This window comes from Micromonospora sp. WMMD1102 (assembly GCF_029626265.1).
Taxonomy (GTDB): Bacteria; Actinomycetota; Actinomycetes; order Mycobacteriales; family Micromonosporaceae; genus Plantactinospora.
Genome location: NZ_JARUBN010000001.1, coordinates 1146371 through 1259708, shown reverse-complemented (window position 1 = coordinate 1259708; position 113338 = coordinate 1146371). Strand labels below are relative to the sequence as shown.

Here is a 113338-nt window from a genome sequence, read left to right as displayed (position 1 = left end):
GGAATGGTCGCGCGGACCGCGTAGCCACCGCCGTCGGCCGCACCGGCGCCGAAGGTGCCGCCGAGCGCGGCGACCCGTTCCCGCATCCCGGTGAGACCGTGCCCGGGCACCGCCGCCGGGGCGGGACCGGTGCCGTCGTCGCGTACCTCGACCCGGACAGCGTCCGGATCGACCGCCAACCGTACCGTCGCCCGCCGCGCCTCCGCGTGCTTCACCGTGTTGGTCAGGGCTTCCTGGATCAGCCGGTAGCAGGCCATCGCCACCGGCGCGGCGACCCGGCCGGGCTCGCCGGTGATGTCGAGGTCGACCGCCAGACCGCTGGCCCGGGTCCGGTCGGCGAGTTCGGCCAGGCCGTCCAGGTCGGCCTGCGGAGCAGGGACGGTCTCCGGGGTCGGGACGGTCCGCGGGGTCGGGAGCGCGTCGCCCGGGTCCGGCCGGTCCGCCGGCGCGCGCAGCACGTCGACGAGCGACCGCAGGTCGGCCACCGCCTTTCCCCGGACCTCCTGGGCGGTACGCAGCGCGGCCCGCGCGTCGTCGGTCGAGTCGTCCAGTGCCTCGTCCACCACCCGCAACTGCACGCCCACCACGGTAAGCGTGTGCGCCACCACGTCGTGCAGTTCGCGGGCGATCTGCAACCGCTCCTCCGCGCTCCGGCGCTCCGCCTCCAGCCGCCGCTCCTGCTCGACCCGGGCCAGCCCGGCGGCGAGTTCCGTCCGCCAGCGCAGCCAGTTGCGGAACGCGACCGCGACCGCGATGGTCAGGGCCAGCCCGAGCGCCTCGCCGCCGACCTCCCCGATTGCCCGCTGCACGTCCTGGCCCTCGACCGTCCAGTGCCAGTTCACCGCGAAGGTCAACTGGAACAGTCCGGCGCCGACCGCCCAGCGCAGGCCGTGCCGCCGGGGCGTGTCGTCGGCGGCCAGCAGGAAGAAGATCACCGACGCCGGCCAGGTCCAGCCGGCCTCGGTGAGCCCGGCGCCCCGGAACGCGGTGATCACCGCCAGGCTGGCCAGCAGTACCGCCACCGGCCAGCGGCGGCGTAGCAGCAGGAGGAGGCCGAGCCAGGTGGCCAGCGGCAGGGTTCCCGGATAGGTGATCGGGGCGCCCGCGACGGCGGTGCCGATCGGCACGCCGAACACGGTCAGGGCGACCGGGGCGAGGGTGTACCAGATCCCCGGCCGGGCCAGGTCCGGTGCGTGCGGGATCGCCGCTGTCATCTCGGCCTCCTCCTCGGTCACGTCCGCGTCGCGGGACTGTCGGGTCCGCGTCGCGGGACTGTCGGGTCCGCGTCGCGGGACTGTCGGGTCCGCGTCGCGGGACTGTCGGGTCCGCGTCGCGGGACTGTCGGGTCGACGGGACCGACGCTAGGCGGCCGGGGCGGCGGCCGGCGTCCGCCCAGGACCGACACCTGCGGCTGCCCGTCCGGAGTACCGCCTACGTCGGACGAAGTACCGGGCCGGCCTCCGGGAGATCCCGGCGGAAAGGCATATGCCACGTGAGCGTGACACCACAGAGCCATCATGATGACCTGGTGGTAGCACCGCTGCACCGGAAGTCCCCGCTCGAACCGGTGGCAGCCGGCCGGCGGCAGCACCGGAGATCCCGGGCACGACCGGGGCGGCTCAGGCCGGAGCGGCTCAGGCCGGGCCGGCAGCAGCGAGCAGGACGGCTACGAGCAGCACGCAGAGCAGCCCGACCGGCAGGCCCCAGCGAACGAGCAGGACACGGCGGTCCGGACGGCCAGCCGCGGCGCCTGAGGTCGGCGTGGCAGGCCGGAACGGAAGCAGCCGACCGGACACGAGCGGCCACCAGGCGGCCAGCAGCAGCATCACGCCGATCCCGAGCAGCAGCCAGCCAGGCAGCCGAAGCAGCGTCTGTGGCCAGAGCAGCATCGGAACCGCCGTGACGGCGACCGCGACCACCCCGACCACCCCGAACCGCCAGTCCGGAGCCGGCCGGTACGCCCGCCCGGGCCGGAACAGCAGCGCGACGGCGAGGACGATCCCGGCCATCCCGGCGAGTACCGAGACGAGCTGGCCGGCGGTGACGTCCGCGGTGCCGTACCCGCTGACCGCCTCGACCCCGGCGAGCAGCGCCATCACCCCCACCAGGGTGCTGGCGGCGACGAAACCGCCCAGCCAGGGTGACCGTGGTCCGGCCCGGTCCGGTTCCGCCGGCCGCGGCCCCTCGGCGAGTGCCGTGGCGTACCCAATCGGCTCGCCGAACGCCTCGACCGGGTCCGTCGCCGGATCCGCGCAGTACACCTCGACCTCGGTCAGCGCCGCGCGGATCTCGGCGCGGGGCAGCCCACGCCGCCGGGCCTCGGCGGTGAACGCCGTGCGCCAGTCGTCGAGCGGCGAACGTGACATGGTCGGTTCAGCCGCCGAGGGCGTCGCGCAGCTCGCCGGCCCGCTGCCGGCCCATGCAGAGCGGGCCGGTCAACTCCAGCCAGGAGCCGTCCCGGAAGCCGACCCGGAGCCGGGCACCGTGCAGCCGGTGCCAGCGCCGACGGGCGCCGGTCACCTCGGCCCGGGACACCGACCAGAGCGGCTTCAGCTTCGCCGCCACCACCGGCCTGGCCGGCTCGCCGAACGGCCGCACGTCGGTGCTGCGGCCGACCCGGAACACCACGATGCGCCGGTCGGTGACCACCACCAGCAGCTTGTCGTCGGTGGGTACCGCCCGGACGTAGTCGGCGGCGACCGAGTCGAGCCGGCCGCGCGCGGCCCGGCCGAAGAGCAGCCGGATCAGCCAGTCGGTCGGACCCCCGCCGCCGATGTTGTCGATCGCCTCGATGCCGCTGAGCGCCGCGTTCGCCAGCCCCATCCCGGCCGCCTTCGCCCCGTCGCCGGGTGCGGGCTCCGGCGGTCGGGGCGGCGGGTCGGGCACCAGGCCGTGCGGCCGTTTCGCCTCGGTCAGCGCCAGGATCGTCTCGTCGGGTTCGAGCTTGCTGCCGGCCGCGTCGGCGTATCGGTGGCGGTAGTCGGTCGGCACGGCTCAGCCCAGCGGATAGTCGTCGGCGGCGCTGCCCAGCACCTCCCGCATGGAGTCCTGCAACCGCCGGGTCGCCTCCCGTTGCGCCCGCCGGATGGTGCCGGTGATCTCCGCGCCGAGCTGATCCGGGCTGTACCGCATCCCCCGGGAGGTGATGTCGACCCGGTCGACCCGGCCGCCGTGGTCGACCGTCACCCGCACGGCACCGGTCTCGCTCTCCAGCTCCACCGGCTGCGCCTGGAGTTCCTCGATCCGCCGGTTCATCTGGAACTGGAGGTCGTCCAGGCCGCTCGCGAGCTGCTCCAGCCGATCCAGCGCGGGATATTCCGCCACGTCGTCCTCTCCTGCCCTCGTCACTCCGCCGTGGCGGGTGGCCGGTCCGTCCAGCGGCCGGTCAGCCCACCGAGTCGATCAGATCCTGCACGCTCTTGGTGTACGGCCCGATGTCCTGCCGGTACGTGCCGTCGGTCGCGTAGTTGCGGTCCTTCTGGCCGTCCGAGATGTCGTGCATGCCGACGGCGGTGTCCAGCACCGCACCGCCCTTGCCACTCAGGTTCACCGGCGAGATCTGGTTGAAGACGAACCGGGGCACGCCGACCTTGAGGCTGTGCTCCGCCAGGATCGCCCGGCCCTGCGCGGTGCGGCCCTGCTGCTTCCAGATGGCGTACTCCTTCTTCAGCTTGCGCAGCTCCATCACCCGCTGACGGTAGCGGGTGAGCAGCGCCTTGACGTCGTCCAGCTTGCGGGCCAGCTTGACCAGGATCCGGACCAGCTTGCTGACGATCCGGGCACCCCGGCCCAGGGTCAGCGCCAGCCGGGCCAGCCAGCGTACGATGAACGCGGCGATCGACGCGCCGAAGCTGAGGAACGCCGCGGCGGCGGCGATGATCGCCTCGATCAGGAAGGCGGTCAGGAACTCGAAGATCAGCTCACAGAGCAGGTTGAACGCGTCGACGGCCGCGTTGGCCGCCTCGACGAGCACCTCCTTGGCCGCGTCCAGGCCCTCGGCGAGCTGCCGGACGGTCTGCTCGACGTTCGTCAGCCCGGTCTGGAACGCCTCCTGGGCGCTGCCGCCCCAGGCCGGCGGTTGGAGCTGGGCCCGGTCGGCCTGCTGCTGGGCCGCGATGCCGAGCACGTCGTTCGACGCGGCGAGGCAGCGTTCGGCGCCCCGCATCAGGTCGTCGGGATCGCCGGCCACCTGTTCGAGCAGCTGCTCGAACGGCGTCAGCATCGTCCGGGTGAACCCCTGGAGCGGCTCCGGTACGGAGCCGACGAACTGCTCGAAATACGTCTTGCTGCGTTCGAGCGCGACGGTCGACATTGCGCCCCCTTCGTGGTCTGCGGTGTGCTGCCTCGCGTCGGCGGACGCGGTCGTACCCGGCTTCAGCCGCCGAACCGGGCCTGCGCGGCGGCGTCGCTGTTCAGGTACGCGTCCCGCTCGGCGATGATCGCGTCACCGATCACCTCCATCACCTCGACCCCGTCCGCGAGCGCCTGGAGGCACTCGTCCAGGCACGTCTCGTACTGCTCGTAGAGGGTGAACGAGGCGGGCATGATGCCGAAGGAGGAGCGGCCGACGGCACCGTCCCGGAGCCGGCCACGGATCTCGTCGAAGTCGTCCGCGCGGGCGTAGCTGGTCTTGGAGAAGCTCTCCAGCGCTGTCGGGTCTACCGTGAACCCGTCACCTGAACCGCCAGTCATGACAAGGCACCCTAGTAGATCACTCCAGTCCGCTCCGGCCCGTCTCCCGCCGGCCCGGCAACAATTCGGTCGAGCTTCACGCCGGCCGACACGGGCCGGCACCGAACCGACACCCGACGTGGCCGATCGACCGGTCCGGGCGGGTTTCCGGCTCCGTCCAGCATGGACGATCGCGGGTCGCGGAGCACGGGTCGCCCGGATAGGCTCGCCGGATGTAGACCGGGCGACCGAGGAGCGATGATGGGCCGGATAGCGGTTGTCGGTGACGTCGGCGGGCATCCCGACCAGCTACGCGGAGCACTGCGCACGCTCGGCGTGCCAGCCGACCGGCCCGACCTGCCCGACGACCTCACGGTGGTGCAGGTCGGTGACCTCGTCGACCGTGGCCCGGACAGCGGCGCGGTGCTGGAGCTTGTCGACTGGTATCTGGACCACCAGCCGGAGCGGTGGATCCAACTCGCCGGCAACCACGAGGCACAGTACCTGCCCGGGGGCACCCCGTTCTGGCCAGACCCGATCGCCGACGGCGACGTGGAGCTGCTCCGCTCCTGGTGGGCGGCGGGCCGGTTGCGGGTGGCCGTGGCGATCCGGGCGGCCGACGGGGAGGATCTGCTGGTCAGTCACGCCGGGTTGACCGTCGGCGCCTGGCGGCGGCTCGGCGAGCCGTCGACCGCCGCGTTCGCGGCCCGGCTGCTGGACGACCGCCCGCCACTGATCTTCCGGGGCGGGGAGTTCGGCGTGGACCGGGCGGCCGGGCCGTTCTGGGCCGAGGCGGGCTGGGAGCTGCACGAGCCGTGGTTGGAGCACTACGCCGGAGGCGGCTTCGTGCCGTTCGGCCAGGTACACGGACACTCCCAGGTCGTACGCTTCGCCGACCACACCTGGCGGTGCCCCGGCCGGGTACGCCAGCGGGCCACCGCCGACTGGACCGCCCGGCACGTCCGGGTGCGGGTCGGCGGTCGGGTCTTCACCGGGATCGACCCGAAACACGGGCGTACCGGCGCGGCCCACTGGCAGCCGCTGGTGCTGGAGGGTGCCCGGCTGCTCACCGGCCACGAACTCCCCGAGCCGTGCTGAACGCCGGGTGCCGCACCGGCCGACGCCGGAAGATCCGCTGAGCGATCGACAGCCTTGACCGGCCGGTCTACGGATCTCCGATCCGACGCAGCCGAACAGCAGCCCCGGGCCACCGCCGGCGCGCCGGCTCCCGCTGCCGCCACCCGGACCGGGTACGTCCGCCAGCGTCGATACCCGCCCGGAAACCGCCCGGCTGCGGGCAGGATGAAAGGAAAGGGGCAGATCGGGGGAGTACATGATCGGCGGAGTACACCACCGGACGGCGACGGTCGACGGGATGGAGGTCTTCTACCGCGAGGCCGGCCCGCCGGATGCGTCGCCGCTGGTTCTGCTGCACGGCTTCCCGACCAGCTCGCACATGTTCCGGGAGCTGATCCCGGCGCTGGCCGGCGATTACCACGTGGTGGCGCCGGACCACATCGGCTTCGGTTATTCCGCGGTACCGCCCCTGGATGAGTTCCCGTACACGTTCGACGCGCTCGCCGATATCACCGTCGGGCTGCTGGACCAGCTCGGCATCCGCCGGTACGCCATCTACATGCAGGACTACGGGGCGCCGATCGCGCTGCGCCTGCTGGTGCGCCGGCCGGAGAGCATCTCGGCGATCATCAGCCAGAGCGGGAACGCCTACCAGGAGGGGTTCGTCGAGGAGTTCTGGGCGCCGCTCTTCGCGTACGCGAGCGATCCCGGACCGGAGCAGGAGGCCGCCGCCCGGCGGGCCTTCACCGAAGCGGAGGTCCGGGCGCAGTACGAGACCGGGGTGCCGGACGTCAGCCTGGTCAGCCCGGACGCCTGGCACCACGCGATGGAGGTCCTCGGCCGACCCGGCAACCACGAGAACCAGCTCCAGCTCTTCCGGGACTACCAGACGAATCTCGACCTCTATCCCCGCGCGCAGGAGTGCTTCCGGCAGACCCGGGTGCCGTTGCTCGCGGTCTGGGGCGCCAACGACCCGATCTTCGGCCCGGACGGCGCCCGGGCCTTCCGGCGGGATCTGCCGGACGCCGAGATCCACCTGCTCGACACCGGCCACTTCGCCCTGGAGACCCACGTCGACGAGATCGCCGCGCACATCCGGGAGTTCCTCGGCCGCACCCAGCGCCAGCCGGCGATGGCGCGATAGCGGCGGCGCTGTCCGGGGCGGGCCTTCCACCGGCCCGCCCTGGACAGCGCCTTGTTGCTGTCGATCCGCTCGACGGTCAGAGGTTCCTGGTCTGGTTGTAGAGGTTCAGCGCGGTGTTGTCGAAGAACGGCGACATCATGACCGTCGGGCCGACGATCCGGTCGATCCGGCTGTTGACGCCGTACAGGAAGCCGAAGTTGCCGTCCCAGTTGAGCAGCCAGCCGCCGCCGCTGGAGCCCCGGGTCATGTCGCAGGGGATCCGGACGGTCTGGGTGGCTCCCGGCGACTCCGGCTGGGAGTTGCCGGAGCAGCGCAGCAGGTTGCCGCCGTCGAAGGGCGCCTCGGCCGGGTAGCCGAAGGCGTTGATCGCCACGTTCATGCCCCGGTTGACGTCCAGGCCCTGCCCGCCGAGCCGGGTGACGATGTGCTGGCCGTTGAGCGTGTTCATGATCGCCACGGCCATGTCCTCGCCGAAGTTGGAGCTGGCGGTCCAGCCCGGTGCGGGGATCAGCCGGGCCGCGGTCCAGGTGCCGAACGGCCGGGGGTTGGCCAGGTCGTCGTCGAAGGCGGGCACGAAGGACCAGTTGGTGGCCAGCGCGCCGCCCGGCCCGCCGGGGTGGGTGCAGTGCCCGGCGGTCCAGACCGTGTCCTGACCCTCGGAGTTGATCACCGTTCCGGAGCAGACGAAGTTCCCGCCGCCCATGGTGAAGAAGACCTTGCCGCTGGTCCGCGCGGTCGGGTGGTTGGCGGCGAAGTTCGGGTTCAGGGCCGCCGGCACCGGGCCGCTGCCCGGGGTGCCGAGTTCACCGGCGGCAGGCGGGATGGTCAGCCGGGCGCCCCGGTCGGGTGCCGTCCGGCGGGCCGTCTGTCCACTCTCGACGTACTGCCTGACCGCCTGCCGGTAGGCCGGCGACTCCTCGACGGGCCGGGCCGCCCGCATCCGCTCCGGCGTCCAGTACGCCACGATCGCCTGGTGCTCGGTGACGTCCGCCCCGTACGCCGCCCGGCCCGCCGCCCACGCCTCGGCAGTGGCGCCCGGGTCCAGGCCCGGTGCGGGTGCCGCACCGGCCGGCTGGCCCAGCACCAGCGCGGGCACTGCCGCCATCGCCAGGGCGAGCGCCACCGATGCCGCCCGGCTGGCCCGCTTCGCTAGGACTCTCATGCCTGCTTCCTCCTCGCTAGACGCCTGCGCCGGACCCCCGCCGGCGTGGCTGTTGGAGGAGAGAGTCGTCGATGTCCGGCGGCGGCGCCGGGTATCCTGGACCCGGTTGGACAGCGCTGGACACAGCTGCCGCTCCCGAGGCAGACGACCAGTTCAATTGGGTACGGTCGTTGCTCGGCTGGTCGGTGGACGTACCTGCCGCAGCCCGGCCGTCCGGACGAAGATCTCGCGGCGCTCGACCGCCTCCCCGTGCCGATCCAGCACGTAGCCGGTGAGCCAGATCCAGCCGTGATAGGTCGGCTTGTCACAAACGGACACCACTCGGAGCAGCAGCGCACGGTCACCCGAGAACTGCACGCTCGCCGCCGCACTGATCCGCAACAGATCGCCGCACTTGGGTCGGCTGTTCAAGGCAGCGGAATCAGAAACCCGGGCCCGTCGGGGTCGATGCGCACCCAGCACAGCTCCGAGTCGCCGCAGCGAGGGCAGCGGCCGGCCCGGTCGGGCGAGTGCGCGTCGGCCAGCGCGGCGGAGCGAAGCAGGATGTCGACCGAGGTGTACGGCACCGCTTCCTCGGGTCGGTGCCAGGCGACGAACCGGTTGTGCAGCCAGCCGGCGGGTACGTGTCGCAGGTCCTCGGCCGCGACCGCCAGTACGTTTCCGAGGTAAGCCCCGAGCGATCCACCCAGCGGGCCGAACTCGGCGCGCAGTTCGCGTCGACGGGTCGGGCAGGGCCAGTCCGTGGCGCACTCGGCGCAGATCCAGTCCGGTCCCACCGGATCGTGTACGGCCACAGCTGCTCCTCACCGGTCCGCCGGGTCCGCGCGACCGGTCGGTCGAGCCCGTCTCTCGGAGGAGAACCTGGCTATTGCGTTTTAGGATCCTAAATTCGTGGTACAGATAGTTTCCCGGGTTGGGACAATGGCGCGGCGACCCGTCCAACGGAAGTTGCGGGACTCATACTCAGGCGATGGTCAATCCGACGATCCAGCGACGACGGCTCGGCAACGCGTTGCGGCGGGCTCGTGAGGCCGCCGGCAAGACCCAGGACGAGGCAGCGCTGACGATCGACGCCGCCTCCAGCAAGATAAGTCGGCTCGAACTGGGACAGTCCGGCCTCCGCCTCACCGACCTGAACCTGCTGATCCAGATCACGTCTGGCAGCGCGCAGGGTCCCTTCCGATCCCGTAGCGGCTGCACGTCCGCCACCTCAACCGGATCGGCGAACTCCGCCCAGCAGAGTTCCGTCAACGCCCGCCCGAGCAGTCGCGGAAGGAACTGGTCGTCGGTCACGCCCTCGGAGACCAACGCGGAGGTGAGATAGCGCATCAGCCGTTCAGCTCCGCCTGCACCTCGAACTCGGCGATCTCCGACGGACTGACCACCTTACCGACGTCGAGCACGTCGTCGCTATCGAGATGCTGCACTCCACTGATCGCCCGGTGCCGGGTGACCCGGCTACGGGGTTCGCCACGCTGGAGCCGGGTGACGACGTCCATGAAGATCGCATCACCGCGCAGCCCGAACTCGACCGGTTCCAGGGCGCGCAGGATCGCCGGTGAATGGCTACTGAGCAGCAACTGCGTCAGAGCCGCTTCACTGGCCTCCAGCTTGGCGTCCAGTGCCCGGGCGACGAGGCTTCGCAGGTACTTGACAAATTGCGCCAGCCGCTGTGGAAAGATGCCGTTCTCCGGCTCCTCGAAGCAGATCAGACCCGCGCCGCGCGGATCGTAGAGCGCGGCGAGCAGCGCCATCGCGCGCAACGTACCGTCGGACGCCACCCGGGCCGAAAACGGCGCCTCCTCCCGCGTCAGAACCTCGACCTGCCGCTGCCGGCGGGCCTCGTCCTCGCGCAGATGCACTCCGATGACGCCCGGGATGACTGCCGCGAGATCGGCCGACAGGTCGTTCAGCGCACCCTCTGGCCGGTCGTCGGTGCCGGTCTCGTCCGCCAATCGGCGAAGGGTGTTGGCCAGATGTGCCCCGTTCGCCGACAGCACGTCCGGATCGTCGTACGAGTCGGGATTCCGAAGCGCGCTCGGGTCGAGATGCAGCAGGCGCCAGGACTGTAACTCCCGCTTGAGCGCGTACAGCAGCGGGAAGTCGGTGGCCGTCGTGAGACTCGAAAGCACGGTGGCGGTCGCCGCCGTTGCGGGCAGCTTGCGCTTCCGGCCCTGATTGCCCTGCTGTCGAATGCTGAACAACGGCCGGCCCTGCTCGTCGAGTTCGGTCTCCAGCAGATCTTCCGCGCCGCCGCTATAGACCGCCAGTCGTCTGCGCTGGGCCGGCTGAGCCTTGAGCCACCCGTCGCCGGACTGCCGGATGCGCCGGGCGGCCTCCCTGACGACGTAGGGCCGCCTCGTCCCGCTCTGGGTGGTCGACCTGAGGTCGATCGTCAACTCGTACCGCAGCCGGGAGTGGTTGACCTCCGCCGTGTCACCGAAGGCGTCAGTGACGGACCGGTCGAGCAACACCTCCACCGCGAAGGACATTCGGCCGACCTGGCTGCCGTCGATGTGCCGGTGAAAGAGGTCGACAAGGTCACCACGCATGGCCTGCGCGGCATCCAGCACCGGCTCCCCGGCCAGTCGGCTGAGGAATTGGATCGCGTCGAAAGGGTTCGACTTTCCGGCGGCGTTGCGGCCGATGATCACGAGAAACGGCGGCACGTCCAACGCGAAGCCGCGGAAGGACTTGAACCCGTCGATCTCGATTTTCGTCAGCATGCTCCCAACTTAGAGGGCCGGCGGGGTGAGGGTGCCGATCACCGACTCCAGCGCGGCGCTGACCCGGTACATCCGGTCGTCCGCCATCGTCGGCGCCATGATCTGCAAGCCCACCGGCAACCCGTCGGAGAGCCCGCACGGCACCGAGATGCCCGGCCCGCCGTAGAGGTTTGTCGGGATGGTGAAGAGGTCCGCCAGGTACATCTGGTAGGGGTCGGACGTCCGCGAGCCGAACGGGAACGCGACGAACGGCGTGGTCGGCGAGATCAGCACGTCGGCCTGCTCGAACGCGGCGGTGAAGTCGCGGGTGATCAGGGTACGCACCTTCTGCGCCTGCCCGTAGTAGGCGTCGTAGTAGCCGGAGGAGAGCGCGTACGTCCCGAGCATGATCCGGCGCTTGACCTCGGGGCCGAAGCCGGCGTCCCGGGTCAGCGACATGACCTCCTCCAGCCCCCGGTTGCCGTCGTCGCCGACCCGCAGCCCGAAGCGCACCCCGTCGAACCGGGCCAGGTTCGACGAGCACTCGCTCGGCGCGATCAGGTAGTAGGCCGGCAGCGCGTACTGGAAGTGCGGGCAGGAGACCTCGACGACCTCGGCACCGAGCTTGGTCAGCGCGTCGACGGCGTCCCGGAACGCGGCGACCACGCCCGGCTCGGCGCCCTCGCCGGAGAACTCGGTGACCAGGCCCAGCCTCACCCCGGTCAGGTCGCCGGAGGCACCGGCCCGGGCGGCGGCGACCACGTCCGGCACCGGCGCCGGGACCGAGGTGGAGTCCCGTGGGTCGTGCCCGCCGATCACCTCGTGCAGCAGCGCCGCGTCCAGGACGTTACGCGCGCACGGGCCGGGGGTGTCCAGTGAGGAGGAGAACGCGACCAGGCCGTACCGGGAGGTGCCGCCGTAGGTCGGCTTCGCCCCGACGGTGCCGGTCACCGCGCCCGGCTGCCGGATCGAGCCACCGGTGTCCGAACCGATCGCCAGCGGCGCCTCGTACGCGGCCAGTGCCGCCGCGCTGCCGCCGCCGGAGCCGCCCGGAATCCGCCCCAGGTCCCACGGGTTGCCCGTCGGCCCGTACGCCGAGTATTCCGTGGAGGAGCCCATCGCGAACTCGTCCATGTTGGTCTTGCCCAGCATCACCGTGCCGGCCGCCCGCAGCCGCCGCACGATCGTCGAGTCGTACGGCGGGCGCCAGCCTTCGAGGATCTTCGACCCGACGGTGGTCGGTACGCCCTTGGTGGTGAGCACGTCCTTGACCGCCACCGGTACCCCGGCCAGCGGGCCCAGCTGCTCGCCGGCGGCCCGCTTCGCGTCGACCGCGCGGGCGGCCTCCAGCGCACCGTCGGCGTCGACGTGCAGGAAGGCGTGCACCCGATCGTCGACCGCGGCGATCCGGTCCAGGTGGGCCCGGGTCACCTCGACCGCGGACGACTCGCCGGAGGCGATGAGGGCCGCGATCTCGGTCGCGGTCATCCTGGTCAGCTCGGCCATGGTGGTCACGCGTTCCCTTCCGCCGGGCCCTCACCACGGGGGCTGGGCGGCTCGTCGGGGTCCATGATGCGCGGCACCCGGAACCGGTCGTCCTCGCTGTCCGGCGCTCCGGCCAGCGTCTCCGCCCGGGTCAGGCCGGGCACCACCACGTCCTCGCGGAGCACGTTCGTCAGCGGCACCGAGTGCGAGGTGGGCGGGATGTCCGCGGCGGCCACCTCGCCGACCCGCGCGACGGCCTGGAGGATCACGTCGAGCTGGCCGGCGAAGGTGTCCAGCTCCTCCTCGGTGACGGCGAGCCGCGACAGCCGCGCCAGGTGCGCGACCTCCTCGCGGGAGATGGCGGACATCGGTGCCCCCTTCATGCTGTTACCTGTGCGCGGCTTCCGCCGTCGACTTCCCGGCGCAGCGTGGCACGCGCGCGGTGACCTGAGCGAGTCTATTTGTCATCCCGAGCCGCGCCGCCCCCGACTCCCCCGGTGCGCGACCCGGCCGCCTCGGCACCGGCCGGCCCGGCTCACTCCACGCTCGGATGCAGCCGGGCCGCCGCCGCGTCGACCCTGGCCGGCCCCGCGTCGGCGGTGGCCGCCTTTCCGGCGGCCGGCTCGGGCGGGCCGGTGGACGCGACCGCCGGCCCGGTGTCGCCGAGCCGGGTGCTGGGGCTGACCGGGCGGTACCGGGCGAGCCAGGTGACCAGGTCCTCCGCCGGCATCGGGCGGGCGAAGAACCACCCCTGCGCGACGTCGCAGCCGGCCTCGTGCAGCAGCCGCCAGGTCCGCTCGTCCTCCACCCCCTCGGCGACGACCCGCAGGCCCAGGGCACCGGCCAGCTCGATCACCGACCGGACGATCGCCGCGTCGTCGGCGTCGGCCGTCATCCCGAGTACGAAGGAGCGGTCGACCTTCACCTCGGCCAGCGGCAGCCGCCGCAGGTGCTGCATCGAGGAGTACCCGGTGCCGAAGTCGTCCATCGAGATGGCCACCCCGATCCGGTCCAGCCGGGTGATGGTGGCCAGTACCCGGCGCGGGTCGGCCATCAGCGCACCCTCGGTCATCTCCAGCTGGATCCGGGACGCCGGTACGCCGTACTGGGCGAGCCGTTCCGCGATCTGGTCGGTGATCTCCCCGGTGTGCAGGTCGCGGACGCTGACGTTCACCGCCGCCCGCAGGTCCAGCCCGGCGGCGGACCACTTGGCGAGCTGCTCCACCACGTCGTCGACGACCCGGCGGGTGAGCAGCCGCATCACCGCACTCTGCTCGGCGACCCGGATCAACTCCTCCGGGTCGACCATGCCGCGCCGGGGGTGCCGCCAGCGCAGCAGCGCCTCCACCCCGACCACCTCGCCGGTGGCGATCGCGATCTGCGGCTGGTAGTAGAGGGTGATCTCGCCGGCGTCGTCGGCCCCGGTCTCCAGCACCCGGCGCAGGTCGGCGAGGAGGCTGAGCCGCTCCGCCGAGTTGTGGTCGGACTCGGCGGCATAGACCGCCACCGGGTCGCCCCGGTGCTTCGCGTCGTACATCGCCACGTCGGCGTGCCGCATCAGGGTGGCGAAGTCGTCGCCGTGCTCCGGATAGAGCGCGATCCCGATCGAGCCGCCGACGTCCAGCGGCAGCCCGTCCAGCGGTACCGGGTCGGTCAGCTCCCCGACCACCGCGTCGGCGACCCGGCGGGCGTCGGCCACCCCGTCGAGCCGGGTGGCCAGGATGGCGAACTCGTCCCCGCCGAGCCGGGCGATCACGTCCGGTGGGCGTACCACGGTGCCCAGCCGGCCGGCGACCTCGACCAGCAGCCGGTCGCCGACGGCGTGCCCGAGGGCGTCGTTGACGTGCTTGAAGCGGTCCAGGTCGAGCAGCAGCAGGGCGAGGTGGCGGCCGGGCGCCTGCTTGCCGGCCAGCTCGGCGTGCGCCGCGACCTGCTCGGTGACCTCGGCGCGCAGCGCCTCCCGGTTGGGCAGCCCGGTCAGCGGGTCCAGCCGGGCGAGCTGTTCCCGCTCGGCGGAGAGCCGGGCCATCCGGGAGACCGCGTAGAGCGGCAGCACCATCATCGGCACCAGCGCCGGGCTGGTCCGGGCGGCGGCGACCAGCACCGGGGCGAGCAGCAGCAGTGACCCGGTGGCGAGCAGCTCGAATCCGAGGCCCTGCCGGATCCGGGTCCACCACCGGCCGCCGAAGCGCAACCGGACGGCGGTGGCGACCAGGCCGTGGTTGACGGTGAGCCAGGCGCCCGCCGCGCCGACCGCGACGAGTACGTCCAGCGGCCGGAGCCGACCGGTGGCCCCGAACCCGTCGCCGGGAACGAGCCGGACGACCGCGTCGGCGGCGACGAGCGCGCAGGCGTACTGGGCGATGTTGAAGATCGTGCGCCAGGACGCGTACCGCATCCGCCAGCCGGAGACGAGTACGGCGGCGGCCTGCACCGCGACGGCCGGGCCGGGCCCCCATTCCAGCGTGATGGCGAAGGTGAAGCAGATCGACGGGAAGACGGACATGCTGCGCCGCTCGGCGTGCGGGCTGAACGGGCGGGCGTCGAAGCTGACCGCGAGGGCCGCCATCAGCCAGAACGCCAGCGGCAGCCGGGGCAGCTCGGCGGGGAGGGCGAGCAGCGGCACCGCACACACCCCGACGGCCAGCCCGACGACGGCCCAGACGAAGCCGAAGAACGGCGTCGTCCGATCTGGAGGAACGGAGTTCCGCAGCGCGGCGGCCTCCATGTGACCTCCCGAGCCTCTCGGTCTGGGCGTGGCGGCTGCCACGCGACGTGCCTCCCATGAAACGCCCTGACCCGCGCCGGACGGGAGGCGACAGACGCGAATCGGGTCTAGTCGTGACTAACTTGAAATACGGCGCATCTTGCCCAACGACTTCTGTTACGCAGAGCTGATTGATCCATCACTAATCGTCACTTAGTACGAGCCTACCCGCCGCCTCCGGACCCTCGGCCAGCAGCGCGGCGAAGCCGGTCTCGTCGAGCATAGGCACCTTCAGGGCCGCCGCCTTCTCCGCCTTGGACCCCGGGTTGTCGCCGACCACCACGAAGTCGGTCTTCTTCGAGACCGAGCCGCTCACCTTGCCGCCCCGGACCCGGATCTCCTCGGCCGCCCGGTCCCGGGTGTACCCGGACAGCGTGCCGGTCACCACCACCGTCAACCCGTCCAGCGGGCGCGGACCCTCCTCGACCCGCTCCTCCGCCATCCGTACGCCCGCCGCGGCCCACTTGCGCAGCACCTCGCGGTGCCAGTCCACCTCGAACCACTCCCGCAGGCTGACCGCGATCGTCGGACCGACACCGTCCACCGCCGACAGTTCCGGCTCACCGGCCGCCTCGATCGCCGCGACCGCGCCGAACTCCCGGGCCAGCGCCTCGGCGGCGGTCGGGCCGACGTGCCGGATCGAGAGCGCCACAAGCACCCGGGACAGTGGCCGGTCCTTCACCGCCGCCAGGCTCTCCAGCAACTTCTCGGCGTTGCGGCCGAGCGTGCCGTCCTTGCGGACGAAGAACGGCACCCGGGACAGCCGTTCGGAGTCCAGATCGAACAGATCGCCCTCGTCGGTGAGCACGCCCGCGTCGAGCAGCGCACCGACCGCCTTGAAGCCGAGCACCTCGATGTCCAGCGCCTCCCGGCTGGCCAGATAGAAAATCCGCTCACGGAGCTGCGCCGGGCAGGTCCGGGCGTTCGGGCAGCGGATGTCGACGTCACCGGCCCGGGACGGCGCCAGTGCGGTGCCGCAGGCCGGGCAGCGGGTCGGCATCACGAACCTCCGGGCGTCCGCCGGCCGCAGCTCGACGATCGGCCCGAGCACCTCCGGAATGACGTCGCCGGCCTTGCGGACCACCACCGTGTCGCCGATCAGCACACCCTTGCGCTCCACCTCGTGCGCGTTGTGCAGGGTCGCCCGGGCCACCGTCGAGCCGGCCACCTTCACCGGCCGCAGCTCGGCGAACGGCGTCACCCGGCCGGTACGCCCGACGTTCACCTCGATCTCCAGCAGCTCGGTGGTGACCTCCTCCGGCGGGTACTTGAAGGCGATCGCCCAGCGGGGTGCCCGACTGGTCGAGCCGAGCCGGCCCTGGATGGCGACCGGGTCGACCTTCACCACCACCCCGTCGATCTCGTGCTCGACGTCGTGCCGGTGCTCGGCGTAGTGGTCGACGTACTCCCGGATCCCGGCCAGGTCCGGCACCACCCGCCAACGGTCACTCGTCGGCAGCCCCCAGCCGCGCAGCGCGGCGTACGCCTCGGACTGGGTGACCGGCGCGAACCCCTCCCGCGCGCCGAGCCCGTGCACGACCAGCCGCAGCGGCCGGCTCGCGGTGATCCGTGGATCCTTCTGCCGCAGGCTGCCGGCCGCCGCGTTGCGCGGGTTGGCGAACGGCGGCTTCCCCTGCTCGACCAGGCCGGCGTTCAGATCGGCGAAGGCGGCCACCGGAAAGTAGATCTCGCCCCGCACCTCCAGCAGCTCGGGTACCGGTTCGGTGCCGTCGGTCAGCCGCTCCGGCACCTCCGCCAGGGTCCGCACGTTCGCGGTGACGTCCTCGCCGATCCGGGTGTCGCCCCTCGTCGCGGCCCGGACCAGCCGGCCCTGCCGGTAGGTGAGGTTGATCGCCAGCCCGTCCACCTTCAGCTCGCAGAGGTACTCCACCGGACCGCCGGCGTCCCGCTCGATCCGCTCCACCCAGCCGGTCAGCTGTTCCTGGGTGAAGGCGTTGTCCAGCGACATCATCCGCTCGATGTGCGGGACCGGGGTGAAGAGCGTGGAGAACGTGCCGCCGACGCGCTGGGTCGGCGACTCCGGGGTACGCAGCGCCGGATAGCGCTCCTCCAGCGCCTCCAGCTCGCGCAGCAGCGTGTCGAACTCGGCGTCCGAGACGATCGGCGCGTCGAGCACGTAGTACCGGTACTGGTGGTCGGTGATCTCGGTGCTCAGCTCGGCGTGCCGGTCCCGGGCCTCGGCGGTGGGCTCCTCGCCGGCCGCCGCCTCCTGCTCGGCACCGACCTGCTGCGGGATCGCTTCCTCGGACACTCGCTGACCTCCTCGAACCTCTCCGCCAACCTAACCGGCCCCGCCCCGACGCACCGGCCGCCCGGAACACCGGGCTGTCCGGAACACCGGGCTGTCCGGCATGCCGGCTGTCCGGAACGCCGGCTGTCCGGAACGCCGGCCGCCCGGCGTACCGGCGGTCAGTCCCAGGCGGTGCCGAGGGCGGCGAGCTGGTCGGCGTACTCGATCCGGTCGGACCAGTCGGCGGGCCAGGCCGTCGTGCCGTACGCCGCGCCAACGAACGCGCCGGCCAGGCAGGCGATCGAGTCCGAGTCGCCGGAGCTGGTGGCGCCCCGGGCCAGCGCCGAGACCGGGTCGTCGGCGTGCCGGATCGCGCAGAACAGGGCGGTGGCCAGTGCCTCCTCGGCGATCCAGCCCGCACCGGTGGCCGCGCACGGATCGGTCCCGTGGTCGGGGACCGCCAGCGCCGCGTCCAGCGCGTCGAGTGCGCCGAGGCACTCGTCCCAGCCCCGGGCGACGAAGGTGACCGGGTCGGTGACGCCCGGCCGCTGCCACAGGTCGCCGAGCCAGTCCGCCCGGTAGACGGTGCGCTGCCGCAGCGCCCGGTCCCGGAGCAGGCCGGGCAGCTCGGCGAGCGCGGCGCCGTCCCGGAGCACCCGGACGGCGTACGCGGTCAGCTCGCTCGCGGCCAGCCCGGTCGGATGCCCGTGGGTCAGCCCGGCCTGCAACTGGGCGATCCCGGCGAGCGTGTCCAGGTCGTAGCCGGGAACCAGGCCGACCGGGGTGACCCGCATGTTGGCGCCGCATCCCTTCGAGCCGGCGATCGTCGCCGCCTGCCAGCGCAGCCCCTCGGCCAGCCCGCCGCAGGCGCGCAGGCAGGTCATCCCGGGCGCGCGATTGTTCTCCGGACTCCGCGCCCAGGCCACGAAACGCGCCCGGAGCAGCGGCTCCAGCACCTCGGGGGTGGCCACCGGCCCGGCCTCGCGCAGCGCATGGCCGACGGCCAGCGCCATCTGGGTGTCGTCGGTGACCCGGGCCGGCTCCCCGACCAGCTCGCGGGGGCCGGTCGGGCCGTACCGCCGGTGGATCTCGGCGACCGGCAGGAACTCGGTCGGTGCCCCGAGCGCGTCACCGTAGGCCAGCCCGAAGAGCGAGCCCGAGGCCCGGTCGGCGACCGCCGCGGCACCCTGATCATGCATGGCGGCCATCCTCCCCGAGCCGCCCCCGCATCGCCACCCGCTCCCCGAAGCCGCTAGGTCAGGCCAGCGCCGAACCAGCGCCGGGTCAGCCTCCGACCAGCGCCGGGCCAGCGCCGGGCCAGCCTCCGACCAGCGCCGGATCGGCGCCGGGCCAGCCTCGGGTGGCGCCGGGTCGGCGCCGGTCAGTCGTCCCAGCAGAGGCAGAACGGGTGGCCGACCGGATCGGCGTAGACCCGGAAGCCCTCGCCCGAGCCGGGCAGCCGGGTGGCGCCCAGGGCCAGCGCCTTGGCCTCGGCCTCCTCGACGTCGTCGACGGTGACGTCCAGATGGAACTGCTGCGGCCGGTTCGGGTCGGGCCAGCGAGGCTCCCGCAGGTTGACCGCCTTCTGGAAGGCGAGCCGGGGCTGTTGGCCGGGCTCGCCGCCGAGCACCACCCAGCTGTCCTCGTCGTCGAGCTTCCGGTCGTCGACGGGCAACCCGAGCAGCTCGGCATAGAAGGTGGCCAGGGCCCGAGGGTCCGGGCAGTCGATGACGACGGAACGCAGTTGACCGATCATGCGCCCATCCTGCCCTGGGACTGTGACAGGAAAACCTACTCCTCGGCGAGTCGGCGGCCGGCGTCCCGGCAGGCGGTGAGGACGGTCCGGGCGTACTCGTCGGTGGCGCCGGCCAGCCCGCAGGCCGGGGTCACCACCACCTGCTCGGCCAGCCGGGCGCGCGGGAAGCCGAGCCGGTCCCAGAGCTGGCGTACCCGGTCGGCGAGCTGGGCCGACGACGGCCGGCGCCCGCCGGGCGGCGGCAGCGTCGGTGCGACCCCGCCGAAGAGGCCGAGCCCGGCGTCGATCGCCTCGCCGAGCGGGTCGAGGCGGTCCACCAGGGCCAGGTCGAGCGCGACCGCCAGCGCGCCGGTGGAACGGACCAGTTCCAGGGGTACCTCCGGGGCACAGCAGTGCAGCACGACCGGCACGTCGACCGCCGACACCACACTGCCGAGCAGCCCCGTCGCCGTCGCCGACTCGACCGGCCGGTACGTCCCCAGCCCGCTCTCGGTCGGAATCCGCCCGGCCAGTACGGCGGGCAGCGCCGGCTCGTCCAGTTGCAGCAGTACCGTGGCCCGGGGCAGCCGGCGGCGGACCTGTGCCACGTACCCGCGCAGCCCCTCGGCGAGCGACCCGGTCAGATCCCGGACCGCACCGGGGTCGCGGAGCAGCCAACCGCCGACCGGCAGCTCGACGTTGGCGGCCAGGGTGAGCGGACCGGCCGCGGCGACCTTGAAGGTGCCGGTGAACTCGCCGGCCTGCTCGGTCATCTGATCCAGGTCACGTTCCAGCAGGTCACGGGCGCGGCGCAGGTCCCGCCCCGGACGGCCGGCGATCCGCCACCGGGCGGCGTAGACCTCGACCGGCAGGTCGACCAGCAGTCCGGCGCCGCGGCCCACCAGATCGGCGCCCGGACCCCGGGCGGGCAGTTCGGGCAGGTACGGCACGGGCAGCTCGCCCAGCGCGATCCGCTGCGCTTCGGCGATGTCGGTGCCGGGCATCGACCCGATGCCGGACGCCGCCCCGCGCGGCCAGGGCCATCGAGCCCCGCCGTCCCGCTCCGCCGGCACCGGCCGCTCTTCGTCGGCCCGCGCCGGCTGCTGTTGATCGGTCACCCCGGCAGGTTATCCCGGCCCGGGTCGCCGTCCCGCCGCCCACCGGGGATGAAGGCGTAGCCGAGGATGACGGCGAGCAGGATCGCGGCGCTCACCATTCCCACCGCCAGTGGCGGCAGCCGGACCAGGCCGGGCGTGGCGGCGAGCAGCAGCACCAGCGCGGTGCTGGCGCGCCATACCGGATGCCCGTAGACCAGCCGGCCCAGCAGGGCCCGCCCGGAAAGGAACAGCACGGTACCGCCGACGATCGCCAGCGACCAGGAAGGGCGTGCCGGGTCGAGCGGATGGGTGAGCATCACCTCGGCACCCACGCCGGTGAGTACCGCCCCGGCGACCAGCAGTGCGTGACCGTACGCCGCGAAGACCCCGCCCCGGGGCTGGTTGCGCTCGATCGCCCCGCCGAGCGAGCCGCTGAGCGGTACGAAGTAGATCCAGAGCATCAGGCCGGCCTCGACGAAGATCACGGCGACCGCCCCGGTCTGGGCCAGCCCCATCCCCACCCGCGCGTACGTCAGGCCGGTGACCAGGATGATCTCGCCGAGCGCGATGATGAAGATCTGCCGGTAGCGCTCGGAGAGGTGCTCGCCGACCACCCGCAACTGGGCCGGTGGCAGCCGCCCGAGCCAGGGCACCGGCCAGCCCAGCGAGGGGATGAAGTAGTCCAGTCCGATCGCCACCAGCCAGAGCACCTGGCGAGCCGTGCCGGTGACGAGGCCGCCGGCGATCCAGGGGACCGCCGAGACGATGAACCAGAGCGCCACCAGCAGGCTCCGCCGCTGGATCGGATGACCGCGCAACGCCGGCAGCAGCAGCGCGGCCCGACCGAGGTGCACCAGGACGTACGCCCCGGCGAACATCAGCCCGTGCTCGCCGTACGCCCCCGGGATGGCGGCGGTGGTCAGCAGACCCACGAACATCACGCCGAGCACCAGCCCCCGGATCAGCGGCTGGTTGGGGTCGTACCAGTCGGTCGACCAGGCGGTGGCGACCCAGATCCACCACATCGCGGCGAGCAGGACCGCCGTCTGGCCGGCGTTGCGCCAGTCGAGGTCGCCGGCCAGCCGGGTCGAGAGCAGCGCGAACGAGACGATGAAGGCGAGGTCGAAGAAGAGTTCGAGGAACGACGCCTGACGGGAGTGCGCACTCTGCCGGAGCAGCCGTTCCGGTCCCGACCGCTCCGCCCGCTGCTCCCCCGTCAATTCCTCCGCCTTGCCCGGTTCGCCCTGGTATTCGTACCACGGCGCAGCCCTTCGCCTCCGACGGAACACGGTTTCTCGGCGGCGCTGCTGACGGGCGGCTGAGCTGGCGACGCCGATCGGCCAGCCTCAGCCGGCGACAGTGTCGACGCACCAGCCTCGGCCGGCGGCGGTGACCCGCGCGGCTCAGCTGGCGGCGCTGATGGTGGCGGAGCCGAGCACGACGTCGCCGTCCGGGTCGGGGCGGTAGGCAACGATCGCCTGCCCCGCCGCGACACCCCGGACCGGCTCGCGCAGCTCGGCGCGCAGCCCCGGGTGCCCGTCCAGCCGGACCGTGGCCGGCACCACCTGGCCGTGCGCCCGCAGCTGCACCTCGCAGTCGAACGCGCCGACCGGCGGCGGGCCGGCCGTCCACACCGGACGTTCACCGGTGACCGTGCGGACCTCCAGCGCCTCGGCCGGGCCCACCGTCACGGTGTTGGTCTTCGGCGTGATCGAGAGCACGTACCGGGGCCGGCCGTCCGGGGCCGGCACCCCGAGCGCCAGCCCCTTGCGCTGCCCGACCGTGTAGGCGTACGCGCCGCTGTGCGCGCCGACCACGGCACCGGTGCGGGCGTCGACGATGTCACCGGGGGCCTCACCCAACCGGTCGGCGAGGAAGCCCCGGGTGTCACCGTCGGCGACGAAACAGATGTCGTGCGAGTCGGGCTTGTCGGCCACCGCCAGCCCCCGCCGGGCCGCCTCGGCGCGCACCTGCGCCTTGGTCGAGTCGCCGAGCGGGAAGATCGACCGGTCCAGCTGCTCCCGGGTCAGCACCCCGAGCACGTACGACTGGTCCTTGGCCAGGTCGACACTGCGCCGGAGCAGCCCGTCCGGGCCGAGCCGGGCGTGGTGGCCGGTGACCACCGCGTCGAAGCCGAGCGCCACCGCCCGGTCCAGTACGGCAGCGAACTTGATCTTCTCGTTGCACCGCAGGCAGGGATTCGGAGTGCGCCCCGCCGCGTACTCGGCGACAAAGGTCTCCACCACGTCTTCGTGGAACCGGTCCGCCAGGTCCCACACGTAGAACGGGATACCGAGTACGTCCGCCGCCCGCCGGGCGTCCCGGGAGTCCTCCAGGGTGCAGCAGCCCCGGGCACCGGTCCGGTACGTCTGCGGATTGCGCGCCAGCGCCAGATGCACCCCGGTGACGTCGTGGCCCGCCTCCACCGCCCGCGCGGCGGCGACCGCAGAGTCGACCCCGCCGGACATCGCTGCCAGTACCCTCACCCTGACGAGGGTAGCCGGTCAGGAGGGGCCCCTTCTTATCGCCTTTTGCATATGCGGGGGCCCTTCCTTACGACTAACCTCCGGTCAGCTCCGGGCGGACTTGACCGCGCCGGCCCGGCGGGCCCGCTCGACCACTGCGGGCAGCGCGGCGACCAGCGCGTCGACCTCCGCGGCGGTCGAGGTGTGCCCGAGCGAGAACCGCAGCGAGGACCGGGCCCGGTCGTCGTCGGCGCCCATCGCCAGCAGCACGTGCGAGGGCTGGGCCACCCCGGCCGAGCAGGCCGATCCGGTCGAGCAGGCGATGCCCTGCGCGTCCAGCAGCATCAGCAGGGCGTCGCCCTCGCAGCCGGGGAACGAGAAGTGCGCGTTGCCGGGCAGCCGGTCGGTCGGATCGCCGTTGTAGAGCGCCTCCGGCACCGCCTGCCGGATCCGGGCCACCAGGTCGTCCCGGAGCGCGGCGACCCGGGTCGCGTACTCCTGCTGGGTCTTCACCGCGGTCTCGACCGCGACGGCGAAGGCGACGATCCCGGCGGCGTCCAGGGTGCCGGAACGGACGTCCCGCTCCTGCCCGCCGCCGTGCAGCACCGGGGTGCAGCCGACGTCCCGGCCGAGCAGCAGCGCGCCCACCCCGACCGGCCCGCCGAGTTTGTGCCCGGTCAGGGTCAGCGCGGCCACCCCGCTGGCGGCGAAGTCGACAGGCACCTGACCGACCGCCTGCACGGCGTCGGAGTGGAACGGAATCCCGTACGACGCGGCCACCTCGGCGAGCGCGGCGACCGGTTGCACCGTACCGACCTCGTTGTTCGCCCACATCGCGGTCACCAGGGCGACCTCGTCGCCGTACTCGTCGAGAACGGCGGCCAGCCGGTCCGGGTCGAGCCGACCCGACCGGTCGACCGGCAGCCAGTCGGCGGTCGCCCCCTCGCGGGTGGCCAGCCACTCGATCGAGTCCAGCACCGCGTGGTGCTCGACGGCGCTGGCGACCACCCGGTTCCGCCCCGGCGCGGCGGCCCGCCGTGCCCAGAAGATGCCCTTGACCGCGAGGTTGTCGCTCTCGGTGCCGCCCCCGGTGAAGACCACCTCGGAGGGCCGGGCACCCAGGGCGGCGGCGATCCGCTCCCGGGACTCCTCCACCCGGCGCCGGGCGTGCCGTCCGGCGGCGTGCAGGGAGGACGGGTTGCCGACCTCGCGAGCGGTCGCGAGGTACGCCTCCAACGCCGCGTCGAGCATCGGAGTGGTCGCCGCGTGATCCAGGTAGTTCATCAACGTCCAGCCTAGTGCCAGGGTTCGCCGTCACCGGCCCGGCCGTCGGCCGGCGGAGCCGGCCCGGCCGTCGGCCGGCGGAGCCGGCCCGGCTCCGGCGCCGCTACCGCCGATTCCGGCGCTGGCCAGCGACGGAACCCGGCCGGGCGCCCGGAAGGCGACCCGGCCGGGTATCGCAGGTCACACCTGCCGTTGCCGGTCGGCTAACGGCGCTTGCGGATCTCCTCGGCAGCCTGCGGCACGATTTTGAACAGGTCACCGACCACGCCGAAGTCGGCCAGCTCGAAGATCGGCGCCTCGCCGTCCTTGTTCACCGCGACGATCGTCTTCGAGGTCTGCATCCCGGCCCGGTGCTGGATCGCGCCGGAGATGCCGAGCGCCACGTAGAGCTGCGGCGAGACGGTCTTGCCGGTCTGCCCCACCTGGAACTGGTGCGGGTAGTAGCCCGAGTCGACGGCCGCCCGGGAGGCGCCGACCGCACCGCCGAGCAGGTCGGCCAGCTCCTCGACCAGCTTGAAGTTGTCGGCGTTGCCGACGCCGCGACCGCCGGAGACCACCACCGAGGCTTCGGTCAGCTCCGGCCGGCTGCCCTTCTGCTCGGCCACCCGGTCGACCACCCGGGCCAGCCGGTCGGCGTCGCCGAGCGCCACGTCGAGCTGCTCGACGGCGGGCGTGGCAGGGGCGGGGCTCGGGGTGACCGAGTTCGGGCGCAGGGTCACCAGCGGCAGGCCCCGGGTCACCTTCGAGGTGACGATCGTCGAGCCGGCGAAGGCGACCTGGCTGGCGGTGCCGTCGGCGGCCAGTCCGACCACGTCGGTGAGCAGGCCGTTGTCCAGCTTGACCGCCAGCCGACCGGCGATCTCCTTGCCCTCCTGGCTGGATGCGAGCAGTACGGCGGCCGGTTGCACCCGGCGGACCAGCTCGGCGAGTACTGTCGCCTTCGGCGCCACCAGATGGCCGTCGATCTCCTCGTGCTCGGCCGCGTAGATCTTGGCCGCGCCGTACTCGCCCAGCCTGTCGCCGAGCGCGGCGGCGGCGCCGGGACCGCCGAGCACCACCGCGGCCGGGGTGCCCAGCTCGCGGGCGAGCGTGAGCAGCTCCAGGGTCACCTTCTTGACGCCGAACTCGCGGGTCGCCTCGACGACGACGAGAACCTCGGTCATGACTTTCTCCTCCTGATTCCCTGTCGCGTCGCTCAGACGAACTTCTCGGTGGCGAGGAACTCGACAAGCCGCGCGCCGCCGGTGCCGTCGTCGGTGATCCGCTCGCCGCCGGAGCGCTCCGGGCGGCGGCTGTGCTCGACCACCGTGCTGGTGGCTCCGGCGAGGCCGACCTCGTCGGCGGCGACGCCCAGGTCGGCCAGGGCGAGCGTCCGCACCGGCTTCTTCTTGGCCGCCATGATGCCCTTGAAGGAGGGGTAGCGGGGCTCGTTGATGGTGTCCCAGACCGAGACCACGGCCGGGGTGGCGGCGGTGACCACCTCGTAACCCTCCTCGGTCTGCCGCTCCACCGTGAGGCTGCCGCCGTCCACGGTCAGCTTGCGGGCGCCGGTCAGCGCGGCGATGCCGAGCCGCTCGGCGAGCATGTGCGGCATCACCTGCACCCGGCCGTCGGTCGACTCGGCGCCGCAGAGCACCAGGTCGGCGTCGAGCTGGCCGAGCGCGGCGGCGAGCACCTTGGAGGTGGCCACGGCGCAGGAGCCGTGCAGGGCGTCGTCGAGCACGTGCACGGCCTTGTCCGGGCCCATCGACAGCGCCTTGCGGATCGACTCGGCGGCCTTCTCCGGACCCATGGTCAGCACGGTCACCTCGCCGCCGTGCGCCTCCTTGATCCGCAACGCCTCCTCGATGGCGTACTCGTCCATCTCGTTTATGACGTTGTTTGCCGACCCCCGGTCGACGGTGTTGTCGTCACTGCGCAGGCTACGGTCCGCGCCCGAGTCGGGCACCTGCTTGACGAGTACGACGATGTTCATCGCGCTTCGACGACCCTCCTGTGAATGGCGATCCCCGCTGATCGTGGCGATCGGCACCGGTTGCTCGGGAGCAGCCTCCCGCGTTCCTTAACGATCGGTCAACCGAAGTCCGGAGCGCTGGTACGCGCCGGGGTGTGGCATTACTTACGGTCAAGGTTACCCGCAAGTAGCTTAGTGTTTCCGGCACCGGCGGAGTGACCCGGCTCACCGACCCGCGCGCCAGCCCACCCCGACGCCCGGCAGCCCACCCGACGCCCGCCAGCCAACCGGCGGTCGGCCTCAGTCGGCCGCGCCCAGCGCCTCCCGTACCGTCGCCATCATCGCCGCCTCGCTCGGGCTGATCCCCGCGTGCGCCCGGGCCACCTCCTCGGTGGCCCGCAGCACCGCCGACCGGTAGCTGGCCACCTCGCCGGGCGCCTTGCGACGGAGGATCTCCACCGACCGGCGCAGCGCGGGCAGCACCGTCGCCGGCACCTCGGTCGGCGACCCGCCCGGCAGGCGCGGCAGCGCACCGGTGGTGAGCAACTCCCGGACCAGGCCGGTGGTGCCGGCGAACGCGTTCGACGCGGCCAGACTCTCCTTGATCATCGAGAGGGCGCCCGGCTCGGCGTTCGACACCAGGAAGACCGCGCCGAAGGCGGCACCCTTCAGGGTCGCCCGCTCCTCCTCGGTCAGCGGTTGCGTCACGGAGTCGGAGTGTAGACGTACGGCGTGGTCGTGGTGACCGGGACGAAGCCGAGCCGCTGGAGGATCGGCCGGCTGTCGTCCGAGGCGTCCACCTGCAACAGGGTGAAGCCCCGGGCCTCGGCCAGCCGGGCCCGGTGGGCCACCAGCGCCCGGTAGATGCCCCGGCGGCGCCAGTGCGGCAGGGTCGCCCCGCCCCACAGGGTGCCGAACCGGGTGCCGGGCACGAACCGGATCCAGGCGGCGCTGACCAGCTCGTCGTCGGTCTCGGCCAGCACGATCGTCAGCGGCGGCTGGTCCAGCCCCGCGCCGGCCGCCAGCTCCCGCTCCAGCCCGTCGGCCAGCCAGCGCCCGTCGTCGGCACCGCCCCAGACCCGGGCCTTCAGCTCCGCGATCCGGTCCAGGTCCGGGCGGCCGGTCACCTCGCGCAGGCGTACCCCGTCGGGCGGCACCGGCAGGGTGGCCGCCAGCGACGCGACCGGGCCGATCACCACGGTCTCCCGCTCCTCCGGCACGAAACCGGCGGCCAGCAGCCGGTCCGGCAGGTCCGCCGGCTCGTCGTGGCCGTGCAGCTTCCACTCGACCTGCTGGCCCAGCCCGGCGAAGAAGTTCCGCTGCCGGACGATCAGCTGGTCCAGCGCCGCACCGGTCAGCCCGCCCAGATCCCGGTACGTGACGAAGCCGCCCCGGTCCAGGCCCTGGATCCGCAGCAGCGGGCCGTCCCGGTCCACCGTCACCCCGGTCGGCACCGGCTCCGGCGGGCGGGCCCGCAACTGGTTGTCGTACGCGGACCGCAGCACATCGGCGTCGAGATCACTCACCCGCCCAGGCTACGGGCCAGGTCCACCCGATAACCTGGCGAACGTGTACCAGGCCGTCCGGCGGTGGTTCGACCCGCGCGAGCTGCGGGAGGTCGGCGAGACGCCGGACTACCGCTTCTCGCTGGCCAACGAGCGGACCTTCCTGGCCTGGCTGCGTACCGGGCTGGCGCTGGTCGCCGGTGGGCTCGCCGTGGCGCAGTTCCTGCCGCCGATGCCGGTCCCGCACCTGCGCGAGGCGCTCGCCGTGGCCCTGCTGCTGCTCGGCGGGACGGTGGCGATCCGCGCGGTGGACCACTGGGCGCGCACCGAGCGGGCGATCCGGCTCGGCGAGGAACTGCCCGCCTCACGGTTCCCCGCCGTACTCGCCCTGCTTGTCGGGCTCGGCGTCGTACTCCTGGTGGTGGCGGTGCTGGTGCAGGCCGCCCGGAGCCCGTGAGCCCACGACGGGCCGGGCCGGGACACCCGGTGCCGGGACGGGACGCCGGGCTCGCCGTCGAGCGGACCCGGCTGGCCTGGCGGCGCACCGTACTGGCGGCCGGCGTGGTCGCGGTACTCACCGTTCGGCTGGCCCTCTCCGGCGGTACCGTCGGGGCACTGGTAGCCGCGCTGGCCGGGCTGGGCTGGCTCGGCGTACTGCTGGCGACCCTCCCCCGGCTCGCCGGCCGGCGGAACCGGTCCGGCCGGGCACTCGCGGTGACCGCCCTGGTCACCGCCGGTTTCGCCGGACTCGGCCTGCTCCTGCTGCTGGCACCGGTGCGCTGAGCGGGATCGGGTACGTCATCATGGCGGGATGGTCCGCCTCTACGCGCTCCTCGCCATCGGACAGCTCATCCTGGCCGCCGTCGCGCTGATCAGCTGCCTCTCGGCCGAGGAAGACGAGATCCGCGCCCTCCCCCGGTTCGCCTGGGTCCTGATCATCCTGTTCTTCCCGCTGGTCGGCTCGATCGCCTGGTTCGTGGCCGGACGGCCGGTCCGCCCCGACCGGCCGGGCGCCGCCGGTCGGCCGAGCGCCGCCGGTCGGCCGAGCGCCGCCGGTCGGCCGAGCGCCGGTCGGGACCGGCCACAGCCGCTGGCCCCCGACGACGACCCGGAGTTCCTCCGCTCCCTGAACGACGAGCAGTCGAAGCGGGACCGCGAGCTGCTGGACCGCTGGGAGCAGGACCTCCGCCGCCGGGAGGACGACCTGCGCCGCGGCAACGGCGAGCCGCCCCGCGAAGAGGACAAGCCGGAGGCCTGACGTCCCGAGAGGCGGTCGCCTCACCGTTCCGGCGGACCCGCCGGGGAGACGGCCGTGCCGGACCGCGCTGGGACCCTGCCGGACCGCCGGGAGCGTGCCGGGCACAATCGACGGCGTGCGGATCGCCATGCTCGGGCCGCTGGAGGTCACCAGCGGCACCGGGGCACCGGTACCGGTCAGTGGTGCCCGGTTGCGCCGGCTGCTGATCCTGCTCGCCCTCGACGCCGACCGGGTCGTCGACACCGGTCGACTGACCGACGGGCTGTGGGAGGGCGAGCCACCGGCAGGTACCGCGAACGCGTTGCAGGCCCTGGTCTCCCGGCTCCGGCGAGCCGTACCGGACCTGCCGGTCGAGTCGCACCCGACCGGCTACCGACTGGCACTCGCACCGACGTCGGTGGACGTACGCGAATTCGAACGACTGGTCTGCGCCGGACGCGCCCTGCTCCACTCCGACCCGTCCGGCGCGGCAGCGGTACTCGCCGACGCCCTCGGCCTGTGGCGCGGACCCGCACTGGCCGACGTGGCGCGGGCCGGCTTCGCCCGGGGACCGGCGGCCCGGCTCGACGAGTTGCGGCTGACCGCCGCCGAGGAACGGACCGACGCCCGGCTCGCCGCCGGGGAGGCCGCCGCACTGGTACCCGAACTGCGAGCCCTGGTCGAGGCCCACCCGCTCCGGGAACGCTTCACCGGGCAACTCATCCGGGCGCTCCGAGCCACCGGCCGGTCCGCCGAGGCGCTGGCCGCGTACGCCCGACTGCGGCGCACCCTGGCGGAGACCCTCGGCACCGAGCCCGCCCCGGAACTCGCCGCACTGCACCTCGATCTGCTCCGGGGAGCGGAGCTGGTCGCCGGGGCGGCGAACCCGTCGACCGGTGGCCGGACGCCGAAGGTCGGCCCGCCTTCGATCGACGGCCGGACGCCGACGGTCCGCCCGACCGGCAACCTGCCGACCCCGTTGACCAGTTTCGTCGGTCGGCGCCTGGACATCACCCGGGTCACCGAGCTGCTCTCCGGATGCCGGCTTGTCACCCTCACCGGCCCCGGCGGCGCCGGCAAGACCCGGCTGGCCGTCGAGTCGGCCCGTACCCTGTCCAGCCGGGACCGCTACCCCGGATGGCTTGTCGAACTCGCCCCGGTGACCGACGGCGCCGAGGTGGCCCAGACCATCCTCCAGGTGCTCGGGCTGCGCGAACAGGGCATGCTGGCCGCCCGCAACCGGAACCCCGACGCCGGGACGGCGGACCCGGTCAGCCGGCTGGCCGGGGCGATCGGCTCGCGGCGGATGCTGCTCCTGCTGGACAACTGCGAACACGTCGTCGAGGCGGCCGCCCGCGTCGCCGACCGGCTGCTCGGCGCCTGCCCGGAACTGCGGGTGCTGGCCACCAGCCGGGAGCCGCTCGGCATCACCGGCGAGACGCTCTGCCCGGTCGAACCGCTGCCGCTGCCGCCCCCGGGCGCCGAACCGGCGGAGGCGATCCGCTACCCGGCGGTCCGGCTGCTCGCCGACCGGGCCGGCGCGGTACGCCCGGACTTCTCCGTGGACGACGACACCGTCGCCGCGGTGACCCGGATCTGCCGGTCGCTGGACGGCATGCCGCTCGCCATCGAGCTGGCCGCCGCCCGGCTGCGCAACATGACCGCCGGCCAGGTCGCTGCCCGGCTGGACGACCGGTTCCGGCTGCTCACGAACGGCAGTCGTACCGCGCTGCCCCGGCACCAGACCCTGCGCGCCGTGTTCGACTGGAGTTGGGAGCTGCTCGACGACGCCGAGCGGACACTCTGGCGGCGGTTGGCGGTGTTCAGTGGCGGCGCGACCTTGGACGCGATCGAGCGGATCTGCGCTCCGGACGGCGCGGTGCGGCACCGCGAGCGGCGTGCTGGCGCGCTCGACCGCGCCGAGGTGTTCGACCGGCTCTCCGCGCTTGTCGACAAGTCGCTGGTAGTGGTCAGCGGCGACGGCGAGCCGCGCTACCGGATGCTGGAGACCATTCGGGAGTACGGGCTGCACCGGCTGGCCGAGGCCGGTGAGGTGGACCGGATGCGGCGGGTGCACGCCGAGGACTTCCTCGCGGTCGCCCGGCTCGCCGACGCCGAACTGCGCGGTGCCGACCAGCTCCGCTGGCTCGGCTGGCTGGTCGCCGAGCACGACAACCTGCACGCCGCGCTGCGCTGGGCGATCGGCACCCGATCCACCGGTACCGCCGTCGGACTCGTCGCCGCCCTCGGCTGGTACTGGTGGATGCGCGGCCTGCGGGTCGAAGGTGTCGAACTGGCCCTGCTGGCGATGTCCCTGCCCGGGATCGACCGGCTGCCGCCGCCGGAGGTGGCCACCGCCGAGATGCTGACCGGGATGAACCTGCGCGCCGTCGACGGCAGCGTCGCCGAGAGCGGCGAATGGCTGGCCAGGGCGGCCCGGACCGCCCAGGGGCACGAAGCTGCCCGACCGCTGCTGCGGCTGGTCGAACCGATGTCGGTGATGTTCGAGTCGCACCGCTCCAAGCCCGCGTTCGAGGTGCTGGCTACCCGGTTCGATGACCCCGACCCGTGGGTGCGGGCGACCGCCCGGATGTTCCACGCCTACTCGGAAATCAACAGCGGCGGATCGATCGGTGCCGCCGAGGCCGGCATGACGGCCGCGTTGGAGGGGTTCCGGTCGGTCGGCGACCGGTGGGGGGCCGCGTACGCGCTCTGGGCACTCGCCGAGCTGGCCGGTCAGGACGGCGAGCACGGCCGGGCCGCCGGCTTCCAGTCGGCGGCGCTGGAGCTGATCCGCCTGGTGGGCGCCGCCGAGGACCTGCCGGTGATGCAGGTCCGGCTGGCCCGCGAGCTGTGGCTGCTCGACCGGCAGGACCAGGCCCTCGAGCTGCTGGCCGACGCCGAGCAGCAGGCCGAGCGGATCGGCGCGGACGAGTGCCGGGCGGCGGTCGCCCACGAGTACGCCGAGATCCTGCGCAGCCGGGGCGACCTGGTCGGCGCCCGACAGCGGCTCGACCAGGTCGCCGGACTGGTCACCACGCGGACGATGTCGCCGCAGTGGCGGGCGATGCTCGCCTCCTCGTCCGGGGCGGTGACCGCCGCGCTCGGCGACCTCCCCGGCGCCCGGCACCACCACGAGCGGGCGCTCGGCTTCGCGCTGGAGTTCCAGGATGCCCCGGTGCTCGCCGGCGTGCTGGCGGGCTTCGCCGACCTGGCACTGCGGCTCGGCAGCCCGGTCGAGGCGGCCCGGCTGCTCGGCGCGGCGGACCGGGTACGGGGCGGACCGGACCATTCGCTGCTGAGCGCGGGACAGCTCGAGGCGGCCGTCCGGGACGCGCTCGGCGCGGCGGGCTTCGCGGCCGCGTTCGGGCAGGGCCGGCAGGCGGTCACCGTGCCTACCGCCCTGCCCGACCTGGTCCGGCAGGCCGTCACCGTGCCTACCGCCCTGCCCGACCTGCCCGACCTGGTCCGGCAGGCCGTTCCCGGCCACGGCTCAGGTCCGCCGGATGACCGCCCGGACGGCGAGCGGGGCGAAGACCGCCGCGATACCGACCGCCCAGATCAGCGAGGTGACGATCGGCCCCGACTCCGGACCGGAGACCAGCAGCCCACGTAGCGCGTCGGCCAGCGTGGAGACCGGGTTCACCTTCACCCAGGCCTGTAGCCAACCGGGCATGCTCTCGGTCGGCACGAAGACGTTGCTGGTGAAGGTCAGCGGGAAGAGCAACGTGAAACCGAAGATCTGCACCTTGTCCGGCTCACTGGCCAACACCCCGACCAGCACCGAGATCCAGGCGGCGGCCAGTGAGAAGGCCAGCAGCAGCGCGAACGCGCCGAGTACCCCGAGCGGGCCGGTGCCGATGCGGAAGCCGAGCACCATCCCGACGCCGAGCAGCAGCGCTATCGACCAGGCCTGCTTGACCGTGTCGGCGACGATCCGGCCGGCCAGCGGCGCCCAACGGGCGATCGGCAGCGAACGCAGCCGGTCGAAGACACCCTTGGTCAGGTCGGTGTTCAGCCCGAACCCGGTGGTCATGGTCGCGAAGAGCGCGTTCTGCACCATGATGCCGGGCAGCATGAAGCGCAGGTAGTCGACCGGGCTGTCGGCGATCGCGCCGCCGAAGACGTAGGTGAAGAGCAGTACGAACATCAGCGGCTGGATGCTCAGGTCGAGCAGTTCCATCGGGTTGTGCTTGATCTGCACCAGGCTGCGCCAGGCGAGGGTCATGGTGTGCCGGATTCCCGCCAGCGGGCCGACCCGCCCGGTCGGCACCGGCAGCGGGGCGTCGAACGTCGTCACGCCGGTACCTCCGCCCGCTCGGTCCCGTCCTCGGTGTCCTCGGCCCGGTGCCCGGTCAGCGACAGGAACACCTCGTCCAGGCTCGCACCGCGCAGCGCGAGTTCGGCGACGGTGACCCCGGCCTCGTCGAGCCGGCGCACCACCACGGGCAGCACGTCCCCGTCGCTGACCGGCACGGTCACGGTCTGCTGGTTGCGCTCCGGCTCGGCACCCGCCACCTCCCGCAGCACGCCGACCACCACCGCCAGGTCGGCGGGCTCGGCCGGGCGGACCACCAGCGCCTGCCCGCCGACCTTCGCCTTCAACTCCTCCGACGAGCCCTGGGCGATCACCCGGCCGTGGTCGATCACCGCGATCTCGTCGGCGAGTTGGTCCGCCTCCTCCAGGTACTGCGTGGTGAGCAGCACGGTCACCCCCGAACCGACCAGGTCCCGGACGATGCCCCAGAGTTCGGTACGGCTGCGCGGGTCCAGCCCGGTGGTGGGTTCGTCGAGGAAGAGCACCCGGGGTCGGCCGACCAGGCTCGCGGCCAGGTCCAACCGCCGCCGCATCCCGCCGGAGTACGTCTTCGCCGCCCGGTCCGCCGCGTCGGAGAGGTGGAACTCGGCCAGCAGCCGCCGGGCGCGGTGCCGGGCGTCGGCCCGGGAAAGCCCGAGCAGCCGGCCGATCAGCAGCAGGTTCTCGGCACCGGTGAGCGTCTCGTCGACCGACGCGTACTGACCGGTCAGTCCGATCATCTGGCGCACCTGGTGCGCCTGACCGAGTACGTCGTACCCGCCGACGGTGGCGGCACCGGCGTCGGGTCGGAGCAGGGTGGCGAGGATTCGTACCGCGGTGGTCTTGCCGGCCCCGTTCGGGCCGAGCAGCCCGAAGACGGTGCCGGACCGCACCGCCAGATCCACTCCGGCCAGCGCGGTGGTCTCGCCGAAGCGTCTGACCAGCCCGTCGGCCCGGATGGCGTAATCCATGGATGTTCTCCCGTCGGTTCTCGTCGTGCACCCACCCTGCCCAACGGCGCTGAGCCGGGGCTGACACCGGCCGCCGCGCGCTGACATCCCGCTGACATGGCCGATGACGCGACCGTTCCACTCGACCGACGGGCCGGCGCGGAGGGCAACCGGCCGGCGCGGGGCGGTGTGGAGTCCGCTGTTCCCGGGACCTGTGCGCGGCGGCGGTCGTAGCATGGCCGAAACCGGTGCCACCACCCTCGCACCGCTGGTCGGCGCGGTCGCGCGCCCGGGGCGAAGGACGACAGGAATGGCACACGGGGTGGTGGCCGGACCGGCATGCCCGGCGGACGCGTCGGCGGAACCCGCCGGCCGCCGGCCCCGGGGGCGGGGTTGGCCACGGGGGCGATCGGTGAGCCTCGGTGTGCTGACCTTCGGGCTGGCCCAGGCGGTCCTGCTGTTCTGGTGGGCCGCCCGCTATCCCGGGTTGTTCAGCCCGGACTCGCTCGACCACGTCTGGCAGGCCACCACCGGCAACTGGAACACCCACCATCCGATCAGCTACACCGCCCTGGTCTGGCTGTCGGTGGAGCTCACCGGCGGGATCGGTGCGCTGACCCTGGCCCAGACCACCGCCCTGGCGGCCGGATTGGCGTACGCGGTCACCGGCCTGCTCCGGCTCGGCGGCCCGGCCTGGGGCTGGACCACCGCGGCGGTGGTGGTCGTCGCGCTGCCCCCGGTCGGCACGTTCGCGGTCTGCGTCTGGAAGGACGTGCCGTTCGTCGTCTGCCACGTCCTGCTGCTCGGCACGGTGGCCCGGCTGCTGGCCCACCGCCGCCCGCACGCCGCCGGCGGCCGGTGGGAGGCCAGGAACGGTCCCGTCGAGGTACGGCCGGACCGGCGACGCCGGCTCCCCCGGGACCTGCTCGCCGCCCTGGTCGCCGAGCTGACCCTGGTCTGCCTGTTCCGGCAGAACGGCTTCGTGGTGGTCGCGATCGTCACCGTGCTGCTGGCCCTGCTGCTGCGGCGCGGGGCGGTGATCCGGCTGCTGCTCGCCGGGGTACTGGCCGGCACGGTCGCCCTGCTGACCAACTGGGCCCTGCTACCGGCCCTCGGGGTACGCGACAGCGAGTCCATCGTGGCCTACGAGGCGATGATCGCCGACCTGGCGGTCGGGTACGCCAAGCACCCGGCCGAGTTCTCCGCCGCCGACCTGGCCCTGCTGACGAGGCTGGCGCCACCGGCCCACTGGCGGCAGTCGGCGGACTGCTACACCGTCGACTCCACCGTCTACCACCCGGACTTCGACCGTGCGGCGGCCGCCGCGCACACCGACGAACTGCTGTCCGCCTGGTGGCGGCTGGTCCGCAGGTCTCCGCAGACCGTGCTGGACGCCCGGCTGTGCCGGGGCTCGATCGCCTGGCGGCCCACTCCGGCCGGCGGGTTGCGGGCCAACCCGACCGCCTGGGCGCTGCCGATCTACCTCGAACGTGATCCGAGATTCCAGCGGCCGGAGGTGCTCGCCGTCGCGTACAGCCGGCCACTCGGCGAACGGACCGCTGAGGTGGCGGACCTGCTCGCCAGCCGGGTCGGCCAGCCCGAGTGGTTGCTGTGGCGGGGCGCCACCTGGGCCTATCTGGCGTACCTGACGGTCGGGCTGCTGGCCTGGCGTCGGCGCAACCCGGCCCTGCTGGGGCTGGCCGCGCTCAGCCTCGGCAACCAGCTCTCGGTACTTGCCGTCAACAACGCGCAGGCCGCCCGTTACATGGCGGCCCCGTACGTCCTCGGCGTACTGCTGCTGCCGCTGCTCGGTGCCCGCGACCCGGACCGCCCCGGCGTGGCAACGGGCCGAAACGCGGGCCGGGCATCCGACGACCGGGCGGAGCGGGGCGGGCATCCGCCGTTGCAGGTCACCGAGCTGACCGTGGTGGCCGGACCCGCGGTCGCCGGGCCGTCCGCGCAACCGGACCCGGCCCGCCGGCCCGACCTGGCGGGCCGAGTAGACGGGGCCGAGCCGCCCGCGCCACCGTTCGGGCCGGCCGACTGGTGGGTCGACCCCAGCCAGCGACCTGTCGACCGTCGGCGGACCGCCGGTTAGCCGGTACCCACGGATCAGCCGGTATCCACGGACCGTTCCCGCAGGGTCAGGCGAGGTTGGACGAGCGCGGGTAGGCGTCGGCGGGGTCGGTCAGCACGTTGACCAGGTACGGCACGCCGGAGTCGAAGGCCCGTTCCAGGGCCGGCCCGAGGTCGGCGGCCTTCGCCACCGTCTCACCGGCACCGCCGAGCGCGGTCACCACCTGGTCGTAGCGCAGCTCGGGCTGGAGGTCGGCGGCGACGTCGTAGCCGTACATGCCGCGCATCGGGTGCTTCTCCAGGCCCCAGATGCCGTTGTTGCCGACCACGATCACCACGGGCAGCTTCTGCCGGACCAGCGACTCGACGTCCATCAGCGAGAAGCCGGCCGCACCGTCGCCCATCAGCACGCAGATCTGCCGGTCCGGGTAGCTGACCCGGGCCCCCATCGCGTAGCCCATGCCGGTGCCGAGGCAGCCGTACGGGCCGGGGTCGAGCCAGGTGCCGGGCTGGGCGGGTTCCAGGTAGCGCCCGGCGTACGAGACGAAGTCGCCGCCGTCGCCGATGGTGACCGCGTCCGGGGCGAGGACCCGGCGCAACTCGCCGTAGACCCGGGCCGGCTTGATCGGGTCGCTCTCCGCCGCCATCGCCGCCGCGTCCTTGGCCCGGGCGGCCTCCTCGGCGGTACGCAGCCCGTCGATCCACGACTCGTGGTCGGCCCGTTCGCCGGAGTGGTCGGCGAAGGCGGTAAGGATCAGCCGCAGGTCGCCGGCCGGGCTGACGGCCGGCTCGACGTGCCCGGCCCGCTGGCTCGGCGCGTCCACCACGTGCACCACGGTGGCGTCGCCGAAGTCGCCGAACCCGAGCCGGAAGTCCAGCGGGGTGCCGACCACCACGACCAGGTCGGCGCCGCCGAGCGCCGCCCGGCGGGCCTTGGCGAAGCCGAGCGGATGGCCGGGCGGCAGGGCGCCCCGGCCCATCCCGTTGGTGAAGACGGGTACCCGGAGCGCCTCGGCGGCGGCCCGCAGCGCCTCGACGGCGTTTCCGGCGTACACGTCGGAACCGGCGATGATCACCGGGCGTTCGGCTCCGGCGATCAGCCCGACCGCCTTCGCCACGTCGTCCGGGTCCGGTTCGAGCGGCGTGATCTCCGGCCCGGCCGGCGGCTCGACGTCACCCGTGGAGAAGATCACCTCCAGCGGCAGGTCCAGGAAGGCCGGGCCCCGGTGCGGGGTCAGCGCGGCGGTCAGCGCCCCGGCGACCGCACCCGGCACGTCGTCGGTCGACCAGACCGTGCCGGCGTGCTTGGTGACCGGTGCGACCAGCGGCACGTGGTCGATCTCCTGGAGGCTGCCCGCCCCCCACCGGAAGGCCGGGGCGCGACCGCCGAGCACCAGCACCGGAGAGGCGTTGAAATACGCACTGGTCAGCCCGGAGATCCCGTTGGTGACCCCGGGCCCGGCGGTGAGGACGGCCAGCCCCGGCCGGCGCTGCAACTTGGCGACCGCCTCGGCGGCGAAGACCGCCGACTGCTCGTGCCGGACGTCGTAGATCGGAAAGTCGGTACGGTGCGCCGCGTCGTACAGCGGGAAGACGTGCCCGCCGGAGAGGGTGAACATCTCCCGCACCCCGTACGCCCGCAGGGCCGCCAGGGCCAGGTCGCCGCCGTGTCCTTCGATCCGTTCCGTCATCGCCGCTCCTGAGGTGTGCCGGTCTGCCGGGTCTGCCAGCCTGCCGGATCTGCCCGGTCTGCCGAACCTGCCAGCCTGCCGGGTCTGCCGAATCTGCCGCTCGTCCGCCGTGGTCCCTGCGAGGTTACCGGCCAGTCGGATAGAGCGTGAGTGACACTCACCTGTCCCGGACGGTGTCGCGCCGAGCCTTCCCGGGACGACGTCACCGGCCGGTGAAGTCGGGACGGCGCTTCTCGACGAAGGCGGCCATCCCCTCCCGCCGGTCGTCGGTGGCGAAGAGCGCGGCGAAGAGCTGGCTCTCCCAGGCCAGTCCGGAGGCGAGGTCCATCTCCGACCCGCCGTCGACGGCCAGCTTCGCCGCCCGCAACGCCTGGGCCGGCCCGGTCAGGTACGGCCGGACCAGGGCCACCGCCTCGGCGTACACCTGGCCGGCCGGGACCACCCGGTCGGCGAGGCCGATCCGGAGCGCCTCGGCGGCGTCGACCATCCGCCCGGACATGATCAGATCCTTGGCCCGGGCCGGTCCGACCAGTCGGGCGAGCCGCTGGGTGCCACCGGCACCGGGGATGATGCCGAGCTTGATCTCCGGCTGGCCGAGTTTCGCGTCCTCGGCGACCACCCGCCAGTCACAGGCCAGCGCGAGTTCACAGCCGCCGCCGAGGGCGTATCCGGTGATCGCCGCGACCACCGGCTTCGGGATCCGGGCGAGCGCGCCGAGCGCGCTGGAGAGGTCGGCGGCCCGCTGCGCCATGTCGACGTACGACATGTCGGCCATCTCCTTGATGTCCGCGCCGGCCGCGAAGACCTTCTCCCCGCCGTACAGGATGACCGCGCGGACGCCGGGATCGGCGGAGACCGCGGCGGCGGCGGCGCGCAACTCCTCCTGTAGCTGGGTGTTCAGGGCGTTCATCGGCGGTCGCTCCAGCCAAATCGTGCCGATGCCCTCGTTGGTCTCCACCCGGACGAAGTCGCCCACAGCCCACCTCCACGTCGAAGTCGCGAGGCTCACCCTAACGGGCGTTCGTGCAGGCCCGGCAGGTCGGTGTGGATTCCCGACGACCCCGGCGGGGTACGTTTACGGATACCCTGAGCAGGTCCGACCGGCCGAGGTGGAACGGCGATGACCACGTACTACGACGACCGCACGATCCGGATCACCTCGGAGGCGATCCGGGTGGACGGCCGGGCCTACCCGCTGGTCGAGGTGGCCCGGGTCTGGCACGTCCGGGGCGCCCGGTCGTGGGGCACCCTCGCCGGCCGGGGCGCGCTGCTGGCCGGGCTCGCCGGCCCGCTGCTCGCCGCCGCGGTCGGCATCCTGATCGCGGTACGCCTGCACACCTCGGTCACCGCCACCATCGCGATCGTCGGCGCCTCCGTCCTGGTCGGGCTCGCCGCCGCCCCGGTCGCCGATTTCCTGCTGGAGCACGTCGACCGCACCTACACCCGCGGCGCGCACCGGCTGGAGATCTGGGCGCAGTGGCGCGGCAGGCCGGTCCGGCTGCTCAGCACCGGCGACGCGCTGCGGTTCGGTCAGGTCTACCGGGCGCTGGAACGCGCCGTCGAGCAGACCAGCGCCGCCGGAGCCACCGCCGGCCGCAACCGCTGAACGGCCGCCGGCACCCGAACCCGACCGGGCCGTCCGCGCACATCACCTGGAGTGTCGTACCCGTCTCGTAACGTGCCCGCCATGCCGAGTGCCGAGCACGAGTCCCCGGTCGCCCTGGCCAAGCTCGACCCGAGCCTGGTGACCTGGCTGCTCACGCACGTGTTCAACTGAGGTGCTGTTCGGGCTCGCCGAGCAGCCCGACCGGGCCGGCCGGTCGGTGGTAGCCCGGTCTGCGGTGGAGGCGATCGCGCTGGCCGAGCGTGGCGACGGTGCGCCGCTGGCGGTGGCCGCGTGCGGGCCGGCCCTGACCGGGCCGCAGGTCGCGGCGCTCACCGCGCAGGCGGATCCGGCGGCCGGCGTCGCCGTGGTCGTCGACGAGGACGGCAGCGCCGACGGGCGGCGGTCTGCGGCGCGGGCCTTCCATGTGCTCGATCCGGCGGTGACCCGGCACCCGGACCGTCCCGGGCCGGTGTTGGCCATCACCCCGGACGGTGCGGACACCTGGCCGCTGGTCGAGGTCGTGGTCACCGGCCGGGTGGACTGGGCCGCCGGCACCTTCACCACGGCGGCGGGCCGGGAGGTCGCCGCCCAGTCGGTCCGCGCCATGCTGCACGGGCAGCCGGACGAGATCGCCGAGCCGTTGGCAGCCGTCGTTCGTGCCCCGGGGGCAGGAGGACCTGGCGCCCCGGGGTGAGGTGGCCCGGCTCAATGCGAACCTGGCGGCGCTGCGTACCCTGCGCACGCTCCAGGCCGAGGACCGGCCGGCGACCGTCGAGGAGCAGGCGGTGCTGGCCCGCTGGTCGGGTTGGGGAGCGGTGCCCGGGGTGTTCGAGGGCCGCGCCGACCACCGCGACCACGCCCGGTTCGAGGCGGCCCGGGAGCAGCTCCGGCAGTTGCTCGACGAGCGGGAGTACGCGGCGGCCGAGCGCAACACGTTGAACGCGCACTACACCGCCGCGGCGTACGTCCGGGCCATCTGGGACGCGGTCCGCGGCCTCGGGTTCGCCGGCGGTGACGTGCTGGAACCCGGCTGCGGGTCGGGCACGTTCATCGGTCTGGCGCCCGACGGCGCCCGGCTGACCGGGGTGGAGGTGGAGCCGGTCACGGCCGGGATCGCCGCCGCGCTCTACCCGCACGCCACCATCCGCACCGAGTCGTTTCGCGGACACCCGCGCGCCGGCCGCCACGTTCGACCTGACGATCAGCAACGTGCCGTTCGGCAGCTTCGCGCTGGCCGACCGGCGGCACAACCCGGGCAAGCACTCGATCCACAACCACTTCCTGATCAAGAGTTTGCACCTGACCAGGCCCGGTGGGCTGGTCGTGGCGCTGACCTCCCGCTACACGATGGACGCCGCGAACCCGGCCGCCCGGCGGGAGATGGCCGCGCTGGCGGACCTGGTGTCGGCGGTGCGGCTGCCAAGCGGCGCGCACGAGGACGCGGCCGGCACCAAGGTCGTCACCGACCTGCTGATCCTGCGCCGCCGTGAGCCGGGCCAGCCGCAGGCGGGGATGGCCTGGGAGCAGACCCAGGAGGTCGACGTCCCCGGCGTCGACACCGTTCACGTCAACGAGCCCAAGCCGCCGCCCGCCAGCACGACGACGTCGCCGCGTTCGCCGGCACCTTCGACAAGGCGCTCACCGCCATGCTCGGCGACCCGGACCAGCCGAGCCTGTCCGTGGCGATCTTCCTCAAGTGCGACGACGCCGACTGGCGCGCGAGCATGTTCAACGCCGCCCGCCACGCCGTCCACGACACCATCCGAGCCACCCCGCCGCCGGCGGCCGGCGCCGGGCCGGCCCCCGCCAGCGCTGACCGGTCCGACCCGGACCCGGCCGCGACACCGACGGTCGTGCTCACCGACGACGAGATCAAGGCCCGGGTACCGACGCTCGCGGCAGCGCTCACCCGCGACGAGCGGGCCTGGCTCAACCAGGCCACCACCCGCCTGTGCGAAGACTCCGACCTCGGCGCCGCCGCGCAGGCCGGCAATCCTGCCAGCTTCGCGGAGGTCTTCGGCCCGGCCATCACAGCGCAACTCGTCAACGCCCCGGCCCGGCTGGCCGCCCTGGCCGTCGACGGTAACGACCTGGTCGACGAACTCCGCGCCGTCATCCAGCACTACGTCTACACCAAGGCGCGCGAGCCCGCACCGGCTAGTGACGCAGCGACCGCCGCCGCAGTGGCGGCCACCGCGTTCCCCTCCACCACCACCGCCGCGCCACCGCCAGCGTCGGCGGCGTCCGCCACGGCGGCAACTCGCGGGCCCGCGCCGGCCGCCGAGCCCGAACCCGCCAGGTAGGGAGTGGGCCAGGTCAGGGAAGGTGCTGCCGCGCCGCTTCCGGTACCTGGGAGTTACCGGCTCGGCACATGAACCCCGACCGCTCCGGCCCCGGACTCTCCTCAAGCTGATCTCGGTGGACTATCTCCCAGGGACAGAACCCGGCCGTGGACACGCCCCGGCGGACAGCCCCTGCGGGAGTTCTTCCCCGCCGCGCTGGAGGCGTTCCACCGCAAGCACATCGGACTGACCAGCATCGAGGCCCGCACAGTCCTCGCTGCCGCACCCACCCCAGGCCAGGCCGCCGCGCTAACCAAGCCCGAGCTGTGCGCCCTGCTCAAGGATGCAGGTCGCCAACGCGGGATCGAGGCATGGGCCGAACGGCTCCTGGGCATCTTCGGCGCCGAACAGTTGCGCCAACCGGCCACGGTCGAAACCGCGTTCGGCCACCAGGCCCGCGCCCTGCTCCTTCAGCTCGATGCTGCCTGCAAGGCCGCCGAGCAGCTCAACGAGGCCACCGATCAGGCATTCGTCGACCACCCCGACGCCGCCATCCTGACCAGCTTCCCCGGCCTCGGCGGGCTGACCGCCGCCCGTGTCCTCGCCGAGATCGGCGATGACCGAACCCGGTTCGCCGACGCCCGAGCCCTGCGCGCCTACGCCGGCTCCGCACCGGTCACCCGCACCTCCGGCAAGAGCCACATCGTCATGCACCGCCGAGTCAAAACCCAACGCCTCGCCGCGACCGGCTACCTCTGGACCTTCGCCGCGCTCACCAAGTCCGACGCCGTACGCGCCCACTACGACCGCCGCCGCCACTCCGGCGACCGCCACGCCGCCGCCCTGCGTAACCTGTTCAACCGCTTCCTATCCCAACTGCACCACTGCCTGGCCAACGGACAGCCCTACACCGAGCACAAGGCATTCCCACCACAAGGCGCGCCCGCAGCGGCCTGAGCCGCGAGATTGGTCGTTGCCTCAGCCGCTGAACAGGTTCCGCCCCGGCTCCGGATCGCGGTCTACAACGCGGCGCTCAAGGCCATCGGCGCCCACGACGTCACGGTCATCCTGCGCGGCGTCGACCGGCACGGCCTCGCCGAGCGGTACCCGACTCCCAAGCCCGCGCACGAGGTCGTGCTGTCGCACGTCCTGGAGCGCGTCGACGCCTACGCCGCCCGCGAGGAGGAGTTGGCCCTGGTGATCGCGGACGAGGTCGACCACCCGGCGCGGCACCGGGCCGACCTGACCCGCTACCGGGTCGACGGCACTGGCGGCTATCGCTCCCGCCGGCTCACCCGGATCGTCGACACGCTGCACTTCGCGCCGAGCCACGCGTCCCGGCTGGTCCAGGCCGCCGACCTGCTGATGTTCCTGTTCCGCCGAATGCAGAGCCCGGTCGACCCGCGCGAAGCGGCGACGAACGAACGGCTGTGGTCCTGGGTGCAGCCGCAGGTCTACCACTCCTGGTGCTGGTCCCCGACCGCTCGACAGATGCACGAAGGGCCCGCGTAAGCGCGGGCCCCAAGGCGGGTGCGGGAACCCCGAAACCGGGCGTCCTGCGCTTCCCAGGGTAGCAGGAGCCCTGCCTGACGGGCACAAAACGCCACGTAGATGACCAGCCGCCTGGAAGGGTCAAGCCTGACTTAACCCCCGGGACTCCGGCCGGGGCTCTCCCTGGCCGGCCGTCCTCGCGACGGCGTCTCGGCGGCGACCGCCTGGATGTGCGGCGCCAACGCCGCGAGCCGGCCAGCCGGGTCCGCCCTGAGTTCCCGCAGCATCGCCTGCACCAGCACGTTGAAGCTCACCCCGGCCTCGTCGGCGGCGTCCTCGCCCGCCTCGGCGTAGACCGGGTTCGGGCGGAAGTTCTTGGTCGGCCATCGGGTCATGCCAACAATCATGGCATATTGGCTTGCCATTTCCTACGGCGAGTGGGACCGTAAATGGCAAGCCAATAATTGCACCGCTCGATCCCCTTCGAGAGGAGTCCCCGTGGCCACTACCACCGCCAAGGACCCCGCCGCCTGGCGTGCCGAGTCGCGGGGCATTCAGCTTCCGGCTGGCTTGTCCGCCTCGAAGCAGGTGAACGGGTGGTTCGTCACGCACACCGCCTGCCGCCTGCCGCTGCACCCGGCCGGTTTCCCGCGCAAGGCCGACCTCGGCCCGGCGCTGCGCGAACTGACCCGGCTCGGCGTGGACTGGGAGCAGCCGGCTGGCCAGGTCCGTACCGCCATCGACCAGGTGCCCGGCGGCAGGGACCGGGTCCGACACATCATGACCTCGCCCGAGCAGCGTGAGCGGCACCGTCGGGTGGCCGCCAACGCCGTTCGGTACCTCCGGGCGCTGGAAGCCGCCGGCGAACAGGTCGTCGAGCACACCTCCCACGGCATCGCCGGCACGACCTACCACATGACCTGCGGGTGCCACCGGGCGTACCGCGTGGAGATCGGCCTCGGGCTGAACCTCGGGGAGCCGGAGGAGAGTCTGCCGTTGCCCTGCGACCGGCACCGGGACCTGGTCATCCCCGCCGCGCCGACGGACATCACCACGATCCACCGGGAGTTGCGCCGGCAGGCGGCCGACGGCGGCGTCGAGCCGGCGCGCACCACGCCGGCCCCGACCGGAGTGGAGGGACAGTCATGACGCTCACCGGCGCTTGAGACCGGTTAGGCGCGCGTATTCGATCGCGGCGAGTTCCTCTGACGCGAGCACTGGCAGCTACGTACGGTGATGGGTCGGAGTGGTCATCCGAGCCATCGTGGCTCGGTCGGCCGCTGTCGGCGTCGTACGGTGGTCTGGACGGACCGGACGAGTCGGCCTTCCTGTGCGTGTCGATGAGCCCTGCGCGGAAAACGCGTACCGCCAGCACTGCTGCTGGCAGTTGGCTGAGCATGCCGGCCACAGTGCGCCGGACCGGTTTCAGCGGCTGCCGAACCTGACAGCGTGGGACGAGCGAGGGTGCGAGGGCCGACCATCTGGCTCGACGAGGGCTTCGCCAGGTTCTCCGAGTGGTCTACGACGAAGAGCGCCATACAGTAGGGCTCCCCGCGTCGCCGAAAGCGTTCGGCACCTCGTGCGCCACCATGCCCGCGCTCGACGTGATGTTGTACGTCTACGACAGCGACGTCGCAGCGCTTTTGGCACTGCGGCATGGTCGGCGACAGGACGTTCTTCCGCATCCTGCCGGGGTGGTGCGCCCGCAACTGCGAGAGCATTGTGACGACCGTCACCTTCGTCCGCTTGGCCGAGAAACGCAGCGTCCGGCAGCTATCGCACCTTCTTCGACGCCTGGTTCCATCAGCCGAGGAGATGGTGAGCGGGCGCACCGCGCGTAAGTTTTCCGGAGTGGCCGGACAGTACGTGGTGTGAGCGAAGACGAACAGCGGTTCGTGGCGATGTGGACCGAGTACGGCCCCCGCGTCATGGCGTACGCGTTGCGACATCTCGACTCCGACGCCGCCCAGGACGTGGTGTCGGAGACGTTCCTGGTGGCCTGGCGCCGGCTGGCGAGCGTTCCGGACGAACCCTTGCCGTGGTTGCTCGTGGTCGCCCGCAACACGATCGGCAACCTGCGCCGGTCCGGGCACCGGCAGGCACGGCTGGCCAAGGAGTTGGAGCGGTTCCGTCAGGTCGCGGAGCCGGCCGCCGCGGCCGACGTGCTCGCCACCGAACGCGCGGCCGTACTGGCCCGGCTGGCGGCACTGACACCCCGGGAGCGGGAGGCGCTGCTGCTGGTCGCCTGGGACGGGCTGACGCCCGGGCAGGCGGCGAAGGTGGCCGGCTGCTCGCTGCCCGCCTTCCACGTACGCCTCTTCCGCGCTCGACGGCGGTTACAGGCCGACTGCGAGGCGGACACGCCGCCGTACACCGACACCACCCCAAGACCACTGCCATTCTCTGGAGGAGGCACCGCATGACCAGGCAGAGCAAACTCACCACCCTCGAAAAGCTGCGGCCGGCGACCACGGTCGACGACCACTGGCCCGCCACCACCCGGGACGCGACGCTGGAGCGCCTGCTGCGGACCGCCACCGACTCGGCACCGCCAGCCCGAGTGCGAACCCGCCGTCGACGGTTGCTGCTCACCGCCGCGCTCACCACCGGGCTGCTCGCGTCGGGCGCAGGCATCGCAACGGCGAGCGGGCTGCTGCCGGACTCGTTCACCGGGCCGCTCTCGTTCTGGGCCAAGGAGACCGGTGGCTCGGTGGACGTCCAGACGGCGCGGCGGGTGGCTCAGGCACCGGGGCCAGACGGCATGGTCCTGTCGGTCTGGTCCGCCCGGAACGAGAACGGCACCATCTGCATCGCGCCGATGTTCGAGCCGCCCGGTCCCCTCGACCGGCCCGCCCCGGCGGACTTCCGGCTGGCCGGCGGGAGCTGTGAACGGGCGTCGGACCGCAACCGCGGCAGCGGCAGCGGGCCCTTCCACAGCACCGGCGGGTCGGCGGATGACCGCGGGATACACACCATGTGGGCCGCCGCCGGCGGCGCGGCCCGGGCCGAGCTGCGGCTGCCCGATGGGACCACCCGGCCGGCACTGCCCGCCGAGGGCCAGTTCTTCTTCTGGTACCTGGCTGACGAGCGCGTCGACCCACCGACGCTCGTCGGCTACGACGCGGCCGGAAGGGTAATGGCCGAGCGGCCCCTACCGGACCTGGACCGGATCGACCGCTGACAGTGGCGGTGCCGGTCAACGAGGCGAACACGGCGGGCGCGGTGTAGCCGCCGACCGCAACCGGGCGTCGGCGGCACCCTGGTCATCGGCCAGGGTGCCGCCGTCAGTCCCCGTCGAGGTCCGCACCTTCACCAGCGACGGGACCCTCGGGGATCTTGCGCAGCAGCCTAAGAAGTAGGTCGGCCAGGAGGACGGTCTCGGCGGCTTCGGTGGGGTCGGAGTAGTCCACGCGGCGATGACTCGATGGGTTCTTGAACAGCCCGATAGCACCTTTGAACAGCTCCATCTGAGCCACCGACTCGCCTGGGTCAAGGTCATCGCGCCAGAGCGGTCCGGCTTGGTCGCTGGGTTCTTTCGGCGGGCGGAATGCCGCCTGCATCAGCGTGAAGGTCCCCGACTACCACCACGCCCGCACGCACGCCACCGACGTACGGGTGCTGGTCCCGCGCGCCTACCACGCGGACGGCATGCTGCTCTACTGCGATTCGGCCGACCGGCCACTGCTCGCCGTGGTGCTGGAGATCCAGCGTCGCTGGGACTCCGCCAAGCGCCGCACCTGGAAGCTCTACGTGGCCCAACTCGAAAGCGAGCTGGACGTCGACGCCGCGCTGCTGGTCTTCTGCCCCGATTCCCGGACCGCCCGCCGCTACCGCGGACTGTTCGAGTTCGGCGGGCTGAGCCTGTCACTGCGGCCGTTCATCTTCACCCCGAACGACGTGCCGCTGGTCGTGGACGTCGAAGTGGCCCGCAGCAACCCGGCCCTGGCCGTGCTCTCGGCCATCTGCCACGGCCAGGACGCCCAGGTGGAAGCCACCTTCCCGGCGTTGATGGAGGCACTTCGCACGGTCGGCCCGAAGGCCGCGATCTTGTATTATGACGTCGTACTGGCCGGACTGCCGACGGCGGCCCGGACTCGCTGGGAGGCCTTCATGACCACCACCGCGGACTACGAATACCGCAGCGAACTGCTGCGTGAACTTGCCGCCCGTCACGAAGAGCAGGGCGAGGCGCGGGGCGAGGCGCGGGGCGAGGCGCGGGGCGAGGCGCGGGGCGAGGCGCGGGGCGAGGCGCGGGCAATCCTGACCGTGCTCGACGGGCGCGGTGTCGCCGTGCCGGCCGAGGCCCGTGAGCGGATCCTCGGCTGCACCGAGCTGGCCCAGCTCGACACCTGGCTCCGTCGCGCCGTCACCGCCACGACCATCGGCGACGTCCTCGGCGGATAGTTCGCCGTCGCCCCTGCTCCGGCCGGGGCGGTGGTTCGCCGTGTCGGGGTGACCCGAATCCGACCATGCGTAACTGTGGCGGGCAGACCACAGGCCGCGCTTTGCTGGAACGGTGACGCTCTATTACCGGGACGACACGGTACGGGTAACCTCCGAGACGATCCACGCGAACGGGCGCACGGTGCCGGTCGCCGAGGTGTCGTACGTCTGGCACGCCCGGGGGCCTGGTACGGCCCGGACCCGGGGCCGGCTCGCTGGACGGGGCGTACTCATCCTCCTGCTGTCGATCCCGCCGCTGGTGGCGATGGTCTGCGTGCTGTCGCTGGCGTACTCGGCCCAGGACCGGGGGCAGTGGCAGCTCGCCGCGATCGTGTTGGCGGCCTGTGTGGTCGGGGTGCTGGCGCTGCTCCCGTTCCTGGAACTGCCGCTCTACTGGCTCGACCGGTCGTACGAGCGGGGCGTCAAGGTGCAAGAGCTGTGGGTGCAATACCGGGGCGGCGAGGTGATGCTGCTGCGCAGCTCGGACGCGCTGCGGTTCGGGCAGATCTACCGGGCGGTCCAGCGGGCCGTCGAGCAGCACGCCCCCGAGGGGTGAGCCGGAGGGCTGAGCCGGAGGGGTGAGCCTCGATGCCGGATCAGGCATCAATCGATCTAAGTTCTTGACCCTCTTCCGCCGATCCTCCTAGTGTTGCCGACAGGTTTCGTGCGCGGATCGGCCGTTGCGAAGCGGTGGTCGGTCACTTCCGCAGCGGCGGCGAGGAGACACGATGGCGACTACACAGCCCGGCCGACCCGTTCCCCCGATGTCCTCCCTCCGCACGCCGGGTCCGCTCAGCCGACGCCGCCTGCTCGGTGCCGCCGGGTCCGCGGCGGGCGCGCTGGCCCTGCCGGCCGGGCTGGCGGCCTGCGAGAAGCCTTCCGAGGGCGGCGGCGGCGGGACGGTGACCTTCGGCTCGAACTACTCCGACGAGGTGCCGAAGAAGGCGATCGCCGAGGTGCTGGCCGGAGCCGGACTCGACGTGAAGATCAACACCGTCGACCACAACACCTTCCAGGAGAACATCACCCGCTATCTCCAGGCGACGCCGGACGACGTCTTCACCTGGTTCTCCGGGTTCCGGATGCAGTACTTCGCCGCGCAGGGGCTGGCCACCGACATCTCCGACCTCTGGCAGTCGATCGGCGGCGACTTCTCGGCCGCGATGAAGCAGGCTTCCACCGGCAGCGACGGCAAGCAGTACTTCGTGCCGTTCTACTACTACCCGTGGGCGGTCTTCTATCGGAAGAGCGTGTTCCAGGAGAAGGGCTACCAGGTCCCGAAGACCTGGGACGACTTCAAGGCGCTGGCCGTTCGGATGCACTCGGACGGAATGATCCCGATCGCCATGGCCGACAAGGACGGCTGGCCCGCGATGGGCACCTTCGACTACATCAACATGCGGGCCAACGGGTACGACTTCCACGTCAGTCTGATGGCCGGCAAGGAGTCCTGGGAGGACGGTCGGGTCAAGCAGGTCTTCTCGCTGTGGCGGGAGCTGTTGCCGCACTGCCAGCCGGGGGCGAACGGGCGGACCTGGCAGGAGGCGGCGCAGTCGCTGGGCCAGAAGCAGACCGGGATGTACCTGCTCGGCATGTTCGTCGGCCAGCAGTTCCAGGGCGAGGTCGCGGCGGACCTGGACTTCTTCCCGTTCCCGCAGATCGTCGAGGCGCACGGACAGGACGCGGTCGAGGCGCCGATCGACGGCTTCATGATCTCCAGCAAGGCGAAGAACGTCGACGGGGCGAAGGAACTGCTCCGCTACCTTGCGAGTGCCAAGGCGCAGGACGCGTACCTGAAGAGCGACCCGAACAACGTCGGCACGCACAACGGCGCCGATGCCGGCGGCTACAGCGCCCTTCAGCGCAAGGCGGTCGAGCTGGTCGGCGGGGCGAAGCAGATCTCCCAGTTCCTCGACCGGGACACCCGGCCGGACTTCGCCAGCACCGTGATGATCCCGTCGTTGCAGAGCTTCCTGAACTCACCTGACGACGTCGACGGGCTGTGTCGACGGATCGAGGCGCAGAAGAAGACCATCTTCGCCTCCTGAAGCGGCTGGCTCCGCCGGTGACCCCGACTCCGATCCCGACGCCGATTCCGACGGCCTCGCCGGTCGAGGCGGGGCGGGCTGGAGACGTACCCGGATCAGCCGGCCGGCGACGACGGCGCCGGATCGGCCGGTTCACCCCGCGCGACATCGCGGTGATCGGGCTGCTGCTCGGCCTGCCGCTGCTGCTGGACCTGGTGCTGATCTGGGGTCCGACGCTGGCCTCGATCGGGCTGTCCTTCACCTCCTGGGACGGGCTCGGCGAGATCCGGCCGGTCGGGCTGGACAACTACGTCAACATCGTCAGCAACTACCCGCCGTTCTGGCCGGCGGTCCGGCACAACCTGCTCTGGCTCGCCTTCCTCGGCCTGGTCGCCACCCCGTTCGGGCTCTTCCTGGCAGTGCTGCTGGACCGGGAGATGCGGTTCACCCGCTTCTACCAGACCGCGTTCTACCTGCCGGTGGTGCTCTCGCTGGCAGTGGTCGGCTTCATCGCCCAGCTCCTCTTCTCCCGCGACTACGGTGCGGCGAACGCGATCCTCGGCCGGACCGACAACCCGGTCGACTGGCTCGGCGACCCGTCGATAAACCTCTGGTCGGTGCTGCTGCTGGTCGGCTGGCGGCACGTCGGGTACGTCATGCTGCTCTACCTGGCCGGGCTGAAGGCCGTCGACCCGACCCTGAAGGAGGCCGCCGCGATCGACGGGGCGAACGAGCCGCAGACCTTCTTCCGGGTGGTCCTGCCGACGCTCCGCCCCGTCAACGTGATCGTGCTGGTGATCACCGTCATCGAGGCGCTGCGGGCGTTCGACATCGTCTACGCGATCAACCGGGGGCGAAATGGCCTTGAGCTGCTCTCGGTGCTGGTCACCGACAACATCGTCGGTGAGGCCAGCCGGATCGGGTACGGGTCGGCGATCGCGGTGATCCTGCTGCTGATCTCGACCGGCTTCATCGCGGTCTACCTGGTGCAGGTCTTCCGGCGGGGGGACGAGGCGTGAACGTCGACCGGGGCGCAACCGGTGCTACCGCTGGTAGGACTGCTGCGGCTGCCGGCAGGCGCGGTCGGCGGCCGGTGGGGCCGTGGCGGGTGGCGATCCGGATCTTCCTCTGGGTGGTGGCGCTCGGCTGGCTCGTCCCGCTGCTGCTGCCGCTCTACGCGTCACTGCGGCCGTACGCCGAGACCGCCGCAGAGGGATACTTCTCGCTGCCGAAGACGCTGAACTTCGACTACTACGTGCAGGCGTGGCAGGGCGGCAACCTGCCCCGGCACTTCCTGAACACGCTGCTGGTGGCCGTACCGGCGGTGCTGTTGACGCTCTTCTTCGCCTCGTTCGTGGCGTTCCTGATCTCGCGGCGCCGGCTGCCGGGGGGCCGGCTGCTGCTGATCCTGTTCACCGCCGGCAACCTGCTGCCGCAGCAGGTGGTGCTGACCCCGCTCTACCTGATGTACACCAAGCTGCCGCTGCCGTGGTGGATGAGCTGGCCGTCGGAACTGGTCTACGACTCGTACTGGGGGATCATCGCGATCCACGTCGCCTTCCAGACCGGGTTCTGCGTCTTCGTGCTGAGCAACTACATGGACACCGTTCCGCGCGAGCTGATCGAGGCGGCGACGGTCGACGGGGCCGGGGTGTGGCGGCAGTACTGGCAGGTGGTGCTGCCGCTGGTCCGGCCGGCCCTCGGCGCGCTCGGCACCCTCGAATTCGCCTGGATCTACAACGACTTCCTCTGGGCGGTGGTGCTGATGTCGACCGGCGACAAGCTGCCGGTGACGAGCGCGCTCAACAATCTGCGGTCGGTCTACTTCACCGACTACAACCTGCTGGCGGCCGGGTCGATCCTGGTGGCGCTGCCGACGCTGATCGTCTTCTTCGTACTGCAACGGCAGTTCGTCGCCGGGTTGACTCTCGGCGCCAACAAGGGTTGACCCGAATCCGACCCTCTCCCGGGGTTGCCGGGCGTCGGCCGCCGCGCTTCGCGGAACGGTAACGCTCTCTTACCGGACGACACGGTACGGGTTACCTCCGAGAGCATCCACGTGAACGGGCGCACCGTGCCGGTCGCCGAGGTGTCGTACCTCTGGCACGCCTGCGGAGCCGGCACCGCCGTGACCCGGGAACGGCTCGCCGGCCGACGGTACTCAGCTCTTCCTGTTGTTGATACCGCCGCTGGTGGTGATGGTCTGTGTGCTGTCGCTGGCGTACTCGGCCCGGGACCGGGGTCAGTGGCGGCTCGCCCTGATCGTGCTGTTCCTATTCAACGGATTTGACGGGCATCCGGTTGAGGTAAGATTTGTCAGCACCCACATCCTTGCCAAATTCCTTGATTTTTCGTATTAGCTCGCCCGGAAGAGCTAGATCGTTCTCCTCGAGTTGCTCGCACAATGTCTCAGTGCCCAGCTTCGCTTCCCCAGCCCATACCATCTCCCGGAAGTCTGCTGGATCGACGGGAGCGACGTTGGAGCTCGGCGCATTTCTTAGTTGATGTGTAACCTCACGGGCGATGTCATCGGCCCTACGTCGCAGTTCAATGTACTCCATGCTGTCGTCACCTCGGCGGGAAGGCGGTAGGCACGTTGCCACTCGCAGGCTGATAGATTACTCGGATCTTCTTACCGAAGCGAACAGCTTCCGTACGCCACTTGGCAGGGTTTCCCGCATTCGTATAGAGGGCACCCTGTGTACCTGTCTGATTTGTCCGGGCAGTGGCGGGGTCGCTAACGATGTCCGAGACGGCGTGAAGGATCTTTCTGTCAGACCAATGCCAGGGGAAGGTGCTTTTGCCTAGGTTACCTGGCCAAGCATGGCCACCCGACGTTGGTGAATCTCCCTTGAGAATATGCTTAGCGTTTGACGGTGAAAGGAGATTTGTGTACCCGCCGGGCGGCCTGGTAAAGGAACTGGCGAGTTGCTTGATGGGCGCCATGGCTTCGGCCATCAGTGGCCTGGCGGCGGCGCGGCCTGCGCCGATGGCTCCCTGTACTCCGGCTCCACCAGCGAGTGTTGACAACCCAGCACCGACGGCCGGTGCCACGATTGCCATGCCGGCACCAACCGCAGCACCGATGGCTCCACTCAGGAGCGCTTCGCCTGCGATCTGCCAGCCGCTTTCGTCTTCGGCGTCGAGGGCGTTCGTGACGAGGGAACCGACTGCGCCGCCGACGAAGCCGCCGATGGCTGCGCAGCCGACGGTGCCGACGCCCCATGTGCCTGCGGTGCAGGCGGCACCGACGATCACGCCCGCGGCGATACCTGCGGCGACGCCGATCTTGCCGGCGTTGCGGCACCAGAAGCTCGCCTGACACTTGTTTTTCTTACGGATGCCGTCGAGCGCCTTGTCGTACTGCTTCTTCTGCTCACCGGTCAACTCCGGGCCAGGGCCGATGCTAGTGCTGCCATCGGGATTCGTGCAGCTGGTCCAGCCCGTGCCACCACCACAGTCGAACTTCAACCCCGTGGGGTCGCTGAAGGTGACCGGGTTGTTGTTGGAGTGGGTGTAGCCGTGCATCTGCTGCGGGTCGGTGAGGTCCATGATCGGGTCGACCGAGACGAACCGGCCGATGGCCGGGTCGTACTCCCGGGCACCGATGTTGACCAGGCCCGTGGTCGAGTCCTGGTTACCGCCGACGAACCCCTTCTCCGAGGGCCACTGCCCAGGGATGGGCTGAGCGCCACGTTCCTCACCGAACGGCGTCGACCGCCTGTGCACCACGCCGCCGGCAGCGTCGACCGATGCCTGCCCGGTGCCGTTGTGGTCCGGAGCGACGTACGACAGCCCGTTGATCCGGCGGACGATCGTGGCGCCACCCGGGACCTGGTAGTAGCGGGTCCCGTCGACGACCCGGGTGGTGTGGTCCAGCCGCAGTTCCATGCCGGGCAGGTAGAGCGTGGTCGCGCCGGGCTCCTTGCGGAGCATCCGGGAGCCGTCGACGTCGTAGACGAAGCTGGTCGTCTTGCCCGCCTCGGTCACCGAGGCCAGATTGCCCTCGGCGTCCCAGACCAGCGTCTGGTCCCTGCCCGGCGCGTTACGCCTGGTCGTGTTGCCGGAGTCGTCGTAGTCGTGCAGCCGGCTTCCGGTCGCATCCGTCTCCGTCATCCGGGTCAACGTGTGCGGCTGCGGCTGCCCCGGCTGCGGGTACTCGTAGTTCCTCGTCCGCTGCGCCGAGCCGGCCACCGCATGCTGTGTCTCGGTCTTCCGGTTGCCGACAAGGTCGTACGTGTAGGAGTGGTGGTAGGGGGCGATCCCGCCGACACCGGTGGTGGTCGGGCCGCCGGCACACGGGTCGGTGGCGGTGCTGGCCGAGGTCCAGGCCCGCTCCATCCGGCGCAGGTAGTCGTAGCTGAAGCACTGGACATCCCGAGAACCGCTCGGCGTGTCCGCGATCCGCTTGATGTTGCCGGCAGGGTCGTAGTCATAGCGGGCATCGATGTCGACGATCGGTGCCGCGCTCCGGTCGAGCCGCTGCCGGCTCAGCCGCTTGGTGCCCTGCTCGAACTCATACGTCGACCAGACCCTCTTCGTTCCGAACGACACCTCGGACTGCAGGACGTCGCCGGTCCCCGAGTAGTCCACGTGGGTCAGGTACGGGTCGTCGCTGGTGAAGGACGTCAACCGTTGCAGGTCGTCGTAGGTGTAGGCGATGCTTTCGAACGGCAACCCACCGCCGTCGGACATACCGGTCGACTGGACCGTCCCGTCCCGGTTGTACATCGAGCCCCTTCCAACCTGACCTTGCAGCTCAGGGTGGGTGCGGCGCACCCGGAGATCGATGAGGGCGAGGCTCCAGGTAAGACAGCAGTCGACCAAGACCCGATGCCCCGACCGGGAGCCTCGCCTGTGCTGTCTTACCCCTCCACGATCCCGCTGTCCAGCCGGACGCTGAACCACCTCGCCGACCTCATCCGAGCGCACCGTAAGCAGCATCGATCCCGCTGGCGGCGTCTCGCGCCGGGCCGGCAGGCGCTGCTCGCTCTGGCCCACCTGCGCAACGGTGACACCTACACCCGGCTCGCCGCCGGGTTCGCCGTCGGTGTCACCACCGCCTGGCGGTACGTGCAAGAAGCGATCGCCCTGCTCACCGCGGTCGCTGGGGACCTGGCCGCGGCGATGCGGCGCATCCGACGCCTGGCGTACGCGATCCTGGACGGCACGCTGATTCCGATCGACCGGATCGCCGAACAGAAGCCGTACTTCGCCGGCAAACACAAGCGGCACGGCGTGAACGTGCAGGTCATCGCCGATCCAGCCGGTCGGCTCGTGTGGGCCTCACCGGCACTGCCGGGCTCGACACACGACCTCACCGCCGCCCGCATCCACGGCATCATCGACGCGCTGACCAGCGCGGACGTGATGACCTTCGCCGACAAGGGCTACCAGGGCGCCCGAGGCAGCGTGCGCACGCCGTTCAAGCGGCACCGCTTCCGACCGAAGCTGTCACACCGGCAGAAGGCGGTCAACCGGGCGCACACGAGAATCCGTGCTTGCGGCGAACGAGCCATCGCCACGCTCAAGACCTGGAAGATCCTGGCCAAGCTGCGCTGCTGCCCACGCCGCGCCACCACGACCGTGCAGGCCATCCTCGTCCTGCACCACGTCGAAGCCAACCACTACGCAGGATGAAAAGGGCTCATCACTCCGAAGTCGTAGACGCGGGCCAGTTCGTCGCCCGCCGCCGCCGGCACCTCGTAGTACGTGGCCCGTGCCCGGTAGAACTCGTCGTAGGCGGTGTAGTACGTGGTGAAGGTCGCGTCCTCGACGAACCGGCTGGTGGCGGAGAGAGCACCCAGTAGTTCCTGGTCGTAGTCCCACTGGCTCAGCAGCTTTCCGGTGCCGACCGCTCCCTCGTAGGTGGCGGTCTTGCGACCGGCGGCGTCGTACGCGTGGCTGATCGTCGCGTTCACGCCGTGTCGGCGGCCAGTCCGGCCACCGTCGCCGCCTCTACCTGGTTGACCACCAGCACGTCGACCGCGTCGAGCAGCTCCGCCGGCAGCCGCCGGGCCGGTGCGGCGTTCAACACCACTGTGGTACCGGCACTCCGGCCCCACCGGGCCGCCTGGGTGACGACCGGCAGCGGCACCTCCAGCTGGCACAGCAGCACGTCCGCCGCCACCACGGCGGCCCGGTCGTCCGCGTCCAGGCTGGTCAGCTCGGCGTTCGCGCCCGGTGCCACCACAATCAGGTTCTCCGCGTCGGCGTCCACCGCGATCAGGGCCACCCCGGACGGCCCCGGCACGGTACGCAGCCGCCGCAGGTCCACCCCGGCGTCGGCCAGGTTGGCGCGGAGTTGGTCGGCGAAGCCGTCCCGCCCGACCGCGCCGAGGAAGTCGCACCGCGCCCCGGCCCGGGTCGCCGCCACCGCCTGGTTGGCGCCCTTGCCGCCCGGAATGGTCCGCAGCGCGCCGCCGAGCACCGTCTCGCCCGGCCGCGGCAACGTCGGAGTCGACACCACCAGATCCAGGTTGGCGCTGCCGACCACCGCCACCCGGACCTGGCCCGATCCGCTCCTCATGCTGACCCACCTTCCCCTCCCGGCTACCGGCTCGCCGGGCCGAGGCGGAACGTTGCTCCGCTGTCCGCGACTCGTCAAGACCCCGTTACGAAAACGTTTCGTCCCTGCTCAACGCTCTGCCGGGTGGCGCGGAAAATCCGTGCGGCGGTGTGTCGATTCTGCCGGGTGCCGAACGTGTAGAGGTGGAGAGGCCGCCGGCAGGGTGCCGGCGGCGCCGACCGGGAGGTTCGCGGACATGCAGCAGTACCTGCTCAGCATCTACCAGGGCGACGGCGACCCGCCGGGCCCCGAGATCCTCGACCCGATCATGGCGAACCTGGCGGCCCTGAACAAGGAGATGAAGGCCGCCGGTGCCTGGGTCTTCTCCGCCGGTCTGCACCCGGCGAGCACCGCGACGGTGCTCCGGCCGCGTGACGGCGAGGTGCTGGTCACCGACGGGCCGTACACCGAGGGCAAGGAGCACCTCGGAGGCTTCACCGTCATCCAGGCCTCCGACCTCGACGCCGCGCTGGAGTGGGGCGCGAAGCTCGCCCGCGCGATCGGGCTGCTGCCGATCGAGGTACGGCCACTGGCCGACGAGGCCGACAGTTGCGATCCACCCGGTGCCTGAACCACCCGCCGGGGCGACCGTCGCCGAGGTCGAGCAGGCGTTCCGCGCCGAATACGGCCGATCGGTCGCCGTCCTGATCCGCGTCTTCGGCGACATCGACCTCGCCGAGGACGCGGTACAGGACGCCTTCGCCACCGCCATCCTCCGCTGGCCGGTCGACGGGGTGCCGCCGAGCCCGGCCGGCTGGATCATCACCACCGCCCGGAACCGGGCCGTCGACCGGCTGCGCCGGGAGTCCACCCGGGCGGAACGGCACGCCCAGGCCGCGCTGCTGCACACCCCGGACGAGCCGGCACCGTACGCCGGCAGCACACCCGACGAGGAGGATCCCGTGCCGGACGAGCGGCTGCGGCTGATCTTCACCTGCTGCCATCCGGCGCTCTCCCCCGCAGCCCGGGTCGCGCTGACCCTGCGCCTGCTGGGCGGGCTGAGCACCGCGCAGATCGCGCACGCCTTCCTGGTGCCCGAACCGACGATGGCACAGCGACTGGTACGCGCGAAGGGCAAGATCCGGGCCGCCCGCATCCCGTACCGGGTGCCGGTCGAGGCTGACCTGCCGGACCGGCTCCCCGGGGTACTCGCCGTGCTGTACCTGGTCTTCAACGAGGGGTACACCGCCAGTTCGGGCGACCGGCTCGACCGGCCGGACCTCGCCGTCGAGGCGATCCGGCTCGCCCGGCTGCTCGCCGACCTGATGCCGGACGAGCCGGAGGTGCTGGGGCTGCTCGCCCTGATGCTGCTCGTCGAGTCGCGCCGGCCGAGCCGCACCGGTCCGGACGGCGGCCTGGTACGCCTGGCAGAGCAGGACCGTAGCCGCTGGGACCGGCGGCTTGTCACGGAAGGGCAGGTCCTCGTCCGGCGTTGCCTACGGCGGGACCGGCCGGGGCCGTACCAGATCCAGGCGGCGATAAACGCGGTGCACAGCGATGCGCCGACCGCCGCCGAGACGGACTGGGGCCAGATTCTGCGGCTCTACGATCACCTGATGGCACTGGCTCCGAGCCCGGTCGTGGCGCTGAACCGCGCGGTAGCGCTCGCCGAGGTCGCCGGGCCGGCCCCGGCACTGGACCTGGTCGACGCCCTCGACCTCGACACCTACCACGTCTTCCACGCCGTCCGGGCCGACCTGTTGCGCCGGCTGGGCCGTACCGCCGAGGCAGCCGCCGCCTACGACGCGGCCGCCGCGCTGACCGGCAACACGGTCGAGCAGGACTTCCTGCGCCGCAACCGCCGGGCCCTGACCGGACCCAGCTGACCCGGCCGCGCCGCCAGTACCCCCGGCATCCTGGATCCGGTGTCGGAAAGCCGTCGGGAAATCGAGGTTCGTCATCTCCCGTCCGTTGCGGGCGAACCATAGAGTCGACAACCATGACGGTTATGGGCTCCGCCCCGCGTCTCCGTCCGGCCGTTCTCACCGACTCTGTCGAGGAACAGGCATGACCGCGTCCGCCCCACTCGGCGGGTCCCCGGAGCCGGAGCCTGTCGGGCACAGCGCCGGCCCGCCGGAACCGACGGCGCGACGGAACCCCGACGGGGATTCGACCCCCGACCCCGCCCCGCAGCGGAGTCCCGCAGGCAGCGGTAACGACACCGGCGACGGTTATCGGGGCATTGTCCTCGAGCAACTCGGGGTGGAGCCCACGGCTTCCCCCCGCCGGAAGCGGCGGTGGGTGCTGGTGTGGGTCGCGTCCAGCGTCTTCTCCGCGATACTCGCGGCAGGGTTCACATATCTCCAGATCGGGCGGACTGTCGACAAGGAGAACGATTCCCAGAAGGCGTACGACGCGGAACAACCGCCCTTCGCGGTGTCCGTGCAGCCGGAGCGAAGCGAGCCGGCCAACTGGGTCATGGTCCTCGACCGGGAACTGACCGCCGGGGAAACGAGGGAGATGACGTCCAGGAACGGTTCGCACGCCTTCGCGTACCTCCAGGGTCTGGGCGGCCGTCCGCTGGCGTACGAGTCCGTCCTGGAACACGCGAAGGCAGGGTCCGCAGGACGACAGCCGTCCGACGACATGGAGCTCGCCGACATATTCAAGATCAGTTTTCTGAGCACCCGCGCATATCCCGTGCTCGTCGACGACTGGAGAGTCGTCGACGTCAGGTGCGAGAAAAGCACCGCGAGAGCCGCTGTCTTCTACCCGCCGGAAGGCGGCGTGCCCTACGAGGGCGTCCAGCTACACATTCCGCCGCGCGCCGGAGAGCCGGTCCTGACCGACCAGACCGAGGGGCAGGGCAAGCCCTATTTCAGCACCCGGATGATCGAGGTCGGTGGAGGTCAGCCCTCGGGCGGCCTCAGGGTGGAGGCGATCGCACCGCCGGGCCAGTCGTGCGAGTGGGGGATCGAGGTCCACTACGTGGACGCCCACAACAAGGAGGAGTACGTCCCGCTGAAGGACAGCGAGGGTGAGCCCATCCGAATCCGTACCGAGTCGGCCCCCGCGAACCCTCGACAGAAGTGGTTGTTCGGCTCGGTTCCCTGGACGCCGTGCCACCAGCAGCCTCAGGATCCGGTATGCGGCGGGCCGTAACCAGGAGGACCGCGACCGTCCTGCTGGCCGTCCTGTGCCTGGGCGCCTGCACCTCCGGGCCGGGCGGGAAGAAGCCAGATCCGGAGCCGCCGGTGGCCTACCAGGGCAACGACGCCTACCCGATGCCCGACACCCCGTTCACCCGCAAGGGCAGCGTCATCACCGCGAGCTGCCTGCTGGGGGGACGGTACGCGGCGGTTGCCGTGGAGGCATGGGATCCCGACAACTGGAAGAGATTCGACGAGCGGCTCTTCGCCATCCCGACCGACGCCGCCTTCAGCAACGTTCCCGGCGTCGAGGCGGTCAGCAGCCCCCTCGTGGATCTCTGCCGACAACAGGGCTCCGAAACCTCGTCTCCCTACCGCGCGGACAGCCTGGAGCATCTGGTGCCCCGGATCCGCTCCCTCTTCGACCTCGGATACACCCGGATGGCGGTGGTGCTCCGGGACCCCGGCGGCAAGGGCACGTACGCCGGCTTCGTGCAGCACGACGACGGCCAGGACGAGATCGTGCGCCTGGACGACGCCACGAGCGACGACGAGCAGAACGCCGTTATGTCGCCCGACGGGGGCAGCGTGTGGTTCACCTACACGACCCGGTCCGGGGAGCGGCGGATCGGTTCCCGGGCCGTCGAGGGAGACCACCGCCTCTCGGACGAGGGGCCCGCCGCCGGGCACGGTCTCGCGTTGACCGTCTCGGGGAAGCCCCCGCGCGCCGTCCAGGCGGACATGGTCCGCTTCTCGCCGAACAGCCGCCGCCTCACGGCGAGCGTGCCGAAGGTCTTCGGAAACGTCTTCGACGTACCGGACTCCTCGGGCTCGCTCACCGCGACGTCAGCCCGCAACGCCACCCTGGCCAGCGACTGTCTCGGCGTCGTCGGCTGGATCGACGACAGTCTGCTGCTGTGCCGCGCCTCGTCCGGGTCCTTCCAGGCCGTCGACGCCCAATCCGGTCGTACCGTCGGTGCTCCGATCGACGTGGTCGGCCCGGATCGCTGGACCGTGGCCCAGGGGATGCTGGTCTCCACGGACGGCACGAGGTTCGTCGTCGCTGTGCACCCCCCGAACGACCGGTACGGGGAGCCGGGGCAGCAGCCCGACTTCCGGGTGGTGTCGACCGCGCCGGGCGGAAGGACGATCCCGATCCCCGGTGCTGGCCTGACGTCCGACATGGTGTTCCTGGAGTGGCGGTGAGCCCCCGGATGCCACCCGGGGGCCGTCGGCGTCAGCTCGCCGGGGTGGGCGCCACGCCCGGCCGGCGGAGGTCGTCGACCTCCACCACCTCGCGGCCGAGCGGCCAGAACGCCGCCGGGACCAGCTTGAAGTTGGCGATGCCGAACGGGATACCGATGATCGTGACGCAGAGCGCGATCCCGGCGACGATGTGCGCGAGTGCCAGCCACCAGCCGGCCAGCACCACCCAGAGCACGTTCGCCAGCCCCGAGCCGAGCCCGGCGCCGGGCTTCGCCACCAGGGTCCGGCCGAACGGCCAGAGCGAGTAGTAGGCCAGTCGCAGCGCGGCGACGCCGAACGGGATGGTCACGACCAGCACGAAGCAGATCAGGGCGGCGATCCCGTACCCGATGGCGAGGGCGATGCCGCTACCGAAGATCAGCCAGAGCAGGTTGAGCACGAATCGCACCATGCCTCCATCGTGCGCCCTCCGATCAACCCCCGGGGCGGTGCGCAGCCGACATCAGCCCCGGGGTGCGCGGCCGGGCTCAATCTCCGGGGGCGTAGAGGGAGTCGATCTCGGACCGGAGCGGCAGCGAGACCGAGGCGCCGAGCCGGCGGGCACAGGCGGCACCGGCGGCGCTCGCCCAACGCACCGCGTCGAGCGGCTCCCGGCCCTCACCCCAGGCCACCGCCAGCGCACCGGTGAAGGCGTCACCGGCACCCGTCGAGTCGACCAGGTCCACCTTGACCGCGGGTACGTGCACGGCGGTGCCCTCGCGGTCGCCGTACCAGGCGCCGTGCCGGCCCAAGGTCAGCACCACCCGGGGCACCACGGCCAGCAGCGCCGCCGGGTCCTCCTGACCGTGTCCGGTGATCGCCCGCGCCTCGGCCTCGTTGACCACCAGCAGGTCGACGCAGTCCAGCAGCTCGACCGGTACCGGCTGGGCGGGCGCCGCGTTCAGCAGCACCCGGGCGCCGGCGGAGCGGGCCGCCCGAGCCGCCGCGGTCACCGTGCCGACCGGGATCTCCAGCTGGGCGACCAGCACGTCAGCCTCGCGTACGGCGGTCAGCTCGCTCTCGGTCAGGCCGGTGAACGCCGAGTTCGCGGCCGGGGTGACCACGATGGTGTTCTCGCCCTCGGCGTCGACGGTGATCACCGCCACCCCGGAGGAGCCGTAGACCACCCGGAGCCGTTCGGTGTCCACCCCGGCGGCCGAAATCCGGGCCTTGAGCGTCACGCCGAACGAGTCCGAGCCGATCGCGCCGAGCAGGGCACCGTCGGCACCGGCCCGGGTGGCCGCGATCGCCTGGTTGGCGCCCTTGCCGCCGGCCACCATGACGAAATCGGTGCCGAAGACCGTCTCGCCCGGCTTCGGCAGGGCACCGGTGGTGACCACCAGGTCCATGTTCGCGCTGCCCATGACTACGACCCGAGGCCGGCTCACCGGCGGCACCTCCCGATTCGGCGACGGGTCGAGTCTAGAACCGGCCGTTGTCGGTGTCGTCTGGCAGGCTGCCAGACATGGGTCAGATGCCGATCGGCGTGATGTACCGCTGCGACAACGCCCCGGAGCAGCTTCCGGCGTACGCCCGGCTGGTGGAGCGGCTCGGTTACGACGAGTTGTGGGTGGTCGAGGACTGCTTCTTCGGCGGCGGCGTCTCCAGCGCCGCCGTCGCCGCGGCGGTGACCGACCGGCTCAGGATCGGCATCGGCATCCTGCCGGCGGCGTTCCGCAATCCTGCCGTGGCCGCGATGGAGCTGGCCAACCTGGCCCGGCTCTTCCCGGGGCGGATCCTGCCCGGCTTCGGTCACGGCGTGCCGGACTGGGTCCGACAGGTCGGCGCCGCCCACCCGTCGCCGCTGGCGGTGCTGGCGGAGACCGTGGCGGCGGTACGCGCCCTGCTGGCCGGGGAACGGGTCACCGTCGCCGGCCGGCACGCCCGGCTCCGCGAGGTGGCGTTGGAGTTCCCGCCGGAGCAGCCGCCCCCGATCTCCACCGGGGTGCGTGCCGAGAAGTCGCTGCGGCTGTCGGGCCGGGTGGCCGACGGCACCATCCTGGCCGAGGGCGCCAATCCGGCGTACGTGCGGTGGGCCCGGGGGCTGATCGACGAGGGGCGGCGGGAAGCCGGCCGTACCGACGACCACCGGCTGACCGTCTACGCCCACCTCGACTTCGACGAGGGTCGGGGCAGCGCCCGCCGGGAGTTCGCCGCCCAGCTCGCCGGCGGCTGGGCGTTGCCGCCGGCCGACGCCGACCTGGCCGACGAGATCACCTCGATGCTGGCCGGTTCGTCCGGCGCCAAGGCGCTGGCGGCGGCGCTGCCCGAGCACTATCTCGACCGGTTCACCACGGCCGGCGACGTCGAGCAGTGCGCGACGGCGGTGGCCCGGCTCCGGGAGGCGAGCGCCGACGCCGTGGTCTTCGTCCCGCCCCGGGACGCCCAGTCGGCGGTCGCCCAGATCACCCTGGCCGCCGACACCCTGCTCCCGATGATCCGCAGCGCGACAGCGACAGCACCGGCCACCACCCGCTGACCCTCGCTCCGACGCGGGTGGCTCGGGCGGTGCCGGTCAGGCGGCGCGGGCGGTGCAGCGGTCGCCGGTCAGGTGGCTCGGGCGGTGCCGGTCAGGCGGCGCGGGCCGTGTAGCGGTCGCCGGAGCGCTCCACCACCAGCGGCACCCCGAAGGTCTTGGAAAGGTATTCGCCGGTGACGGTCTCGGCGAGCGGGCCCTGCGCCACGATGCCGCCCTCGCGCAGCAGCATGGCGTGGGTGAAGCCCGGCGGGATCTCCTCCACGTGGTGCGTGACGAGCACCATCGCGGGAGCGTCCGGGTCGTGGGCCAGCCCGGCCAGCCGGGCCACCAGGTCCTCCCGGCCGCCGAGGTCCAGCCCGGCCGCCGGCTCGTCGAGCAGCAGCAGCTCCGGGTCGGTCATCAACGCGCGGGCGATCTGGGTCCGCTTCCGCTCGCCCTCGGAGAGGGTCCCGTAGGAGCGATCGGCCAGCGGCAGCACACCGAGCTGGTCGAGCAGGGCGTTGGCCCGCGTCTCGTCCATCGTGTCGTACCGCTCACGCCAGCGACCCACCACCGACCAGGCGGCGGTCAGCACCACGTCGCGGACCCGCTCCTCGCCGGGGATCCGCTCGGCAAGCGCCGCCGTGGTCAACCCGATCCGGGTACGCAGCTCGGCGAGGTCGGTACGCCCGACCCGCTCGCCGAGCGCGTGCACCAGGCCACTGGTCGGGTGCAACCGTCCGGCCGCCAGGTTGAGCAGTGTCGTCTTGCCCGCGCCGTTCGGCCCGAGGACCACCCAGCGTTCGTCCGGCCACACCCGCCACGTCACGTCACGCAGCAGTGCGGTGCCGGAACGGAGTACGGCGACCCCGTGGAAGTCGATCACCACGTCCGGGGGTACCGGTGCCGGGGAGCCGGCGTCGGCGGGGACGGAAACCGGATCATCACGCACCCGACCATCCAACCACGCAGCGGCGCTCCCCCTGCGGGCAGCGTCCGGGCCTTAGGCTGGGACGCCGTGTCGGATGTCACTCGGCGGGGAGGTACGACGTGCCTGCGGTGATCGAGATCGACCGCCTGCGCAAGACGTTCAGCAGTGTGCGCCGGGGCCGCCGGACCGCGCTGGACGGGTTCGACATGCTCGTCGAGCCTGGTCAGGTGCACGGCTTCCTCGGCCCGAACGGGTCCGGCAAGACCACCACTCTGCGCACGCTGCTCGGGCTGGTCCGCGCGGACAGCGGCCGGATGGCCCTGTTCGGCGAGCCTGCGCCGCAGCGGCTGCCCGCCGTGGTCGACCGGTTCGGGGCCATCGTGGAGAGCCCGCAGTTCTTCGGCAACTTCACCGGCCGGCGCGCGCTGCGGCTGCTCGCCATCGCCGGTGGCGTGGCACCGGCCCGGGTGGACGAGGTGCTGACCCGGGTCGGGCTCCGGGACCGGGCCGACGAGCGGGTCAAGTCCTACTCGCTGGGCATGAAGCAGCGGCTGGCGGTCGCCACCGCGCTGCTGAAACGGCCCGAGCTGCTGATCCTGGACGAGCCGGCCAACGGGCTGGACCCGGCGGGCATCCGCGAGATGCGGGACCTGATGCGCGAGCTCGCCGCCGCCGGGGTCACCGTGCTGGTCTCCAGCCACATCCTCGGCGAGGTCCAGCAGGTCTGCGACCACGTGACGATCATCTCCCGGGGCCGGCGGGTCGCCGCCGGCCCGGTCGGCGAGGTGCTGGCCGGCTTCGACCAGCGCGAGTTCCGGGTCCGGGTCGCCGCCGACGACCGGCCCAGGGCGGCCGAACTCGTCCGGGCGGCCGGGTTGCCGGTGGCGGTGCACGCCGACCACCTGGTGGTCTCCGAGGTGGACGATCCGGCCCGGATCAGCCGGCTCCTCGGCGAGCAGGCGGTCTGGCTGCGCGAGCTGACCCCGCTCACCCCCGATCTGGAGAGCGTCTTCCTGGAATTGACGGGCACCCGCCCCCGGCCCGGGGTGCCCCGCCAGGTGGACGAGTCGGTGCGGCCGGACAACCCGCCGGACGACCCGTTGGAGATCAGCGTCAGCGACGACGGCGGGAGGGCGGAGTCGTGAGGCTGGTACGCGCCGAGTTCGGCCGGCTCGCCGCGCGCCGCTTCGTGCAACTCATGGTAGTGCTGCTGGCCGCCGCGTTCGGGGTCACCGTCGCCACCACGCTGGCCGGGTCGCACCAGCCCAACGCGGTGGAGATCCGGGTGGCCGAGGAGCGGGCGGAGCGGCAGCGGGCGGAGGCGGTGCGCTGGTACGCCGACTGCCTGTCGGCGCGCCGCAGCGGCGACCCCGAGCTGGAGTTGAAGTACCAGGCCGGCTGCGCCGAGCTGGCTCCGGACCGGGTGGACGCGTCCGACTTCCTCACCGGTGTCTTCGTCTTCGATCGGCAGATCCTCGACCTGACGTACTTCCTGGTCGGCTTCCTCTGCCTCTTCGGCTTCCTGGTCGGCGCCTCCTACATCGGCGCGGAACTCACCTCCGGCGGGATGACGAACCTGCTGCTCTGGCGCCCGCGCCGGATGGTCGTACTCGGCACCAAGCTCGGCACGCTGCTGGCCGGCGTACTGGGGCTGTCGGTGGTTTCCGTCGCGCTCTACCTCGGCACGTTCCGGCTCATCGCGGAGGTGCGCGGCCTGCCCGGCAGCCCGGACAGCGCGTTCTGGACCGATCTGACGGTCACCGTCGTCCGGGGACTGCTGCTGGTGCTGATGGTGACCGCGCTGGGCTTCGCCACGGCCACGCTGGGTCGGCACACCTCGGCGGCGCTCGGCGTGGCGGCCGGGTACGCGGTGCTGTGGGAGGCGGGCGGCCGGATCGTGATGGGGATCGTCGACGTCGCCCGGCCGGACACGCTGATGCTGAGCAGTTACGTGATCGCCTGGGTCGGTGGCGAGATCCGGCTCTGGGGGCTGGCCGGTGACTGCACCGGATCGGTCGGGTCGGGCTCCTGCGACCCGTCGTACTCGATCCTCTGGCCGGCCGGGCTCGTGGTGCTGCTCGGCCTGACGGTGCTGGCCGTCGGCGCCGCGTTCACCGCCTTCCACCGCCGCGACCTCGCCTAGGTGTGTGTGTAAGGAAGGGCCCCCGCTACAACAGAAAACGATAAGCGGGGGCCCTTCCTTACACCTCAGACCCGGCTGACCCGGATGGCGTCGGCGATGACCAGGCCGGTGCCGCCGGTCCACCGGCTCACCGCCACCCTGTTCGCGTCACCGGCGGCGAGGGTGAAGGTACCGAGGTTGCGCCAGGCGCCGCCGCCGGAGCGCTGGTCGACGTAGACGGTCTGGTTGCCGGTGGTGGTGGCGATGATGTACGGCGCCGAGCTGTTGTAGCCGGGGTCGTCCGGATACCACGCCTCCACCCGGTAGCTGCCGGTCTCCGGGACGGCCACCCTGTACCAGGCCGGGTCGCTCGACTCGACCGGGTCGGCGAACCGGTAGTCCGCGCCCTGCTTCTGGGACGAGTATGTCGAGGTGCCCCAGCCGGTGCCGGCGGTGAACCGGCCGGCGGTGGAGTTGTCCACGGTCTGCGACCAGCCGGTCGGCGGTGGGGTCGAGCCGGTGACGAGCTGCATGTAGTAGGTCCAGTTCCAGTGCGGCCCCGGGTCGGTGTGGGTGGCGCCGGGCACCTGGTTGTGCCCGATGATCCGGGACCGGTCCTTCGGGATGCCGTACCTGTCGCAGAGGTGCAGGGTCAGCGCCGCCGAGGAGCGGTACATGGCGTCGGTGAACCAGGAGGGCTGGCTGACGTAGCCCTCGTGTTCGATGCCGATCGACTGGGTGTTGTAGGTCCAGTTGCCGGCGTGCCAGGCGACGTCCTTCTCCCGCACCGACTGGGTGAGCGCGCCGTCCGAGGAGCGGATCGTGTAGTGGGCGCTGACCTGCGAGGCAGGGTTCTGGAACCAGCTGATCGAGCCGGCGTACGACCCCTGGGTGACGTGGATGACGACGTAGTTGATCGGGTACGTCGACTCGCGGTTGGCGACCGTGTAGTTGGCCGAGTGTGCCGGCGCCCAGGCTGCCGGCCCCTAGTCGGTGCTCATCACGCCCATCCCGGCGGGGCTGCCGAGCGGGGCGACGTCGCGCAGGGCTCCCCGGTCCGGGGCGACGGCGCGGGCGGGTACCCGTACCGGCCCGTCGGCGGTGGCGGCGTCGATGCCGGAGCCGAGCAGGTCGTAGACGGTGTCGGCGTAGAGCCGGGCGACGGCCGGGGTGCTGGCGCCGCCGTACCGGACGACGGTGCCGTACCAGTGGCCGATGTCGCGGCGCTGGGTCGGGGTGAGTCCGGCGGCGTCGGCGTAGGAGCGCAGCACCGCCGCCGCGCCGGTGACGTTGGCAGCCGGGTCGGTACGCAGCCTGTCCCGGCCGAGGCCGGTCAGGGCCACCGCCTCGTCCAGGGTGTGCAGCCTCGGGTTGCTGGTCAGGTGCATGACGCCGTAGCCGCCGGAGGCGCTGGGCGCTCCGGCGTGCCCGTCCAGGTGCGTCTCGGCGTAGCCGAGCGCAACCAGCAGGTCGCGGGGCACGTCGTAGCTGTTCGCGGCCGTCTGGAAGGCGGCGGCGAGTTTTCCGGTCGCGGCCGCGTCGGGGGCGGCGGGTTTTCCGGTCGCCGTGACCGGGCCGGTGGCGGCCGGCAGGTCGGCGGGAGCGGGTCGGCCGGCCAGCGCGGGCTGACCGGTGAGGCCGATGGCGAGGGACGCGATCAGGGTGGCGCCGAGCAGCTGGCTCGGGCGCGGTTGGGGGTACCGAACGGTCACCGTCACTCCTCCCCGGAGCAGGGACGTCCCGAGGGTCGGGACGCGGTGGCCGTACGGTATAGCCTCACAATCGTCTATGTCGAGACCTTGCATATGACTGGCAGGTAACGAAAAATATCTTCATGCCAGCGCGACAGGTTTCCGGGGTGGGCACCGGACGGTGCGGCGGTTCAGCCGAGCGTGGAGCCGAACACCTCGTCCCGGACGGCGTCCAGCGCCATCCGCAGCGCCCCGCGCAGCACCGGCTCCTCAATCAGCCCGGTCGGCACCACCCGGGGCGTGACCAGGGTGATCGCGGCAACCTCGTGCTGCACCCGCTCGGCCAGCGCGGTGCCGCCGGCCTGGCCGACCTCGCCGGCCAGCACCACCAGGGGCGGGTCGAGCACGACGCAGCTGCTGGCCACCCCGAGCGCCAGTCGCCGGGCGATCTCGTCGAGCACCGGACCGCCCTCGGTGCCGGCCGCGATGGCGGCCCGGATCGCGTCCGGCGCCGAGCCGGCCCGGAAGCCGTGCTCGCGGGCCACCGCGCGGAGCGCCTCGGAGCCGGCGAGCTGGCCGAACGCCGGTTTCGCCCGCCGGGAGGCGTCCCGGGGGATGTCGGCGCCGGGCACCGGCAGGTAGCCGATCTCACCGGCCGCGCCGGTGCTGCCGTGGTGCAGCCGGCCGCCCAGCACGATGGCCAGGCCGACGCCGACCCCGAGCCAGACCAGCACGAAGTCGTCGACTCCGCGCGCCGCGCCGGACTCCGCCTCGGCGACCGCGGCCAGGTTCACGTCGTTGCCGAAGAGCACCGGGGTGTCCAGGTCCTCGCGGAGCGCGGCGAGCAGCCCCCGGTGCCAACGGGGCAGGTTGAAGGCAAAGGTGATGTCGCCGGTGGCCGGGTCGACCAGGCCGGGCGTGCCGAGCACCACCCGGCGTACGCTGGACAGCTCCGCCCCGGCGTCGCTGGCCGCCCGCACCACCGCGTTGTGCACCACGCCCACCGGATCGTCGGTGTCCCGGGTGGACTGCTCGACCCGACCGATCACCTCGCCGGTGATGTCGGCGCAGGCGGCCACCACCCGGTCCGGCCCGACGTCGACGCCGACCACGTGCGCGGTCCCCGGCCGTACGCCGTAGAGCTGCGCGTTCGGGCCGCGCCCGCCGGCCTGCTCGCCGACCCGGCTGACCAGCCCCCGCTCCTCCAGGCGTTCCACCAGCTGGGAAGCGGTGACCTTGGACAACCCGGTCAGCTCGCCGAGCTGCGCGCGGGTGAGCGGTCCGCGCGAGAGCAGCAGCTCCAGCGCCGCCCGGTCGTTGAGCGCGCGGAGCAGGCGGGGGGTGCCAGGTAGCCGGGTGCTCGCCATGCATCGTCCTCTGGTCGTGGCCCTCTTGCTTAAGAAGCTTTCCTAATAGCTAGGCTAACTTTCGGGGAAGTAGCCGTAGCGTAGTGGGCCGGCGAGCCGCGGGTGTTGAGCCGATCCGGTACCGCTTGGCCACGAGACGGCCCACCCCGGTGCGACACTCGGAGCCGGGGAAGGGCCGAAGGGGGAGGAACGTGCCGACCGATCCAGGAGTCCGCCGGCTGGTGCTGGGTACGCTGCTCGCCGCCTTCCCCGGCACCAGGCCGCCCGACTGGGCACTGGAGCTGCTCGCCGAGGGACTGGCCGGGCACACCCTGTTCGGCCGGAACGTCGAGCATCCCGACCAGCTCGCCGAGGCCACCGCCACACTGCGGGCGGCCCGGCCGGACGTACTGGTCGCGATCGACGAGGAGGGCGGCGACGTCACCCGGCTGGCGCACGCCACCGGCAGCCCGTACCCGGGCAACGCCGCACTCGGCGCGGTGCACGACGTCGGGCTGACCGAGCGGGTCTACCACGCGATCGGCAACGACCTGCTGGCGGTCGGGGTCAACCTCGACCTCGCGCCGACCGTGGACGTCAACACCGCCGACGACAACCCGATCATCGGCACCCGGGCGTTCGGCGCCGACCCGACCCGGGTCGCCCGGCACGCCGCCGCCGCGGTCACCGGGCTCCAGTCCGCCGGGGTGGCCGCCTGCGCCAAGCACTTCCCCGGGCACGGCGCCACCGTCGCCGACTCGCACCTCGAACTGCCCACTGTGGACGTATCCGTGGCGCTGCTCCGGGAGCGCGACCTGCCGCCCTTCGCGGCCGTGGTCGAGGCGGGCGTCAAGGCGATCATGACCGCGCACATCCGGGTACCCGCGCTCACCGGCGACGCCCCGGCCACGTTCAGCCCGGCTGTGCTGGACGGCCTGCTCCGCCGCGAGTACGGCTTCACCGGCACCGTGCTCACCGACGCCCTGGAGATGCGGGGCGCGGCGGTGGCCGCCGGTGGCATCGGGCCGGGTGCGGTCCGGGCGCTCGCCGCCGGAGCCGACCTGCTCTGCATCGGCGCACAGGTCGACGCCGAACTCGTCGAGCTGGTGGTCGCCGAGATCACCGCCGCGCTGCGCGACGGCCGGCTCGACCTCGCCCGGGTCGAGCAGGCCGCCGGGCGGACCGCCGCACTCGCCGCCTGGACCCGGGCCGCCGCCCCGGTCCGGGCCGCCGGAACAGACCTCGGGTACGTCGCCGCGCGCCGCGCCGTCCGGGTCGAGGGCAGTCTCGACGGGCTGGGCGTACCGCTCGTGGTGCAGCTCTTCTCCGCCGCCACGATCGCGGAGGGCCGGGTGCCCTGGGGGCTCGGGCCGCACCTGGACGGCGCCGAGCAGCTGCGGGTCGTCGCCACCGAGGCCGACCCGGAGACGCTGCGGCAACGGGCCGCCGGCCGGCCGATCGTGCTGGTCGGCCGACACCTGCACCGGCTGCCGGGCGGCCCCGAACTGGTCGAGACACTGGCCGGCAGCCATCCGGTGACAGTGGTCGAGATGGGCTGGCCCTCCGACTGGCGCCCGGCGGGCGTACGCGCCTTCGTCACCACGTACGGCGCCAGCCACGCCAACGGCCGGGCCGCCGCCGAGGCCCTCCGGCTCACCGCCAGCGCCTGACGGCGACGGCGACGGCGACGGCGACCAGTCTGTACCGAACGTCACCGGCAGGCGGGGGTGCCGGCCGGCTGCGTACCCGCACATATCTTGATCCCTACCAGGGCGGATCCGCCGAACGGGCACTTCGGACAGGTCCACCGAAGGCTTGTCGCGATCGGCGCGGCTACGTAGCGTTATCGACACCACCGACGGTGTCACCCACTGGACGGGACCTCGGCCTGGGAGAGGCCGCGGACCGTGGACCCCGGGCGCGGGTCCACGGTCCGTGCGGCAGACCGCGACCGTCCCCTTCGGACGGACATGGTTCACGGGGCCTGGTTCATGGAGCCTGGTTCACGGGGCCGGCGGCTGGTCCGCCCGCTCCAGCCCGTAGGCCGACCAGCCACGGTCGGCGAAGCCGGCGGCCTCGGCGACCCGGGCCGACGCGACGTTGCCGGGGTCGTGCAGGTACGTCGGCACGGCCCCCTCGTCCAGCACCCGCCGGGCCGCCTGTGCCACCAGCCGGCGGGCCAGCCCCCGGCCCCGGCCCGCCGGCTCGGTGCCGACGGCGATCTCGTGCCCGTAACCGTCATGCCGCTTGATGCCAGCCCCGGCGAGGTAACCGCCGTCGGAGTCCCGGGCCACCAGCACCTCGCCGCCGAACGGGCGCAGCCAGCGCGGCACCACCGGATCCGCCGCGTCGAGCCACTCCCCGTGGTCCGGCAGCGGCGCCGGGGCGAGCGTGTGCCGGAACACCGCCCGGTAGCCGACCCAGCCGGGCAGACCGACGACGGCGGGCAGTTCGGCCAGCAGCGCCGCCATCGGCCGGGGGCCGAGCGCGCGTACCGCGGCGGCCCGGTCCGGCGGCACCGAGAGGACCACCCCGAGCGGGCTGCCCACCGCGACCACCGGATGCGGCTCGCCGTCCCAGCCCGGCTGGACCCGGCGCTCGGAGCCGACCACGTCCAGCGCCCCGCCCGCCGGCCACTGGCCCAGCCAGGTCACCAGGTGATGGTGCAGCCGCTGGTCTTGCATCCACCCGCCCCCGATCGAACCTCCGGCCCCGACAGGCCGGTCCGGACCACCCAATCTCAACGAAGGCTATCAATGCCAACCGGCCCCGTCCGCGCTCCCGGCGTCCCGGCGCCGGGACCGGCCGCAGTGGACGTACCCGGGCGGGTGGATGGGCCGCCCGGCTCTGATCAGCAGGCCAACCGCCCGGGAGGGACCAAAAAGGTGATCTTCGTTCAAACCGGGGGTTGAGGCATCACACCGGGCGCTGCTAGCGTGCGCCGGGTACTCGAAGATCGTGGCTGCGACCAAGGGCGCCCGCGACGCCAGAACATGGCGAGTAGTCGATCAATCAATCGGCCTCCGACCGGCACGGGACGGTGTAATGGGCTTTCGTGCTTCGCGCCTGCGTACCAAGGTTGTCGCCCTGCTGGTCACCCTGACCCTGCTCTGGGCGTTCGGCGCGTGGGTCACCCTGCGGGACGGGTTGAACCTGGTCTGGGTGCAGACCCTGGAGGCCCAGGTGTACGCCCCGACCGAGCCGCTGGTCCTCAACCTACAGAACGAACGGCGGCTCTCCCTGCGCTACCTGGGCGCACCGGAGCCCTCGAGCCGGGAGCAGCTGGAGACCGAACGCCGGAAGGTACTCGCGGACGTGGCGATCTTCCGGGCCGACGCGCGGCACTGGTTCGCCGAACTCGCGGCCCGGCCGGAGCTGGAGCGGCGGGTCGCCGAGGCGCTCGCCCGGCTCGACGGGCTCGCCGCCGTGCGGGAGGCGGTCGACGACCGCCGGATCGACCGGCTGGCCGCCGCGGCGGCGTTCACCGAGACGATCGAGACGATCTTCCGGATCTACGGTTCGCTGGGCAACCTGGACGCCGGTGACATCGACCGCCGGGTCGAGAGCCTGATCCGGTTCACCAAGTCACGGGAACTGGCCTCCCAGGTCGACGCGCTGCTCTCCGGCGCGTACGCCGCCAACCGGATCAGCCCGGCCGAGCACGCCCGGGTGATCCAGCTGATCGGCACCGAGCGGCTGGTCGCGGACGAGGCGATGGCCGAACTCCCCCGGGCCGACCAGGACCGCTACCGACAGGCGCTCCAGCAGGGCCCGCTCGCCCGGCTGCGTGCCGCGGAAGACCGGATCGTCGCGAACGGACGACCGAACGGCCGCCCGGCGGTCTCGGCCGAGGAGTGGCGCGGCACCGTCGACCCCGGTCTAGAGGAACTGCTCCGGTTGCAGATCGCCGGCGGCGACGAGGTGGTCAAGGCGGCCACCCCCGGCGCCATCGGGACCATCGTGCGGGTCCTGATCATGGCCATCCTCGGCCTGGTCGCCGTCGTCATCTCGGTGAACACCGCCCGGTCGATGGTGCGCCAGCTCGAACAGCTGCGCACGGCGGCCCTGAAGCTCGCCGACGAGCGCCTGCCGGAACTGGTCGGCCGGCTCGGCCGGGGCGAGACGGTCGACGTCCGGGCGGAGGCACCGCCGCTGCGGGCCGGTCCGGACGAGATCGGGCAGGTCGCCCAGGCCTTCAACGTGGCCCAGGAGACCGCCGTACGGACCGCGGTGGAACAGGCCGAGCTGCGCCGCCGCGTCCGGGACATCTTCCTCAGCCTGGCCCGGCGCACCCAGGCGCTGATCCACCGGCAGCTCACCCTGCTGGACACGATGGAGCGCCGGGAGAACGATCCGGAGGAGTTGGAGGACCTGTTCCGGGTGGACCACCTCGCCACCCGGATGCGGCGCAACGCCGAGAACCTGATCGTGCTCTCCGGTTCCACACCGGGCCGGGCGTGGCGGCGGAACGTCCCGATGATCGACGTACTCCGGGGCGCGGTGGCCGAGGTGGAGGACTACGCCCGGGTCACCGTACTGCCGGCCGGTGAGGTGGACCTCGCCGGCCGGGCGGTCGGCGACGTGATCCACCTGATCGCCGAGCTGGTGGAAAACGCACTCTCGTTCTCGCCCCCGCACACCGCGGTGCAGGTCAGTGGTCAACTGGTGGCGAACGGCTACGCCGTGGAGATCGAGGACCGGGGCCTCGGGATGAACGCCGAGGACCGGGCCGCCGCGAACGAGCGGATCGCCACCCAGCACGAGTTCGCCCTCACCGGCGGTGCCGCCCAGCTCGGCCTCTACGTGGTAAGCCGGCTCGCCGAGCGGCACGGCGTACGGGTGCGGCTGAAGGAGTCGCCGTACGGCGGCACCACGGCGGTGGCACTGATCCCGCCGAGTCTGGTCACCGACCGCAGCGCGGACGGTGAACCGTTCACCGGTCCGGGGATGCCCCCGGCGCCTTCCGGCGGCGGTACCCTGCCCGGCCCGACCGGTCGTCCGCCGGGCGCACCGCCGAAGCCGGACCTCGCACCGCCACCCCGGGACTTCCCGCCGCTTCGGGACTTCCCGCCGCCGCAGGACCTCCGGCCGGCACAGGGCTCCACCGTCACCACGCCGAGTCCCGGCTCGTCAGCACCCGGCTCGTCAGCACCCGGCCGTCCGGCACCGCCGCCGGACTACCCACCGGTCCGGCCGGACAACGCAGGGTCGGGGGCGGCCGGCACGCCGGCGGGCTCCCCCTCGGCCGGGGCCGGCTCGGGTCCGGCGCGCGGCACGGCCTCGCTCACCCCGTCCGGGCTGCCGGTCCGGGTCCGGCAGGCGAGCCTTGCCCAGCCGCTGCGCGAGGGCGCCGACCGGCCCGAGCCGGAATCGGCGGAGGAAGCCACGCCGCGTACCCCTGAACAGATCCGCCGGATGATGAGTGCCTATCAATCGGGCACCCGGCGCGGACGGTCCGACGCCGAGCGCCCGCCCGACGACGATGGCAGCACCGGACCGGCTCCGGCCGGGACCTGAGCGCGCACCGCCTGGCGAGACGGCGAGATCACCGGTAGAGAGAGGGACCAACCCGTGCAGAAGACAGCGTCCAACCTCGACCTGACCTGGTTGCTCGACGACCTGGTCAGTCGCGTGAAACAGACCCAGCACGCCATCCTGCTCTCCGTCGACGGGCTGCTGATGGCCTCGTCGCGGGAGCTCGACCGGGACGACGCGGAGCACCTGGCCGCGGTCGCCTCCGGGGTGCAGAGCCTGGCCCGGGGGGCCGGCAAGAGGTTCGGCGGTGGGCCGGTGCAGCAGACCATCATCGAGATGCGCTCGGCGTTCCTGTTCGTCACCGCGGCCGGGCACGGCGCCTGTCTCGCGGTGCTCGCCTCGGAGGACGCGGACGTCGGGCTGATCGCGTACGAGATGGCCATGCTGGTGACCCGGGCCGGCAAGTACCTCGCGTCGAGCACCAGGGCACCCGACGCTCCCGCCCGACGGCAGTGAGCCCGGACCATGACCGAGTACGAGGATCCTCCCGAGGTCCACTGGGTCGACGAACAGGCCGGGCCGGTGGTCCGGCCCTACGCGGTGACCCGGGGTCGCGCCCGGCCGGTGACCGGCAAGTTCGACCTGATCTCACAGGTCAGCACGGTGCGGACGCTCGCCTCCCGGGACTTCGGGCTCGGGCCGGAGCACCTGGCGATCGTCGCGCTCTGCCGGCGGCGGCTCTCGGTCGCCGAGGTCGCGGCACATCTGGACCTGCCGCTCGGCACGATCCGGGTACTGCTCGGCGATCTGCTCGAACGACAGCTCGTCCGGGTCTTCGAACCACGACCGGCACCGGTCCTAACCGATGACAGCATCTTCGAACAGGTGATAAATGGGCTACGCGCACTCTGACGGTGCCGACCTCGCCGGGACGTCCGGCGAACCGCTGCCGACCGCCGTCAAGATCCTGATCGCGGGAGGCTTCGGCGTCGGCAAGACCACCCTGGTCGGGGCGGTCAGCGAGACACGTCCACTCCGGACCGAGGAACTCCTCACCGAGGAGGGGGTCAGCGTCGACGACCTCTCCGGAGTGGAGGCGAAGACCACCACCACGGTGGCGATGGACTTCGGCCGGATCAGCATCAGCGACGACCTGGTGCTGTATCTCTTCGGCACACCCGGGCAGGACAGGTTCTGGTTCGTCTGGGACGAGCTGGCGCTCGGCGCACTCGGCGCGGTGGTGCTCGCCGACACCCGCCGGCTGGCCGACTGTTTCCCGTCGGTCGACTACTTCGAGAAGCACGGCACGCCGTTCATCGTCGCGGTCAACTGCTTCGAGGGTGCCCGGCAGTACCAGCTCGAAGAGGTCACCCAGGCGCTGAGCCTCGACCCGGGCGTACCGGTGCTGCTCTGCGACGCCCGGAAGCGGGAGTCGGGCAAGCAGGTGCTGATCGCCGTGCTCGAACACGCGATGCGCAGTCACCGGACGATGTCGCCGGCCAGCTCCGGCTGAGCCGCCACGCCGGGAACCCCGGAACCGGTCGGTCCGGGCCGCCGCCGGGTGCGGGGCCCGGACCGCCGTCTTCACGGACCGGCGGAGCCGGGTTCGTCGGGTCGCCGCGGACTCCTCGGGACGCCGCAGCGTCGCCGCGGACTCCTCGGGACGCCGCGGACTAGTCAGGTCCCCGCCGGGTGGTGCGGGTCAGAAGACGTACCGCTCGGCGAGGCCGGGGTAGTCGAACTGCTCGTCGGCACCGAACCAGAGCTCGGACTCGTACTTCGCCTCGTCGACGCTGCCGGAGGCGTGCACCAGGTTGGCGATGGCCTTGCCGGTCGTCTCGGCGTACGCCTTCGACATGTGCGCGAAGTCGCCCCGGATGGTGCCGGGTGCCGCCTGCCCCGGGAAGGTCGGGCCGATCATGCGGCGGACGTTCGCGACCGCCTCTACGCCCTCCAGCAGCAGTGCCACCACCGGCCCCTGCTGCATGTAGGTGGCGGTGGCGTCGTAGACGCCCTTGCCGAACCGCTCCTCCAGGTCGAAGTAGTGCCGGCGGGTGAAGTCCGGGTCCAGCTGCTTCATCTTGATGCCGACGATCTTCAGGCCGGCGTCCTCGAAGCGCTGCACCAGGCGTCCGGTCAGCCCGCGCGCCACCGCGTCCGGCTTGAGCAGGACAAGAGTACGTTCTATGGCCGCCACCGTGGCGCCTCCTCGATCATCGGTCGGGCCTCGACGAGCTGGACGCGTGCCGAGCCCGGTCCCTGGCCGCCGGGTGCCCGCTCCAGCGACAGGCCGCTGAGATCACGATAGTAGTCGGCCCGGTTCGGTCGGTTCTGCGCTACCGCCGGCCCGGTGCCCCGGCCCCGCCCGACCGGTCAGTCGGCCGGTCGGGCGGGGCGGGCGGGCGCTGGCGGTGGCCGGTCACCGCCGCGCCGGTGCTCCGGCGCTGGCCAGCGGGGTCTGCCGGTAGCTGAGCCGGCGGAGCAACACCTCGGCCGGACCCCGCCGTCCCGCCCGGCGCATGGACTCGGCGAGCAGCACGGTGCCGAGCCAGACACCGAGGGCCACCGCCGAGGCGGCCGCGTCACCGAGCCGCCCGCCGAGCCCGCCGGCCCACGGCGAGAAGACGGCCACGAACGCCACGGACTGGAGCAGGTAGCAGGTCAGCGAGCGCTGCCCGCAGGCGGCGAGTGCGCTGACCACCGGACCCGGTGCACCGCCGAGGCCCGGTGCGTTGCCGAGGCCTGGTGCGTTGCCGAGCCGGTGCGCGAGCAGGCCGGCCAGTGCGGCGTAGCCGATGCCGGCGCCGATCCCGGTCACGCTGTGCAGGACGTACGCCGGTACGGCGGTGCCGGCGCTCCAGTCCGTCCAGACCTGTGCATCGATCAGCGCCAGCGGGGCACCGCCGAGCACCGCGATGCCGATCCCGCCCGCCGCGACCCGGGTCAGCAGCCGCCGGTGCCGGCCGGGCTCGTCGAGCAGCCGGCGCCGGGCGGCCCAGATGCCGAGCAGCATCGGGGTGACCACGTCCAGTGCCAGCATCGGCGTGAGTCCCGCCCAGGTTCCGACCCGGGGAAGGATCGCGGCGAGCGGGGACTCGACGGCGGTCGGCAGCGGCGCCGGGCCGTTCTCGATCATCGCGAGCGGCGGCAGGACGGAGATCGCGGCGAAGACCAGTGTCCAGAGCCCGGCGACCAGCAGCAGGGTACGGTCCCGGGCGCGGAGCATCCCGACCAGCACCAGCCCGAGCAGCCCGTACGCGGCGAGGATGTCGCCGAAGAAGAGCAGCAGCGCGTGTACGAAGCCGAACGCGATCAGCCAGCGGCTGCGTCGACGCAGCAGGCCGCGTACCTGTGGCCAGTCGGCGCCGGTGGCGGCATGCCGGTCGGCCAGCCGGACCATCCCGTAGCCGAGGAGCGCGGCGAACATCGGCAGTGCGCGGCCGTCGACCAGCAGCACCTGGAGTCCGGCGACCACCCGGTCGACGGTGCCGCCGTCGGTACGGTAGCCGCGGAAGAGGGTCTCGTGGCCGTAGAGGTACATGTGGGCGTGGGCCAGCGCGATGAGCAGCAGCATCGTCCCCCGGGCCAGGTCGGGGGCGAGTGCCCGGACTCCGGCGGCGGGTGGCCGGGCCTGCGCCGCCCCGGCGTCTCGCGGTGCGATGGTGAGGTCGGTCGGGTTGGATGGTCCGGACATGCTTCCCCCGTGATCAAGGCATGGGTGGGCAGGGCAGGTCGGCAGCAACGGCGACGGCCGTCGGGCGAGCAGAATCGCCGACATCGGCCGCCGCGATTAGCTACGCAGGTGTATCTAACCTGCCGCAGATAAGATACGCAAGCGTTTCCTACTGGAGAGGCAGCATGCAGGAGAGGGAACCCGGACCGGGGCCGGAACGGCGTACCCGGCGGCGCGGCGACGACCTGGTCCGGGCGATCCACGCCGCCGTACTCCGCCAGGTCGCCGAGGTCGGCATCGGCGGACTCACCATGGAGGGCATCGCCAAGGAGGCGGCAACGGCCAAGACGTCGCTGTACCGGCGCTGGTCGTCCCCGCGCGAACTGCTGCTCGACGCGCTGCACGAGGCGCACCCGCAGGAGGTGCCGTCACCGGGCGCGAACGACCTGCGCGGCGACCTGATCCGGGCCCTGACCCAACTCGTCGCCTGGATGACCACGCCGGCCGCCGCTGCCGTGGTGGCGCTCCTGATGGAACGGCAGCGCCACCCGGACCTGGTGGCGGCGTTGTACACCCGGGTCTTCGAGCCTCGGGGCGGCACCTTCACCAGTACGGTGCTGCGGCACTACGCCGCACAGGGCGAGATCGATCCGGCGCTGCTCACCCCGGTGGTGATGGACATCGGCGAGGCGCTGGTGCTCAAGTACAGCACCGACAACGACCACCTGCCGTACGAGCAGGTCCTCGCCGACATCGTCGACCAGGCGATCCTGCCGGCCGTCGGCATCGGACCGCCCGGCCGGCGGACAGCGGGGCGCGGTTGACCCGCCCGGCCCCGGCACGCCTCAGCGCCGCCTCAGCGCCGCCCCGGCACGCCTCAGCGCCGCCCCGGTGGGCCGGGAGCGTTGCCCCGGGTACGCCTCAGCGCCGCTCGGGCACCGTCATCTCGCCGAGGATCGACCAGTCGTCCTGCGGGACCGTGGCGTTCACGATCCGCGGCGTCTCGGCGAGGTACTCCGGCAGGCTCCGCTGCGCCTGCCGGAAGTGCTCCGAACCCACGTGCGCGGCACCCGCGTCGCCGTCCCGGAACGCCTCGACCAGCACGTACTCCGTCGGCTCCTCGACGCTACGCGACCACTCGAACCACAGGCAGCCGGGCTCGGCCCGGGTCGCCCGGGTGAAGTCGGCGGCGATCTCGGGCCACCGCTCGGCGTACTCGGGGAGCACTCGGAACTTCGCGGCGATAAAGATCAACTGGAACTCCTCGTACGACGGGACGGCTACCGGCGACAGGGGTCGTGTCCGCCGACCCTAGTGCCCGAATCCGTACCCCGGGCACGGCCGATCGCGGCCTTTTTCCGGTTATGGCCGGCGCCCGGGCGGGCCGTGTCCGACCCACCCCGAACCACCCGCCGACCAGCGTCACGCCCGACAGGGCAGGGACTAGGCTTGCCCGCGTGATCGAGGCGGACAACCCCGGAGCCGACGAGCGGCTGCGCCGAATCGAGGCGGTGACCGACTCCGCGCTGTCCCAGCTGGAAGTCGGCGACCTGCTCGACGAACTGCTGGCCCGGATCTGCGGACTGCTCGGGGTCGACACCGCCGTGATCCTGCTGCTCGACCAGCACGCTCAGCAGCTCGTGGCCACCGCCGCGAAGGGGCTGGAGGAGGAGGTCCGGCAGGGGTTCCGGATCGCTGTCGGCCGGGGGTTCGCCGGCCGGGTCGCCCAGGACCGGCAGCCGGTCGTGCTGGAACGGGTCACCCCGGCCGAGGTGGTCAACCCGCTGCTGCACGAGAAGGGCATCCGGTCGATGCTCGGGGTACCCATGTTCGCCGGCTCCGAGCTGGTCGGTGTCCTGCACGTCGGCACCCTCACCCCACGCCGGTTCGGCGCCGACGACATCCGCCTGCTGCAACTCGTCGCCGACCGGGCGAGCCTGGCCAGCCAGGCCCGGACGGGCAACATCGACCGGACCGCCGCCCTCGCCCTGCAACGCAGCCTGCTGCCGACCCGGCTACCGGAGGCGGTCGGCGTCGACATGGCCGCCCGGTACGTCCCCGGGCACCACACCGGAATCGGTGGCGACTGGTACGACGTCTTCACCCTCCCCTCCGGCTGGCTCGGCATCGTCGTCGGCGACGTCTCCGGGCACGGCCTGCCGGCAGCCGTGGTGATGGGCCGGCTCCGTAGCGCGCTGCGGGCGTACGCCCTGGAGTGTGACGACCCCGCCGACGCGCTCACCCGGCTCGACCGCAAGATCCAGCATTTCGAGGCGGGCAAGCTGGCCACCGTGCTCTATGCGCTGATCAGCCCGGACCGGACGGAGCTGCGGATCTCGCTGGCCGGGCATCTGGCCCCGATGATCGCCCGGCCCGGCGAACCGGTCGACACCGTGCCGCTCCCCATCGACCTGCCGCTCGGCACCGGGCGTCCGAGGGCCCGCCGGAGCACCACCGTCGAGTTCCCGCCCGGTGCCCTGCTGGTCTGCTACACCGACGGTCTCGTGGAGCGCCGGGACGAGCTCATCGACATCGGGCTGGAGCGGCTGCGCGCGGCGATCCGGCCCGGACCGGCGGAGACGGTCTGCGGCAAGATCATGACCAGTCTCGGCGTCGAGCAGCCGGTCGACGACGTGGCCCTGCTGGCCCTGCGCCGCGCCCCCGCCGCCGCCGCCGCCGATTAGTCAGCCACCGTCACCGGCCCGGACGCGGGCAGGCAGGGCTAGAGCGGCGGCAGTCCGAGGGCCTCGTCGACCCGGTTCAGCACCGCGACGTCGTCCGCGCCGACCCCGCGGAGCAGGTCGATCGCGGTCGCCCGGATCTGGCCCACGATCATGATGATCGGCAGCGGGGGCGTCCGGGTGAGCAGCCGCCCGGCGCTGCGTACCGCTGCCAGGGCGGCTGCGTCGGTCTGCTCGGCGTACCGGTCGGCCGCCTCGTCCTGCCCGCTCAGGTCGGCGGCGAGCGCCTCGCCCGCACAGCGCATCGCCTCGGCGAGCGAGTGCAGCGCCTCGGCCAGTTCCGGCGGGCTGGCCACCGGCAGCCGGGTCAGTGCCACGCCGGCGCGGGCCAGCACCCGCAGGTTGCGGACCGCATAGTCGACCTGCCGGGTGGACGCGTGCAGCGCGTGTACCCGGCCGATGTGCCGCTGCCGCCGTACGTGCAGCCGCAGCGCCTCCCCGGCGGCCAGTACCGCCGTCTGGAGCCGGTCCACCGCGGCGTCCAGGCCGCGGGCCCGGCCGAGGGCGGCGAGCGCCGCCGGTTCGTCCCGCCGGTCCAGCGCGTCGCTGATCTCGACGAGCAGCTCGGCCAGCGCGGCGAAGGTCTGCCTCGACTCGGCCAGCAGCGGGGCGAGCGGCTGCCGGGCGCTGGCCAGCTGACTCGCGGCCAGCGCCACCACCCCGCCGATCAGGGCGTCGACGAACCGGAACGGCACCAGCGCGTCGGTCGTCGGCGGCACCACCACCAGATAGAGGGCGGAGACCGTGGCCTGCACCACCGAGACGTTGCTCGCGCCGATCGCCGTGGCGAGCCCGACGGTCAGCAGTACGACGGTGAGGACCGTCCAGGTGGTCCGGCCGAGAGCCTGCACCACGAGGTCGGCGACGAGTACCCCGGCGGCGACCCCGAGCACCACCTCGACGGCCCGGCGCATCCGCTGTCCCCGGGTCTGGCCCAGCACGATCAGTGCCGCCGCCGGGGCGAAGAACGGCTGCGGATGGCCGAGCAGGGCCGCCGCGACCGCCCAGGAGACGGTCGCGGCGAGCGTCGCCTCGACCACCGGTACCCAGCCGTGGCGCAGCCGGTCCGCGACGGGCCGCAGCCATCCCACCGGAGAAACACCTCGTCCCGCACGATCGTTTCCCGCACGATATCCGCTGCCAGGGCGGCTGCGCGCGGCTGCCGGTCGGCGCGGGGGGGCCGGGGGCGGTAGCCTGCTCGCCGTGACCGGTGTCCTGCACTCGCACTGCTCGTACTGCGGCACCGCCTACTCGGCGCTCGCCTGGCCCCGGGTCTGCGGGCACTGCGGCCGGACCACCTGGCGCAACCCGTCCCCGGTGGCGCTGGCCATCCTGCCGGTGCTGACCGGGCAGGGCGTCGGCGTGGTGGTGCAGCGCCGCGACATCGAACCCGGGCGGGGCCTGCTGGCGCTGCCGGGCGGGTTCGTCGACTACGGCGAGGACTGGCGCGACGCGCTGGTCCGGGAACTCCGCGAGGAGACCGGCCTGGTCGCCGAGGCCGGCACGGCGGAGCTGTACGCGGTGCACAGCGCACCGGCGGCCGGCGCGATCCTGATCTTCGGCGTACTGCCGGCGCGGCCGGTCGACTCGCTGCCCGCCTCGGCACCGACCGAGGAGTCCACCGAGTGGCTGGTGCTCACCGAGCCGGCGGAGCTGGCCTTCGCCACCCACACCCAGGTGCTGGCCGAGTTCCTGGCCGCCAACCGACCGCCGACCCGGTAGTTCCCGTCAGGCGTCGCCGAGTGCCGCCCGGACGATCGCGCCGGCCAACTCCCGGGCCAGTTCGGGGCTGACCTCTCCCGGCGGGCTGCTGACCAGGGTGAAGAGCGCGCCGCCGTAGAGCGTGACGAGGGTCGGCACAGCCTCCGGCGGAATTCGCAGCCCGAGATCGGCGTGGTGCCCGGTGGTGAACGCGACCGAGCGTCGCAGCAGCCCGCGCAGCGCCTCCGCGAGGGCCGGCCGGCGCAGACTCTCCAGCCGGAGCTCGAAGATCGCCAGGTACCGGTCCCGGTACGTGGTGGCGGCGGTGAACAGCGAGCCGGCGATCAGGTCCACGGCACGCCCCCGGCTGCTCGCCGAGGTCGGCCGGTACGCCGATCCGGCCGCGTCCATGTCGGCGTAGTGCAGCTCGCCGACCCGGTCCGCCGCCGCGACCAGCAGCGCCTCCCGGCTGCGGAAGTAGTTGACCGCCGTACCCGTGGGCAGGCCGGCCCGTCGCTCGACCGCGCGGTGGGTGACTCCGTGCACTCCGGTCTCGGCGAGCAGCGCGATGGCGGCGTCGGCGAGTTCGGCCCGGCGCCGGGGGTTGGGTGGTGGCACACCCAGATGGTATGCCAACATACGTAGTACAACGATCGTAGTGAACGGAGAGTGTCGTGCAGGAGCCGAGTGTCGTGCGCGTGCCGAGTGTCGTGCGGAAGTCGGGTGTGTCGTCATGCAGGTGTTGATCGTCGGTGCCGGCGTCGGCGGGCTGGCCCTGGCGAACGGTCTACTCGCCGACGGGCACCGGGTCCGGGTGCTCGAACGGTCCGCCGGGCCGCGCACCGACGGCGCGGCGGTGACGATCTTCAGCAACGGCGCGGCTGCCGCCGCCGGCCTCGGCGTACCGCTGGACGGGCTCGGTGGCGACGTCGAGACGCTGGAGTTCTGCACTCCCGACGGGCGCCCCTTCGCCCGCGCCGACCTGCGGGTGCTGCACCGTGAAACCGGCTTCGGGGTGGCCACCGTGCCGCGCGCCGCGATCCTCGAACGGTTCGCCGCGGCACTGCCGCCGGACACCGTCCGGTACGGCTGCCCGGTGGCCGATCTCCAGGTGCGCCCCGACGGCGTGACCGTGGCCGGCGAGACCGGAGACGTACTGGTCGGCGCCGACGGCTACCGGTCGGTGGTACGCCACACCGTGCTGGACGGGTCCCCGGCCGTCCGGAACGGCTGGGTGAGCTGGCAGGGGCTGACCAGGGCACTGCCGCAGCTGGCCGGTGACGTGCACGCCCGGTGCCTGGTCGGTCCCGCCGGACTGTGCGGGCTGATGCCGGCCGGGTCCGGCCTGCTCCAGTGGTGGTTCGACGTACCCGAACCAGCTCCGCGGGACCGTCCCGTGCTGGACTGGCTGCGCGACCGGTTCGCCTCGTACGCCGAACCGGTCGGCGAGTTGCTGGCCGGGCTGTCCGGGTCGGACGTGCAGGCGTACCCGCACGTGCTGCACCGGGTGCCGACCCGTTGGGGAACCGGCCCGGCGACCCTGCTCGGCGACGCGGCGCACGCGTTCCCGCCGTCCCAGGCCCAGGGCGCCAACCAGGCACTGGAGGACGCCTGGCTGCTCCGCCGCGCACTGCGTACCCCGGACGACCCGGTCGGCGCGCTGCGCCGGTACGAGCGGACCCGCAGCCGCCGGGTACGCCGGATCTCCCGGCTCGCGGCGAGCGAGATCACCAACCGGCCGCCGGGGGCGCTGACCCGGCTCGCCGGCCGGGCGCTCAGCCCGACGGTGACCGCACGGTTGCAGCTGGCGAGGATCCGCTCGTGCAGCAGCGTCCTCAACGACGACGACGGCTGACCGCCGCCGCCGAACCACCGACCGGCGCGACCCACGCTCGGCGCGCCAGCCGGCTCAGACACCGGGCAGCTCAGACACCGGCAGCTCAGATGCCGGCAGCTCAGACACCGGGCGGCTCAGATGCCTAGTGCGCTGAGGTCGAGCCGGGCCAGCCGGTCGGGGTCGGCGAGCACGTCGACGGCGACGATCCGGTCGTTCGCGACGGTGAAGGCCATCACGAAGATCGGCCGGCCGTTCGCCGCCACCACCACCCCGGCGGCGCCGTTGACCAGCGCCGGCCGGACGAACGGCGAGAGCCGTCCGGAGGCGAGCGCCTGTCCCGCGACCGCCCGGGGTCCGTTCAGCACGAAGGTCAGGCGCGGCCGTGCCGTACCGCCGTCGGAGCGGAGCACGATCTCGGGGTCGAGGAGGGCGAGCAGTGCCTCGAAGTCGCCGTCCCGGGAGGCGGCGAAGAACGCGTCGACGACCGCACGCTGCCGGGCGAGGTCGGGATCGGGGGCCGGGGCCTGGCCGCGTACCCGACGGCGGGCCCGGCTGGCGAGCTGCCGTGCCGCCGCCGGAGTCCGGTCGAGCATCGGCGCGATCTCCTCGAACGGCACCCCGAACAGGTCGTGCAGCACGAAGGCGAGCCGCTCGGCCGGGTTCAGTGTCTCCAGCACCACAAGCAGCGCCAACCCGACCGAGTCGGCGAGTACCGCCTCGTGTTCCGGATCCGTACCCGTCGCCGGGTCGACGATCGGGTCCGGCACCCGTACGTCCAGCGGCGCCTCCCGGCGCGTCTCGCGGGACCGCAGCGCGTTCAGGCAGACCCGGGCCACCACCGTGGTCAACCAGCCCGGAAGGTTCTCCACCCCGTCGGAGCCGGCCCGGCTGACCCGCAGCCACGCCTCCTGCACCGCGTCGTCGGCCTCGCTGACCGAACCGAGCATCCGGTACGCCACCGCCCGCAACCGGCCGCGCTGCTCCTCGAACCGGTCCGTCAACCACTCGCGCTCGTCCACCCGGGTTACCTGTCCCTCCTCGCAGGGGTCACCGTAATGACCCGCCGGACCCGGCCGGTGTGACGGGCCTGCGGTGGGCCACCGATCCGCCAGGGTGGCCCTGCGGGTGCGGCAGAGGGTGGCCTGCGGGTGCGGCAGGCGGTATCCTGCTCGACGATGACTACCTCCTTGTGCAGATTGGGGGCCCGGTCCACGCAAGGTGAGTGCTGATGCACTCGATCGTGGACGGGAACTCCCGACTCTCCTTCTGGCGGCGGGTGCGCGAATTCGCGGTGCCGCCTTCCGTGATCGAACTGGCGACCGCCCGCCGTACCTCCGGCGACTGGGCCGGAGCCTGTGCCGCCGCGCGGGTCGACGTGGAACTGCGACCGCGCTCCGTGGCCCGCACCCACGGTCGCGAACTGGCCGCCCAACTCCGCACCGACCTCGCCCATCTCGCTCCTGACCTGCTGCGCTGGCATCTGCCCCGGGTCGCACCGGACGGACTGCTCCGACCGGGCCTGACCATCCCGCTGGCCCGGTACGTCGCGCCGGACGGCAGTACCCCGCAGCTGGTGGTCCGGACCCCGCCCAGCTGGGCGGACGGGGGTCAGCGGATCAGCCTCACGCTGTGGGACCCGAACGGGTCCGCGGCGTCCGGGCCACATCCGCATCCCCGTCCCGACCGGCTGTACCGGTTCGACCTGCACCGGCACCTCTGGGACGTACGCCGGGCCGGAGAACTGCGGGTCCGCTCCGGGGCAGCCCAGCCGACCACGACAGACCAGGCCGCCACGGCAGACTGGCCGACCACGGCAGACTGGCCGACCACGGCAGACTGGCCGACCACGGCAGACTGGCCGACCACGGCAGATCCGCCCGGTCTGGTGCCCGACCTGCCGCGTGGATTCGACTGCGCGGTGTCCCGGTGGGCCGCCGAGGCGCGCTTGCTGCTGGACGCGGAGGGGGCCGACGGCAGCACCGTCTCCGTCCGGCTCGGCTCCCGGCACCGGCTGCTGTTGGACCTAGCGCCGCAGCGGGAGGGCGATCCCGCCGGGATGCGGATCCGGGCGGTGCCGGCGCGTCGGCGCGGCCGTGGGCTGTCGCCGCTGCCGGTGCTGCCGGACGCGGCGACCTGGGTACTACCCGACCTGGTCCTGCTGCGGGCCGGGCTGATCCGGGTCGACCAACTGCATCCGCTCGTCGCCGCCGCGCTCGTGCCGGACCCGCCGGAGCGGGCCCGGTGCACCCTGCCGCCCATGCCGGTCGAGGACGTCGCCGATCCCGGGGTGGCCCCGGCCGGCGATCCGGTACCCGTGCCGGCTCAGCCCGTCCCCGGAAGCCCGGCGGCTGCGGGCGGCGAACCGGCGGCTGCGGGCGGCGAACCGGCGCTGCGGCTCGTCCGGTGCCGGGGCGGATGGCACCGGATCGGCCTGCGGGGCGGGACGCTCGTCGCGCTGGACCACGACCCCGCCGAGATCCGTCGCGAGGAGTTACTGGCCGCGCTGACCGGGACGCCGCTGTCGTGTCTGGAAGTGATCGACCGGGCACACCGGCATCCCGAGAACCTCGACGACATCCGGGCCCGCCTGGACCACGGCGACACCGACGGTGCCGTGACCGTCATCGAGCGGCTGCTGGGACCGGAGGCGCTGCTGCGTGGCGGCGCCCTGCGGGACGAGCTGGCGACGGCGGCGCTCCGCCAGGTCTCGCACGGACTGTACCGGGCCGGACTCGGCGAGTGCCTGCCCCATCCGGCCAGCGGCCTCACCGGACGCGCCCGCGAGCTGTCCCGGCCGGTCGCCCGCGCTCCGCGTACCTCCCGGGCTCGTCCCCGGCACGCCAGTCGCCGCTGACACACCCCGCACCTGCTCCCTCCCGACACCCTGCCTCCCGCGCGGCACCCTGCCCCCCTTCCCGCACCCGTATGGGGTGCCCGACTCGACCTCAAGGTGATCCGACATGCGAACCTCCCTGCCGTCCGCCCACTACTCCCCCGCCGGCCTCCCCCAACTCGACGTCGCCGCCGATCTGCTCGCGCTGCTGGGCGACACGTCGACCGAGCCGCGTCCCGACCCGCAACTCGAGGCGCTGACCCTGGCGGTCGCGGCCGACCTGCCGGTGCTGCTCTGGGGAGAGCCGGGGATCGGCAAGACCGCCGTCCTGCACCAGCTCGCCGCCGCGCTCGACCTGCCGCTGACCACGGTGATCGCCAGTGTGCACGAGCCGTCCGACTTCGCCGGCCTGCCGGTGGTCGGCGACGACCCGGCGGTGCAGGGGGTGCCGATGGCCCCACCGGACTGGGCCGTACGCCTGGTCCGGGCCGGCCGGGGACTGCTCTCCCTCGACGAACTCTCCACCGCGCCGCCGGCCGTGCAGGCGGCACTGCTCCGGGTGGTGCTCGAACGGCGGGTCGGTGCCCTGCGGCTGCCGCCCGGGGTGCGGATCGTGGCCGCCGCCAATCCCCGCTCCTCGGCGGCCGACGGCTGGGAGCTGAGCCCGCCGCTGGCCAACCGCTTCGTCCACCTACAGTGGACGTACGATCAGCAGGTCGTGGTCCGGGGTCTCGGCGGGACCTGGCCACGGGCCACCCTGCCCCGACTCGCCCCGGAGCGGCTGCCCGAGGCGGTGGCGTTCGCCCGGCGCGCGGTCTGCGGGTTCCTGACCGCCCGGCCCGGACTGGTCCACCGGCTGCCGGACAACGAGGCCCGTCGGGGCGGTCCGTGGCCCTCACCGCGCAGTTGGGACATGACCCTGCGACTCGTCGCCTTCGCCACCGCGGCCGACAGCTCCCGGGAGGTGCTCTCCATGCTGGTCCGGGGGACCGTCGGGGACGGCCCGGGGCTGGAACTGCTGGCCAGCCTCGACCGGCTGGACCTGCCGGATCCCGAGCTGCTGCTGGCCGCCCCGGGCCGGGCCGACCTGCCCGAGCGCGGCGACCTGCGGCAGGCCGTACTCGACGCGGTGGTGGCGGCCGTCCGAGAGCGTCCCGAACGGTCCCGCTGGGACGCGGCCTGGGAGCTGCTGGTCCGGGCGCTGGAGACCGGCGCACCGGATCTGGTGGTGGTCCCCGCGACCACCCTCGCCGCGCTCCGCGAACCCGACTGGGAGCTGCCGGAATCGATCGAACGACTGGCCGGTGTGGTGGCGCTCCGCCAGCGGGCGGACGAGGTCGCCACCCGGGTCGCCGCCACCGCCGGGGCCGGCCGATGAGCCTGCCGACCGGGGTGCTCGACACCGACAAGCTCTTCACCGCCCGGCTGCACGCGGCCACTGTCCGGCCCTACCTGGCGACGGCACTCTTCGCACTGCATCCCGTCGAGTCGCGGCGGGTGCCGACGATGGCGGTGGACCGGCACTGGCGGTGCTACGTCTCGCCCGGGTTCGTGGACCGCACCCCGGTGGAGGAACTGGCCGGGGTGTGGGTGCACGAGGTCTCCCACCTGCTCCGCGACCACCACGGCCGCAGCGACCTGGTGGCCGCGGAGCGTGGACTGGTCGGGCCGGGCGAACGGCTCCGGATGAACATCGCCGCGGACTGCGAGATCAACGACGACGTCTACGGCGACGGGCTGGCCCGCCCCCAGGATGCCGTCGGGCCGGCACTCCTGGGTCTGGACCCCGGTGAGCTGATGGAGGACTACCTGCGGCAGTTCCGGCTCGGGGCGCACACCCAGGACTTCGTCTGGCTGGACTGCGGCAGCGGCGCCGACGGGCTGGCCCGGGAGTGGGACCTGGGAGCCGACGGCGCGCACGGGCTCACCGCGCAGGAGCGGGACGCCGTCCGGTTCCGGGTCGCGCAGGGCATCACCGGCCGACCCGGAGCGGTGCCGAAAGGTTGGCAGCGGTGGGCGGAGGAGGCGTTCCACCCGCCGCAGCCCTGGCGGGATCTGCTCGGCGCGGCGGTCCGCTCGGCAGCCGCCAGCACCGGCGGTGGTGAGGACTACACCTACGGCCGGCCGGCCCGGCGCTCCGCCAGCCTGCCCGGGGTGATCCTGCCGAGCCTGCGCCGCCGGCCACCCCGGGTCAGCGTGGTGATCGACACCTCCGGCTCGGTCAGCGACGCCGAGCTGGGCAGCGCGCTGCTGGAGGTCGCCGCGATCGGCCGGGCTCTCGGCGGCCGGCGTGAGCTGGTCAGCGTACTGCCGTGTGACGTGGCGGCCCCGACAGTGCACCGGCTCTGCCGGGCCGAGGGGATTCCGCTGCTCGGCGGCGGGGGGACCGACCTGCGCACCGGGTTCGCGGCGGCGCTGCGGGTCCGACCCGCGCCGGACGTCGTGGTGGTGCTCACCGACGGCCAGACACCCTGGCCGACCGCCCGGCCAGCCTGCCGGACGGTGCTGGGGTTGTTCCCCCGGCAGCGCCGGGCCCGGTCCTGGTCCGAGACGGATCCCGAGTACGTCCCGGACGGGCCGCCGGACTGGGCCCGGGTGGTCGAGATCGGCGCCACCGGCGCCGGCCGTGCCCAGCACCGTTGACCCGGCAGCTCCGCCAGGCCCGAGCGCGGGAGGCGCCGGCGGGCGGGGCGCCGGCCGGCGGGATGGCGGCCGGCGTCAACACGACGCCGAGCGCGAGCGCGCCGGCGGTAAACCTTCGTCCAGCCATCTCTGCCCCCGTGCAGAATCGATCTCGACGGCGGAACTATAGCGGCGACGCCGGCACCCCGCCGCCCCGATCGCCGCCGCCGATCCGCCGGTCCGACCAGACCACCGGACCGGTCGGCCGACCGACCCGGGCGACGTGCAGCAGCCGCTCCGCCGGCACGCCCAGTACCGCACCGAGCGCGTCGCGGCTGGTCGGCTCGTCGACCAGCTGGCTCAGCGGATGGGCCGCCAGCCCGGCCGCGTGCAGGGCCAGCCAGATCCGCATCAGGGCCCGCCCGCAGCCGACCCGGGTCGTGGGATCCGTTACGGCGGGTCCGACCAGGACCAGCACGGCGCCGCCGAGCCCGAGCGGGTTGCCGGCGGCCGTGGCGAGCAGCCGGGGCAGCCCGAGCCGGCGCAGCACCGGGTACGCCGTCAGCGCCGCCCGCAGCCCGGTCGCCTCGATCCGGGACAGCCCCAGGCAGCGGTCGGTGAGCCCGTCGGCCCGGTAGTCCGGGTGTGCCGGGTCGAGGCGCAGCCAGTGCCGCAGCTCGCCGACGACGGCCGGATCGGCGTACAGGTGCCGGTCGGCGAGCCGGAGCAGCCGGGGCAACAGGTCGGCATCCGGTACCCGGCGTACCGTCGCGTCGACCTCGCGGGCGATCCCGTCGAGTGTCCCGACCAGCTCGGCCGGCGGCCCCGCCGAGAACCGGCCCCGGTGGGTACGCCGGCCGCGCACCCCGGCCGCGTCGAACACGGTGTGGTAGCGGTCCGCGGCCGGCCGCAGCCAGCCCACCCGCCGTCGCCGCGCCGAATGGTCGGCGACGAACTCCAGCCGCAGCCCGGCGTCGGCGGCCACCACCAGGCAGGTCTCCACGAACGCGCCGAGCGACAGCCACAGGTCCCGCCCGGACCGGTCGGCCGCCGGCAGCGCGTCCGCGGGGTCCCAGCCCACCCGGATCGCCTCGGGCCGGTGGTCGAGCCGCCACGGCTGGGTGTTGTGCGCGCTCGGCGCCCGCCAGCAGATCGGCTCCAGCGCGCGGAACGCCGCGATGTCCGCGACTCCTCGGCGGATGGCCGCCACGTCCGCGACTCCTCGGCTGCCGGGCACCTACAGCGCCTTCTCGTAGAAGGTGTACCCGTGCAGCGGCCGGCCGCCCATCGCGCGGAACTGTGCGGCCGAGGCGGGATTGTCCCGCCCGACGTACGTGCTGCGCAGCGTCCGGTATCCCCCGGCGTGCAGGTTGCGGCGCAGTTGCGCCGAGAGCAGCCGCTGGTAGCCGCGCCCCTGGTACTCCGGCAGTACCCCCTTGACGACGAGCACCGCCTCCCGCCGGTAGCGGCGCCGGGTCGCCAGCAGCCGGAGCCGGTTGACCAGGTTCAGGTCGCCCCGGACCCGGACCAGGAACTCGCTGAGGTCCGGGACGCAGAGCACGAAGGCGACCGGCCGGCCCGCCCGGGTCAGATAGAGCAGCAGCGACTCGTCCAGCAGGTACGCCAGCCCGTCGGTCTGCCGGCGCAGCTCCTCGATCGGGATCTCGGTGTAGTAGCCGAGCTGGGCGAAGGAGGCGTTCAGCAGCCCGTGCAGCATGTGCAGTTGCTCGTCCAGCCGGCGCAGGTCGCCCCGGTGCACCCGCAGCTCGGGATCCACGGCGGCGACGCCCGGACCACCGACGGTCGGCTCGGGGGTGACCGGGCAGATCCAGGTGTCCGACTCGAACCGCCGGACGAAGCCGTACGACTCGTAGGCGGTCACGTACCTCGGCGGGTTGTAGGCGCTGTCGACGAAGCCGCGGTCGGCGTACCCGGAGGTGATGACCCCGCCGGTCTCGTTCGGCAGCAGGGCCACCGGCCCGAAGAGCGTCTCCCGGTCGCCGGCCGCCCGGCCGGCGGCGGTGATCGCGTCGAGGAGCGGCTCCGCCGCCGGCTCGGTGAACTCGGTCAGCCCGAAGAGCTGGCACCGCCGGCCGAGCCGGGCGTCGAAGGCGGCGTCTGTGTGCAGGGTGGTCCGGCCCAGCACGGCACCGGTGCCGCCGTCCCGGAGCAGGTACATCGGCACGCCCGCCCGCCACCACTGGCGGATCTGCTGGTGGGTGTGCGGCACGAAGCGCCCGTCGTCCGGGTACACCCGGTCCGGCACCGCCAGGAACTCCCGCAGTGCGCGCCGGTCGGCGACGCGTTCCAGCGTCGCGGCGGCGGTCATCGCCGCACCGCCGGCCCGGCCGTCTCCGTCGACAGTGGAGTGAAGGTCGGGATGTGCGCCATCTCCGGCGTCTCGGCCCGCCACGCCCCGTTGGAGTAGCCGTCCGGCTCGGCGGTGTAGAGCCGGATGTAGCCGGCGCTCGCGTTCCGGGTGCCGTCGGTCACCCACGTCATCAACCTCCGGTGGTGTCGGGAGCGGGCGAAACGCAGCATCGCGTCCCGGTCGGCGAAGAACGCGATGGTGCCGAGGGTGAACGGAAACTCCCAGTAGACGGTGTGCCAGCGGTATCCGGACATCCGCCGGAGGTCCCGGACCATCCGGAGCCAGACCGGCCAGAGCCGCAGGATCGCCAGCGGACTCCGGTAGCGGGTGGCGCCGACAAACATCGCGCCGGCCCGGGCCTGCGCCGGGCTCGTCGTCGCCGAGCAGGGCGGCCCGGAGCGTCTCGTCGGTCCACATGCGACGGCGCAGCCAGACCGTGAACGCCGTCTCCGCGCCGATCCCGATGGTCAGGTCCGAGGCGCCGTACGCCGACCGTACCCGGTCGAACCGCTGCTCCAGATAGCCCCGCAGCGCCTCGGTCATCCCCTCTCCCCCGCAGCTCGCGCGGATGCGGTAGCGCGCCCAGTCGAAGCCGTCGGCGTCCAGCCGGTCCCGCAGGTGCTTCAGGAACGGCGGGTACGCGGTCACCAGGTAGTCGAAGTCCGGGCCGAACTCGTGCAGCGTGTCGACGATCCTGCCGAGGTCGGGGCCGGTGTTCTTCACCACCGCTATCCGGGCCATCGCCGCCCCGGTGGTGGTCCCGGTTGCCCAGGCGCCCATTGAGTAGGCGTTGATGACGAACGGCCGGCGCATCGGGAAGGCCAGGCTGGTGTAGCCGGCGATGTCGTGGTGCACCGTCCGCAGTTCCCGCTCGGAGCGCGGCCAGTTGAACGGCCGCCCCGACGAGCCGGCCGACTCGTCGACCACCACCCCCCGGTCCGGCAACCGGCCCGCCCAGCACCGCCGCGCCGCCCCGTACCCGACGACGTAGCTCTCCTTGTCGGTCTCCGGGTAGTCCGCCAGCTCGCGGCGGCCCCGCCGCCCGCCGGCGGCCGGCCGGGACGCCAGGAAGTCCCGGTACGCCGGCACGTCGAGCGCGGCGAGCGCGCAGACCGACCGGGCGGACGCCAGCGCCGTCCGGTCCAGCACCGGGTGGTACCGGCCGGCCAGCCAGCGCCAGCCGGCCGGATGGCGGCGGGCGAGCCGGAGCACCGTGTCCCGCAGCCGGGCGACGGACGACAGCCGGACCCGGCGCCAGCGCTCGCGGGCCGTCAGCCCGTCCCGCCGCACGGCCGAGGGCCGGGCGGCGGCTGCGGACGGGGCGAGGTCTTGGCGCAGCGTCTCGGTCATTCCCGCAGTCTTCGCGGGGCCGGTCGGCCGCACCTGAGCCTCGACGCGGACCCGGCACTGGGTATCCGTACCCAGTGTCCGTCCGAAGTGGCCCTACCTCTCGGCCCGAGGCTCAGCCTGCCGGTCGGGCGGGCTGGTCCCGCCACGGCAGCGGTTGGGAGACCCGCTGCCACCACCAGCGGTCGGGGCGGCGCGGCACGTCCTGCGCCGGCCCCAGCTCCGCCGCCAGCGCGGCACCCTCGTCGTCCTCGGTCCGCGCGACGAACTGCTGGTCGACCTCGCCGAGGGCGATCGCGAACGGCGTACGGGCCTGCTCCGGCAACGCCTGGCCAAGCTGGGCGAGTTCGTCGCGGAGTTCCAGGTCCTCCCGGTAGTACGCCGCCGGATACCAACCGTCCGGCGGCCACCCGGCGGCCATCCGGGCCACCATGCCCTCCCAGGCGCCGAGCCGGGTGCAGGCCTGCCACACCGCCTGCGACACCGCCGGGACGTCCGAGTCCGACCACGGCTTCAGCTCCGCGCGCAGCCGGTCGGTGACCGGGGTGGGCATCCGGTGTTCCCGGATCACCTCCGGCAACGCGGCCACCGCCAGGTCCGGGAAGACCGCCACCGGATGCTCGACCGCCTCGATCCGGTAGACCGACTCCTCGGCACCGCCGTCGTCGACGATCCGCGCCCGGGTACGGCGACCGTCCGGGGCCACCAGCCAGTACGCGCTCGGCAGCGGCTCCGGCCCCGGATAGACCACCACCGTCCCGAGCTGCTGTGCCAGCACCACCGCGACGACCGACTCGGGCGGCTGCGGGACGATCGTGTCGGTGGGATAGATCTCCAACTGCCAGTGCAGGTGGCCGGTGACCGGTGCGACGGTGCAGATCACCTGCGCCGACCAGTTGCGGTCGACGTCGTCGGAGTCGCCGACGTCGACCTGTTCGACGGGCAACGCGAAGAGCGTCGCCAGCGCCGAGACGAGCCGGTCCCGGTGCAGTTCACCGAAGATCATCAGGTAGTACGTCACGGCTCGTACGTCCCGTCGTAGATTTCCTTCGCCTTCGCGACCGCCTCCGGGTTGTTCAGGAAGCGGGGATTGTTCTGCAGTTGTGGCGACTGTGCCGGGTCGCCACCGACCCTGGTTATCTCCTTGAGCGCCGCGTACTCGTTACGGTCCAGCTTTACCACACCGTCACCGGAGTCGGGGAAGACCGTGCCGTTCGACTCGACACCGTACGAGCGGCCGTTCACCTCGTACCGCTGGGTTTCCGGGTTCCACCGCGCGTTGCCGGCGGCGATCTGCTCCACGTCGCCCCGGGCCGCGTCCTCGTACCCCCGCAGGTAGACCGTGCTGGGATCCTTGACCTCGCCGTTGCGCGACCCGGCGACGGTGTGCCGGGGGTGCGGGACCCGCAGGTCCCGGCCCCGGGCCGGACCCGGCACGTCGTCGCCGGCCCGGAACTGCTGCCTGCCGCGATCGCCCCCGCCGCCCGGCCCGCGTCCGCCGCCGCCGGCACGACCGCCCTGCATGCGTTGCCAGGCCTGGTCCTGGCCCTTGGCGACGCTCGCCGGTACACCGCCGGAATCTCCACGCTGCCGGGGGACGTTCCCGTCGCCTCCGCCACCGTCGTCGCCACCCCGTGGCTTCCCCGTCATGGTCGCCCTTCGGCCGTTCAGGTTGGTCCGGTACCGCAGGTCGGACACCGATCCGCGCCTGCTGCCGCAGGGCGGGACCCACCCGCAGCCGCTACCACCGGTCAGGGCCGACCCGCGTGTTCCGGATGTCGCGGTGCCGACGGCGTAGGCGCAGGGCAGAGCCGTCCTGCGCCCGCAGTCTATGGGTACCCGGGAACCGGCGCCGACCGCCGTCCGAGCCGACCGCCTCCGACGTTGCCCGCGCCCCCGTCGACGCCCTCGCCGGCATCGCCCGGTCGCCGGGGTCCGGTGCGGTCCGGTCGGACCTGGCCACCGGCATCCCCACCGTGGCACGCTCGACCCACGACGGGCGCTCTACCATGGGCCGGAGCATCGATCATCGGAGGTGGCGGGTGGTGTTCGGTCCACAACCCGGCGGTGGCGGCATCCTGGACCCCGACGGGGCCATGGAGCACCTCGCGGCGTGGAAGGGACGCCTCGACCGGCTGGCCGCGGACACCCGGACGATGAGCGACCGGCTCCAGCAGTTGCGGGTCACCGCCACCTCCGCGGACCGGATGGCCGAGGTCACCATCGACCACACTGGAGCCCTGCTCGACCTGCGGCTCGACCAGCGGATCCAACGGGTGGCGCCGGAGGCGGTGGCCAGGGTGATCATGAACACGATCGCCGACGCCCGCCGGAAGGCCGCCGCGCAGGCCCGGGAGATCCTCGCCGACACCGTCGGCACCGACTCTCCGGCGGCCCGGGCGATCGCCGCCCGGGCCGACCAGCAGTTGCGTGACCTCCAGACCGGAGAGAGCACACCCGACCGCGACCCCTACCGGTGGTGAGACGATGGGCGACGGCTACGACGTCGAGGTGAGACAGATCCGCTCGCACGCGGGGAACGTCGAGGACCTGGCGGAACGGTTCGGCGCGGTCAAGGGCGCCAGCGCACACATCAGCCAGGACGAGTCGGCGTACGGGCTGTTGTGCGGATGGATCTCCGGGGTGCTGGAGGGCCGGCACGCCAGGCAGGACGAACTCGTCGCGTACGTCGCGGAGAACCTGTCGCTGGCCGCCGAAAGTCTCCGCTCGGCCGCCGACAACTACGAGAACTCGGACCTGCGGGCCGCCGACTCGTTCGACCGGCTGGGCGCGCGGATGCCGGACGGCGCGCCCCGATGACCGACACCTCACTCGTCGCACCGGTCGGCTCCACCCGGGAGGTCTGGACGGGCGCCGCGCTGGCCGACAGCGTGGAGGGCCTGGTCGACGCGATCCGCAGCGAGGGCTGGGTCGACGACCTGCTGGCCGGCGCGACGCTCGGGGTGGAGGTCGCGGCGACCGTGCTGGATCCGTTCAGCGCCCTGCTGGCGAACGGCCTCGGCTGGGCGATGGAATACTTCGAACCGCTGCGGCAGGTCCTGGACGAGCTCACCGGGATGCCCGACGTGGTCGCCTCGCACGCGGCGACCTGGGACAACATGGCCGCCGAGCTACAGCGGATCTCCGCAGACCTGCAGGCCCGGGTCACCGGGGACCTGGTTGGCTGGCGGGGCGACGCCGCCGAGGCGTACCGGAGCATGATGGCCTGCAACGTCGACGCCATCGGCGGGCTCGGCGGGATCTCGGCGGCGATGGCGGCCGCCACCCAGGCGGCCGGTAACCTCGTCTCGTTCACCCGGGACATCGTGCGGGACCTCATCGCCGACCTGGTGGCCCGGGTGGTCGTCTGGGCCGTCGAGGCGATTTTCGTGGTGACGATCCCGGTGATCGCGGCACAGATCGTGACCGCGGTGGTGAAGTGGAGCGGCCGCATCCTCACCTACATCGGGGCGCTGATCAGCAGCCTGACCAACCTCTCCCGGCTGCTCGACGGCTGACGTCCGGCGTCGTGCCGGCGGCCCCGGCGGCCCCGCCCGCCCGGGGACCTGCGCGCCCTGGGAATGCCGGTCCGGCAGCGACGCCGATCCGGCGGCGGTTCTGATCCGTACTCCCTGCCGGAAACGCCGGCGTCCCCGGCGGATCGACGCCAGGAGGTACGACAGTGGAGCGCGCCGCCAGCACCGACGAGTTGACCGACGGCAGGCCGGATGCCGGACCCCGCGAGCCGGATCCGCAGCAATCGGACCCGCAGCAATCGGACCCGCTCGGGCCGCCGGACGCCGGCCTGCCGGACCGGCGGCTCGCGCCGCCGGTGCCGACCGGCGCGCTGGAACACCGCAGCTACCTCGACGACGCCTACCTCGATGACGGCTGTCTCGACGACGGCTTCCTCGGCGGTCGCCGGCCGGGATCCGTCCCGCCGGGACGGACGCGGCCGTCGGACGGGCGAGCGGGGGCCGGAAAGCCGGGCACCGGGCGGCCGAGTTGGGACCAGGACACCCTGGACGCGATCGTCCCCGTCGCACCGCGCGCCGGGGCGTCGGCCGGCGTCCCGGCCACCGCAGGCGCCGCGCTCCTCGGGCCGGGCCATCCCGAGCCGGGGCCGACCCGGTGGCGGTCCCGGCTCGCGCTGGCCCTGATCGCGGTACCCGTCTTCGTCGCGGTCACGCTGGGCGTCTTCGCCCTGCTGTGGAACAGTTTCGGCGGGGCGGGCGTGCCGCGTACCGCTGCTCCCGGCGACCCGGCCGCACCGCCCAGGGTGGTGGAGCCGGCGAATGCCGGCGAGGCCAGTGCCCCGCTGGACGGCCGCGCCGAGGCGACCTTCGACCTGGTCACCGACACGGCCTCGGTCCGGCTCGGCGCGGCCGACCTCGGTGAGCTGCTCTACCGGATCAGCACCCCGCCCGGGGCGAACGTGCTGCCGCGACCCGAGGTCCGCAGGGACCGGGTACTGCTGCACCTGGTGCCGAGCGGTGCGAGCGGGCCGGGCGCGGTCGACATCGAGTTGAACTCCCGGGTGCGTTGGGACCTGCGGTTCAGCGGTGGTGCGGCGGAGCGCTCGGTGGACCTCGCCGGAGCCCGGCTGACCGGCGTCGAGTTCCTCGGCGGATCCACCCGGATCGACCTGACGCTGCCGGCACCGGAGGGCACCCTCACGGTACGGATGTCCGGCGGAGCCAACCAGTTCCGGGTCCGCGCACCGGCCGGCCCGCCGACCCGGGTACGGCTGGCCAGCGGCGCCGGTGCCTTGACGGTGGACGGCGACCGCCGCTCCGGCATCGCCCGGGGCACCGACCTCACCCCGCCCGGCTGGGACCGGGCCGAACAGCGTTTCGACCTCGACCTCGTCGCCGGAGTGGCCCTGCTGACCGTCGAGCGAGGCTGGTAGTCAACGCCAACGGGTCCGCGCGACCCGTGCACGCGACCCGTGCAACGGTGAGTGCAGCCCAGGCGGGTCAGGGCGGCTCGTGGGAGTCAGCGCGGCTCGTAGGTCTGGCAGTCCGCGGCGTCCTGCCGGGGACCAACCCGGATCGACGGGGCACTGCACTCGAGGTCGGCGTTGTATCGGCAGTCTTCCCGCTTGCAGGCGCCGACCTGGGCGATGACCCGGTCGAGACCGCCCTTGGCGGAGGTGTCGATGAAGGTGGCACAGTTCGCCGTCTGCTGTCCGATGGTGATCGCGAAGGCGTGACAGCCGTCGTGGTTGTAACCGCACTCGGTCACCGTGCACTCGTGCACGCGCGGCATCTCCAACATGTCCGTCATTGTCAGCTCACCCTTTCGTTGACAAATACAGACGATGGGCATCTCGCAAGTCGACGTTACACGCCGCCGTGCCGTTTTGCCATTCAACGAGTCAGACAGAAATCGTTAGGCTAGCCTTTCCTATTCATCGCGCGAACGCAAATCATTTGGCTTGCCTAACCTGTCGGGCGAGTGCCAGCCCCTTTGCATCAAACGGCGTCATGCCAGGCACGACGCCAGGCGCAATCAATTCATCGGCCGGCGAAAGGGTCGGGCCGGCCGCGCGTACGCGGCCGGCCCGGACATCGGAACCGTTCAGACGAGGTCGAACCGGTCCAGGTTCATCACCTTGTACCAGGCGGCCACGAAGTCCCGCACGAACTTCTCCTTGGCGTCGGAGCTCGCGTAGACCTCCGCGTTGGCCCGCAGCTGGGAGTGCGAGCCGAAGACGAGGTCGACGGCGGTGGCCGTCCACTTGACCTCACCCGTGGCGCGGTCCCGGCCCTCGTACACGTTCTCCGCCGACTCGGCCGCCTTCCACTCCGTGTCGACGTCGAGCAGGTTGACGAAGAAGTCGTTCGTCAACGACTCGGGCCGGTCGGTGAAGACGCCGTACGGGGCCTGCCCGGTGTTGGCGTTCAGCGCCCGCAGGCCGCCGATCAGCACCGTCATCTCCGGTGCGCTCAGGTTGAGCATGAACGCCCGGTCGAGCAGCAGGGTCTCCGGGGAGAGCTTCTCTCCGGGGCGCAGGTAGTTGCGGAACCCGTCGGCCCTCGGTTCGAGGACGGCGAAGGTCTCCACGTCGGTCTGCTCCTGCGACGCGTCCGTACGACCAGGCGCGAACGGAACCGTGACGTCGTGCCCGGCATTCCTGGCCGCCTGCTCGACGGCCGCCGAACCGGCCAGCACGATCAGGTCGGCCAGCGACACCTTCTTGCCGCCGGACTGCGCCGCGTTGAAGTCCTGCTGGATCCGTTCCAGCGTCTCCAGCACGGTGGCCAGCTCGGCCGGGTTGTTGACCTCCCAGTCCTTCTGTGGGGCCAGGCGGATCCGGGCCCCGTTGGCGCCGCCGCGCTTGTCGGTGCCCCGGAAGCTGGCCGCCGAGGCCCAGGCCGCCCGGACGAGCTGGGCGACGGAGAGCCCCGACTCCAGGACCTTGCCCTTGAGGGCGGCCACGTCCTGCTCCGAGACCAGCTCGTGGTCCACCGCGGGGATCGGGTCCTGCCAGAGCTGCTGCTCCGGGATCCACGGGCCGAGGTAGCGGGAGACCGGACCCATGTCACGGTGCAGCAGCTTGAACCACGCCTTGGCGAACGCCTCCTCGAGCTGGTCCGGGTTCTGCCAGAACCGCCGCGCGATCGGCTCGTAGATCGGGTCGATCTTCAGCGCCAGGTCAGAGGTGAGCATCATCGGGGCGTGCCGCTTCGACGGGTCGTGCGCGTCCGGCACGGTGTCGTCGGCCGAGCGGTCCTTCGGCCGCCACTGCTTCGCGCCGGCCGGGCTGGCCGTGAGCTCCCAGTCGTACTTGAAGAGGTTGTCCAGGTAGCCGTTGTCCCACTTGGTCGGCGCATTGGTCCAGGCACCCTCCAGCCCACTGGTGAGGGTGTCGGCGCCCTTGCCGGTGCCGTACGAGTTCTTCCAGCCGAGGCCCTGCTGCTCGACGGGAGCACCCTCCGGCTCCGGGCCGAGGTACTGCGGGTCGACCGCGCCGTGCGCCTTGCCGACGGTGTGGCCGCCGACGATCAGCGCGACGGTCTCCTCGTCGTTCATCGCCATCCGGGCGAAGGTGGCCCGGATGTCCCGGGCGGAGGCCAGTGCGTCCGGGTGGCCAGCAGGTCCCTCCGGATTCACGTAGATCAGGCCCATCTGCACGGCGCCGAGCGGCTCGGCGAGGTCCCGGTCGCCGCTGTAGCGCTCGTCGCCGAGCCAGGCGTCCTCCGGGCCCCAGAAGATCTCCTCGGGCTCCCAGATGTCCTGGCGGCCGAACCCGAAGCCGAAGGTCTTGAACCCCATCGACTCGTACGCGCAGTTGCCGGCGAAGACCAGCAGGTCGGCCCAGGAGATCTTGCGGCCGTACTTCTGCTTGATCGGCCAGAGCAGCCGGCGGGCCTTGTCCAGGCTGGCGTTGTCCGGCCAGCTGTTGAGCGGCGCGAACCGCTGCGAACCGCTGCCGCCGCCGCCCCGGCCGTCGGTGATCCGGTAGGTGCCCGCGGCGTGCCAGCTCATCCGGATGAAGAGCGGGCCGTAGTGACCGTAGTCGGCCGGCCACCATTCCTGCGACGTCGTCATCAGCTCGAAGATGTCCCGGCGGAGCGCCTCGACGTCGAGCTTCTTGAACTCCTCGGCGTAGTCGAAGTCCTCGCCCATCGGGTTCGACCGGGTCGAGTGCTGGTGCAGCACCGAGAGGTCGAGCTGGTTCGGCCACCAGTCCCGGTTGGTCCTGGGCCGGGTCGCCTTGACGCTGGGTGCGGGGATCGCGGGATTTTCGCTTTCGCTGACGCTCTCGGTCATGGCTTTCTTGTCAGACACGTCTGTCCTTTCCGGTTTCGGTCTGCTGACCGGTTCGTACGGTCGGTTGCTTCGGGTCCAGGGTCCTGCGGTCGGTTGCTCAGGGATGTCGGTCCAGGATGCTGCGGTCGGGTTACCGAGGGATGTCGGTCCAGGATGCTGCGGTCTGTGTTGTCGGGCCGGGCACGGGTCTCGGACCGGGCACGGTTGCCGAGCCGGTGTGTCGGACCTCACTCGTCGGGCGTTCCGGCGATCCCCCCGTCGGGCGTTTCCGTGTCATCCGGCCGGCGTGCCGGCGGTTGCCGCGACGCACCCGCGGCACCTGCCCCGGTAGACGACCTCGGTTTCGTCGACCAGGTAGCCCGAGTTACCGGTGGGGGTCAGGCAGCCGGTGTCGCCGACCGCACCGTCGACGTCGACGATGGCACCGCAGGACTGGCAGACGAGATGGTGGTGGCTGTCCCCGGTCCGGGTCTCGTAGCGCGCCACCGAGCCCATCGGCTCGAAGCGCCGGAGCAGGCCCGCGGCGGTGAGCGCGTGCAGCACGTCGTACACGGCCTGGCGGGAGACCTCGCCGATGTCCGCGCGTACCAGGCCGATGATCGAGTCCGTGTCGGCGTGCGGGTTGGCGTGCACCGCGGTGAGCACCGCCACCCGGGGACGCGTCACCCGCAGCGCCGCTCCCCGCAGCGTGCTCTCGAACTCCGGCGTCGTTGGCACGCCGTGAAGTCTCGCGCTTTTTTTGGAATGAATCAAGTATCGGGAGCCACTCGACACCCTCGGGTCACCCGAGAGCATCATCACCCAAAAATGTCCTCGCCGTTCCCATTGCCTGGTACGTGGAGTTTCGCCGTCGTATCCGTCGGCACCGGGAAGCCTCCTGGGTCGGCCGGCGACATCCGGATGGAGTCGATCTCGGCCTCGGCGATGCGCCGCGCCTTCGGCTGGAGCCGCTCGTGGGTACGCCGGAAGATCTCCTGGGCCGTCACCGCCGGCCAGTCCGGCGGAAGGTGCCGCAGCGGGATGCGCGGGTCGTCCCGGAGCAGTAGCAGCCATTCGCTGAGCAGCCAGAGGTGCCGGGCGAGGTCGTCCGGGGCGGTCGGCAGCGGTGCGGGGGTGTCCCACCGGCGCAGGAACTGGTGGTAGCGGCCGGCGATGGCGGGCAGGTCGTAGGCGTCGCGTACCACCTGCCGCATGGCCGCCGGCTCGGCCGGCTCGGCCCGGAAGACCACCAGGTGGTCGCTGAGCCGCAGGTCGGTCAGGAGCGCATCGACGTCCACCGTGCCGGGCGCGATCCACATGCCGCTGCGAAGCAGCCCGAACCCGGCCCAGCGCAGGCGCGAGCGCAGCAGGTGACGCTCGTCGCGGCGCGTCTCGGGCAGCGAGAACCCGAGCAGGGTCCACCGCCCGTCGGTGTCCTGGTTGACCGCACCCGCCCGCCACATGCGCTCCTCGCCCTCCCGCAGCACGGCCGCCGCCCGGGGCGTCAGCCCGAGGTACACCCGGCGGCCCCGGCGGTGCCGGACCAGCAGGTGCCGGTTGACCATCCGGGTCAGCGTGGACCTGGTGGCGTGCTCGGAGACGCCCATCCGGTCCATCACCTCGGTACAACTGCCCGAGAAGATCGCCACGTCCCGGCCGAGCACCGCACTGCCGAGGAGGGTGAGCAGGAGCGTCTGCGGGCGTACGGCGGACACCTGCTCGGGCGCGGTTTCCGAACGCGTCCCGGCGCGGTCGCTGACGGTCGTCATCAGGCCAGGATATGTGCCGGCCGCGCACCCCATGTTGGGCGTTGGATTGACGGTCGTCAAGGAGATGCCTAATGTGATGGATAAACGCTCATCGATGGAGGTGTCATGACACGAACAAGGACGGTGCTGGTCGGGCTGGCCAGCGCCCTGGTCCTCGCGACCGGCGTCGTCGCCCTGTCCCCGCCGGCGTCCGCCGCGTCGCTGGTCGAGGTGACCAACTTCGGCAACAACCCCGGCGGCATGCGAATGCACATCTACGTCCCCGACAACCGCCCGGCCAACCCACCGATCGTCGTCGCCATGCACGGCTGCGGCGGCTCCGGACCAGGCTTCTACTCAGGCAGCGAATTCGCCTCACTGTCCAACCAGTACGGCTTCATCGTCATCTACCCCTCCGCCATGCAGGAAGCCGGCTTCGGCAGATGCTTCGACACCTGGTCGGACGCATCCAAACGGCGCGGCGGCGGCAGCGACCCCGTCTCCATCGAATCCATGGTCAACTACGCCCGCACCCAACACGGCGGCGACATCAACCGGGTCTACGCCACCGGCAGCTCCTCCGGCGGCATGATGACCCAGCACATGCTCGCCGTCTACCCCGACCTGTTCAAAGCCGGCGCATCCTTCATGGGCGTACCCTTCGGCTGCTTCGCCAACGCAGCCGCCTACCCACCCGGCGGCCCCTGCACCAACGGCACCATGAACCGCACCCCCCAGGAATGGGGCAACCTCGTCCGCGCCGCCCACCCCAGCTTCACCGGCACCCGCCCGCCGATCCAGCTGTGGCACGGCACCAACGACACCCTCGTCCCCTACTCGCTACTCCAGGAATCCATCGAGCAGTGGACCAACGTGCACGGACTGAGCCAGACCCCGACGTCCACCGACACCCCGCAGGCCAACTGGAACCGCCGCCGCTTCGGCACCCAGGTCGAGGCATACGCCATCCAGGGCGCCGGGCACAGCCTCCCGTCCAGCGGCATGGCCCGGGTCGCGATCCAGTTCTTCGGCCTCGACCGCGCCGCACCGACCACCCCACCGGGAAACCCGACCACGCCCCCGGGAAACCCGACCACGCCGCCTGGCAACCCGACCACGCCTCCCGGCAACCCGACCACCCCGCCGGGTGGGGCCGGCTGCTCCGCCACCGTGTCGCTGAACCAGTGGACCGGCGGCTTCGTCGCCACGGTACGGGTCACCGCAGGATCCGCCGGCACCAACGGCTGGAGCGTGAGCATGACCCTGCCCGGCGGTGCCAGCGTCACCGGCGTGTGGAACGCCAACCGCAGCGGCAACAGCGGAACCGTCCAGTTCAGCAACGTCAGCTACAACGGCCGGCTGGGTTCCGGCCAGAGCACCGAGTTCGGCTTCCAGGGCAGCGGCAGCGGCTCCGGCATGACGCCGAGCTGCACCGCCAGCTGATCCCGGCCGGGCCGATCGTCGATCGGCCCGGTCCGGGCTGACGCCGGGGGCGGGTCCGGACGCCCCCGCCCCCGGTACGGCCCACCACGGCGTCGGGCCGGAGTCGCGGCTGGCTCGCCGCGATTCCGGCCCGACGCCGCGCCAGCGGTCCGGTCGGTAGCGCTGGGCGGTGGTCCGGTCGGGTAGCGCTCGGCGGTGGCCCGATCAGGTAGCGCTGGTCAGTGGTCCGGTCGGGTAGCGCCCCGGGGATCCGGCTCACATCTCGGCCAGGCCGGCGCCCAGCACCCTGGCGCCGGACCGGTCCAGGCACTCGAAGCGGTATCCCGGCCCGTCCGCCCAGACCAGGGTGCGCAGCGTGTCACCCGGGACGATCGGCCTGGTGAACCGGCAGCTCAGCCGGGAGAGGTTGGCGCCGGCCCGCAGCACGGTCTGGCCGGCGATGGCGAGACTGGCCAGCCCGTGCACGATGACCCCGGGCAGCCCGGCCGCCCGGGCGACGTCGTCGTCCAGGTGGATCGGGTTGCGGTCGCCGGACGCGTCGGCGTACCGGCGGGGCAGGTCGGCGGGAAGTGCGCGGTCGACGGTGCGGACCGGCTCGCCGGCCGGCGGCTCGGCCGGCAGCGCGGGGGCGGCCCGGCCCACCGCCAGGTCACTCGGGACACCCCGGTAGAACTCGGTGACGTACTGCTCGTTGAGCAGTTCGCCGCCCGCGTCCCGGGTCTGCACCCCGATGGTGGCCACCGTGCCGCTGCGCTTGCCGTGCAGGCCGAGGAGGGCGGCGCGTACCGTCACCTTGTCGCCGGTCGGCAGCGGACGGTGGAAGAACAGGTCCTGCTGGCCGTGCACCACCCGGGCCCGCAGCTCGGCCGGGGCCGCGGTCGCGGCGACCGCGAAGACCAGTTCCATCGCCGGGACGACCGCGTAGACCGGCGAGGGACCGCCGACGGCCTCGGCGTACGCGGCCACGCCCTCGGGAGTGACCTCGAACCACCGCTCGTCGCTCCACCGGCCCACCACCGACTCGTCGAATCCGGCCATCAGTCGGTCACCTCCACCACGACGGCGCCCGCCGTGTCTCCGGCCGCGCAACCGGTGAACAGTCCGCGCCCACCGCCCCGGTCACGCAGCGCCGCGACCAGTTCCGCGACGGCACGCATCCCGGTCGGGCCCTGCGGGTGCCCGTAGACGAGACTGCACCCGTACGGGTTCATCCGGTCCAGGGGGAATCCGGTCTGCCGGGAGAAGTAGATGTCGTTGACGGCGAACGGGTTGTGCGTGGTGACCACGTCGAGGTCCCGGACGTCGAGGCCGGCGTCGGCGAGCGCGGCGCGGGCCGCCGGCACCGGCGCCTCCGGCATCCGGGCCCGCCGCACCCGGGCGAACGCCACCGCGTGGATCCGGGCCACCCCGGCTCCCCCGGCCAGCTCCCGGGCCCGCTCGACGCTGCTGAGCACGAGCCCGGCGGTCCCGTCACCGGGATGGGTCTGCGACCCGTAGCTGACCACGCCGTCGGGCCGGACCGCGGAGAGCTTGGCCAGCCCTTCGGCGGTGGTGTCGTGCACGCCGGCGTCGTCGGCGACCACGACCTCGCCCCGGCGTCCGGGTACGTGCACCTCCACCAGGTAGTCCCGGGGCCCCGACCGGGCCGCGCGGTACTGCTCGTGGCGGAGCAGCGTCACCTCGTCGATCTCGGCGCGGGTGTAGCCCTGCTCGGCCGCGACGTTCTCGGCGGTGTCCAGCATCGAGCCGCCGGTGTTCGGGTCGTGCTTCATCGGGTCGAGCACCCAGTGTTCGGTCAGCGGCGCGGCCCCGGGGGTTGCCTGTGCCGACCACACCATCAGCGGGCCGTTGCTGGTGCGGTCGGTGGTCAGCGCCAGCACCGTCCGGTGGGCGCCGAGTTCGACCTGTACGGCCGCCGCCTGCACCACCGCCGCCGAGGTGGCGCACGCCTGGGCGATCGTCGGGCCGGTCACGGCGGCCAGCCCGAGCCGGGGCGTGACCGTGGTGACGCCGTAGAACGAGGTGGGTTGCGGGACGGTGGTGCCGAAGGCGACGTGCCCGACCTCGGCGACGTCAAAGCCGCGTGCGGCGAGCGCCCGGCCGGTCACGTCCACGACCAGGTCGACGCTCGACATCCCGGCGAGCGCGCCCTGCCATCGGCAGAACGGCGACGACCAGGCCAGGCCGAGCGGGATCGCCACGTTGGACAGCTGCACGGAATCTCCTTGTCAGTAGCTCATCCCCTCGGCCTGGCCACCGGCGACGGTGATCACCTGACCGTGGATGAAGTTCGACCACGGTGTGCAGAGCAGGAAGATGCCGCCGGCCGCGTCGGCGGGGGTGGCGCCGCGACCGACCGGGATCCGGGCGGCGGCCTGCTCGCGTACCTGGGCCGGGATGCCGAGCGGGATCTGCCGGTCGCCACGGTCGAAGGTGCCCGCCTCGGCGGTCTCCGCGGTCAGCCGGGTCTGCACGAACCCGAAGGCCACCGCGTTGACGTTGATCTTGAGCGGTCCCCACTCCTTGGCCAGCGTCTTGGTGAGCCCGACGAGCCCGGACTTCGCGGCCGAGTAGTTGGCCTGGCCGACGTTGCCCATCGTCCCGGAGATCGACACCACGTTCACCACCTTGCGGAAGATCTCGCGCCCCTGCGCGGCGTCCCGCTTGGCCGCCTCCCGTAGCACCGGGGCGGCGGCGCGGAGCAGCCGGAACGGCGCCACCAGGTGGATGTCGAGCATGGCCGCGAGCTGGTCGTCGCCCATCTTGTGGAAGATGCCGTCCCAGGTGTAGCCGGCGTTGTTCACCACGATGTCGAGCTGGCCGTACTCCCGCACCGCCCGGTCCACGATCTCGGGCGGCGTGTCCGGGTCGGTGAGGTCGGCGGCGACGGCGGTGCCCCGCCCGTCGAGCAGGGCGAGGGTCTCCTCGAGCGCACCGGCGTCGAGGTCGCTCGCCACCACCCGGGCGCCGTGCTCGGCGAGCAGCAGCGCCGTCGCCTGCCCGATCCCCCGCCCGGCGCCGGTGACCACCGCCACCCGACCGTTCAGCACTCCCGTCACGACTTTCCTCCGTTTGGTGTGAGAGCTGCCAACCTGTCCTGCCACAGCGCGCGGGCGCGCTTCTTGTCGAACTTCCCGGTCGCCGTGGTGGGCAGGTCGGCCACGAACTCGACCACGTCCGGCACCCACCAGCTCGCCACCCGGGAGCGCAGGTGCGCCCGCAGGGTCTCGGCGTCGACCTCGGCACAGGTGACGACGAGCGCCGCCGGCCGTTCGCCCCAGACCGGGTGCGGCACCGCGATGACCATGGCCTGCGCCACCGCGTCGTGGTCCATCAGGTGGTTCTCCAGGTCGATCGAGCTGATCCACTCGCCGCCGGACTTGACGAGGTCCTTGTCCCGGTCGAGCAGGTGCAGGTAGCCGTCCGGGTCGATCGTGCCGACGTCGCCGGTGCGCAGCCAGCCGTCCCGGAACCTGGTCTCGTTGGCGTCGTCGTCCGGCCGGTGGTACGCCTCGGTGACCCACGGCCCGCGTGCCTCGATCTCGCCCGGGGAAACCCCGTCGTGCGGCAGCACCTCGCCGTCCGGCGCGACGATCCGCAGCTCCACCCCGGCCGTGGCGAAGCCCTGGGTCGCGTGCAGCGCCAGCCGCTCGGCCTCGGGCCGGTCCGCCAGGTGCCCCCGGACGACGGTCAGGCTGCCGGACGGCGACATCTCGGTCATGCCCCAGCCCTGCTGCATGTCGACGCCGCGCCGGTGGTAACGCTGGATCAGCTCCAACGGGATCGCCGACCCGCCACAGAGGATGCGGCGCAGCGTGCCGAGGTCGTCGGCGCCCGGCCCCAGCTGGTCGACGGCCAGCCAGAACGTCGGCACCCCGGCCGCCACGGTGACCCGCTCCTCGCGGACCAGCCGGAGTACCGCCTGCGGGCTGGTGTCCATCCCGGCCAGCACGAGCCCGGCACCGGCGAGCGCGGCGGAGTACGGCATGCCCCAGGACGTCGCGTGGAAGAGCGGGGTCAGCGGCAGCAGGACGTCGCTCTCCCGGATCGCGAAGGAGTCGGCGAACAGGCCGCTCATCGCGTGCAGGGTCAGCGACCGATGCGAGTAGACGACCCCCTTGGGCCGGCCGGTGGTGCCGCCGGTGTAGCAGAGGCAGGCGGCGGCCCACTCGTCGACCTCGACCGGCTCCTCGTCGGGGGCCCCGGCGATCAACTCCTCGTAGTCGACGGCGTCGGCGAAGTCGGGATGCGGCTCGGTGCCGTCGGGCATGACGACGTACCGCCGTACCCCGGTCAGCTGGGGGCGGATCTCGGCCAGCCGGGCGGTGAGCGCCGCCTCCACGAAGACGACCCGGTCCTCGGCGTGCGCGGCGATCCAGGCGATCTGGTCGGGAAAGAGCCGGACGTTGAGCGGTTGCAGCACGGCACCGGCGATCGGCACCCCGTAGAAGAGTTCCAGGTGACGCAGGCTGTTGCAGGCGAAGGTGCCGACCCGGTCGCCCGGGGCCACCCCGAGGGTGGGCAGCGCGGCGGCCAGCCGGCGGGCCCGCTCGGCGAGCTGCGGCCAGGTCCGCACGCCGCGGCCGGCGGCGGTCAGCCCGACGAGCCGGGCGTGCGGTCCGGTCGCGGCGGCCCGGCGCAGCACCATCGCCACGGACAGCGGCATCGACCCCATCGTGCTGCGCATGGTCAGCCCTCCTGCGGGCCCGCCGCGGTGAAGAGTTCGCGGATCTCCTCCGGCCACGGCGCGGTACGCCCGGTGGCGGGGTCGTACCAGGCGATGGTCAGAGATCCCCGGGCCACGTCGACGCCGTCCCGGGCGATGCTGAACGCGTAGCGCAGAGAGCTGCGGCCGACGTGCTCGACGGCCAGGGCCGTCTGCGCCACGTCGGTGTGGTGCAGCGGGCCGAGGAAGTCCACTGTCACGTTGACCCGCGGCATCCGGCGCAACGCCTCCATGCCCACCCCGAGCCGCTGGTGCAGCGACGTCTCGGCGTGCTCGACGAAGCGCAGCGCCGTGGAGTAGTGCCACCGACCCATCGGATCGGTCTCGGACCACTCCAGCCGCCGGCTGGTCACGATCGACGCGGGCTCAGCCATGGATCCCTCCCTCGCCCCGCTCCTAGATTTGCTTCTCACGCTCCCGTCGTCAAGACATATGTCATACATGGGTTGAGGCGGGCTGCCCGCGACGGCAGCGGAAAGGGCGGGCCGGACGACCGTCACAGGTGCTCAGTCCGGCAGGTCGTGGCAGCGGCTGGTGTGGCTGCGCACCAGCGCCGCCAGCGCCGGGTCGTACTCGGCGACCACCTGGACCACCCGCTGCTCGGCCAGGCCGGCGAGGCCGTCGTACAGCTCCACGAAGAGTTCCCGGGCCCGCGATCGGGGCCAGCGCGCCGGCAGCAGTTCGGTGGGCAGTTCCGGGTCCAGGCTCGGCATCGTCCGCCAGTCGTCCATCAGGGCGGTACGCGCGACCAGGGCTTCCGCCGTGCCGATCCGCCCACCGCGCCAGCGCTGCCGCACCGGCTCGTACGCCGCCAGCAGCCGCTCGTATCCGGCCCGCAGCGCGTCGAGGTCCCACGCCTTGACCGGGTGCCCGCCGACCGGCCCGCCCTCGGCGAGTTCGGCGGTGAAGACCGTCGCCCGGTCGATGCCGAGCTCGGTCAGGATCCCGGTCACCTCGCGGACCCGCTCGTGTGGGGAGACCCAGAGTCCGTCGTAGAGCGGGGCGAAGCCGTACCAGCCGAGCCGGGTGCGCAGGGCGTGCCGCCGGGACCTGTCGTCCTCCGGCACCGAGAACGCGGCCACCGTCCAGCGGCCGGACCACTGTGCCCGGCCGGTGCCGAAGGAGAGGATGTGCCCGCGCCCCTCGGTCAGCACCTCGGCGGCACGGGCACTGAGCGCGTACGAGGTGCGCCGGCCGGTCCGGGAGAGTTCGAGCAGCCCGCGCCGGGCCAGCCGGCTCAGGGTCGCCCGCGCGCTGACCTCGGTGATGCCGAACTCGCCGAGCAGCGCCACCAGGGCCGCGGACGGCAGCGGCGCCCGCTGTCCGTACCAGTAGTCGCCGAGTAGGGTCAGCAGCAGGTGTTGCGGGCTGCCCCCGGCCTGCACCCGCGGCAGGTCGGCGGCGGGCGCCGAGGGCTGGACCGCCATGCTGGTCACTATACAGATTTCGGACCGCCCGCCAGCGACACAGCCTCGCCACGAGCGGTGACCGCCGCCGACACGATTCGTCGCCCACCACCAAACATTCGGCAGCAATATTGACCGGCGTGCAACAAGTGTCTAGCGTCCTGGTAACAAGCTGTCCCCTCGCTGCGGGAGGCACCCGTGCGACGTACCGCTGTAACCGCCGCCGTGCTCGCCGTGGTCCTCGCCACGGCCGCCTGCGGACAGGACTCCGAACCCGGTGGTGACGACGGGCCCCTGAAGGTGGGCCAGATCGTGTCGCTTACCGGCAACTACGCACCACTCGGCACCGAGAACGAGAAATCCGTGAAACTGGCGGTGGAGCAGGTGAACGCGGCCGGCGGAGTGCTCGGCCGGCAGATCGAGCTGCTCGTCCGCGACGACAAGAGCCAGCCCGACCAGTCGGTGCTGGCCTTCAACGACCTCAAGGGCAGGGACGTCGCGGCGGTGATCGGGTCGCCGTTCTCCAACTCGGCCCTGGCCACCATCCCGCTCGTCGACCGGGAGAAGATCCCGTACGTCTCGCTCACCCCGGCCGACGAGCAGGTCGACCCGGTCCACCCGTACGTCTTCGTGGTGCCGGCCACCTCCGGCACGTACGCCGACCGGATCCTCCAATACCTGAAGGCCCAGAACATCAGCCGGGTCGCCGTGGCCTACGACGGCAAAAGCTCCTACGCCCGGGCCGGATTCAACGGCACCAAGGCCAAGGCGGCCGGGTACGGCATCACGCTCACCGCGACCCCCGAGTTCCAGACCACCACGACCGAGTTCTCCGCGGTCTTCAACCAGGTGCGCTCCTCCGGCGCGCAGGCGCTCGTCGTCTGGGCCACCGGGCCGCCCGGGGTGGCGCTGGCCAAGCAGTTCCCGACCGCCAACCTCGGGGTTCCGGTCGTCTTCACCGGCGCGCAGGCCAGCAAGCTCTGGTTGGAGCCGGTCGGCGCGGCCGCCGAGGGCGCGGTGGTGGCCAGTTCCATCGGCGTGGTCGGCGACAGCCTGCCGGACGGGGCACAGAAGAAGGCCATCGCCGAACTCGCCGAACCGTTCGAGAAGCAGCACGGCTACCCGCCGCCGCAGTTCGCCCAGGACGGCTACAGCGGGGTGAAGCTGCTGGTCGCCGCGATCGAGAAGGCGGGCAGCACCGAGCCGGAGAAGATCCAGGCCGCTCTGGAGGGGCTGACCGCGACCACCCCGAACGGCACCTACACCTACAGCGCCACGGACCACGCCGGGCTGAAGGCCGACTACATCTCGATCAACACGGTCAAGGGCGGTGCGCTGGTCCCGACCGAGTGGTCGGCCGAGCAACTGGCCACGGTGGCGGGCAGGTGACCGAGCCGCTGCTGCGGGTCGCCGGCGTGTCCCGGGCGTTCGGCGGTGTCTACGCCGTGCGCGACGTCGACCTCGACGTCGCGCACGGCGAGCTGCGCGGCATCATCGGGCCGAACGGCGCCGGGAAGTCCACGCTGTTCAGCCTGGTCGGTGGGCAGCTGCCGGCCGGGGCCGGCACGATCACCTTCGCCGGCCAGCGCGTCGACCGGCTGCCGGCGCACCGGCGGGCCCGGCTCGGCATCGCGATCGTCTTCCAGGGCGCCCGCATCTTCCGCGGGATGACCGCCCTGGAGAACGTGATGGTCGGGGCGCACGCCACCACCCGCGGCGGCTTCACCGCCGCGGTGCTCCGGCTGCCCCGGCACCGCCGGGAGGAGCGGGAGATCCGGCAGCGCGCGCGGGAGGCGCTCGACCGGGTCGGGCTGGCCGACTGGGCGGACCGGCCGGCCGAGTCGCTGCCGCTCGGCCAGCAGCGGGCGCTCCAGGTCGCCCGCGCGCTCTGCGGCCGTCCGCGCCTGCTGCTGCTCGACGAGCCGGCGGCGGGGCTGCGGGCCGCCGAGCGGGAGTCGCTGGCCCAGCTGATCGAGGAGCTGAAGGCCGGCGGACTGACGATGATCAAGATCGAGCACGACGTCGCGTTCGTGACCCGGCTCGCCGACCGGGTCACCGTGCTCGACCTCGGCCGGGTGATCGCCGAGGGCACGCCGGCCGAGATCCGGACCCACCCGGCGGTGGTCGCCGCCTACCTGGGCACGGAGGTGACGGCGTGATCACTGTGGACCAGCTCACCGTCCGGTACGGGGTGGCGACCGCCCTCGACCGGGTCAGCCTCGACGTCCAGCCGGGCGAGATGGTCGCGCTTATCGGGCCGAACGGGGCCGGGAAGTCCACTCTCGTCGACACGCTCTCCGGCATCCTCCGCCCGGCCGGCGGCACGGTCCGCGTCCAGGGTCGCCTCGCGCACGTACCCGAGGGCCGGCAGGTCTTCCCCGACCTGAGCGTGGACGACAACCTGCGACTCGGCGGCTGGCGCATCCGCAACCGGGACACCGGCCCGATCTACGAGGTGCTGCCGGCGCTCGCCGCGCTGCGCCGCCGCCGCGCCGGCCGGCTCTCCGGCGGCGAGCAGCAGATGGTGGCGGTGGGCCGGGCCCTGATGGCCCGCCCGGACGTACTCGCGGTGGACGAACTCTCCCTCGGCCTCGCCCCGCTCGTCGTCGCCGACCTCGCCCGGCACCTGTCCGCGCTGAACGCCGAACGGGGACTCGCCGTGCTGCTCATCGAGCAGAACGCCCGGCTGGCCCTGGAACTCTGCTCCCGGGGCTACGTGCTGGAGGCGGGCCGGATCGCCACCGCCGGTACCGCCGCCGAACTGGCCGCCGACCCCCGGGTCTCCGCCGCCTACCTGGGGGCGGGAGC

The 113338-nt window shown here is 72.7% G+C and carries 108 protein-coding genes and 3 pseudogenes (2 of these 111 cut by a window edge); 50 read left to right on the top strand and 61 right to left on the bottom strand.

Annotation, left to right across the window (positions count from 1 at the left end; genetic code table 11):
* The 6 genes from O7626_RS05755 to O7626_RS05730 all read right to left on the bottom strand — a co-directional run.
* Positions 1 to 1214: the 5' portion of a histidine kinase gene (locus O7626_RS05755; protein ID WP_278059966.1), read on the bottom strand. The gene continues 22 nt to the left of window position 1, outside the view; only the first 1214 of its 1236 coding nucleotides appear in the window; it begins with the start codon at positions 1212 to 1214; its stop codon lies beyond the left edge, outside the window.
* A 420-nt stretch (positions 1215 to 1634) separates the two neighbouring features.
* Positions 1635 to 2366, bottom strand: coding sequence for a hypothetical protein (locus O7626_RS05750; protein ID WP_278059964.1), 732 nt, complete (start codon positions 2364 to 2366; stop codon positions 1635 to 1637).
* A 7-nt stretch (positions 2367 to 2373) separates the two neighbouring features.
* A complete protein-coding gene (locus O7626_RS05745) occupies positions 2374 to 2991 on the bottom strand; it encodes a hypothetical protein (RefSeq protein WP_278059962.1) in 618 nt (205 codons plus the stop codon).
* A 3-nt stretch (positions 2992 to 2994) separates the two neighbouring features.
* Positions 2995 to 3324 (bottom strand): YbaB/EbfC family nucleoid-associated protein, encoded by a 330-nt coding sequence (locus O7626_RS05740; protein WP_278059961.1) that lies wholly within the window; start codon positions 3322 to 3324, stop codon positions 2995 to 2997.
* Between the two features lie 61 nt (positions 3325 to 3385).
* Positions 3386 to 4312 carry a WXG100 family type VII secretion target gene (locus O7626_RS05735; protein ID WP_278059959.1) on the bottom strand — a complete coding sequence of 309 codons (927 nt, stop codon included), beginning with the start codon at positions 4310 to 4312 and terminating at the stop codon, positions 3386 to 3388.
* Positions 4313 to 4374: 62 nt separating this feature from the next.
* On the bottom strand, positions 4375 to 4692 hold the full coding sequence (locus O7626_RS05730) for a hypothetical protein (RefSeq protein ID WP_278059957.1): 318 nt from the start codon (positions 4690 to 4692) through the stop codon (positions 4375 to 4377).
* Positions 4693 to 4932: 240 nt separating this feature from the next.
* Here O7626_RS05730 and O7626_RS05725 point away from each other — a divergent pair, with 240 nt between their 5' ends.
* Together O7626_RS05725 and O7626_RS05720 are read left to right on the top strand one after the other, a co-directional pair.
* Positions 4933 to 5769 (top strand): metallophosphoesterase, encoded by an 837-nt coding sequence (locus tag O7626_RS05725; RefSeq protein WP_278059955.1) that lies wholly within the window; start codon positions 4933 to 4935, stop codon positions 5767 to 5769.
* Between the two features lie 235 nt (positions 5770 to 6004).
* Complete coding sequence (locus O7626_RS05720; RefSeq protein WP_278059953.1) at positions 6005 to 6892, top strand: alpha/beta hydrolase; 888 nt, start codon at positions 6005 to 6007, stop codon at positions 6890 to 6892.
* 76 nt (positions 6893 to 6968) lie between these two features.
* Here the strand turns inward: O7626_RS05720 and O7626_RS05715 are convergent, their stop codons facing one another.
* The 3 genes from O7626_RS05715 to O7626_RS05705 form a co-directional block, all read right to left on the bottom strand.
* Positions 6969 to 8054, bottom strand: coding sequence for a hypothetical protein (locus O7626_RS05715; protein WP_278059951.1), 1086 nt, complete (start codon positions 8052 to 8054; stop codon positions 6969 to 6971).
* A 153-nt stretch (positions 8055 to 8207) separates the two neighbouring features.
* Positions 8208 to 8465: a hypothetical protein gene (locus O7626_RS05710; protein ID WP_278059949.1), complete on the bottom strand. Its 258-nt coding sequence runs from the start codon at positions 8463 to 8465 to the stop codon at positions 8208 to 8210.
* Positions 8462 to 8848: a hypothetical protein gene (locus O7626_RS05705; RefSeq protein WP_278059947.1), complete on the bottom strand. Its 387-nt coding sequence runs from the start codon at positions 8846 to 8848 to the stop codon at positions 8462 to 8464. Before O7626_RS05705 ends, O7626_RS05710 begins: the two co-directional genes overlap by 4 nt.
* Before the next feature lie 176 nt (positions 8849 to 9024).
* Here O7626_RS05705 and O7626_RS05700 point away from each other — a divergent pair, with 176 nt between their 5' ends.
* A complete protein-coding gene (locus tag O7626_RS05700) occupies positions 9025 to 9378 on the top strand; it encodes a helix-turn-helix transcriptional regulator (protein WP_278059945.1) in 354 nt (117 codons plus the stop codon).
* A gap of 4 nt (positions 9379 to 9382) precedes the next feature.
* Here the strand turns inward: O7626_RS05700 and O7626_RS05695 are convergent, their stop codons facing one another.
* The 15 genes and pseudogenes from O7626_RS05695 to O7626_RS05625 form a co-directional block, all read right to left on the bottom strand.
* Complete coding sequence (locus O7626_RS05695; protein ID WP_278059943.1) at positions 9383 to 10780, bottom strand: AAA family ATPase; 1398 nt, start codon at positions 10778 to 10780, stop codon at positions 9383 to 9385.
* Between the two features lie 9 nt (positions 10781 to 10789).
* A complete protein-coding gene (gatA, locus tag O7626_RS05690; RefSeq protein WP_278066064.1) occupies positions 10790 to 12265 on the bottom strand; it encodes an Asp-tRNA(Asn)/Glu-tRNA(Gln) amidotransferase subunit GatA in 1476 nt (491 codons plus the stop codon).
* A gap of 5 nt (positions 12266 to 12270) precedes the next feature.
* On the bottom strand, positions 12271 to 12612 hold the full coding sequence (gene gatC, locus O7626_RS05685) for an Asp-tRNA(Asn)/Glu-tRNA(Gln) amidotransferase subunit GatC (RefSeq protein ID WP_278059941.1): 342 nt from the start codon (positions 12610 to 12612) through the stop codon (positions 12271 to 12273).
* A 305-nt stretch (positions 12613 to 12917) separates the two neighbouring features.
* Positions 12918 to 14972 (bottom strand): annotated as a pseudogene (locus O7626_RS05680) (EAL domain-containing protein); the annotation flags it as partial.
* Positions 14973 to 15153: 181 nt separating this feature from the next.
* Positions 15154 to 17283, bottom strand: a complete 2130-nt coding sequence (gene ligA, locus O7626_RS05675; protein WP_278059939.1) for an NAD-dependent DNA ligase LigA — start codon at positions 17281 to 17283, stop codon at positions 15154 to 15156.
* Positions 17284 to 17441: 158 nt separating this feature from the next.
* Positions 17442 to 18461 carry an ADP-ribosylglycohydrolase family protein gene (locus tag O7626_RS05670; RefSeq protein ID WP_278059937.1) on the bottom strand — a complete coding sequence of 340 codons (1020 nt, stop codon included), beginning with the start codon at positions 18459 to 18461 and terminating at the stop codon, positions 17442 to 17444.
* Positions 18462 to 18643: 182 nt separating this feature from the next.
* Positions 18644 to 19018: a VOC family protein gene (locus O7626_RS05665; protein ID WP_278059935.1), complete on the bottom strand. Its 375-nt coding sequence runs from the start codon at positions 19016 to 19018 to the stop codon at positions 18644 to 18646.
* A 35-nt stretch (positions 19019 to 19053) separates the two neighbouring features.
* Positions 19054 to 20001, bottom strand: a complete 948-nt coding sequence (locus O7626_RS05660) for a methionine synthase (protein WP_278066063.1) — start codon at positions 19999 to 20001, stop codon at positions 19054 to 19056.
* A gap of 110 nt (positions 20002 to 20111) precedes the next feature.
* Positions 20112 to 21314, bottom strand: coding sequence for a low temperature requirement protein A (locus tag O7626_RS05655; RefSeq protein ID WP_278059933.1), 1203 nt, complete (start codon positions 21312 to 21314; stop codon positions 20112 to 20114).
* Positions 21315 to 21497: 183 nt separating this feature from the next.
* Positions 21498 to 22580, bottom strand: a complete 1083-nt coding sequence (gene mnmA, locus O7626_RS05650; protein ID WP_278059931.1) for a tRNA 2-thiouridine(34) synthase MnmA — start codon at positions 22578 to 22580, stop codon at positions 21498 to 21500.
* Positions 22581 to 22664: 84 nt separating this feature from the next.
* Positions 22665 to 23843 carry a cysteine desulfurase family protein gene (locus O7626_RS05645; RefSeq protein ID WP_278059930.1) on the bottom strand — a complete coding sequence of 393 codons (1179 nt, stop codon included), beginning with the start codon at positions 23841 to 23843 and terminating at the stop codon, positions 22665 to 22667.
* A gap of 203 nt (positions 23844 to 24046) precedes the next feature.
* Positions 24047 to 25006, bottom strand: a complete 960-nt coding sequence (locus O7626_RS05640) for an electron transfer flavoprotein subunit alpha/FixB family protein (RefSeq protein WP_278059928.1) — start codon at positions 25004 to 25006, stop codon at positions 24047 to 24049.
* Between the two features lie 32 nt (positions 25007 to 25038).
* On the bottom strand, positions 25039 to 25818 hold the full coding sequence (locus tag O7626_RS05635) for an electron transfer flavoprotein subunit beta/FixA family protein (RefSeq protein WP_278059926.1): 780 nt from the start codon (positions 25816 to 25818) through the stop codon (positions 25039 to 25041).
* Between the two features lie 279 nt (positions 25819 to 26097).
* A complete protein-coding gene (locus O7626_RS05630; RefSeq protein WP_278059924.1) occupies positions 26098 to 26505 on the bottom strand; it encodes a hypothetical protein in 408 nt (135 codons plus the stop codon).
* Positions 26502 to 27323 carry a GNAT family N-acetyltransferase gene (locus tag O7626_RS05625; RefSeq protein WP_278059923.1) on the bottom strand — a complete coding sequence of 274 codons (822 nt, stop codon included), beginning with the start codon at positions 27321 to 27323 and terminating at the stop codon, positions 26502 to 26504. The genes O7626_RS05630 and O7626_RS05625 overlap by 4 nt, the downstream gene beginning before the upstream one ends.
* Positions 27324 to 27366: 43 nt before the next feature.
* Between O7626_RS05625 and O7626_RS05620 the strand changes: the two genes are divergently transcribed.
* From O7626_RS05620 to O7626_RS05605, 4 genes and pseudogenes are all read left to right on the top strand, one after another.
* On the top strand, positions 27367 to 27759 hold the full coding sequence (locus tag O7626_RS05620) for a DUF202 domain-containing protein (protein ID WP_278059920.1): 393 nt from the start codon (positions 27367 to 27369) through the stop codon (positions 27757 to 27759).
* Positions 27760 to 27788: 29 nt separating this feature from the next.
* A complete protein-coding gene (locus tag O7626_RS05615; RefSeq protein ID WP_278059918.1) occupies positions 27789 to 28085 on the top strand; it encodes a DUF202 domain-containing protein in 297 nt (98 codons plus the stop codon).
* A gap of 28 nt (positions 28086 to 28113) precedes the next feature.
* Positions 28114 to 28560: a PLDc N-terminal domain-containing protein gene (locus O7626_RS05610; RefSeq protein WP_278059916.1), complete on the top strand. Its 447-nt coding sequence runs from the start codon at positions 28114 to 28116 to the stop codon at positions 28558 to 28560.
* 127 nt (positions 28561 to 28687) lie between these two features.
* Positions 28688 to 29380, top strand: a pseudogene (locus O7626_RS05605) (AfsR/SARP family transcriptional regulator); the annotation flags it as partial.
* A 2652-nt stretch (positions 29381 to 32032) separates the two neighbouring features.
* Here the strand turns inward: O7626_RS05605 and O7626_RS05600 are convergent.
* On the bottom strand, positions 32033 to 32767 hold the full coding sequence (locus tag O7626_RS05600; RefSeq protein ID WP_278066062.1) for an ABC transporter permease: 735 nt from the start codon (positions 32765 to 32767) through the stop codon (positions 32033 to 32035).
* Between the two features lie 68 nt (positions 32768 to 32835).
* On the bottom strand, positions 32836 to 33807 hold the full coding sequence (locus O7626_RS05595) for an ATP-binding cassette domain-containing protein (protein WP_278059915.1): 972 nt from the start codon (positions 33805 to 33807) through the stop codon (positions 32836 to 32838).
* A 391-nt stretch (positions 33808 to 34198) separates the two neighbouring features.
* Between O7626_RS05595 and O7626_RS05590 the strand changes: the two genes are divergently transcribed.
* Positions 34199 to 35884, top strand: coding sequence for a DUF6020 family protein (locus O7626_RS05590; RefSeq protein WP_278059913.1), 1686 nt, complete (start codon positions 34199 to 34201; stop codon positions 35882 to 35884).
* A gap of 46 nt (positions 35885 to 35930) precedes the next feature.
* Here O7626_RS05590 and O7626_RS05585 read toward each other — a convergent pair whose 3' ends face one another.
* Complete coding sequence (locus O7626_RS05585; RefSeq protein WP_278059911.1) at positions 35931 to 37553, bottom strand: acetolactate synthase; 1623 nt, start codon at positions 37551 to 37553, stop codon at positions 35931 to 35933.
* Positions 37554 to 37755: 202 nt separating this feature from the next.
* Positions 37756 to 38529 (bottom strand): enoyl-CoA hydratase-related protein, encoded by a 774-nt coding sequence (locus O7626_RS05580; protein WP_278059909.1) that lies wholly within the window; start codon positions 38527 to 38529, stop codon positions 37756 to 37758.
* A gap of 144 nt (positions 38530 to 38673) precedes the next feature.
* Between O7626_RS05580 and O7626_RS05575 the strand changes: the two genes are divergently transcribed.
* The 6 genes from O7626_RS05575 (at position 38674) to O7626_RS05550 (ending at position 42953) form a co-directional block, all read left to right on the top strand.
* Positions 38674 to 39159, top strand: a complete 486-nt coding sequence (locus tag O7626_RS05575; protein WP_278059907.1) for a DUF6232 family protein — start codon at positions 38674 to 38676, stop codon at positions 39157 to 39159.
* A 172-nt stretch (positions 39160 to 39331) separates the two neighbouring features.
* Positions 39332 to 39853, top strand: a complete 522-nt coding sequence (locus O7626_RS05570) for a hypothetical protein (RefSeq protein ID WP_278059905.1) — start codon at positions 39332 to 39334, stop codon at positions 39851 to 39853.
* Positions 39816 to 40649, top strand: coding sequence for a hypothetical protein (locus O7626_RS05565; protein WP_278059903.1), 834 nt, complete (start codon positions 39816 to 39818; stop codon positions 40647 to 40649). Before O7626_RS05570 ends, O7626_RS05565 begins: the two co-directional genes overlap by 38 nt.
* Positions 40650 to 40805: 156 nt before the next feature.
* Complete coding sequence (locus O7626_RS05560; protein ID WP_278059901.1) at positions 40806 to 41462, top strand: hypothetical protein; 657 nt, start codon at positions 40806 to 40808, stop codon at positions 41460 to 41462.
* 390 nt (positions 41463 to 41852) lie between these two features.
* On the top strand, positions 41853 to 42398 hold the full coding sequence (locus O7626_RS05555) for a transposase (RefSeq protein WP_278059899.1): 546 nt from the start codon (positions 41853 to 41855) through the stop codon (positions 42396 to 42398).
* 9 nt (positions 42399 to 42407) lie between these two features.
* A complete protein-coding gene (locus tag O7626_RS05550; RefSeq protein ID WP_278059897.1) occupies positions 42408 to 42953 on the top strand; it encodes a DUF3800 domain-containing protein in 546 nt (181 codons plus the stop codon).
* Positions 42954 to 43084: 131 nt separating this feature from the next.
* On the opposite strand, the gene O7626_RS05545 is transcribed toward O7626_RS05550, so the two are convergent.
* Positions 43085 to 43327: a hypothetical protein gene (locus tag O7626_RS05545; protein ID WP_278059895.1), complete on the bottom strand. Its 243-nt coding sequence runs from the start codon at positions 43325 to 43327 to the stop codon at positions 43085 to 43087.
* Positions 43328 to 43430: 103 nt separating this feature from the next.
* Between O7626_RS05545 and O7626_RS05540 the strand changes: the two genes are divergently transcribed.
* The 3 genes from O7626_RS05540 (at position 43431) to O7626_RS05530 (ending at position 46113) form a co-directional block, all read left to right on the top strand.
* Positions 43431 to 44081, top strand: coding sequence for a hypothetical protein (locus tag O7626_RS05540; protein ID WP_278059894.1), 651 nt, complete (start codon positions 43431 to 43433; stop codon positions 44079 to 44081).
* Positions 44082 to 44803: 722 nt separating this feature from the next.
* Entirely contained in the window at positions 44804 to 45355 is a 552-nt protein-coding gene (locus O7626_RS05535) for an RNA polymerase sigma factor (protein WP_278059892.1), read from the top strand.
* Positions 45352 to 46113, top strand: coding sequence for a hypothetical protein (locus O7626_RS05530; protein ID WP_278059890.1), 762 nt, complete (start codon positions 45352 to 45354; stop codon positions 46111 to 46113). The genes O7626_RS05535 and O7626_RS05530 overlap by 4 nt, the downstream gene beginning before the upstream one ends.
* A gap of 103 nt (positions 46114 to 46216) precedes the next feature.
* Here the strand turns inward: O7626_RS05530 and O7626_RS05525 are convergent, their stop codons facing one another.
* A complete protein-coding gene (locus tag O7626_RS05525) occupies positions 46217 to 46492 on the bottom strand; it encodes a TIGR02391 family protein (protein ID WP_278059888.1) in 276 nt (91 codons plus the stop codon).
* Between the two features lie 4 nt (positions 46493 to 46496).
* Between O7626_RS05525 and O7626_RS05520 the strand changes: the two genes are divergently transcribed.
* The 5 genes from O7626_RS05520 to O7626_RS05500 all read left to right on the top strand — a co-directional run bounded on the left by O7626_RS05520 (position 46497) and on the right by O7626_RS05500 (position 51350).
* A complete protein-coding gene (locus tag O7626_RS05520) occupies positions 46497 to 47336 on the top strand; it encodes a hypothetical protein (RefSeq protein ID WP_278059886.1) in 840 nt (279 codons plus the stop codon).
* A gap of 112 nt (positions 47337 to 47448) precedes the next feature.
* Positions 47449 to 47931 (top strand): DUF6232 family protein, encoded by a 483-nt coding sequence (locus tag O7626_RS05515; RefSeq protein WP_278059884.1) that lies wholly within the window; start codon positions 47449 to 47451, stop codon positions 47929 to 47931.
* 172 nt (positions 47932 to 48103) lie between these two features.
* The gene (locus O7626_RS05510; RefSeq protein WP_278059882.1) at positions 48104 to 49423 is read left to right on the top strand and encodes an ABC transporter substrate-binding protein; all 1320 of its coding nucleotides are present in this window, start codon (positions 48104 to 48106) and stop codon (positions 49421 to 49423) included.
* Between the two features lie 17 nt (positions 49424 to 49440).
* Positions 49441 to 50421: a sugar ABC transporter permease gene (locus tag O7626_RS05505; RefSeq protein ID WP_278059880.1), complete on the top strand. Its 981-nt coding sequence runs from the start codon at positions 49441 to 49443 to the stop codon at positions 50419 to 50421.
* A gap of 89 nt (positions 50422 to 50510) precedes the next feature.
* Positions 50511 to 51350, top strand: coding sequence for a carbohydrate ABC transporter permease (locus O7626_RS05500; protein ID WP_278059878.1), 840 nt, complete (start codon positions 50511 to 50513; stop codon positions 51348 to 51350).
* Positions 51351 to 51675: 325 nt separating this feature from the next.
* Here O7626_RS05500 and O7626_RS05495 read toward each other — a convergent pair whose 3' ends face one another.
* A complete protein-coding gene (locus tag O7626_RS05495) occupies positions 51676 to 51963 on the bottom strand; it encodes a hypothetical protein (RefSeq protein WP_278059876.1) in 288 nt (95 codons plus the stop codon).
* 907 nt (positions 51964 to 52870) lie between these two features.
* Positions 52871 to 54139, bottom strand: a pseudogene (locus O7626_RS05485) (RHS repeat-associated core domain-containing protein); the annotation flags it as partial.
* 120 nt (positions 54140 to 54259) lie between these two features.
* On the opposite strand from O7626_RS05485, the gene O7626_RS05480 reads away from it, so the two are divergent.
* Positions 54260 to 55042, top strand: a complete 783-nt coding sequence (locus O7626_RS05480; protein ID WP_278059875.1) for a transposase family protein — start codon at positions 54260 to 54262, stop codon at positions 55040 to 55042.
* Here the strand turns inward: O7626_RS05480 and O7626_RS05475 are convergent.
* Both O7626_RS05475 and O7626_RS05470 read right to left on the bottom strand, forming a co-directional pair.
* A complete protein-coding gene (locus tag O7626_RS05475) occupies positions 55030 to 55323 on the bottom strand; it encodes a hypothetical protein (protein WP_278059873.1) in 294 nt (97 codons plus the stop codon). The two genes, O7626_RS05480 and O7626_RS05475, sit on opposite strands and share 13 nt — an antisense overlap.
* On the bottom strand, positions 55320 to 55931 hold the full coding sequence (locus O7626_RS05470) for a ribokinase (protein ID WP_347404752.1): 612 nt from the start codon (positions 55929 to 55931) through the stop codon (positions 55320 to 55322). Before O7626_RS05470 ends, O7626_RS05475 begins: the two co-directional genes overlap by 4 nt.
* Positions 55932 to 56166: 235 nt before the next feature.
* On the opposite strand from O7626_RS05470, the gene O7626_RS05465 reads away from it, so the two are divergent.
* From O7626_RS05465 to O7626_RS05450, 4 genes are all read left to right on the top strand, one after another.
* Positions 56167 to 56541, top strand: a complete 375-nt coding sequence (locus O7626_RS05465; RefSeq protein WP_278059871.1) for a YciI family protein — start codon at positions 56167 to 56169, stop codon at positions 56539 to 56541.
* Positions 56534 to 57796: an RNA polymerase sigma factor gene (locus O7626_RS05460; protein WP_278059869.1), complete on the top strand. Its 1263-nt coding sequence runs from the start codon at positions 56534 to 56536 to the stop codon at positions 57794 to 57796. The genes O7626_RS05465 and O7626_RS05460 overlap by 8 nt, the downstream gene beginning before the upstream one ends.
* Positions 57797 to 58211: 415 nt before the next feature.
* Positions 58212 to 59072 (top strand): hypothetical protein, encoded by an 861-nt coding sequence (locus O7626_RS05455; protein WP_278059867.1) that lies wholly within the window; start codon positions 58212 to 58214, stop codon positions 59070 to 59072.
* On the top strand, positions 59057 to 60265 hold the full coding sequence (locus O7626_RS05450; RefSeq protein WP_278059865.1) for a hypothetical protein: 1209 nt from the start codon (positions 59057 to 59059) through the stop codon (positions 60263 to 60265). Before O7626_RS05455 ends, O7626_RS05450 begins: the two co-directional genes overlap by 16 nt.
* Positions 60266 to 60296: 31 nt before the next feature.
* Here O7626_RS05450 and O7626_RS05445 read toward each other — a convergent pair whose 3' ends face one another.
* Together O7626_RS05445 and O7626_RS05440 are read right to left on the bottom strand one after the other, a co-directional pair.
* On the bottom strand, positions 60297 to 60716 hold the full coding sequence (locus O7626_RS05445) for a YccF domain-containing protein (protein WP_278059864.1): 420 nt from the start codon (positions 60714 to 60716) through the stop codon (positions 60297 to 60299).
* 76 nt (positions 60717 to 60792) lie between these two features.
* On the bottom strand, positions 60793 to 61692 hold the full coding sequence (locus tag O7626_RS05440; RefSeq protein ID WP_278059862.1) for a ribokinase: 900 nt from the start codon (positions 61690 to 61692) through the stop codon (positions 60793 to 60795).
* A 77-nt stretch (positions 61693 to 61769) separates the two neighbouring features.
* Here O7626_RS05440 and O7626_RS05435 point away from each other — a divergent pair, with 77 nt between their 5' ends.
* The gene (locus tag O7626_RS05435) at positions 61770 to 62783 is read left to right on the top strand and encodes an LLM class flavin-dependent oxidoreductase (protein ID WP_278059860.1); all 1014 of its coding nucleotides are present in this window, start codon (positions 61770 to 61772) and stop codon (positions 62781 to 62783) included.
* A 91-nt stretch (positions 62784 to 62874) separates the two neighbouring features.
* Here O7626_RS05435 and O7626_RS05430 read toward each other — a convergent pair whose 3' ends face one another.
* The gene (locus tag O7626_RS05430; RefSeq protein ID WP_278059858.1) at positions 62875 to 63714 is read right to left on the bottom strand and encodes an ABC transporter ATP-binding protein; all 840 of its coding nucleotides are present in this window, start codon (positions 63712 to 63714) and stop codon (positions 62875 to 62877) included.
* Between the two features lie 98 nt (positions 63715 to 63812).
* Here O7626_RS05430 and O7626_RS05425 point away from each other — a divergent pair, with 98 nt between their 5' ends.
* Both O7626_RS05425 and O7626_RS05420 read left to right on the top strand, forming a co-directional pair.
* Positions 63813 to 64838 (top strand): ATP-binding cassette domain-containing protein, encoded by a 1026-nt coding sequence (locus O7626_RS05425; RefSeq protein WP_278059856.1) that lies wholly within the window; start codon positions 63813 to 63815, stop codon positions 64836 to 64838.
* Complete coding sequence (locus O7626_RS05420; RefSeq protein ID WP_278059854.1) at positions 64835 to 65836, top strand: ABC transporter permease subunit; 1002 nt, start codon at positions 64835 to 64837, stop codon at positions 65834 to 65836. The genes O7626_RS05425 and O7626_RS05420 overlap by 4 nt, the downstream gene beginning before the upstream one ends.
* 65 nt (positions 65837 to 65901) lie before the next feature.
* Here the strand turns inward: O7626_RS05420 and O7626_RS05415 are convergent, their stop codons facing one another.
* The 3 genes from O7626_RS05415 to O7626_RS05405 all read right to left on the bottom strand — a co-directional run bounded on the left by O7626_RS05415 (position 65902) and on the right by O7626_RS05405 (position 68873).
* Entirely contained in the window at positions 65902 to 66732 is an 831-nt protein-coding gene (locus O7626_RS05415; protein WP_278066060.1) for an N-acetylmuramoyl-L-alanine amidase, read from the bottom strand.
* Positions 66733 to 66801: 69 nt separating this feature from the next.
* Positions 66802 to 67527 carry a hypothetical protein gene (locus O7626_RS05410; protein ID WP_278059852.1) on the bottom strand — a complete coding sequence of 242 codons (726 nt, stop codon included), beginning with the start codon at positions 67525 to 67527 and terminating at the stop codon, positions 66802 to 66804.
* A gap of 170 nt (positions 67528 to 67697) precedes the next feature.
* Entirely contained in the window at positions 67698 to 68873 is a 1176-nt protein-coding gene (locus O7626_RS05405) for an ROK family transcriptional regulator (RefSeq protein WP_278059850.1), read from the bottom strand.
* 191 nt (positions 68874 to 69064) lie between these two features.
* Here O7626_RS05405 and O7626_RS05400 point away from each other — a divergent pair, with 191 nt between their 5' ends.
* Positions 69065 to 70522 (top strand): glycoside hydrolase family 3 N-terminal domain-containing protein, encoded by a 1458-nt coding sequence (locus tag O7626_RS05400; RefSeq protein ID WP_278059848.1) that lies wholly within the window; start codon positions 69065 to 69067, stop codon positions 70520 to 70522.
* A 333-nt stretch (positions 70523 to 70855) separates the two neighbouring features.
* Here the strand turns inward: O7626_RS05400 and O7626_RS05395 are convergent, their stop codons facing one another.
* Positions 70856 to 71536 carry a GNAT family N-acetyltransferase gene (locus O7626_RS05395; RefSeq protein WP_347404751.1) on the bottom strand — a complete coding sequence of 227 codons (681 nt, stop codon included), beginning with the start codon at positions 71534 to 71536 and terminating at the stop codon, positions 70856 to 70858.
* Between the two features lie 361 nt (positions 71537 to 71897).
* On the opposite strand from O7626_RS05395, the gene O7626_RS05390 reads away from it, so the two are divergent.
* From O7626_RS05390 to O7626_RS05375, 4 genes are read left to right on the top strand one after another with little or no spacing between them, the layout of a single operon-like run.
* Complete coding sequence (locus O7626_RS05390; protein ID WP_278059844.1) at positions 71898 to 74369, top strand: nitrate- and nitrite sensing domain-containing protein; 2472 nt, start codon at positions 71898 to 71900, stop codon at positions 74367 to 74369.
* A gap of 54 nt (positions 74370 to 74423) precedes the next feature.
* Positions 74424 to 74843 carry a roadblock/LC7 domain-containing protein gene (locus O7626_RS05385; protein ID WP_278059843.1) on the top strand — a complete coding sequence of 140 codons (420 nt, stop codon included), beginning with the start codon at positions 74424 to 74426 and terminating at the stop codon, positions 74841 to 74843.
* A 9-nt stretch (positions 74844 to 74852) separates the two neighbouring features.
* Positions 74853 to 75239, top strand: coding sequence for a DUF742 domain-containing protein (locus O7626_RS05380; protein ID WP_278059841.1), 387 nt, complete (start codon positions 74853 to 74855; stop codon positions 75237 to 75239).
* Positions 75220 to 75840 (top strand): ATP/GTP-binding protein, encoded by a 621-nt coding sequence (locus O7626_RS05375; protein WP_278059839.1) that lies wholly within the window; start codon positions 75220 to 75222, stop codon positions 75838 to 75840. Before O7626_RS05380 ends, O7626_RS05375 begins: the two co-directional genes overlap by 20 nt.
* A gap of 189 nt (positions 75841 to 76029) precedes the next feature.
* On the opposite strand, the gene O7626_RS05370 is transcribed toward O7626_RS05375, so the two are convergent.
* Positions 76030 to 76524, bottom strand: coding sequence for a nucleoside-diphosphate kinase (locus tag O7626_RS05370; protein WP_278059837.1), 495 nt, complete (start codon positions 76522 to 76524; stop codon positions 76030 to 76032).
* A 222-nt stretch (positions 76525 to 76746) separates the two neighbouring features.
* A complete protein-coding gene (locus tag O7626_RS05365; RefSeq protein ID WP_278059835.1) occupies positions 76747 to 78021 on the bottom strand; it encodes a DUF418 domain-containing protein in 1275 nt (424 codons plus the stop codon).
* A 164-nt stretch (positions 78022 to 78185) separates the two neighbouring features.
* Between O7626_RS05365 and O7626_RS05360 the strand changes: the two genes are divergently transcribed.
* Positions 78186 to 78824 (top strand): TetR/AcrR family transcriptional regulator, encoded by a 639-nt coding sequence (locus O7626_RS05360; RefSeq protein ID WP_278059834.1) that lies wholly within the window; start codon positions 78186 to 78188, stop codon positions 78822 to 78824.
* A 97-nt stretch (positions 78825 to 78921) separates the two neighbouring features.
* On the opposite strand, the gene O7626_RS05355 is transcribed toward O7626_RS05360, so the two are convergent.
* Positions 78922 to 79254, bottom strand: coding sequence for a putative quinol monooxygenase (locus O7626_RS05355; protein ID WP_278059832.1), 333 nt, complete (start codon positions 79252 to 79254; stop codon positions 78922 to 78924).
* A gap of 203 nt (positions 79255 to 79457) precedes the next feature.
* On the opposite strand from O7626_RS05355, the gene O7626_RS05350 reads away from it, so the two are divergent.
* The gene (locus tag O7626_RS05350; protein ID WP_278059830.1) at positions 79458 to 80684 is read left to right on the top strand and encodes a GAF domain-containing SpoIIE family protein phosphatase; all 1227 of its coding nucleotides are present in this window, start codon (positions 79458 to 79460) and stop codon (positions 80682 to 80684) included.
* A gap of 38 nt (positions 80685 to 80722) precedes the next feature.
* Here O7626_RS05350 and O7626_RS05345 read toward each other — a convergent pair whose 3' ends face one another.
* Positions 80723 to 81832 (bottom strand): FUSC family protein, encoded by a 1110-nt coding sequence (locus tag O7626_RS05345; protein ID WP_278059829.1) that lies wholly within the window; start codon positions 81830 to 81832, stop codon positions 80723 to 80725.
* A 112-nt stretch (positions 81833 to 81944) separates the two neighbouring features.
* Between O7626_RS05345 and O7626_RS05340 the strand changes: the two genes are divergently transcribed.
* Positions 81945 to 82463: an NUDIX domain-containing protein gene (locus O7626_RS05340; protein ID WP_278059827.1), complete on the top strand. Its 519-nt coding sequence runs from the start codon at positions 81945 to 81947 to the stop codon at positions 82461 to 82463.
* A 6-nt stretch (positions 82464 to 82469) separates the two neighbouring features.
* Here O7626_RS05340 and O7626_RS05335 read toward each other — a convergent pair whose 3' ends face one another.
* The gene (locus O7626_RS05335) at positions 82470 to 83060 is read right to left on the bottom strand and encodes a TetR/AcrR family transcriptional regulator (RefSeq protein ID WP_278059825.1); all 591 of its coding nucleotides are present in this window, start codon (positions 83058 to 83060) and stop codon (positions 82470 to 82472) included.
* A 115-nt stretch (positions 83061 to 83175) separates the two neighbouring features.
* On the opposite strand from O7626_RS05335, the gene O7626_RS05330 reads away from it, so the two are divergent.
* Positions 83176 to 84297, top strand: coding sequence for an FAD-dependent monooxygenase (locus O7626_RS05330; RefSeq protein WP_278059823.1), 1122 nt, complete (start codon positions 83176 to 83178; stop codon positions 84295 to 84297).
* A 116-nt stretch (positions 84298 to 84413) separates the two neighbouring features.
* On the opposite strand, the gene O7626_RS05325 is transcribed toward O7626_RS05330, so the two are convergent.
* A complete protein-coding gene (locus O7626_RS05325; protein WP_278059820.1) occupies positions 84414 to 85298 on the bottom strand; it encodes a sigma-70 family RNA polymerase sigma factor in 885 nt (294 codons plus the stop codon).
* 209 nt (positions 85299 to 85507) lie between these two features.
* Between O7626_RS05325 and O7626_RS05320 the strand changes: the two genes are divergently transcribed.
* The 3 genes from O7626_RS05320 (at position 85508) to O7626_RS05310 (ending at position 89755) form a co-directional block, all read left to right on the top strand.
* On the top strand, positions 85508 to 87133 hold the full coding sequence (locus tag O7626_RS05320; protein ID WP_278059818.1) for a hypothetical protein: 1626 nt from the start codon (positions 85508 to 85510) through the stop codon (positions 87131 to 87133).
* Between the two features lie 106 nt (positions 87134 to 87239).
* Positions 87240 to 88490 carry a MoxR family ATPase gene (locus O7626_RS05315; RefSeq protein WP_278059816.1) on the top strand — a complete coding sequence of 417 codons (1251 nt, stop codon included), beginning with the start codon at positions 87240 to 87242 and terminating at the stop codon, positions 88488 to 88490.
* Positions 88487 to 89755 (top strand): VWA-like domain-containing protein, encoded by a 1269-nt coding sequence (locus O7626_RS05310; protein ID WP_278059814.1) that lies wholly within the window; start codon positions 88487 to 88489, stop codon positions 89753 to 89755. Before O7626_RS05315 ends, O7626_RS05310 begins: the two co-directional genes overlap by 4 nt.
* Positions 89756 to 89918: 163 nt before the next feature.
* Here the strand turns inward: O7626_RS05310 and O7626_RS05305 are convergent, their stop codons facing one another.
* The 4 genes from O7626_RS05305 to O7626_RS05290 all read right to left on the bottom strand — a co-directional run bounded on the left by O7626_RS05305 (position 89919) and on the right by O7626_RS05290 (position 95102).
* On the bottom strand, positions 89919 to 90944 hold the full coding sequence (locus tag O7626_RS05305; RefSeq protein WP_278059812.1) for a nitroreductase: 1026 nt from the start codon (positions 90942 to 90944) through the stop codon (positions 89919 to 89921).
* A gap of 27 nt (positions 90945 to 90971) precedes the next feature.
* On the bottom strand, positions 90972 to 93455 hold the full coding sequence (locus O7626_RS05300) for a hypothetical protein (RefSeq protein WP_278059810.1): 2484 nt from the start codon (positions 93453 to 93455) through the stop codon (positions 90972 to 90974).
* Between the two features lie 112 nt (positions 93456 to 93567).
* On the bottom strand, positions 93568 to 94473 hold the full coding sequence (locus O7626_RS05295) for a hypothetical protein (protein WP_278059808.1): 906 nt from the start codon (positions 94471 to 94473) through the stop codon (positions 93568 to 93570).
* Positions 94470 to 95102 carry a hypothetical protein gene (locus O7626_RS05290; protein WP_278059806.1) on the bottom strand — a complete coding sequence of 211 codons (633 nt, stop codon included), beginning with the start codon at positions 95100 to 95102 and terminating at the stop codon, positions 94470 to 94472. The genes O7626_RS05295 and O7626_RS05290 overlap by 4 nt, the downstream gene beginning before the upstream one ends.
* 395 nt (positions 95103 to 95497) lie before the next feature.
* Between O7626_RS05290 and O7626_RS05285 the strand changes: the two genes are divergently transcribed.
* From O7626_RS05285 to O7626_RS05270, 4 genes are all read left to right on the top strand, one after another.
* Positions 95498 to 95935: a YbaB/EbfC family nucleoid-associated protein gene (locus O7626_RS05285; RefSeq protein WP_278059804.1), complete on the top strand. Its 438-nt coding sequence runs from the start codon at positions 95498 to 95500 to the stop codon at positions 95933 to 95935.
* A 4-nt stretch (positions 95936 to 95939) separates the two neighbouring features.
* The gene (locus O7626_RS05280; protein ID WP_278059802.1) at positions 95940 to 96272 is read left to right on the top strand and encodes a type VII secretion target; all 333 of its coding nucleotides are present in this window, start codon (positions 95940 to 95942) and stop codon (positions 96270 to 96272) included.
* Positions 96269 to 96970, top strand: coding sequence for a hypothetical protein (locus O7626_RS05275; RefSeq protein WP_278059801.1), 702 nt, complete (start codon positions 96269 to 96271; stop codon positions 96968 to 96970). Before O7626_RS05280 ends, O7626_RS05275 begins: the two co-directional genes overlap by 4 nt.
* A 164-nt stretch (positions 96971 to 97134) precedes the next feature.
* Positions 97135 to 98361, top strand: coding sequence for a hypothetical protein (locus O7626_RS05270; RefSeq protein WP_278059799.1), 1227 nt, complete (start codon positions 97135 to 97137; stop codon positions 98359 to 98361).
* Between the two features lie 86 nt (positions 98362 to 98447).
* Here the strand turns inward: O7626_RS05270 and O7626_RS05265 are convergent, their stop codons facing one another.
* From O7626_RS05265 to O7626_RS05250, 4 genes are all read right to left on the bottom strand, one after another.
* Positions 98448 to 98738, bottom strand: a complete 291-nt coding sequence (locus O7626_RS05265) for a DUF1540 domain-containing protein (protein WP_278059797.1) — start codon at positions 98736 to 98738, stop codon at positions 98448 to 98450.
* 294 nt (positions 98739 to 99032) lie between these two features.
* Positions 99033 to 101228 (bottom strand): catalase/peroxidase HPI, encoded by a 2196-nt coding sequence (gene katG, locus O7626_RS05260; protein ID WP_278066059.1) that lies wholly within the window; start codon positions 101226 to 101228, stop codon positions 99033 to 99035.
* A 273-nt stretch (positions 101229 to 101501) separates the two neighbouring features.
* Positions 101502 to 101945 (bottom strand): Fur family transcriptional regulator, encoded by a 444-nt coding sequence (locus tag O7626_RS05255; protein WP_278059795.1) that lies wholly within the window; start codon positions 101943 to 101945, stop codon positions 101502 to 101504.
* Positions 101946 to 102025: 80 nt separating this feature from the next.
* Positions 102026 to 102976, bottom strand: a complete 951-nt coding sequence (locus O7626_RS05250; RefSeq protein WP_278059793.1) for a PaaX family transcriptional regulator C-terminal domain-containing protein — start codon at positions 102974 to 102976, stop codon at positions 102026 to 102028.
* Between the two features lie 105 nt (positions 102977 to 103081).
* Here O7626_RS05250 and O7626_RS05245 point away from each other — a divergent pair, with 105 nt between their 5' ends.
* Positions 103082 to 104398, top strand: a complete 1317-nt coding sequence (locus O7626_RS05245; RefSeq protein ID WP_278059791.1) for a PHB depolymerase family esterase — start codon at positions 103082 to 103084, stop codon at positions 104396 to 104398.
* Positions 104399 to 104653: 255 nt separating this feature from the next.
* On the opposite strand, the gene O7626_RS05240 is transcribed toward O7626_RS05245, so the two are convergent.
* From O7626_RS05240 to O7626_RS05215, 6 genes are all read right to left on the bottom strand, one after another.
* Entirely contained in the window at positions 104654 to 105436 is a 783-nt protein-coding gene (locus O7626_RS05240; protein ID WP_278059789.1) for a MaoC/PaaZ C-terminal domain-containing protein, read from the bottom strand.
* Positions 105436 to 106614 carry a thiolase family protein gene (locus tag O7626_RS05235; RefSeq protein WP_278059787.1) on the bottom strand — a complete coding sequence of 393 codons (1179 nt, stop codon included), beginning with the start codon at positions 106612 to 106614 and terminating at the stop codon, positions 105436 to 105438. The genes O7626_RS05240 and O7626_RS05235 overlap by 1 nt, the downstream gene beginning before the upstream one ends.
* Positions 106615 to 106626: 12 nt before the next feature.
* The gene (locus O7626_RS05230) at positions 106627 to 107457 is read right to left on the bottom strand and encodes an SDR family oxidoreductase (protein ID WP_278059785.1); all 831 of its coding nucleotides are present in this window, start codon (positions 107455 to 107457) and stop codon (positions 106627 to 106629) included.
* On the bottom strand, positions 107454 to 109085 hold the full coding sequence (locus O7626_RS05225; protein ID WP_278059783.1) for a long-chain-fatty-acid--CoA ligase: 1632 nt from the start codon (positions 109083 to 109085) through the stop codon (positions 107454 to 107456). Before O7626_RS05225 ends, O7626_RS05230 begins: the two co-directional genes overlap by 4 nt.
* Before the next feature lie 2 nt (positions 109086 to 109087).
* Positions 109088 to 109498 carry a thioesterase family protein gene (locus tag O7626_RS05220; RefSeq protein WP_278059781.1) on the bottom strand — a complete coding sequence of 137 codons (411 nt, stop codon included), beginning with the start codon at positions 109496 to 109498 and terminating at the stop codon, positions 109088 to 109090.
* 132 nt (positions 109499 to 109630) lie between these two features.
* On the bottom strand, positions 109631 to 110551 hold the full coding sequence (locus O7626_RS05215; RefSeq protein ID WP_278059780.1) for a PaaX family transcriptional regulator C-terminal domain-containing protein: 921 nt from the start codon (positions 110549 to 110551) through the stop codon (positions 109631 to 109633).
* A gap of 177 nt (positions 110552 to 110728) precedes the next feature.
* Between O7626_RS05215 and O7626_RS05210 the strand changes: the two genes are divergently transcribed.
* The 3 genes in view from O7626_RS05210 to O7626_RS05200 are tightly spaced (each overlapping or abutting the next) and all read left to right on the top strand, a layout consistent with a single transcriptional unit that may run on beyond the window.
* Entirely contained in the window at positions 110729 to 111919 is a 1191-nt protein-coding gene (locus O7626_RS05210) for an ABC transporter substrate-binding protein (RefSeq protein WP_278059778.1), read from the top strand.
* On the top strand, positions 111916 to 112689 hold the full coding sequence (locus tag O7626_RS05205) for an ABC transporter ATP-binding protein (RefSeq protein WP_278059777.1): 774 nt from the start codon (positions 111916 to 111918) through the stop codon (positions 112687 to 112689). Before O7626_RS05210 ends, O7626_RS05205 begins: the two co-directional genes overlap by 4 nt.
* Positions 112686 to 113338: the 5' portion of an ATP-binding cassette domain-containing protein gene (locus tag O7626_RS05200; RefSeq protein ID WP_278059774.1), read on the top strand. 4 nt of this gene lie beyond the right edge of the window; only the first 653 of its 657 coding nucleotides appear in the window; its start codon is at positions 112686 to 112688; its stop codon lies beyond the right edge, outside the window. The genes O7626_RS05205 and O7626_RS05200 overlap by 4 nt, the downstream gene beginning before the upstream one ends.

Coding starts and splice junctions, on each gene's coding strand:
- O7626_RS05750 (WP_278059964.1), bottom strand. CDS start 2,366: ATGTCACGTTCGCCGCTCGACGACTGGCGCACGGCGTTCACCGCCGAG.
- O7626_RS05735 (WP_278059959.1), bottom strand. CDS start 4,312: ATGTCGACCGTCGCGCTCGAACGCAGCAAGACGTATTTCGAGCAGTTC.
- O7626_RS05730 (WP_278059957.1), bottom strand. CDS start 4,692: ATGACTGGCGGTTCAGGTGACGGGTTCACGGTAGACCCGACAGCGCTG.
- O7626_RS05725 (WP_278059955.1), top strand. CDS start 4,933: ATGGGCCGGATAGCGGTTGTCGGTGACGTCGGCGGGCATCCCGACCAG.
- O7626_RS05720 (WP_278059953.1), top strand. CDS start 6,005: ATGATCGGCGGAGTACACCACCGGACGGCGACGGTCGACGGGATGGAG.
- O7626_RS05715 (WP_278059951.1), bottom strand. CDS start 8,054: ATGAGAGTCCTAGCGAAGCGGGCCAGCCGGGCGGCATCGGTGGCGCTC.
- O7626_RS05700 (WP_278059945.1), top strand. CDS start 9,025: ATGGTCAATCCGACGATCCAGCGACGACGGCTCGGCAACGCGTTGCGG.
- O7626_RS05695 (WP_278059943.1), bottom strand. CDS start 10,780: ATGCTGACGAAAATCGAGATCGACGGGTTCAAGTCCTTCCGCGGCTTC.
- gatA (WP_278066064.1), bottom strand. CDS start 12,265: ATGGCCGAGCTGACCAGGATGACCGCGACCGAGATCGCGGCCCTCATC.
- gatC (WP_278059941.1), bottom strand. CDS start 12,612: ATGTCCGCCATCTCCCGCGAGGAGGTCGCGCACCTGGCGCGGCTGTCG.
- O7626_RS05670 (WP_278059937.1), bottom strand. CDS start 18,461: ATGCATGATCAGGGTGCCGCGGCGGTCGCCGACCGGGCCTCGGGCTCG.
- O7626_RS05665 (WP_278059935.1), bottom strand. CDS start 19,018: ATGATCGGTCAACTGCGTTCCGTCGTCATCGACTGCCCGGACCCTCGG.
- O7626_RS05660 (WP_278066063.1), bottom strand. CDS start 20,001: ATGCCCGGCACCGACATCGCCGAAGCGCAGCGGATCGCGCTGGGCGAG.
- O7626_RS05645 (WP_278059930.1), bottom strand. CDS start 23,843: ATGAACTACCTGGATCACGCGGCGACCACTCCGATGCTCGACGCGGCG.
- O7626_RS05640 (WP_278059928.1), bottom strand. CDS start 25,006: ATGACCGAGGTTCTCGTCGTCGTCGAGGCGACCCGCGAGTTCGGCGTC.
- O7626_RS05635 (WP_278059926.1), bottom strand. CDS start 25,818: ATGAACATCGTCGTACTCGTCAAGCAGGTGCCCGACTCGGGCGCGGAC.
- O7626_RS05610 (WP_278059916.1), top strand. CDS start 28,114: ATGGTCCGCCTCTACGCGCTCCTCGCCATCGGACAGCTCATCCTGGCC.
- O7626_RS05600 (WP_278066062.1), bottom strand. CDS start 32,767: ATGACCCTCGCCTGGCGCAGCCTGGTGCAGATCAAGCACAACCCGATG.
- O7626_RS05595 (WP_278059915.1), bottom strand. CDS start 33,807: ATGGATTACGCCATCCGGGCCGACGGGCTGGTCAGACGCTTCGGCGAG.
- O7626_RS05585 (WP_278059911.1), bottom strand. CDS start 37,553: ATGACGGAACGGATCGAAGGACACGGCGGCGACCTGGCCCTGGCGGCC.
- O7626_RS05575 (WP_278059907.1), top strand. CDS start 38,674: ATGACCACGTACTACGACGACCGCACGATCCGGATCACCTCGGAGGCG.
- O7626_RS05560 (WP_278059901.1), top strand. CDS start 40,806: ATGCTCGGCGACCCGGACCAGCCGAGCCTGTCCGTGGCGATCTTCCTC.
- O7626_RS05545 (WP_278059895.1), bottom strand. CDS start 43,327: ATGACCCGATGGCCGACCAAGAACTTCCGCCCGAACCCGGTCTACGCC.
- O7626_RS05530 (WP_278059890.1), top strand. CDS start 45,352: ATGACCAGGCAGAGCAAACTCACCACCCTCGAAAAGCTGCGGCCGGCG.
- O7626_RS05525 (WP_278059888.1), bottom strand. CDS start 46,492: ATGCAGGCGGCATTCCGCCCGCCGAAAGAACCCAGCGACCAAGCCGGA.
- O7626_RS05510 (WP_278059882.1), top strand. CDS start 48,104: ATGGCGACTACACAGCCCGGCCGACCCGTTCCCCCGATGTCCTCCCTC.
- O7626_RS05495 (WP_278059876.1), bottom strand. CDS start 51,963: ATGGAGTACATTGAACTGCGACGTAGGGCCGATGACATCGCCCGTGAG.
- O7626_RS05470 (WP_347404752.1), bottom strand. CDS start 55,931: ATGAGGAGCGGATCGGGCCAGGTCCGGGTGGCGGTGGTCGGCAGCGCC.
- O7626_RS05465 (WP_278059871.1), top strand. CDS start 56,167: ATGCAGCAGTACCTGCTCAGCATCTACCAGGGCGACGGCGACCCGCCG.
- O7626_RS05450 (WP_278059865.1), top strand. CDS start 59,057: ATGCGGCGGGCCGTAACCAGGAGGACCGCGACCGTCCTGCTGGCCGTC.
- O7626_RS05445 (WP_278059864.1), bottom strand. CDS start 60,716: ATGGTGCGATTCGTGCTCAACCTGCTCTGGCTGATCTTCGGTAGCGGC.
- O7626_RS05435 (WP_278059860.1), top strand. CDS start 61,770: ATGGGTCAGATGCCGATCGGCGTGATGTACCGCTGCGACAACGCCCCG.
- O7626_RS05405 (WP_278059850.1), bottom strand. CDS start 68,873: ATGGCGAGCACCCGGCTACCTGGCACCCCCCGCCTGCTCCGCGCGCTC.
- O7626_RS05395 (WP_347404751.1), bottom strand. CDS start 71,536: ATGCAAGACCAGCGGCTGCACCATCACCTGGTGACCTGGCTGGGCCAG.
- O7626_RS05390 (WP_278059844.1), top strand. CDS start 71,898: ATGGGCTTTCGTGCTTCGCGCCTGCGTACCAAGGTTGTCGCCCTGCTG.
- O7626_RS05380 (WP_278059841.1), top strand. CDS start 74,853: ATGACCGAGTACGAGGATCCTCCCGAGGTCCACTGGGTCGACGAACAG.
- O7626_RS05375 (WP_278059839.1), top strand. CDS start 75,220: ATGGGCTACGCGCACTCTGACGGTGCCGACCTCGCCGGGACGTCCGGC.
- O7626_RS05365 (WP_278059835.1), bottom strand. CDS start 78,021: ATGTCCGGACCATCCAACCCGACCGACCTCACCATCGCACCGCGAGAC.
- O7626_RS05360 (WP_278059834.1), top strand. CDS start 78,186: ATGCAGGAGAGGGAACCCGGACCGGGGCCGGAACGGCGTACCCGGCGG.
- O7626_RS05330 (WP_278059823.1), top strand. CDS start 83,176: ATGCAGGTGTTGATCGTCGGTGCCGGCGTCGGCGGGCTGGCCCTGGCG.
- O7626_RS05320 (WP_278059818.1), top strand. CDS start 85,508: ATGCACTCGATCGTGGACGGGAACTCCCGACTCTCCTTCTGGCGGCGG.
- O7626_RS05315 (WP_278059816.1), top strand. CDS start 87,240: ATGCGAACCTCCCTGCCGTCCGCCCACTACTCCCCCGCCGGCCTCCCC.
- O7626_RS05310 (WP_278059814.1), top strand. CDS start 88,487: ATGAGCCTGCCGACCGGGGTGCTCGACACCGACAAGCTCTTCACCGCC.
- O7626_RS05300 (WP_278059810.1), bottom strand. CDS start 93,455: ATGACCGAGACGCTGCGCCAAGACCTCGCCCCGTCCGCAGCCGCCGCC.
- O7626_RS05290 (WP_278059806.1), bottom strand. CDS start 95,102: ATGACGGGGAAGCCACGGGGTGGCGACGACGGTGGCGGAGGCGACGGG.
- O7626_RS05280 (WP_278059802.1), top strand. CDS start 95,940: ATGGGCGACGGCTACGACGTCGAGGTGAGACAGATCCGCTCGCACGCG.
- O7626_RS05275 (WP_278059801.1), top strand. CDS start 96,269: ATGACCGACACCTCACTCGTCGCACCGGTCGGCTCCACCCGGGAGGTC.
- O7626_RS05265 (WP_278059797.1), bottom strand. CDS start 98,738: ATGACGGACATGTTGGAGATGCCGCGCGTGCACGAGTGCACGGTGACC.
- katG (WP_278066059.1), bottom strand. CDS start 101,228: ATGACCGAGAGCGTCAGCGAAAGCGAAAATCCCGCGATCCCCGCACCC.
- O7626_RS05250 (WP_278059793.1), bottom strand. CDS start 102,976: ATGACGACCGTCAGCGACCGCGCCGGGACGCGTTCGGAAACCGCGCCC.
- O7626_RS05245 (WP_278059791.1), top strand. CDS start 103,082: ATGACACGAACAAGGACGGTGCTGGTCGGGCTGGCCAGCGCCCTGGTC.
- O7626_RS05240 (WP_278059789.1), bottom strand. CDS start 105,436: ATGGCCGGATTCGACGAGTCGGTGGTGGGCCGGTGGAGCGACGAGCGG.
- O7626_RS05225 (WP_278059783.1), bottom strand. CDS start 109,085: ATGCGCAGCACGATGGGGTCGATGCCGCTGTCCGTGGCGATGGTGCTG.
- O7626_RS05220 (WP_278059781.1), bottom strand. CDS start 109,498: ATGGCTGAGCCCGCGTCGATCGTGACCAGCCGGCGGCTGGAGTGGTCC.
- O7626_RS05215 (WP_278059780.1), bottom strand. CDS start 110,551: ATGGCGGTCCAGCCCTCGGCGCCCGCCGCCGACCTGCCGCGGGTGCAG.